This window comes from Streptomyces sp. NPDC002580, from assembly GCF_042889485.1.
Taxonomy (GTDB): Bacteria; Actinomycetota; Actinomycetes; order Streptomycetales; family Streptomycetaceae; genus Streptomyces.
The window spans coordinates 230,687-338,985 of record NZ_JBIAQZ010000012.1 but is presented as its reverse complement, the minus strand read 5'-3'; the positions used below and the strand labels follow the sequence as shown (position 1 = coordinate 338,985).

General features: G+C 71.8%; 82 protein-coding genes (1 of these 82 cut by a window edge). 29 read left to right on the top strand and 53 right to left on the bottom strand.

The genetic code is table 11. The annotated features are described in order from the left end of the window. Window positions 1–375: 375 nt before the first annotated feature. The 3 genes from ACFYW7_RS32955 to thyX all read right to left on the bottom strand — a co-directional run bounded on the left by ACFYW7_RS32955 (window position 376) and on the right by thyX (window position 4,048). A complete protein-coding gene (locus ACFYW7_RS32955) occupies window positions 376–2,061 on the bottom strand; it encodes a ribonuclease J (RefSeq protein ID WP_389509121.1) in 1,686 nt (561 codons plus the stop codon). A gap of 135 nt (window positions 2,062–2,196) precedes the next feature. Beyond that, the gene (gene dapA, locus ACFYW7_RS32950; protein WP_389509119.1) at window positions 2,197–3,096 is read right to left on the bottom strand and encodes a 4-hydroxy-tetrahydrodipicolinate synthase; all 900 of its coding nucleotides are present in this window, start codon (window positions 3,094–3,096) and stop codon (window positions 2,197–2,199) included. Between the two features lie 211 nt (window positions 3,097–3,307). Beyond that, window positions 3,308–4,048 carry an FAD-dependent thymidylate synthase gene (thyX, locus tag ACFYW7_RS32945; protein WP_389509117.1) on the bottom strand — a complete coding sequence of 247 codons (741 nt, stop codon included), beginning with the start codon at window positions 4,046–4,048 and terminating at the stop codon, window positions 3,308–3,310. Between the two features lie 369 nt (window positions 4,049–4,417). Here thyX and ACFYW7_RS32940 point away from each other — a divergent pair, with 369 nt between their 5' ends. Then, window positions 4,418–4,975, top strand: coding sequence for a hypothetical protein (locus ACFYW7_RS32940; protein ID WP_389509115.1), 558 nt, complete (start codon window positions 4,418–4,420; stop codon window positions 4,973–4,975). Window positions 4,976–5,057: 82 nt separating this feature from the next. On the opposite strand, the gene ACFYW7_RS32935 is transcribed toward ACFYW7_RS32940, so the two are convergent. From ACFYW7_RS32935 to rpsO, 5 genes are all read right to left on the bottom strand, one after another. Further along, window positions 5,058–5,513, bottom strand: a complete 456-nt coding sequence (locus ACFYW7_RS32935) for a hypothetical protein (protein WP_389509113.1) — start codon at window positions 5,511–5,513, stop codon at window positions 5,058–5,060. A 31-nt stretch (window positions 5,514–5,544) separates the two neighbouring features. Then, the gene (gene dapB / locus ACFYW7_RS32930) at window positions 5,545–6,297 is read right to left on the bottom strand and encodes a 4-hydroxy-tetrahydrodipicolinate reductase (protein WP_389509111.1); all 753 of its coding nucleotides are present in this window, start codon (window positions 6,295–6,297) and stop codon (window positions 5,545–5,547) included. Between the two features lie 26 nt (window positions 6,298–6,323). Beyond that, window positions 6,324–7,703: a M16 family metallopeptidase gene (locus ACFYW7_RS32925; protein ID WP_389509109.1), complete on the bottom strand. Its 1,380-nt coding sequence runs from the start codon at window positions 7,701–7,703 to the stop codon at window positions 6,324–6,326. After that, on the bottom strand, window positions 7,700–9,916 hold the full coding sequence (locus ACFYW7_RS32920; protein ID WP_389509107.1) for a polyribonucleotide nucleotidyltransferase: 2,217 nt from the start codon (window positions 9,914–9,916) through the stop codon (window positions 7,700–7,702). Before ACFYW7_RS32920 ends, ACFYW7_RS32925 begins: the two co-directional genes overlap by 4 nt. Window positions 9,917–10,279: 363 nt before the next feature. Next, window positions 10,280–10,570, bottom strand: a complete 291-nt coding sequence (gene rpsO, locus ACFYW7_RS32915) for a 30S ribosomal protein S15 (RefSeq protein WP_389509105.1) — start codon at window positions 10,568–10,570, stop codon at window positions 10,280–10,282. 263 nt (window positions 10,571–10,833) lie between these two features. On the opposite strand from rpsO, the gene ACFYW7_RS32910 reads away from it, so the two are divergent. The 7 genes from ACFYW7_RS32910 to ACFYW7_RS32880 all read left to right on the top strand — a co-directional run bounded on the left by ACFYW7_RS32910 (window position 10,834) and on the right by ACFYW7_RS32880 (window position 22,128). Further along, on the top strand, window positions 10,834–11,130 hold the full coding sequence (locus tag ACFYW7_RS32910) for a DUF397 domain-containing protein (protein WP_389509103.1): 297 nt from the start codon (window positions 10,834–10,836) through the stop codon (window positions 11,128–11,130). Between the two features lie 765 nt (window positions 11,131–11,895). After that, window positions 11,896–15,840, top strand: coding sequence for an SCO5717 family growth-regulating ATPase (locus ACFYW7_RS32905; RefSeq protein ID WP_389509101.1), 3,945 nt, complete (start codon window positions 11,896–11,898; stop codon window positions 15,838–15,840). Window positions 15,841–16,169: 329 nt separating this feature from the next. Then, window positions 16,170–18,014 carry an ABC transporter substrate-binding protein gene (locus ACFYW7_RS32900; RefSeq protein ID WP_389509099.1) on the top strand — a complete coding sequence of 615 codons (1,845 nt, stop codon included), beginning with the start codon at window positions 16,170–16,172 and terminating at the stop codon, window positions 18,012–18,014. 76 nt (window positions 18,015–18,090) lie between these two features. Beyond that, window positions 18,091–19,158 (top strand): ABC transporter permease, encoded by a 1,068-nt coding sequence (locus ACFYW7_RS32895; RefSeq protein WP_389509096.1) that lies wholly within the window; start codon window positions 18,091–18,093, stop codon window positions 19,156–19,158. Continuing rightward, the gene (locus ACFYW7_RS32890; RefSeq protein ID WP_389509093.1) at window positions 19,155–20,105 is read left to right on the top strand and encodes an ABC transporter permease; all 951 of its coding nucleotides are present in this window, start codon (window positions 19,155–19,157) and stop codon (window positions 20,103–20,105) included. The genes ACFYW7_RS32895 and ACFYW7_RS32890 overlap by 4 nt, the downstream gene beginning before the upstream one ends. Further along, entirely contained in the window at window positions 20,102–21,127 is a 1,026-nt protein-coding gene (locus ACFYW7_RS32885; RefSeq protein ID WP_389509091.1) for an ABC transporter ATP-binding protein, read from the top strand. Before ACFYW7_RS32890 ends, ACFYW7_RS32885 begins: the two co-directional genes overlap by 4 nt. After that, window positions 21,124–22,128, top strand: coding sequence for an ABC transporter ATP-binding protein (locus ACFYW7_RS32880; RefSeq protein WP_389509089.1), 1,005 nt, complete (start codon window positions 21,124–21,126; stop codon window positions 22,126–22,128). The genes ACFYW7_RS32885 and ACFYW7_RS32880 overlap by 4 nt, the downstream gene beginning before the upstream one ends. A 45-nt stretch (window positions 22,129–22,173) precedes the next feature. Here ACFYW7_RS32880 and ACFYW7_RS32875 read toward each other — a convergent pair whose 3' ends face one another. The 9 genes from ACFYW7_RS32875 to rimP all read right to left on the bottom strand — a co-directional run bounded on the left by ACFYW7_RS32875 (window position 22,174) and on the right by rimP (window position 34,471). Further along, on the bottom strand, window positions 22,174–23,127 hold the full coding sequence (locus ACFYW7_RS32875; protein WP_389509086.1) for a bifunctional riboflavin kinase/FAD synthetase: 954 nt from the start codon (window positions 23,125–23,127) through the stop codon (window positions 22,174–22,176). A 142-nt stretch (window positions 23,128–23,269) separates the two neighbouring features. Next, window positions 23,270–27,067: a serine protease gene (locus ACFYW7_RS32870; RefSeq protein ID WP_389509084.1), complete on the bottom strand. Its 3,798-nt coding sequence runs from the start codon at window positions 27,065–27,067 to the stop codon at window positions 23,270–23,272. A 277-nt stretch (window positions 27,068–27,344) separates the two neighbouring features. Further along, window positions 27,345–28,250 (bottom strand): tRNA pseudouridine(55) synthase TruB, encoded by a 906-nt coding sequence (gene truB, locus ACFYW7_RS32865; RefSeq protein ID WP_389509082.1) that lies wholly within the window; start codon window positions 28,248–28,250, stop codon window positions 27,345–27,347. Next, complete coding sequence (gene rbfA, locus ACFYW7_RS32860) at window positions 28,247–28,699, bottom strand: 30S ribosome-binding factor RbfA (protein WP_389509080.1); 453 nt, start codon at window positions 28,697–28,699, stop codon at window positions 28,247–28,249. The genes truB and rbfA overlap by 4 nt, the downstream gene beginning before the upstream one ends. 33 nt (window positions 28,700–28,732) lie before the next feature. Further along, entirely contained in the window at window positions 28,733–29,026 is a 294-nt protein-coding gene (locus ACFYW7_RS32855) for a DUF503 domain-containing protein (RefSeq protein ID WP_351552929.1), read from the bottom strand. Window positions 29,027–29,284: 258 nt separating this feature from the next. Next, a complete protein-coding gene (gene infB / locus ACFYW7_RS32850; RefSeq protein ID WP_389509077.1) occupies window positions 29,285–32,443 on the bottom strand; it encodes a translation initiation factor IF-2 in 3,159 nt (1,052 codons plus the stop codon). 148 nt (window positions 32,444–32,591) lie between these two features. Further along, on the bottom strand, window positions 32,592–32,870 hold the full coding sequence (locus tag ACFYW7_RS32845; RefSeq protein WP_389509075.1) for a YlxR family protein: 279 nt from the start codon (window positions 32,868–32,870) through the stop codon (window positions 32,592–32,594). Between the two features lie 102 nt (window positions 32,871–32,972). Next, window positions 32,973–33,971 carry a transcription termination factor NusA gene (gene nusA, locus ACFYW7_RS32840; RefSeq protein ID WP_389509073.1) on the bottom strand — a complete coding sequence of 333 codons (999 nt, stop codon included), beginning with the start codon at window positions 33,969–33,971 and terminating at the stop codon, window positions 32,973–32,975. Window positions 33,972–33,973: 2 nt separating this feature from the next. Beyond that, the gene (rimP, locus tag ACFYW7_RS32835) at window positions 33,974–34,471 is read right to left on the bottom strand and encodes a ribosome maturation factor RimP (RefSeq protein ID WP_389509071.1); all 498 of its coding nucleotides are present in this window, start codon (window positions 34,469–34,471) and stop codon (window positions 33,974–33,976) included. A 251-nt stretch (window positions 34,472–34,722) separates the two neighbouring features. On the opposite strand from rimP, the gene ACFYW7_RS32830 reads away from it, so the two are divergent. Genes ACFYW7_RS32830 through ACFYW7_RS32820 form a run of 3 tightly spaced genes read left to right on the top strand, consistent with a single transcriptional unit; the run spans window position 34,723 to window position 36,737 of the window. After that, on the top strand, window positions 34,723–35,310 hold the full coding sequence (locus ACFYW7_RS32830) for a hypothetical protein (RefSeq protein ID WP_389509069.1): 588 nt from the start codon (window positions 34,723–34,725) through the stop codon (window positions 35,308–35,310). Beyond that, window positions 35,307–35,780 (top strand): ferritin-like domain-containing protein, encoded by a 474-nt coding sequence (locus ACFYW7_RS32825; RefSeq protein WP_389509067.1) that lies wholly within the window; start codon window positions 35,307–35,309, stop codon window positions 35,778–35,780. Before ACFYW7_RS32830 ends, ACFYW7_RS32825 begins: the two co-directional genes overlap by 4 nt. Window positions 35,781–35,819: 39 nt before the next feature. Further along, window positions 35,820–36,737, top strand: a complete 918-nt coding sequence (locus ACFYW7_RS32820; protein WP_389509153.1) for an aminoglycoside phosphotransferase family protein — start codon at window positions 35,820–35,822, stop codon at window positions 36,735–36,737. 298 nt (window positions 36,738–37,035) lie between these two features. On the opposite strand, the gene ACFYW7_RS32815 is transcribed toward ACFYW7_RS32820, so the two are convergent. The 7 genes from ACFYW7_RS32815 to ACFYW7_RS32785 form a co-directional block, all read right to left on the bottom strand. Further along, entirely contained in the window at window positions 37,036–38,730 is a 1,695-nt protein-coding gene (locus tag ACFYW7_RS32815; protein ID WP_389509064.1) for a proline--tRNA ligase, read from the bottom strand. 72 nt (window positions 38,731–38,802) lie between these two features. Next, a complete protein-coding gene (locus tag ACFYW7_RS32810) occupies window positions 38,803–39,372 on the bottom strand; it encodes a GNAT family N-acetyltransferase (RefSeq protein ID WP_389509061.1) in 570 nt (189 codons plus the stop codon). Between the two features lie 61 nt (window positions 39,373–39,433). Continuing rightward, window positions 39,434–40,282 carry a GNAT family N-acetyltransferase gene (locus ACFYW7_RS32805; RefSeq protein ID WP_389509059.1) on the bottom strand — a complete coding sequence of 283 codons (849 nt, stop codon included), beginning with the start codon at window positions 40,280–40,282 and terminating at the stop codon, window positions 39,434–39,436. Window positions 40,283–40,536: 254 nt separating this feature from the next. Then, the gene (gene ispG, locus ACFYW7_RS32800) at window positions 40,537–41,694 is read right to left on the bottom strand and encodes a flavodoxin-dependent (E)-4-hydroxy-3-methylbut-2-enyl-diphosphate synthase (RefSeq protein ID WP_389509057.1); all 1,158 of its coding nucleotides are present in this window, start codon (window positions 41,692–41,694) and stop codon (window positions 40,537–40,539) included. 169 nt (window positions 41,695–41,863) lie between these two features. After that, complete coding sequence (locus ACFYW7_RS32795) at window positions 41,864–43,168, bottom strand: M50 family metallopeptidase (RefSeq protein WP_389509055.1); 1,305 nt, start codon at window positions 43,166–43,168, stop codon at window positions 41,864–41,866. Then, complete coding sequence (gene dxr / locus ACFYW7_RS32790; RefSeq protein ID WP_389509053.1) at window positions 43,165–44,421, bottom strand: 1-deoxy-D-xylulose-5-phosphate reductoisomerase; 1,257 nt, start codon at window positions 44,419–44,421, stop codon at window positions 43,165–43,167. Before dxr ends, ACFYW7_RS32795 begins: the two co-directional genes overlap by 4 nt. A gap of 236 nt (window positions 44,422–44,657) precedes the next feature. After that, window positions 44,658–46,592 carry an acyl-CoA dehydrogenase family protein gene (locus ACFYW7_RS32785; protein WP_389509051.1) on the bottom strand — a complete coding sequence of 645 codons (1,935 nt, stop codon included), beginning with the start codon at window positions 46,590–46,592 and terminating at the stop codon, window positions 44,658–44,660. Between the two features lie 416 nt (window positions 46,593–47,008). On the opposite strand from ACFYW7_RS32785, the gene ACFYW7_RS32780 reads away from it, so the two are divergent. After that, window positions 47,009–48,022, top strand: coding sequence for a LacI family DNA-binding transcriptional regulator (locus ACFYW7_RS32780; protein ID WP_389509049.1), 1,014 nt, complete (start codon window positions 47,009–47,011; stop codon window positions 48,020–48,022). 214 nt (window positions 48,023–48,236) lie between these two features. Next, window positions 48,237–50,279, top strand: a complete 2,043-nt coding sequence (locus ACFYW7_RS32775) for a TIM-barrel domain-containing protein (RefSeq protein WP_389509047.1) — start codon at window positions 48,237–48,239, stop codon at window positions 50,277–50,279. Between the two features lie 64 nt (window positions 50,280–50,343). On the opposite strand, the gene ACFYW7_RS32770 is transcribed toward ACFYW7_RS32775, so the two are convergent. The 6 genes from ACFYW7_RS32770 to ACFYW7_RS32745 form a co-directional block, all read right to left on the bottom strand. Next, the gene (locus ACFYW7_RS32770) at window positions 50,344–51,060 is read right to left on the bottom strand and encodes a hypothetical protein (RefSeq protein ID WP_389509045.1); all 717 of its coding nucleotides are present in this window, start codon (window positions 51,058–51,060) and stop codon (window positions 50,344–50,346) included. Window positions 51,061–51,096: 36 nt separating this feature from the next. Next, window positions 51,097–53,340 carry a glycoside hydrolase N-terminal domain-containing protein gene (locus ACFYW7_RS32765; protein ID WP_389509043.1) on the bottom strand — a complete coding sequence of 748 codons (2,244 nt, stop codon included), beginning with the start codon at window positions 53,338–53,340 and terminating at the stop codon, window positions 51,097–51,099. Further along, window positions 53,337–55,343 carry a beta-galactosidase gene (locus ACFYW7_RS32760; protein ID WP_389509041.1) on the bottom strand — a complete coding sequence of 669 codons (2,007 nt, stop codon included), beginning with the start codon at window positions 55,341–55,343 and terminating at the stop codon, window positions 53,337–53,339. The genes ACFYW7_RS32765 and ACFYW7_RS32760 overlap by 4 nt, the downstream gene beginning before the upstream one ends. Before the next feature lie 103 nt (window positions 55,344–55,446). Next, complete coding sequence (locus ACFYW7_RS32755) at window positions 55,447–56,382, bottom strand: carbohydrate ABC transporter permease (RefSeq protein WP_389509039.1); 936 nt, start codon at window positions 56,380–56,382, stop codon at window positions 55,447–55,449. Further along, window positions 56,379–57,470, bottom strand: a complete 1,092-nt coding sequence (locus ACFYW7_RS32750; RefSeq protein ID WP_389509037.1) for an ABC transporter permease — start codon at window positions 57,468–57,470, stop codon at window positions 56,379–56,381. The genes ACFYW7_RS32755 and ACFYW7_RS32750 overlap by 4 nt, the downstream gene beginning before the upstream one ends. A gap of 28 nt (window positions 57,471–57,498) precedes the next feature. Further along, window positions 57,499–59,178, bottom strand: coding sequence for an extracellular solute-binding protein (locus ACFYW7_RS32745; protein WP_389509035.1), 1,680 nt, complete (start codon window positions 59,176–59,178; stop codon window positions 57,499–57,501). A 364-nt stretch (window positions 59,179–59,542) separates the two neighbouring features. Between ACFYW7_RS32745 and ACFYW7_RS32740 the strand changes: the two genes are divergently transcribed. Beyond that, window positions 59,543–62,488: a glycoside hydrolase family 3 C-terminal domain-containing protein gene (locus ACFYW7_RS32740; RefSeq protein ID WP_389509033.1), complete on the top strand. Its 2,946-nt coding sequence runs from the start codon at window positions 59,543–59,545 to the stop codon at window positions 62,486–62,488. 260 nt (window positions 62,489–62,748) lie between these two features. On the opposite strand, the gene ACFYW7_RS32735 is transcribed toward ACFYW7_RS32740, so the two are convergent. From ACFYW7_RS32735 to ACFYW7_RS32725, 3 genes are all read right to left on the bottom strand, one after another. After that, entirely contained in the window at window positions 62,749–64,194 is a 1,446-nt protein-coding gene (locus ACFYW7_RS32735) for an aldehyde dehydrogenase family protein (protein WP_389509031.1), read from the bottom strand. A gap of 512 nt (window positions 64,195–64,706) precedes the next feature. Then, entirely contained in the window at window positions 64,707–66,383 is a 1,677-nt protein-coding gene (locus ACFYW7_RS32730; protein WP_389509030.1) for a PucR family transcriptional regulator, read from the bottom strand. A gap of 201 nt (window positions 66,384–66,584) precedes the next feature. Beyond that, window positions 66,585–68,729 (bottom strand): ATP-binding protein, encoded by a 2,145-nt coding sequence (locus ACFYW7_RS32725; RefSeq protein WP_389509028.1) that lies wholly within the window; start codon window positions 68,727–68,729, stop codon window positions 66,585–66,587. Between the two features lie 302 nt (window positions 68,730–69,031). Between ACFYW7_RS32725 and gabT the strand changes: the two genes are divergently transcribed. Together gabT and ACFYW7_RS32715 are read left to right on the top strand one after the other, a co-directional pair. Next, window positions 69,032–70,366 carry a 4-aminobutyrate--2-oxoglutarate transaminase gene (gabT, locus tag ACFYW7_RS32720; protein WP_389509026.1) on the top strand — a complete coding sequence of 445 codons (1,335 nt, stop codon included), beginning with the start codon at window positions 69,032–69,034 and terminating at the stop codon, window positions 70,364–70,366. 568 nt (window positions 70,367–70,934) lie between these two features. Continuing rightward, complete coding sequence (locus ACFYW7_RS32715; protein WP_389509024.1) at window positions 70,935–71,576, top strand: phosphatase PAP2 family protein; 642 nt, start codon at window positions 70,935–70,937, stop codon at window positions 71,574–71,576. Here ACFYW7_RS32715 and ACFYW7_RS32710 read toward each other — a convergent pair. The 8 genes from ACFYW7_RS32710 to ACFYW7_RS32675 all read right to left on the bottom strand — a co-directional run bounded on the left by ACFYW7_RS32710 (window position 71,515) and on the right by ACFYW7_RS32675 (window position 81,354). Continuing rightward, window positions 71,515–73,272, bottom strand: a complete 1,758-nt coding sequence (locus ACFYW7_RS32710; RefSeq protein ID WP_389509150.1) for a chitinase — start codon at window positions 73,270–73,272, stop codon at window positions 71,515–71,517. The two genes, ACFYW7_RS32715 and ACFYW7_RS32710, sit on opposite strands and share 62 nt — an antisense overlap. A 196-nt stretch (window positions 73,273–73,468) precedes the next feature. Beyond that, window positions 73,469–73,927, bottom strand: a complete 459-nt coding sequence (locus ACFYW7_RS32705) for a hypothetical protein (protein ID WP_389509022.1) — start codon at window positions 73,925–73,927, stop codon at window positions 73,469–73,471. Window positions 73,928–74,158: 231 nt separating this feature from the next. Further along, a complete protein-coding gene (locus tag ACFYW7_RS32700; protein WP_389509020.1) occupies window positions 74,159–75,586 on the bottom strand; it encodes an NAD(P)/FAD-dependent oxidoreductase in 1,428 nt (475 codons plus the stop codon). A 30-nt stretch (window positions 75,587–75,616) separates the two neighbouring features. Next, window positions 75,617–76,417, bottom strand: a complete 801-nt coding sequence (locus ACFYW7_RS32695) for an ABC transporter permease (RefSeq protein ID WP_389509018.1) — start codon at window positions 76,415–76,417, stop codon at window positions 75,617–75,619. Then, the gene (locus tag ACFYW7_RS32690; protein ID WP_389509016.1) at window positions 76,418–77,347 is read right to left on the bottom strand and encodes an ABC transporter permease; all 930 of its coding nucleotides are present in this window, start codon (window positions 77,345–77,347) and stop codon (window positions 76,418–76,420) included. Next, window positions 77,347–78,498 (bottom strand): ABC transporter ATP-binding protein, encoded by a 1,152-nt coding sequence (locus tag ACFYW7_RS32685; RefSeq protein ID WP_389509147.1) that lies wholly within the window; start codon window positions 78,496–78,498, stop codon window positions 77,347–77,349. Before ACFYW7_RS32685 ends, ACFYW7_RS32690 begins: the two co-directional genes overlap by 1 nt. Window positions 78,499–78,503: 5 nt before the next feature. After that, the gene (locus ACFYW7_RS32680; protein ID WP_389509014.1) at window positions 78,504–79,751 is read right to left on the bottom strand and encodes a spermidine/putrescine ABC transporter substrate-binding protein; all 1,248 of its coding nucleotides are present in this window, start codon (window positions 79,749–79,751) and stop codon (window positions 78,504–78,506) included. Between the two features lie 76 nt (window positions 79,752–79,827). Beyond that, window positions 79,828–81,354: a gamma-aminobutyraldehyde dehydrogenase gene (locus ACFYW7_RS32675; protein ID WP_389509012.1), complete on the bottom strand. Its 1,527-nt coding sequence runs from the start codon at window positions 81,352–81,354 to the stop codon at window positions 79,828–79,830. A 208-nt stretch (window positions 81,355–81,562) separates the two neighbouring features. On the opposite strand from ACFYW7_RS32675, the gene ACFYW7_RS32670 reads away from it, so the two are divergent. Together ACFYW7_RS32670 and ACFYW7_RS32665 are read left to right on the top strand one after the other, a co-directional pair. Then, window positions 81,563–82,114 (top strand): NADAR family protein, encoded by a 552-nt coding sequence (locus tag ACFYW7_RS32670; protein WP_389509010.1) that lies wholly within the window; start codon window positions 81,563–81,565, stop codon window positions 82,112–82,114. Window positions 82,115–82,337: 223 nt separating this feature from the next. Further along, a complete protein-coding gene (locus ACFYW7_RS32665) occupies window positions 82,338–83,870 on the top strand; it encodes an MFS transporter (protein ID WP_389509145.1) in 1,533 nt (510 codons plus the stop codon). Between the two features lie 204 nt (window positions 83,871–84,074). On the opposite strand, the gene ACFYW7_RS32660 is transcribed toward ACFYW7_RS32665, so the two are convergent. Further along, window positions 84,075–85,190 (bottom strand): DUF4190 domain-containing protein, encoded by a 1,116-nt coding sequence (locus tag ACFYW7_RS32660; RefSeq protein WP_389509008.1) that lies wholly within the window; start codon window positions 85,188–85,190, stop codon window positions 84,075–84,077. Between the two features lie 147 nt (window positions 85,191–85,337). On the opposite strand from ACFYW7_RS32660, the gene ACFYW7_RS32655 reads away from it, so the two are divergent. The 3 genes from ACFYW7_RS32655 (at window position 85,338) to ACFYW7_RS32645 (ending at window position 88,548) form a co-directional block, all read left to right on the top strand. Beyond that, window positions 85,338–86,465 (top strand): adenosine deaminase, encoded by a 1,128-nt coding sequence (locus ACFYW7_RS32655; RefSeq protein WP_389509143.1) that lies wholly within the window; start codon window positions 85,338–85,340, stop codon window positions 86,463–86,465. Between the two features lie 17 nt (window positions 86,466–86,482). Next, on the top strand, window positions 86,483–87,166 hold the full coding sequence (locus ACFYW7_RS32650) for a glycerophosphodiester phosphodiesterase (RefSeq protein WP_389509005.1): 684 nt from the start codon (window positions 86,483–86,485) through the stop codon (window positions 87,164–87,166). Between the two features lie 230 nt (window positions 87,167–87,396). Then, a complete protein-coding gene (locus ACFYW7_RS32645; RefSeq protein ID WP_389509003.1) occupies window positions 87,397–88,548 on the top strand; it encodes a serine hydrolase domain-containing protein in 1,152 nt (383 codons plus the stop codon). 13 nt (window positions 88,549–88,561) lie between these two features. Here ACFYW7_RS32645 and ACFYW7_RS32640 read toward each other — a convergent pair whose 3' ends face one another. The 9 genes from ACFYW7_RS32640 to ACFYW7_RS32600 all read right to left on the bottom strand — a co-directional run bounded on the left by ACFYW7_RS32640 (window position 88,562) and on the right by ACFYW7_RS32600 (window position 96,959). Further along, entirely contained in the window at window positions 88,562–89,092 is a 531-nt protein-coding gene (locus ACFYW7_RS32640; RefSeq protein WP_389509001.1) for a hypothetical protein, read from the bottom strand. A 63-nt stretch (window positions 89,093–89,155) separates the two neighbouring features. Then, window positions 89,156–90,520 (bottom strand): FAD-dependent oxidoreductase, encoded by a 1,365-nt coding sequence (locus ACFYW7_RS32635; protein WP_389508999.1) that lies wholly within the window; start codon window positions 90,518–90,520, stop codon window positions 89,156–89,158. A 536-nt stretch (window positions 90,521–91,056) separates the two neighbouring features. Next, window positions 91,057–91,566, bottom strand: coding sequence for a hypothetical protein (locus ACFYW7_RS32630; protein ID WP_389508997.1), 510 nt, complete (start codon window positions 91,564–91,566; stop codon window positions 91,057–91,059). Beyond that, window positions 91,550–92,041 carry an RNA polymerase sigma factor gene (locus ACFYW7_RS32625; protein ID WP_389509141.1) on the bottom strand — a complete coding sequence of 164 codons (492 nt, stop codon included), beginning with the start codon at window positions 92,039–92,041 and terminating at the stop codon, window positions 91,550–91,552. The genes ACFYW7_RS32630 and ACFYW7_RS32625 overlap by 17 nt, the downstream gene beginning before the upstream one ends. A 151-nt stretch (window positions 92,042–92,192) precedes the next feature. Next, window positions 92,193–92,804 (bottom strand): class F sortase, encoded by a 612-nt coding sequence (locus tag ACFYW7_RS32620; protein WP_389508995.1) that lies wholly within the window; start codon window positions 92,802–92,804, stop codon window positions 92,193–92,195. Beyond that, the gene (locus ACFYW7_RS32615; RefSeq protein WP_389508993.1) at window positions 92,801–93,205 is read right to left on the bottom strand and encodes a sortase-dependent protein; all 405 of its coding nucleotides are present in this window, start codon (window positions 93,203–93,205) and stop codon (window positions 92,801–92,803) included. The genes ACFYW7_RS32620 and ACFYW7_RS32615 overlap by 4 nt, the downstream gene beginning before the upstream one ends. Before the next feature lie 203 nt (window positions 93,206–93,408). Further along, on the bottom strand, window positions 93,409–94,599 hold the full coding sequence (locus ACFYW7_RS32610; RefSeq protein ID WP_389508991.1) for a PotD/PotF family extracellular solute-binding protein: 1,191 nt from the start codon (window positions 94,597–94,599) through the stop codon (window positions 93,409–93,411). Between the two features lie 51 nt (window positions 94,600–94,650). Beyond that, entirely contained in the window at window positions 94,651–96,306 is a 1,656-nt protein-coding gene (locus ACFYW7_RS32605; RefSeq protein ID WP_389508989.1) for a sensor histidine kinase, read from the bottom strand. Continuing rightward, complete coding sequence (locus ACFYW7_RS32600) at window positions 96,303–96,959, bottom strand: response regulator transcription factor (protein WP_389508987.1); 657 nt, start codon at window positions 96,957–96,959, stop codon at window positions 96,303–96,305. The genes ACFYW7_RS32605 and ACFYW7_RS32600 overlap by 4 nt, the downstream gene beginning before the upstream one ends. A gap of 525 nt (window positions 96,960–97,484) precedes the next feature. Here ACFYW7_RS32600 and ACFYW7_RS32595 point away from each other — a divergent pair. After that, the gene (locus ACFYW7_RS32595) at window positions 97,485–98,111 is read left to right on the top strand and encodes a hypothetical protein (RefSeq protein ID WP_389508985.1); all 627 of its coding nucleotides are present in this window, start codon (window positions 97,485–97,487) and stop codon (window positions 98,109–98,111) included. A gap of 183 nt (window positions 98,112–98,294) precedes the next feature. On the opposite strand, the gene ACFYW7_RS32590 is transcribed toward ACFYW7_RS32595, so the two are convergent. Then, entirely contained in the window at window positions 98,295–99,734 is a 1,440-nt protein-coding gene (locus tag ACFYW7_RS32590; protein WP_389508983.1) for a gamma-aminobutyraldehyde dehydrogenase, read from the bottom strand. Between the two features lie 188 nt (window positions 99,735–99,922). Here ACFYW7_RS32590 and ACFYW7_RS32585 point away from each other — a divergent pair, with 188 nt between their 5' ends. The 7 genes from ACFYW7_RS32585 to ACFYW7_RS32555 all read left to right on the top strand — a co-directional run bounded on the left by ACFYW7_RS32585 (window position 99,923) and on the right by ACFYW7_RS32555 (window position 107,232). After that, complete coding sequence (locus tag ACFYW7_RS32585) at window positions 99,923–100,438, top strand: Lrp/AsnC family transcriptional regulator (protein WP_389508981.1); 516 nt, start codon at window positions 99,923–99,925, stop codon at window positions 100,436–100,438. After that, on the top strand, window positions 100,423–101,805 hold the full coding sequence (locus tag ACFYW7_RS32580) for an aspartate aminotransferase family protein (RefSeq protein WP_389508979.1): 1,383 nt from the start codon (window positions 100,423–100,425) through the stop codon (window positions 101,803–101,805). The genes ACFYW7_RS32585 and ACFYW7_RS32580 overlap by 16 nt, the downstream gene beginning before the upstream one ends. A gap of 217 nt (window positions 101,806–102,022) precedes the next feature. Next, window positions 102,023–102,760: an ABC transporter ATP-binding protein gene (locus tag ACFYW7_RS32575; RefSeq protein WP_389508975.1), complete on the top strand. Its 738-nt coding sequence runs from the start codon at window positions 102,023–102,025 to the stop codon at window positions 102,758–102,760. After that, window positions 102,742–104,376 carry a hypothetical protein gene (locus tag ACFYW7_RS32570; RefSeq protein ID WP_389508971.1) on the top strand — a complete coding sequence of 545 codons (1,635 nt, stop codon included), beginning with the start codon at window positions 102,742–102,744 and terminating at the stop codon, window positions 104,374–104,376. The genes ACFYW7_RS32575 and ACFYW7_RS32570 overlap by 19 nt, the downstream gene beginning before the upstream one ends. 108 nt (window positions 104,377–104,484) lie before the next feature. Continuing rightward, window positions 104,485–104,892: a VOC family protein gene (locus ACFYW7_RS32565; protein ID WP_389508969.1), complete on the top strand. Its 408-nt coding sequence runs from the start codon at window positions 104,485–104,487 to the stop codon at window positions 104,890–104,892. Between the two features lie 353 nt (window positions 104,893–105,245). Beyond that, window positions 105,246–106,382, top strand: a complete 1,137-nt coding sequence (locus ACFYW7_RS32560; protein WP_389508967.1) for an LOG family protein — start codon at window positions 105,246–105,248, stop codon at window positions 106,380–106,382. Window positions 106,383–106,569: 187 nt separating this feature from the next. Then, on the top strand, window positions 106,570–107,232 hold the full coding sequence (locus ACFYW7_RS32555) for an LAETG motif-containing sortase-dependent surface protein (RefSeq protein WP_389508965.1): 663 nt from the start codon (window positions 106,570–106,572) through the stop codon (window positions 107,230–107,232). Window positions 107,233–107,359: 127 nt separating this feature from the next. On the opposite strand, the gene ACFYW7_RS32550 is transcribed toward ACFYW7_RS32555, so the two are convergent. Continuing rightward, window positions 107,360–108,299, bottom strand: the 3' portion of a protein-coding gene (locus tag ACFYW7_RS32550) for an ABC transporter ATP-binding protein (RefSeq protein WP_389508963.1). It continues 83 nt past the right edge of the window; only the last 940 of its 1,023 coding nucleotides appear in the window; its start codon lies off the right edge, out of view — the gene reads right to left on this strand; the stop codon is at window positions 107,360–107,362.

Here is a 108,299-nt window from a genome sequence, read left to right as displayed (position 1 = left end):
CCCTCTCGGGCTTTCCTCCGGGCGCTTCCCTTCGGTCTTGCGTTTCCGACTCTACCAGACCGTTTCCGTATCCGATTTCCTCGGCGCTTTCCAGGATCCCGCTTCCGCGTTTCCCTTTCCGGCGAGTCCAAACTCTATCAGAACCTTTCGGGCCTGATTTCCTCGGTGCTTTCCAGGTTTTCGCTCTCGCGTTTTCCCTTTTCAGCGACTCCGACTTTATCAGAAGTTCTGAGTCGGAATTCCCGCCCCATCGGGGACCGACTCCGGAGCGCGAAGCTGCCGGGGTCCCGTTCAGGCGGAGCAGTAAACGTACTGGAGCGGGGAGCCCCGATGCAAATCGGGGCTCCCCGCTCCTGGTACGGCGCTTGCAGGGGGTCAGACCTCGACGACGACCGGCAGGATCATCGGGCGTCGGCGGTAGGTGTCGGAGACCCACTTGCCCAGCGTGCGGCGGATGAGCTGCTGCAGCTGATGAGGCTCCACCACACCGTCCGCGGCAGACCGTTCCAGGACTTCCCTGATCTTCGGGACGACGTCGACGAACACGGAGTCGTCGATGCCGGAACCGCGTGCCTGCACGTGCGGGCCGGCGGTGAGCTTGCCCGTGCTGGCGTCCATCACCACGAAGACCGAGATGATGCCCTCGTCGCCGAGGATCTTGCGGTCCTTGAGCGCGGGCTCACCGACGTCACCGACCGAGAGGCCGTCGACGTACACGTAACCGGCCTGGACCTTGCCGGAGATCTTCGCCTTGCCGTCGATCAGGTCGACGACGACGCCGTCCTCGGCGATCACGATGCGGTCGTGCGGGACGCCGGTCAGGGCTCCGAGCTCGGCGTTGGCGCGCAGGTGACGCCATTCGCCGTGCACCGGCATCAGGTTGCGCGGCTTGCAGATGTTGTAGAAGTACAGCAGCTCGCCGGCCGAGGCGTGGCCCGAGACGTGCACCTTGGCGTTGCCCTTGTGGACGACGTTCGCGCCCCAGCGGGTCAGGCCGTTGATGACGCGGTAGACCGCGTTCTCGTTGCCCGGGATCAGGGACGACGCGAGGATCACCGTGTCGCCCTGGACGATCCGGATCTGGTGGTCGCGGTTCGCCATCCGGGAGAGGGCGGCCATCGGCTCACCCTGGGAGCCCGTACAGACGAGCACGATCTGGTGATCGGGGAGATCGTCGAGCGTCTTGACGTCGACCACCAGGCCCGGCGGGACCTTCAGGTAGCCGAGGTCCCGGGCGATGCCCATGTTGCGGACCATCGAGCGGCCGACGAAGGCGACCCGGCGGCCGTACTCGTGGGCCGTGTCGAGGATCTGCTGGATGCGGTGCACGTGGCTGGCGAAGCTCGCCACGATGATCCGCTTGCTGGCGTTCGCGAAGACCTGGCGCAGCACGTTCTGGATGTCGCGCTCGGGCGGGACGAAGCCGGGGACCTCGGCGTTCGTGGAGTCCGAGAGGAGAAGGTCGATGCCCTCCTCGCTGAGGCGCGCGAACGCGTGCAGGTCCGTGAGACGGCCGTCCAGCGGGAGCTGGTCCATCTTGAAGTCGCCCGTGTGGACGACCATGCCCGCGGGCGTGCGGATGGCCACCGCGAGGGCGTCCGGGATGGAGTGGTTGACCGCGACGAACTCGCAGTCGAAGGGGCCGATGCGCTCGCGGTGCCCCTCGGTCACCTCAAGGGTGTAGGGGCGGATGCGGTGCTCCTGGAGCTTCGCCTCGATGAGCGCGAGGGTCAGCTTGGAGCCGATCAGCGGGATGTCCGGCTTCTCGCGCAGGAGGAACGGGACGCCGCCGATGTGGTCCTCGTGGCCGTGCGTGAGCACGATGCCCTCGATGTCGTCGAGGCGGTCCCTGATGGACGTGAAGTCCGGCAGGATCAGGTCGATTCCGGGCTGCTCCTCCTCGGGGAAGAGCACTCCGCAGTCGACGATCAGCAGGCGGCCTCCGTACTCGAAGACCGTCATGTTCCGGCCGATCTCGCCGAGACCACCGAGCGGGGTGACCCGCAGGCCGCCCTTCGGGAGGACGGGCGGTTTGCCGAGTTCAGGATGCGGATGACTCAAAAGACTCTCCTCACCACACACGCCACGTACCTGGCAAGGCACGTGGCGCGCGTGACGTTCGTGCAGTAGCAGTTGTCTGTGTGGGGTGCAGGCCGATGGCCTGCGGTTCTACGTATTCAGTTGTGAAGTCTTTGGCTAAAGCTCTACCCCGCCGGCGCCAAGATCGATCTTGAGCTGTTCGGTCTCCTCGGGAGACAGTTCGACCATCGGGGCGCGCAGCGGACCGGCGGGCAGTCCCTGGAGGGCTAGCGCGGCCTTGGTCGTCATGACGCCCTGGGTGCGGAACATGCCGGTGAAGACGGGGAGCAGCTTCTGGTGGATCTCGGTGGCCTTCTGGACGTCGCCCGAGAGATGCGCGTCGAGCATCGCGCGCAGTTCAGGAGTGACGACGTGGCCCACCACGGAGACGAAGCCCACCGCGCCGACGGAGAGCAGCGGCAGGTTCAGCATGTCGTCGCCCGAGTACCAGGCAAGGCCGGAGCGGGCGATGGCCCAGCTGGCGCGGCCCAGGTCTCCCTTGGCGTCCTTGTTGGCGACGATACGCGGGTGCTCGGCCAGGCGCACCAGGGTTTCGGTGTTGATCGGGACGCCGCTGCGGCCGGGGATGTCGTAGAGCATGACCGGCAGTTCGGTCGCGTCGGCGATGGCCGAGAAGTGCCGGAACAGGCCCTCCTGCGGGGGCTTGTTGTAGTACGGGGTCACGACCAGCAGGCCGTGCGCGCCGGTCTTCTCGGCGGCGCGGGCCAGCTCGATGCTGTGGCGGGTGTCGTTCGTACCGACGCCGGCGACGATGTGGGCACGGTCGCCCACAGCCTCGAGAACGGCGCGTACGAGCTCCGATTTCTCCGCGTCGCTGGTGGTCGGGGACTCACCGGTGGTGCCGTTGACGATCAGGCCGTCGTTGCCTGCGTCCACGAGGTGGGTGGCGAGCCGCTGAGCGCCGTCGAGGTCGAGTGCGCCGTCCGCCGTGAACGGCGTGACCATGGCGGTGAGGACCCGCCCGAAGGGGGTCTGCGGAGTGGAGGTCGGAGCCATGGGTAATACGCTACTCGCTGCTCAACGCGGGGTCTGCCCTCAGGGGACACGACAAAGCATGACAAAGGTGGAACCCGGCACTGCCTGCTCGGGGGTTCAAGCAGTGCCGGGTCCGTTTGATCAGGCTAGATGAACTTCGCGAAATGCCGCAATACGGACACTTCGCTCAGCTGATCCGTACATCTGTGCCGGACCTGTGCGCGGAGGCGCTTTACGGCGCCACGCGTCCGTTGGCGTTGTAGGCCGCATGTGTGAGCGGCATGAGCCTCGCCCACTCCGCTTCCATCTTCTCGCCGACCATCTCGATCTCCCGCTGCGGGAAGGACGGGACCTTGGCGAGCTCGTGCTGGGTACGCAGTCCGAGGAAATGCATCAGGGAACGCGCGTTGCACGTGGCGTACATCGAGGAGAAGAGTCCGACCGGCAGGGTGGCGCGGGCCACCTCCCGGGCGACACCGGCGGCGAGCATCTCCTGGTAGGCGGCGTAGGCCTGCCGGTAGGAGTCCTCCATCACCCGCGCCGTGAGCTCCCGCTGCTCCTGGGTGCCCTCGACGAAGACGTACTTGCCGGGGCGGCCCTCCTGGACCAGCTTCCGAGAGGCGTCCGGGACATAGAAGACCGGCTCCAGCTCCCTGTAGCGGCCCGACTCCTCGTTGTACGACCACCCGACCCTGTGCCTCATGAACTCGCGGAAGACGAAGATCGGGGCACTGACGAAGAACGTCATCGAGTTGTGCTCGAAGGGGCTGCCGTGGCGGTCCCGCATGAGGTAGTTGATCAGGCCCTTGGAGCGCTCCGGGTCCTTCTGCAGTTCTTCCAGCGACTGCTCCCCGGCGGTGGAGACACGGGCGGCGAACAGCACGTCGGCGTCGGAGGCCGTGTGCTTGATCAGCTCGACGGTGACATCACTGCGGAAACTGGGCTTGAGGTCGTCGGCCGGGGTGTCGGTCACGGTGCGGAAGGTCCTTCCCATCGCTGGCTCGGGCGGCGACCACTCTACGGCCCGGCACTGACAACGGGGCGTTCGGTACCGTGCCGCGACATTCGCCGCCGAACTTGCGTGAGTCAGGTGATATCGGGTGCTTCTCGCGGTGCCCGGCCGTCCGCACGGCGCTCGTCGGCCCGGCGTGACGGAGGGGACAGCCGGGTCCCCGATCCGCGGAACACCCGTTCCGTCACAGGATCCGTCACCTGCGGATACGCAGCGTTCCGAAGCCTCCGACGGCCGCTGACCCTTCCGGACCCCCAAGGGTGGTGAGGTGTCATCCGGCTCGATAACCTCACCGGGCACAGCCCATGCGTGGATGAGTGAGGATCAGTCGTGCCCCTGCCCTTCCTGACGGCGGACCGCGCTTTTGACGAGGTGGCGGAGGATGTCGCGCTGCCCTTCGAGGACCGCGACCACTGGCGGCGTCCCTACCGGCCCGGTCCGTGGCGGGTGGGCGCGGCCGCGCTCGTCCTGCTGCTCGCCTCGTTCGTCCTCGTCGCGGCCGTGATCATCGCCGTCGCCGGGCGGGTGCCCGCCGCCGGGGCCTGCATGACGGGGGCCGCGGTCGTCATACTGTGCGCGCTGCGCCTGCTGCGCGTGGGTGTGTGGGTCAGCGCCCGAGGGCTGCGCAGGGTGGGCTTCTTCGTCACGCACACGACCCCCTGGGATCAGGTCGTGGCGGTGCGCACGGTGCAGCAGCCGGTGCGCTGGCTGGGACTGCCGCGCACGGTCCAGGGCCAGGCCCTGACGCTCGTCCGTGGCGACCGGGCGCCCGGGGAGGTTCCGCCGCTGATGACCACGCACAACGCCGACTTCCTGGCGCGTACGGAGGCCTTCGACCGGGCGGCGGACGTCGTCGAGGTGTGGGCCGAGGAGTACCGGCGGGTCTGAGTCGCCCGCCCGGGCGCACGATCACGTCGACGAAGGGGCCGGTCCGCTCGGTGCGGGCCGGCCCCTTCGTCGTACGGACCGATCAGGCTTCCAGGGGTGTCCTGCCCTCGTGAAGGGCGATGGCCCGCTGCATGGCCTTGCGGGCCCGCGGGGTGTCGCGGGCGTCGTGGTAGGCGACCGCGAGGCGGAACCAGCTGCGCCAGTCGTCCGGGGCGTCCTCGGTCTCGGCCTTGCGGCGGGCGAAGACCTCGTCGGCCGAGTCACGGTCGATGCGGCCGTACTCGGTGCGCCGCAGCTCGTCGACGGGCAGTCCGCCCTCGGCGTCGAGCACGGCGGCGAGCCGGTTGGCCTTCTGGACGAACCGGGTGTTCATCCAGAGGAACCAGACACCGATGACCGGGAGGATGAGCACCGCGACCCCGAAGGTGACGGTGATCAGGGTGCCGTGCTCGATGAGCAGCACGCCCCGGCTGCCGACCAGGACGAAATAGACGACCAGGACGGCGGCCGTGACGGCATAGGTGATCTTCGCGCGCATGTCTGTCGGCTAACTGTCGTACGTCCCCGGCTCAGCCGAGGTCGAGGAAGTGTTCCAGGCCGAAGGTGAGGCCCGGGGTGGTCACCACGCGGCGGGCGCCGAGCAGGATGCCCGGCATGAAGCTGCTGTGGTGGAGGGAGTCGTGACGGACGGTCAGGGTCTCGCCCTCACCGCCGAGCAGGACCTCCTGGTGGGCCAGGAGGCCGCGCAGCCGGACCGAGTGCACCGGGACGCCGTCGACGTCGGCGCCGCGGGCTCCGTCCAGGGCGGTCACCGTGGCGTCGGGCTGCGGGGCGCTGCCCGCACGTTCCCGGGCCTCGGCGATGAGCTGGGCGGTGCGGGTGGCGGTGCCGCTGGGGGCGTCCACCTTGTTCGGGTGGTGCAGCTCGATGACCTCGACGGACTCGAAGTACGGGGCGGCGACCTCGGCGAACTTCATCGTCAGTACGGCCCCGATGGAGAAGTTGGGCGCGATGAGCACGCCGGTCTCCGGGGACGCGGCCAGCGAGGTGCCGAGCTGCGCGAGACGCTCCTCGGTCCAGCCGGTCGTACCGACCACGGCGTGGATGCCGTGCCGGACGCAGAAGTCGAGGTTGCCCATCACCGAGGCCGGGGTGGTCAGCTCGACCACGACCTGCGCCCCGGTGTCGACCAGCGTCTCCAGTTTGTCGCCGCGGCCCAGCGCGGCCACCAGCTCCATGTCCTCGGCGGCCTCGACGGCTCGTACCGCCTCGGCCCCGATCCGGCCCTTGGCACCGAGGACCGCCACGCGCAGCTTGCTCATTGCTTCGTTCCTTACCGAGACGGGATTTACGCGACCGCGTCGTGCAGCCGGGACGCCTGCTTGTCCTTGACCGGACCGATGACCGCCAGCGAGGGCCGCTGTCCCAGGATGTCCCGGGCGACGGAGCGGACCTCGTCCGGGGTGACCGACGCTATCTCGGCCAGCATGTCGTCGACCGACATCTGCTCGCCCCAGCACAGCTCGCTCTTGCCGATACGGTTCATCAGCGCGCCGGTGTCCTCCAGACCGAGGACGGTGGAGCCCTGGAGCTGGCCGATGGCGCGGCCGATCTCGTCGTCCGAGAGGCCGTGTTCGGCGACCTGGTCGAGCTCGTCGCGGCAGAGCTTGAGGACGTCGTGGACCTGGCTCGGGCGGCAGCCGGCGTAGACGCCGAAGAGGCCGCAGTCGGCGAAGCCCGAGGTGTACGAGTACACGCTGTAGGCCAGGCCGCGCTTCTCGCGGACCTCCTGGAACAGCCGGGAGGACATGCCACCGCCGAGGGCGGTGTTCAGGACGCCGAGGGCCCAGCGGCGGTCGTCGGTGCGGGGCAGGCCCGGCATGCCGAGGACGATGTGGGCCTGTTCGGTCTTGCGGCCGAGCAGTTCGACGCGGCCCGCGGTGCGGATGGTGCGCCGGCCGTCGCGCGGGGCGATGGGAGTCGCCTCGGCGTTCTTGAAGGCGCCGGCCTTCTCGAAGGCGGAGCGGACCTGGCGTACGACCTTGTTGTGGTCGACGTTGCCGGCGCAGGCCACGACGAGGTGCGTCGGGTCGTAGTGCTTCTTGTAGAAGCGGCGGATGCGGTCCGCGGTGAGGGCGTTGACCGTGCCGACCGTACCGAGGACCGGGCGGCCGAGGGGGGTGTCGCCGAGCATGGTGTGCGCGAACAGGTCGTGCACGCAGTCGCCCGGGTCGTCCTCGGTCATCGCGATCTCTTCGAGGATCGCCCCGCGTTCGACGTTGACGTCGTCCTCGCGGATGAGCGAGCCGGTCAGCATGTCGCAGACGACGTCGATGGCGAGCGGCAGGTCGGTGTCGAGCACGCGCGCGTAGTAGCACGTGTACTCCTTGGCCGTGAACGCGTTCATCTCGCCGCCGACCGCGTCGATCGCCGAGGAGATGTCCAGGGCGGACCTGCGGTCGGTGCCCTTGAAGAGCAGGTGCTCCAGGTAGTGCGTGGCGCCGTTCAGGGTGGGGGTCTCGTCGCGGGAGCCCACGTGCGCCCAGATGCCGAACGTGGCCGACCGTACGGAGGGGAGCGTCTCGGTGACGATGCGCAGGCCGCCGGGGAGGGTGGTCTTGCGGACCGTACCGATGCCGTTCGCTCCCTTGATCAGTGTTTGGGTACGGGCGACGGCCCGCACCTCGGAAGAGGTGCGGGCCGTCGTCGTGGAGCTGCTCGACGTCACTTGTCGGTGTCGTCCTTCGTCTCGTCGTCGCCTTCACCCTCGACCACGGGGATCAGGGAGAGCTTGCCACGGGAGTCGATCTCGGCGATCTCGACCTGGACCTTGGAGCCCACGGCGAGGACGTCCTCGACGTTCTCCACGCGCTTGCCACCGGCGAGCTTGCGGATCTGCGAGATGTGCAGCAGTCCGTCCTTGCCGGGGAGCAGCGACACGAACGCACCGAAGGTCGTCGTCTTCACGACGGTGCCCAGGTAGCGCTCGCCGACCTCCGGCATGGTCGGGTTGGCGATCGCGTTGATCGTGGCGCGCGCGGCCTCGGCCTGCGAGCCCTGCTGGGCACCGATGTAGATGGTGCCGTCGTCCTCGATCGTGATGTCCGCGCCGGTGTCCTCCTGGATCTGGTTGATCATCTTGCCCTTCGGGCCGATGACCTCACCGATCTTGTCCACGGGGATCTTGACGGTGATGATCCGCGGGGCGTTCGGGGACATCTCGTCCGGCGTGTCGATCGCTTCCATCATCACGTCGAGGATGTGGAGGCGGGCGTCGCGGGCCTGCTTGAGGGCCGCGGCCAGGACGGAGGCGGGGATGCCGTCCAGCTTGGTGTCGAGCTGGAGGGCGGTCACGAACTCCTTGGTACCGGCGACCTTGAAGTCCATGTCGCCGAAGGCGTCCTCCGCACCGAGGATGTCGGTGAGGGCGACGTAGTGCGTCTGGCCGTCGATCTCCTGGGAGATCAGACCCATGGCGATACCCGCGACGGGGGCCTTCAGCGGCACACCAGCGTTGAGCAGCGACATCGTGGAGGCGCAGACCGAGCCCATGGACGTCGAGCCGTTGGAGCCGAGGGCCTCGGACACCTGACGGATCGCGTAGGGGAACTCCTCGCGGGTCGGCAGGACCGGCACGATCGCGCGCTCGGCGAGCGCGCCGTGGCCGATCTCGCGGCGCTTCGGGGAGCCGACGCGGCCCGTCTCACCGACGGAGTACGGCGGGAAGTTGTAGTTGTGCATGTAGCGCTTGCGGGTCACCGGGGAGAGGGTGTCCAGCTGCTGCTCCATGCGGAGCATGTTGAGGGTGGTGACGCCCAGGATCTGGGTCTCGCCACGCTCGAACAGCGCCGAGCCGTGCACGCGCGGGATGGCCTCGACCTCGGCGGCCAGCGTACGGATGTCCGTGACGCCGCGGCCGTCGATGCGGACCTTGTCCTTGATGACGCGCTCGCGGACCAGCTTCTTGGTCAGCGCGCGGTACGCGGCGGAGATCTCCTTCTCGCGACCCTCGAACTGCGGGAGCAGCTTCTCGGCGGCGATCTCCTTGACGCGGTCCAGCTCGGCCTCGCGGTCCTGCTTGCCGGCGATGGTGAGCGCCTGGGCGAGCTCGCTCTTGACCGCGGCGGTCAGGGCCTCGAAGACGTCGTCCTGGTAGTCCAGGAAGACGGGGAACTCGCCGGTCGGCTTGGCGGCCTTCGCGGCGAGGTCCGACTGCGCCTTGCACAGGACCTTGATGAAGGGCTTCGCGGCGTCGAGGCCGGAGGCCACGACCTCCTCGGTCGGCGCCTCGGCGCCACCCTGGACGAGCGTGATCGTCTTGTCGGTGGCCTCGGCCTCGACCATCATGATCGCGACGTCGCCGTCCTCGAGGACGCGACCGGCGACGACCATGTCGAAGACGGCGTCCTCGAGCTCGGTGTGCGTCGGGAACGCGACCCACTGGCCGTTGATCAGCGCGACGCGGACGCCGCCGACCGGGCCGGAGAAGGGCAGGCCGGCCAGCTGCGTCGACGCGGACGCGGCGTTGATCGCCACGACGTCGTACAGGTGGTCGGGGTTGAGCGCCATGATCGTGGCGACGACCTGGATCTCGTTGCGAAGGCCCTTCTTGAAGGACGGACGCAGCGGGCGGTCGATCAGACGGCAGGTGAGGATCGCGTCCTCGGAGGGACGGCCCTCGCGGCGGAAGAAGCTGCCGGGGATCTTGCCGGCGGCGTACATGCGCTCCTCGACGTCCACCGTGAGGGGGAAGAAGTCGAGCTGGTCCTTGGGCTTCTTCGAAGCGGTGGTGGCCGACAGCACCATGGTGTCGTCGTCCAGGTACGCGACGGCGGAACCGGCGGCCTGCCTGGCCAGCCTGCCCGTCTCGAAGCGGATGGTGCGGGTGCCGAAGGAACCGTTGTCGATGACGGCCTCGGTGTAGTGGGTCTCGTTCTCCACTAGTGTTTTCTCCTCGTCTTCGTCCCGGTCCTGCCCGTGTGGCAGGGGGACGGTGGCGGAGAGGCGCTCCTACTGGTGCGGGCCGGTCTTCGATCGAAGCACCCGGGTTCTTTCGCCCGGGGGCCACTACCGAGGACCGGCGGCGGCGAGGTGCGCTTCTCCTCGTTCGTCGACGTGAGATGCCCTACCCGGCGGGTACGGCGTCGTCACGCTGTGTTTCCTACGTGCGGTTTCCTGCGTATTGCGTTGTGCTACCACACTACAAAGCGTCAGTGACACTCCGCACGTAGAGAGCGCGTGCGGCAACACATACAGCAAAAGGAGCGGCTCCCAAGATGTGGGAACCGCTCCCTCCACGGCGTCTTACTTGGCGCCGCCGGCCGCACCACGACGGATGCCCAGGCGGTCGACCAGCGCACGGAAGCGCTGGATGTCCTTCTTGGCCAAGTACTGAAGCAGGCGGCGACGCTGGCCGACCAGGATCAGAAGACCACGGCGGGAGTGGTGGTCGTGCTTGTGCATCTTGAGGTGCTCGGTCAGGTCCGAGATGCGGCGCGAGAGCATGGCGACCTGGACCTCGGGGGAGCCGGTGTCGCCCTCCTTCTGACCGAACTCGCTGATGAGCTGCTTCTTCGTAGCGGCGTCGAGCGGCACGCTTACTCCTTGTAGTCTCGTGTCTGCCACCGAGTGCCCCTGGTCGAATTCTCAGGGGAGCTTCCGTTACTCGGGAGGCGGGGATCCGTCGGGCGCGGCCTCCGGAGCAGCGCTCCGGGGGTGCGTACACAAACGGCCGTTCACAGGGTACCAGCCTGGCCGGATGCGTCTGTCCGGGTCTGCGAACCTTCCCGGTCGGCGCGGACCGGGCCACTAGGGTGACGGCACAGGTCATTCGTACGTGGGGAAGGGGCCGGCGGATCATGGCCGAGGAAGCGGACATCGACGTCAAGGCGCGCAAGGAGCGGGAGAAGGACGAGCTCTACGCCCTCGACATCTCGGACGTCGCGTGGCAGAGCGCGCCGGGCACCGAGGAGCACGAGGAGCGGGTCGAGATCGCGTATCTGCCCGGGGGCGCGGTGGCCATGCGGTCGTCGCTCGACCCCGGGACGGTCCTGCGGTACACGGAGGCGGAGTGGCGTGCCTTCGTCCTGGGCGCCCGGGACGGCGAGTTCGACCTGGAGCCGGCGCGGGGCAACGGCGGCCTTCCGGCGGAGTAGCGGCGCGGCCCGAATGCGGGTCGGGAGCATTCCGGCCGGCCGGGTTCCGTGGAGGCCGTCAGCTGCACGGAGACCGTGAGTCGACGGGATCACCGGGAAGCCATGGGGTCGGTACGGAGGGAAATCCGTGCCGGCCCTTTTTTTCTGCGCCCCTTTCGCCACGGCGCCCCCTCCGCCATGACGCCCCTTCGCTACGACGTCCTCTTCGCTACGACGTCCTCTTCGCCATGACGCCCTTTTCCCACAGCACCCCGTCTCCGCACCTCTGCTCTCCGCGACCTCGCTCCCGCTCTCCGCGCCCTCACCCCCTGCCCCCTTTCTCCGGGCCCCCTTTCCGTGCGTCCACTTCCTCGCACGCCTTCCTCGGCACCCGCCCTCCTCCCGCCGGCCGACCGCCCGCGGAGGTGGAGCCGTGTTCCCGGTCGCTCGCGCAGGCGAGTCAAGTGCCCTCCAGATGCAACTGTTTGTCGGTTTTGGGGGTCAATGGTGAGCGTGTGCAGGCCACTTCTGGGCAGGGTGTGACGTAGTGGGCGGTCGTGGGTGGGTGGACAGGCCTGCCCTCCGGACAGCCATGGTGATTAGGCTGGGAGCGGGCGCGACGCCGGAACCCGTGGACGGGTGGCTCGCGTCCAGGAGGGAGTCGGGTCAATTCGGACTCCCCCGTACGGACTTCGGACGGCCTCGGTCGTCCATGGACGTCCACGGACGACAAGTAACGGTCGCCCCGGCACGGCTTGAGGGTGCTCGACCACACCAGGAGGAATTGTGAACAGCGATCGGGACGGGATCCGCGGGGGCTGGGCCACGCCCGGCGACGACCAGTCCGACGCCGAGTCCGCCGTCGAGACGACGGGCGAGTTCACCATCGACTACGCGCCGCCCGCCTGGTATACGCAGAACGCCTCGGGCGGTTCCGGGGGTTCGGGGGTCGCGAGGGACACGGCCGGCTCACCGGAACCGAGCGGTTCGGAGGGCTCGGCCAGCCCGGACGACCCGGCGGGCTCAGGGAGTTCGGACGACTCGGCGGGCTCGGACGCCTCGGCGTCTTCGGAGTCCCCTGTCGTCGCCGATGGTCCGACGGCCCCGGAGGGTCCTGCCGCGACACCGCTCGATCCGGCGGCCGCCTCGGCCGGTACGGAGCCCGTCGGCGACCCCGAGGCCGTGCGGCCTCCCCACGCGCAGCCCTTCGTCGCGCACCCGCCGACTCCGGCTGTCGCGCCTGTCACCGACGCCGGTGGCCCGACCGCTCTGCCCAGCCTGCCCGTTGGCGGATTCCAGGCTCGGTGGACGCCGTCCGATCCCCCGGTGCCCGTGACCGGGCCCGGCGTCCCGGTTGCCGCTTCGCCCACCCCTCCTGACAGTGCTCCGGACGAGCCGGACTCCGCGGACGGAGACTTGGAAAGCGGCGCGACGATGCGGTTCTCCGCCGTCGCGCTGAAGCGTGAGATCGCGGAGCGGGCGGCCGCGGAGACCTCCGAGTCCGCGCCCGTCGACGCGCCCACCACCGTGCCCGCTCCAGCCGCCTCGGACGATGCGGGCGCGGCCGTCCAGGCCGAAGAGGGCGACGGCACGGCGACGTCCGAGGACCACGGCGCCGACGACGGCGTGGCGGAGGACCCCTCCAAGGCCGATGCCGAAGCCGGGGCCGAAGCTCCGTCGGTGGCCGTGGTCGAGACCGAGGTCGAACCCGAGGTCGTGGTCGAACCCGAGGCCGAGGCCCCGAGCCCGCCCGCGCCTGTGGACGAGCCCAGCGCCGTGATCGAGCCCGGCGCCATGGGCGGCCACGACGCCGTGGGCGATCACGGGCCCGCGGTCGAGCCGCGGCTCGCGGACGCGCCGGAGCCCGTCATCGACCCGGTGCTCGCCTACCGGTCGTTGGAGGCCGCCTCCCAGCGGCCGGGCGTGACCGACGGACTGGTGGCGGGCCGAGGCGCCGCGACAGGCGCGGCGGTGCCGGCGCCGGACGCCGGGTCCGGGGAATCGATCGGTGCCGCCGCCGAACCCGAGGCCGATGCCAGGGCCGAGGGCGAGGCGGCGCGCTTCGTGGACGGCGCGGCCGACACGGACCGCGGGGCCTCCGAGGCCGACAGGGTCCCATCGCAGGACGAGGTCCACGACGCGGTGCCGACGCGGGGGGATTCACCCGCCGGGGGGCCGCAGGACTCCGTACCCCAGGACGCGGTGCCTCAGGTCGGCGAGCCCCAGGTCGGTGAGCCCCAGGACGCGGTGCCCGCGTTCCGGCCGGAGGAGCCCGAGGTCGTACGGGACACGCCTCCCGCCTGGGCTCCGCCGCCGGTGCCGCAGGGTGGACTGCCGCCCTTGCCGCCCTCCTACCAGCCGGCGGCGCCCGCCCCTGCCCCGCAGTGGCCTTCCACCACCGAGCCCGCACCGGCCGCGCAGGGCCAGGCTCCGTACCAGGCGCCGGTACCGCAGCAGGCCGCCGCACCGGCACCCGCACCGGGCCACCCCTTCCAGTCCCCCGTCGCGCCCGCGCCCGGCCAGCCCTTCCAGCCGCCCACCCAAGCACCCGCGCCCGGCCAGCCGTTCCAACCACCCGCCCAGGCACCCGCACCCGGCCAGCCCTTCCAGCCCGCCGCCGGTCCCGTACCCCCGGCGTGGCCCTCCCCCGGGACGGCCGTTCCGGCGGGCTCGCCGCAGGGGGCCGTGCCGGAGCGGCCGGCCGCTTCCGAGAGCCCTGTCCCGGCCGCGCCTGCGGCCGAGGCACCCGTGTCGGCTCCGCCGCGGCAGGAGGGCTACGGGTTCCCGCCGCCCGGCACTCCGGACTGGGCGTCCGCCCCGCAGAGCGGCTACGGATTCCCGCAGGCCGGTGCGGCCGCCCCGGCTCCGGCGGCCCCGCCCGCCGCGCCCCCGGGGTACGGGTTCCCGCAGCGGGACACCCCCGCCCCGGAGCAGCAGCCGCCCGTTTCGCCCGCCCCCGCCCCGGCCCCGGGTTACGGGTTCCCGCAGCAGAGCACCGCGCCCCAGGACCAGTCGCCGGTCGCCCATCCCGCCGCGCCCCAGGCACCCGGTTACGGATTCCCGCAGGCTCCCGTGCCCGGTGCGCACGTCGTGCCGCCGCAGGCCCCGGCGCCCGGCCCGCAGCAGGGCTACGGGTTCCCGCAGGCCGCGACCGGGGCTCCCGCCCCGCAGCCGGGCCACGACCTGCCGCAGCCCCGGCCCCAGGAACAGCCCCAGGCTCCCGGCCTGCCCACGGCTCAGGCACAGCCGGGGCCCTCGCACCAGCAGGGTCCCCCGCCCGTACCGCAGCAGCCCGCGGCCCCGGTCGACCCGCGGACCGGCAGCGCGTGGCCCCAGCCCGTACGGCACGACCAGCGGCAGCCCGTCAATCCCGGTGCGGCCCCGCTCGGGTACACCGCGGCGGTGGAGCTCTCCTCGGACCGGCTGCTCAACAACAAGAAGCAGAAGGTCAAGAGCGGTCGTCCGACCGCCGGCTCGTCGCGTTTCAAGCTGGGCGGCAAGAAGGAAGAGGTCGAGCGGCAGCGGAAGCTGGAGCTCATCCGGACTCCCGTGCTCTCCTGCTACCGGATCGCCGTCATCAGCCTCAAGGGCGGTGTCGGCAAGACGACCACGACCACCGCGCTCGGTTCCACGCTCGCCACCGAACGTCAGGACAAGATCCTGGCCATCGACGCCAACCCGGACGCCGGCACCCTCGGCCGCCGGGTCCGTCGCGAGACCGGCGCCACCATTCGCGACCTCGTGCAGGCGATCCCGTACATCAACTCGTACATGGACATCCGGCGGTTCACCTCCCAGGCGTCCTCCGGGCTGGAGATCATCGCCAACGACGTCGACCCGGCGGTGTCCACGGCCTTCAACGACGAGGACTACCGGCGCGCGATCGACGTGCTGGGCAAGCAGTACCCGATCATCCTGACCGACTCGGGAACGGGGCTGCTGTACAGCGCCATGCGTGGGGTGCTCGACCTGGCCGACCAGCTCATCATCATCTCCACGCCGTCGGTGGACGGGGCGAGCAGTGCCAGCACGACGCTGGACTGGCTGTCGGCGCACGGGTACGCGGACCTCGTCTCACGGTCGATCACCGTCATCTCCGGAGTGCGCGAGACCGGAAAGATGATCAAGGTGGACGACATCGTCAGCCACTTCGAGACGCGCTGCCGCGGTGTCGTGGTCGTGCCGTTCGACGAGCACCTGTCGGCGGGCGCCGAGGTCGACCTCGACATGATGCGGCCCAAGGTGCGGGAGGCGTACTTCAACCTCTCCGCGATGGTCGCCGAGGACATCGCGCGGCACCAGCAGTCGCACGGGCTGTGGACGAACGACGGCAACCCGCCGCCGGTGGCCGCCCCGCCCATGCCGGGCCAGTACGTTCCCGGGCAGCAGGCTCCGGGACAGCAGGTTCCGGGCCACCCCGCGCCGGGGCACGCTCCGCAGCCGCCCCAGCCCGGACAGCCGTACCCGCAGCCGGGACAGCCGTACCCGCAGCAGCCCGGGCAGCACTATCCGCAGGCTCCGGAGCAGGGGTACCCGCAACCCGGGCAGCCGTACCCGCAGGCGCCGGGGCAGGCGTACCCGCAACCCGGGCAGCCGTATCCGCAGGCGCCGGGGCAGGCGTACCCGCAACCGCCCCGGCCGGGTCAGCAGTTCCAGCCCGGACAGCCCTACCCGCCGGACCAGGGACAGACCCCGCCGCCCCCGGCACCCCCCGCGCCTCCTCAGCAGTAACCCGATCGGCCCCATCCAGGGGGCGGATCCCGCTCGGGCCCGCGCCGTTCACGACGGTGCGGGCCCTTCGCGTTCCCGTGGACGGCGCGGGCTCGTGTCCAGGGAGGTCACGGGCCGTCAGGCCGTCACCTGGGAGGCTTCACCGGTCTGAACCAATGAGCGAAATATTCGCGTCAACTTGTTATTTCCGCAGGCCACATGGGGTTCACACGCCGTTGACTCGCGTAGGCCGCCGCTGGTAGACACTCACATCAACCCGCCGGCGCCAGCCCGATCACGTCGTTCAACCAGCCATCTCTGTGCAAGTGATGACGCGAGGTCACCGACCCATGAACACACAAGACCAGCCCTACGGAGGCCTGCTGCGACCCCGGCTCATCGCCGCAGCGGGCATCGCAGCCCTCACCCTCTCCGCCGGTCTCGCGAGCCCGCTCAATCCGGCGCCGCAGCAGGCCGAGGCCAAGGAGGGCAAGAAGGTCCTCACCGTCGCGGTCGCGCAGAGCGTCGACTCACTGAGTCCGTTCCTGGCCTCGCGACTGGTCAGTACGAGCATCCACCGGCTCATGTACGAGTACCTGACCAACTACGACCCGGCGGACAACCACGCGATCCCCGGCCTCGCCACCAAGTGGGAGCCGTCCGCGGACAAGCTGACCTGGACGTACACCATCCGCTCGAACTCCAAGTGGTCCGACGGGCAGCGGGCCACGGCCGAGGACGCGGCGTGGACGTTCAACAAGATGATGACCGACGAGGGCGCGGCCACCGCCAACGGAAGCTTCGTCGCCAACTTCAGGAAGGTCACCGCGCCGAGCGCCGACAAGCTGGTGATCGAGCTGAAGAAGCCGCAGGCCACCATGGCCGCGCTCGACGTGCCGATCGTGCCCCAGCACGTCTGGGAGAAGGTCGGCGACTTCTCCAAGTTCAACAACGACAAGAGCTTCCCGATCGTCGGCAACGGTCCGTTCGTCCTGACGGACTACAAGGCCGACAGCTACGTGCGGCTGAAGCCCAACAAGTCCTTCTGGCGCGGGGCTCCCAAGTTCGACGAACTGGTCTTCAAGTACTACAAGGACGGGGACGCGGCCGTCGCGGCGCTGCGGAAGGGCGAGGTCTCCTTCGTCTCCAATCTCACCCCGGCGCAGGCCACCGCGCTCGGGTCCGAGCAGCACATCAAGGTCAACGACGCCCCGGGACGCCGCTTCTACGCCCTGGCCACCAACCCCGGCGCCCAGGCCAGGAACGGCAAGCAGTTCGGTGACGGCGCCAAGTCGCTGCTCGACCAGAAGGTCCGCCAGGCGCTGTTCATGTCGATCGACCGGCAGACCCTGATCGACAAGGTGTTCCAGGGGCACGCCGTCCTGGGCGAGGGCTACATCCCGCCGCGCTTCTCGACGTACTCCTGGAAACCGTCGGCGAGCCAGACACTGGCGTACGACCCGGCGAAGGCGGCGAAACTCCTCGACCAGGCGGGCTACAAGAAGAACGCCGACGGCAAGCGCGTCGAGAAGAACGGCAAGCCGATCGACTACCGCATCCTGTGCCACGCCACCGACCCGAACGACAAGGCCGTCGGGCAGTACGTGAAGGAGTGGTTCGGGAAGCTGGGCATCGGGGTCACGCTCAACTGCCTCGACAACGTGACCGACCCGTGGCTGGCCGGCGAGTACGACCTCGCCTTCGACGGCTGGTCCGTCAACCCCGACCCGGACTTCGTCCTGTCGATCCACACCTGTGACGCCCTGCCCGCCACCCCGAAGGACACCGGGGCGACGGACAACTTCATCTGCGACAGGAAGTACGACGGGCTGTACCGGCGGCAGCTCGCCGAGTACGACACCGCCCAGCGGACGGACCTCGTCAAACAGATGCAGTCACGGCTGTACGACACCGGCTACATGAACGTCATGGCGTACCCGAACGCGGTCGAGGCCTACCGCACCGACCAGATCAAGTCGATCGAGACGATGCCGAAGGCCGCGGGCAACATCTACGGCCAGGACGGTTACTGGAGCTGGTGGTCGGCGGTTCCGGCGGACTCCTCCGGTGCGTCCTCCGACGGTTCGAGCTCGACGGGCGTCATCATCGGCATCGTCGCGGGCGTCGTCGTCCTCGTGGGCGCCGGTGCGTTTCTCGCGATGCGCCGCCGCTCGACGGCCGAGGACCGTGAGTAGCGCCGTACCGCGCCCAGGGGCACCCCGCGCGCACGCGCACGGGGTCCCGATGAACGTACGAGCGAATGAGTAGTCCATGACCGCTGAGGCAACACCCTCGCTGGTCGAGGCGACCGGCGGTCCGGCAGCGGCCGGGCCGTCGGTCCGCGGGCCGGGGGCGCGCACCCGCACCGGCTATCCGCGGTACGTGGCGGGCAAGCTGGGCGGCGCGGCCGTCTCCCTGCTCGCCGTCCTCGTCACCAGCTTCTTCCTCTTCCGGCTCATCCCCGGCGACCCCGTGAAGTTCATGACGGGCGGCCGTCAGGTGTCGGCCGAGCAACTCGCCAACTACCGAAAGGAGTTCGGGCTCGATCTGCCGCTGTGGGAGCAGTTCACCGACTACTGCGGCAAGGCCCTCACCGGCGACCTCGGCTCCTCCTACCAGTTCCGCGCCCCCGTCATCGACAAGGTCACCGAGGCGCTGCCGAACACCCTGCTGCTCACCGGGACGGCATTCGTCCTCTACACCGCGCTCGGCATCTTCCTCGGCACCCGCTCCGCCTGGCGCCACGGAGGGAAGGGCGACCGGGTCAACACCGGCCTGGCGCTGACCCTCTACTCGATCCCGTCCTTCTGGCTCGGACTGCTGCTCATCATCGTCTTCTCGGTGGGCATGGGCCCGATCCCCGGCCTGTTCCCGACCGGCGGCATGGAGTCGGGCGGCGAGGAGGGCTTCGCGTACGTCGTCGACGTCGCCCACCATCTGGTCCTGCCGGTGGTGACGCTGGTCGCCGTCGAGTACGGGCAGACCCTGCTGGTGACCCGCTCGGCGCTGCTCGACGAGATGGGCGGCGACTATCTGACGACGGCCCGCGCGAAGGGGCTGCGGGACGACCTCGTACGCCGTCGGCACGCCGTGCCCAACGCGCTGCTGCCCACCGTCACCCTGATCTTCATCAACCTCGGCCGGACGGTCGCGGGCGTGATCCTCGTGGAGACCGTCTTCTCCTGGCCCGGCCTCGGCGGGCTCTTCTACCAGGCGCTGAGCGTGCCCGATCTGCCGTTGGTGCAGGGGCTGTTCTTCGTCTTCGCGGCCGCGGTGATCGTGATGAACACGCTGGCCGACCTGATCTATCCGCTGCTGGACCCCCGGGTGGGCCGATGACGACGACCGAGCCGGACGGCCCGATGACGGCCGGAGCACCTCCGCGGCCGGCCCGGCCGAGTCCGCGCGCCCTCGCACGGCAGCGCCGCCGCCGCTCCGCCGCCCGCTTCTGGAAGCGGTACCGCACGCACCGGGCGGGCGTCCTCGGGCTCGCCGCCCTGTCCCTCTTCGCACTGATCGCGCTGACCGCGCCGCTGACCGTCGGCTCCGACGTGCAGAGCGTGACGAACGCGCCGGGCGACCCGCTGGAGAGCCCGAGTGCCGAATTCCCGCTCGGCACCGACCAGTTCGGCCGCGATCTGCTCGGTCTCCTGGTGTGGGGCGCCCGGGTCTCCCTGCTGGTCGGACTGCTCGCCGCCGTACTGTCGGTGGCGATCGGGGCGCTGATCGGGATCACCGCCGGGCACTTCCGCGGCTGGTACGCGACCGTGCTGATGCGGATCACCGACTGGTTCCTGGTGATGCCGACGCTGGTGCTCGCCATCGCGCTGGCGACCGTGATGACCCGTTCCCTCGGCACGATCATCCTGGCGATCGGCGTCACGACCTGGCCGACCACGGCCCGGCTGGTGCGCGCGCAGACCCTCGCGGTGGAGTCCCGGCCGTACATCGAGCGGGCCAAGGCACTCGGCGGCGGCCACTGGCACGTCATGTCCCGTCACGTGCTGCCCAACGTGATGCCGTTGGTCCTGGCCCAGACGACGCTCATCATCTCGTCGGCGATCCTCGCGGAGGCGACGCTCGCGTTCCTCGGCCTCGGCGATCCGACCGTCGTGTCGTGGGGCGGGCTGCTCCAGGACGCGCGCGAGGCGGGCGCGGTCAGCACGGGCAAGTGGTGGTACCTGGTTCCGCCGGGCGTCGCGATCGCGGTGGTCGCGCTGGCGTTCACCCTGTGCGGCCGGGCGGTCGAGTCGGTCCTCAACCCGAAGCTGGGGGTGGCGCGTTGAGCACGGCGACCGAGGGGACGCCGGGCGCGTCGGGCGGCCGAAGGCTGCTGGAGGTACGGAACCTCGAGGTGACGTACCCGGGCGGCGCGGCCGCCGTACGCGGTGTGGATCTCTCGCTGGACGCGGGACAGAAGCTCGGCATCGCGGGCGAGTCCGGCTGCGGCAAGTCCACGCTGGCGCTGGCGCTGCTGCGGCTGCTGCCCGCGGGCACCCGCACGAGCGGGGAGATCCTGCTCGCCGGGGAGGACGTGCTGAAGATGAAGTGGGGGCGGGTGCGGGCGGTGCGCTGGGCGGGCGCGTCGATCGTCTTCCAGGGAGCGATGCACTCGCTGAACGCCGTGCACCGCGTCGGCGACCAGATCGCCGAGCCGATCCTGCTGCACCGGAAGGCGACCCCGGCGGGCGCGCGCGCGAGGACGGGCGAGCTGCTCGAACAGGTGGGACTGCCCGCCGCCCGCGCGAACGCCTATCCGCACGAACTCTCCGGCGGCCAGCGCCAACGCGTCATGATCGCCATGGCGTTGGCCTGCGACCCGCGACTGGTCGTCGCCGACGAGCCGACCACCGCGCTCGACGTGATGATCCAGGCGCAGATCCTGCGCCTGATCGAACAGCTCGTGAGCGAGCAGGAGGTGGGACTCGTCATGATCAGCCACGACCTCGCCGTGCTGGCCGACACCTGTGACCGGCTCGCGGTGATGTACGCGGGCCGCGTGGTGGAGGAGGGCCCGGCCCGGCAGGTCTACGACGAAGCCCGTCACCCGTACGGCAGGGCCCTGTCGGCGGCCTTCCCGCGCATCGGCGACCCGGCGTCCCGGTTCGCTCCGCGCGGGCTGCCCGGCGACCCGCCGGATCCGTCGGCGCTGCCGTCCGGCTGCACGTTCCACCCGCGCTGCCCGGTGGCGCTGGACGTGTGCTCGACACAGGACCAGACGCTGCGGGACGCCGGGACGGGACGATGGGCGGCCTGTGTCCATGTGGACGCGGCCGCGGGCGCGGAACCGGTCAGGAGCACGCCATGACGACCACCCCCGTGACGGCCGGGCCGCTGCTGCGCGCGCGGGGTCTGCACGTCACCTTCCCCGGCCGGCAGGGCGCCGCCCTCGCACGGGCCGTCGACGGTGTGGACCTCGACATCCGGCCCGGAGAGATCGTCGCCCTGGTAGGCGAGTCGGGCTGCGGCAAGACGACGCTGGCCCGGTCGCTCCTCGGTCTCGTCCCGCCGACCGGCGGTGGTGTCACCTTCGACGGCAGGGCGCTGAACTACTCCTCACGCGCTCTGAAGGCGTACCGCAAGCGCGTCCAGCTCGTGCTCCAGGACCCGAGCGGCTCGCTGAACCCGCGGCACACGGTGTACGACGCGGTGGCCGAGGGCCTGCGCATCCACCGGTACGGCGGCGACGAGCGGGCGGCGGTCGCCGAGGCCCTGTCCCGGGCGGGCCTGCGTCCCCCGGAGCGCTTCTTCCTGCGCTATCCGCACGAACTGTCCGGCGGCCAGCGCCAGCGCGTCGTCATCGCCGGCGCGCTCGTCCTGGAGCCCGAACTCATCGTCGCCGACGAGCCGGTGGCCTCCCTCGACGCCTCGGTCCGCGGTGAGATCCTCGCGCTGCTCCTGCGGCTGCGCGACGAACTCGGCCTGGCCGCCCTGGTGGTGACCCATGATCTGGGGCTGGCGTGGAACATCGCCGACCGGGTCGCGGTGATGTACCTCGGCCGGATCGTGGAGACCGGCGCCGTCGAGCAGGTCCTGACGGCGCCCCGGCATCCGTACACGCGGGCCCTGTTGTCCGTGCTCCCGGAGGCACCCGGCGATCCGGTCGTGCTGAGCGGCGAGCCCCCGGACCCCTCCCGCATCCCCGGCGGCTGCCGGTTCCACGCCCGCTGCCAGGTCCTGGCGAGCGGGGAGGCCGAACGGGCGGGGGTGGCGGACGCCTGCCGGGGTCAGGACCTCGCGGTGCTGGACGGCGGGGGCGGGGCACAGGTGGCGTGCCACTGGGCCCGGGCGGTTCGCCCGGACGTGTGAAACGCGGCCGGGACGGACGTCAGGGCCGGGTGAGGACGGGGAGGGTCACTCCCCGTCGTACGCCTCGATGAGTTCGCGCGAGCGCTTCACGTCGTCGGCGATGGCCACGAGGAGCGCTTCGACGGACTCGAACCTGGCCTGGCCGCGCACGAAGGCGAGGAAGTCCACGGCGACGTGCAGGCCGTAGAGGTCGAGGCCGACACGGTCGATGGCGTACGCCTCCACCGTGCGCTCGGTGCCGTCGAACTGCGGGTTCGTGCCCACCGAGATCGCGGCGGGCATGGCCTCGCCCTGGGCGTGCAGCCAGCCGGCGTAGACGCCGTCGGCGGGGATCGCGGTGTGCGGGAGGGTCTCGACGTTCGCCGTGGGGAAGCCGAGCTCGCGGCCGCGCTGGGCGCCGCGGACGACGACTCCCTCGACGCGGTGCGGCCGTCCGAGGATCTCGCGCGCGCCCTCGACGTCGCCCTCGGCGACGAGCCGCCGGGTGAGGGTCGAGGAGAACGGCTCGCCGCCGCCCGCCTCACCGGACACGTAGAGGTCCACGACCTCGACCTCGAAGTCGTACGTCTCCCCCTGCTCGCGCAGGAAGCCGACGTTGCCCGCGGCCTTGTGGCCGAAGCGGAAGTTGGGGCCCTCTACGACCGCCTTGGCGTGCAGCTTGTCGACCAGCACCTTGACCACGAAGTCGGCGGGCGACAGCTTCGAGAACTCGGTGGTGAACGGCAGGATGAGCAGCGCGTCCACACCCAGTTCGGCCATCAGTTCGGCGCGGCGGTGGTGCGGGGCGAGCAGCGGGGGGTGGCTGCCGGGGCGGACCACCTCGCTGGGGTGCGGATCGAAGGTCACCACCACGGAGGGGACGCCCAGCTCGCGGGCGCGGTCCACGGCATGCCGGATGATCAGCTGGTGTCCGCGGTGCACCCCGTCGTAGGAACCGATGGTGACGACGCTGCGCCCCCAGTCCTCGGGGATGTCCTCCAAGCCACGCCAGCGCTGCACTGTGACCGCTCCTTGTCGAACCCGTGTCCGTGATTGCCTCGTTCGCAGCTCTAAGGGTGCCATGCCGTGTGCGCTCGGCTTGCATCGGCATCGGGCTGTGACGCATCGCTCAGAACCCCGGAGTACCGCGCGCGGGTGTGGTTCAGGCGGGAACTCCGGCTCCGGCCAGGTTCTCGATCATCCGGCGGGTGCTGGGGCCGACCACGCCGGACCAGTCCTCGGGGCGGTCGGTCAGCCAGCGGGCGGCCAGCGGCGCGAAGCCCGGGACGTGCCGGGCCAGGTCGACGAGGCCCCGGTCGAAGCCGGTGGCCCCGGCCGGTGTGCGGACGAGCAGGAGGCCGACCCGGCGCACGAGGTCACGGGTGGGCTCCTCGCCCCGCCGGTCGAAACCGTCGGCGGCGGCCTTCAGGACGGTGCCGAGAACGACCGGGTCCCGCTCGTGCGCCAGCAGCAGGTCGAGCAGCTCGCGCCGGAGCGGGGCGGAAGCCGCGCCGCCCGGCGCCGCGAGGACCTCGGCGAGCGCCACCCGCATCGGTCGGGCACAGTCTTCCAGCAGACCGCTGACCAGCAGGAACAGCGCCGCGTCGGTGGCGGTCCCGTGATCGAGGCGCCGGTCCACGTACGCGGACAGGGGCGCGGCGGCACCGGGGCACAGCTCGACGGCTTCCCGCACCGTCGTGGCGACCTGGCGCGCCAGCGCCACCGTGGTGGCGTCGGCGAGGGTGCGCAGCAGTTCGGCGGTGTCCGGGCCGGGCCGCCGCAGCCGGTCGCGGAAGGCGCCGAGCACCGGCTCCGGATGGGTGGTGAGCGCGGCGGCCAGCGCGCTCGGCGGCAGCCGTGGGTCGCCAGCCGCGAACCGCTCGAGCGCCTGCGGCAGCGATCGGGCACGCGTCTGCGGATCCCGTACGAGGATGCCGAGCGCCCCGCCGTGCAGCGTGCGGTCCGCGGGGCGGGCGAGCAGGGCGAAGGCGGCGTGGCGCAGCAGCTCACGGTCGGCCCCGGTCCCCGCGAAGGGCGCCGCCCGCAGTCCGTACGCGACCGCGGCCACCCGTCGGGCCGGCTGTTCGTCCCGCGCCCAGCGGTCCACCGCCCGGCACAGGGCCGACGGCTCCTCCTCGGCCAGCACGGCCAGCAGCTCGTCGCCCCGCCGGTGCGCGCAGGCCACCAGGGCCTCGGCCAGGTCGTCGGGGCCCCGCCTCCGGTGGGCGTACAGCAGCGCCTGCGCGGCGGTCGCCACGGTCGCGTGCGGGGTCGCGGGCAGGGGGCGCTCGTCGTCGAACCAGCGGGTGAGGTGGCGGTACACGGCGACGGGTTCGGCGGCGAGCAGACGGGAGACGGTGTCGAGGTAGCGCGGGGCGGCGGCCGTCCCTCCCTGGTGGGAGGGTCCGGCCGCCCGGGCCCGGCACGGGTCGGCGACCACCAGCCGCCTGAGCAGGTCGAAGCGTTCCGCGTCCGGCACGGGCAGCGCCGCCCAGAAGGCCGGGCCGAACTCCGCGGGCACGGCCCTCCCCCGCTCCCGCCACGCCACGATCCGCTCGGTGAGCAGCCGCAGCACGCCGGTGTACGGGGTCGCGTCGGGCACCCGGAGCAGAACGGTGGAGCAGAGGCGGCCGGCCCACCAGAGCGGATCACCGAGCCCGTCCCCGAGCCGGTCACCGAGCGCGTCGGGCCCCTCCGGCAGCAGGTCGTCGAGCGCGTGGACGAGTTCCTCGAGGCGGAGGGTGAGTTCGGCCGCGCCCTGTTGACGGGCCAGCAGGAGGAGGGTCTCCACGACGGGCCCGACGCGATGCCGGGGCACGGGAAGGGGGTCCGCCCCGGAGTCCGTGGCCGTGGACCGGGAGCGGCGCGCGAGCCGGCGGCTCGGCCCCGCGTGCGCCGTGTGCCCGTAGGCGGTGCCGGGTGCGGCGCGCCATCGGTGGACCAGGCCGTGCAGCGCCGTGTCCAGATCGAGGTGGCCCCCCTGGAGCCAGTCGGCGAGTTCCTCGTGGGCGAAGCGGTAGCCGTCACCGGCGGGGACCAGGAGTCCTTCGGTGAGCACGGCGGAGGCCCAGCCGGTGACCCCCTGAGGGCCCCGCCCCGACGTCGGTCCCCAGGGGAAGACGGTCTCGAAGGACAGCCGGTCCAGTTCGCCCTGCCCGGGCCCCAGACAGCGTCGGGCGGCCTCGTGCACCCGGCCGGAGACCCGGGCGGCGAGCCGGCGCACGGCGGTGCCGCGCAGGCCGTTCGCCGCGGCCAGCCGGACCGCGATCCGCAGACACATCAGGTCGAGGTGGGCGGCGAGCACGTCGTCACGGTCGAGGCGGACCGCGCACCCGTCCGGGCCGCCCGGGTGGGCGTCCGGCACGGCCGGGAGCGCGGCGCGTACCTCGCGGAGCAGGCGCAGCACCAGCGGATGGCGGGCGTCCGCCGGTGCCAGGACGCTCTCCGGAATCCCGGCGCCCGCCCGGACCCGCCGGGCCTCCTCCTCGGTCAGGTCGCCGAGCGGCACACAGGCGGGCAGGGGCCCGTCCGCGTCCGGTGCCGAGGGCTCGCCCGGATACGCCCCCGCGGGGCCGGCCGGCCGGTGCAGCAGTTCCGCCGGGAATCCGGCCCCGGCCGACTCCCAGTGCTCCGCCCGGCATCCGACCACGAGCCGTGCGCCGGTCTCCCCCAGCCAGGCGGCCGTTCCCCCGGTCCAGTCCGGGAGCCGGTGCGCGAGGCCCGGTGGCATCTCCTCGGGGCCGTCGAGGAGGAGCAGCAGGGGCCTGCCGGCGGCGGACGCGGCCCGGGCCAGCCGGTCCGGCCCGATGTCGCCGAGTTCCCCGCCGTATCTCCGGGGAGGCAGCAGGTCCGCGTCCTCCGGCCGCTCGGCCTCCCGTCCGCTCGCCCCGGGGTTCCGCCGTGACGCCGCCACGATCCGCCCGGCGCGTTCGAGGGCGCGGGTCGCGGCGTCCGCCACCGAGGTGTCGTCGGCGCGGAGGTCGGCGCCGCGCAGCCACAGGGTGGGCGCCGGTTCCGGGCCCCGCAGCCGGCGGGCGGCGAGGGCGGCCAGTTCCGTCGTACGGCCGCTGCCGGGTGGGCCGACGAGTCCGAGGACGGCGGCCGGGCCCCGCTCGAAGGCCGTGAACTCCCTGATGACATCGGCGCGTTCGACGAACCCGGGGTCCGCGCCCGCGACCCCGGCGGGGGCGGCCGGAGGCGGTCCGTCCGATCCCACCGAGGTGGCGGTGAGTTCCAGCGCGCCCGCGAGATTCAGATCGTCGCCGTACCCGGGCACAGTCGCCGCGTTGCGGGCCAGCAGTTCGGCGAGCGGGCCCGCGACGCCCCGCAGGGGGACGGCCAGGCCCGGCGCGCGATGGCCGGCCGGGGTCTCCCCCGGCCCGGCGCCGTCCCGGGTCCGGGGCCGCAGGGTGGTGCCGAGGACCGCCACGACGGCGCCGGTGGCGACGTCCACCACCGGTCCCCCGGCCGCTCCGCCGCCCGGCCGGAGCGCGTCCGCGCCCGCTGTGCCGATCGCCAACTCCAGCGCGTCGCCCAGGAGATGGACGCCGTCGGTGGCCCGGTACGTCACGGCGGCGGAGCCCAGCACCCGCGCCTCGCGCCAGCCGCCCGCCGCGATCCGGACGTACGTACCGGTCACGACGCGGTCCCGGGCCGTGACGGGGAGCGGGCAGAGGCCGAGACCTTGGGTGCGTACGAGGGCCAGTCCGGCCTCGGGCAGCGGTGTGACGGCGTCCGCGGTCACGACACAGGTGCGGTCGCCGGAGGCCCGCAGGACCAGCCGGTCCAGTCCGTCGACGGCCTCGTGGCTGGTGACGACGGTGCCGTGGTGGTCCGCCGCGAATCCCGCGCCGCGGGGACGCCCCGCCGGGTCGCAGACGCGTACCAGGGCTTCGTCCCCCGCCGGTCCGACCTCGCCGGCCGCCTCTTCGTATCCGCTCCGCGGGCCGCGTCCCGCCATGCTCCGACCTCCCCGCCGCGCTCCTGATCCGACGGTAGGGGTGAGGTGATCAACGGGACAGATCGCCTGACGAACGCGCCCCCTTCTACTCCCTCGGTTCACTCCGAGCGCCCGCCCGAAGGGGTGAATACGCGAGGCCGGGTGGATACACCTTGGGTGGGGGAACCGAGGGGGGACCCAGGAGCGGCGGGCACGAGACCCCGTGACCGCCGCTCCACGGGCCCGTACTCCACCCGTCTGTCGCACGACCGCCTCGACCGGCGTCCGCGCGTGGACCTCAGCTGAAGACGGCCAGGCTCTTGGCCTTGCCCTTCTGCTCCTCCACCAGTGCGAGGAACTGCCCTTCGGGGTCGAAGACCGCGACCGTGCCGCGGCCCGCGTACTCCTCGGGCATCTCGAGCCGGACACCGTTCAGCAGCAGCCGGGCCCGCTTGGTGTCCACGTCCCAGCGCGGGAAGGCGGCCGAGGCCGCCTCCGCGATCGGCATCACGGTCAGCTCCTCCTGGAGCTGGTCCAGGGTGCGCGCCGAGTCCAGCTTGTACGGGCCGACGCGGGTGCGGCGCAGGGCCGTGAGGTGTCCCCCGACGCCCAGGTCCGCGCCGAGGTCGCGGGCGAGCGCCCGGATGTACGTCCCGGACGAGCAGACGACGGAGACGACCAGGTCGAGCACCGGGGTGCCGTCCTCGGCGACCGCGTCCCGGACGTCGTACACCGCGAACGAGGAGACGGTCACCGGGCGCGCCGGGATCTCGAACTCCTCGCCCTCACGCGCCCTCTTGTACGAGCGCACGCCGTCGATCTTGATGGCGCTGACCTTCGACGGCACCTGCATGATGGCGCCGGTCAGCTTGGCGACCCCGGCGTCGATCGCGTCGCGGCGCACACCGGAGGCGTCCGTCGACGAGGTGAGGTCGCCCTCGGCGTCGTCGGTCAGCGTGTTCTGGCCGAGCCGGATCGTACCGACGTACTCCTTCTCGGTGAGCGCGAGGTGACCGAGGAGCTTGGTGGCCTTCTCGACACCGAGGACGAGCACACCGGTCGCCATGGGGTCGAGGGTGCCCGCGTGGCCCACCCGGCGCGTCCTGGCGATCCCGCGCATCTTGGCGACCACGTCGTGCGAAGTGAAGCCCGACGGCTTGTCGACGATGACAAGCCCGTCGGGCGTCCTGTGCTTCTCCGTCATTCGGCCGCGTCGTCCTCGTCGTCGTCCTCGCCCGGCTTCTTGTACGGGTCCGCGTCACCCGCGAAGGCCGCGCCGGCCGAGACCTCGCGCACCGCCGCGTCCGAGGCCCGTGCCTTGTCGAGCAGGTCCTCGATGGTCTTCGCGGTGTCCGGCAGGGCGTCCGCGACGAACGTCAGCGTCGGCGTGAACTTCACGCCCGCCGCCGCGCCGACGGCCGAGCGGAGCACGCCCTTGGCGCTCTCCAGGCCCGCGGCCGCCTCGGCGCGCATCTCGTCGTCCCCGTACACCGTGTAGAAGACGGTGGCCTCCCGGAGGTCCCCGGTGACCCGGGTGTCCGTGATGGTGACGTGCGTGCCGAGCCGCGGGTCCTTGATCCCACGCTGCAGCTTCTTGGCCACCACCTCTCGGATGAGGTCCGCCAGCCTCTTCGCCCGCGCGTTGTCGGCCACTGGTCCGTCTCCTTCTTCGCCTTGCTTGTTCCGTCAGTCTTCGTCTGTGTGGAGTCTGCGTCGAACCGACAGCAGTTCCACCTCCGGTCGCGCCGCGACCAGCCGTTCGCACCGGTCCAGTACGTCCGTCAGGTGTGTGGTGTCACCGGAGACCACCGCCAGGCCGATCTCTGCCCTGCGGTGAAGGTCCTGGTTGCCCGTCTCGGCCGCACTCACCGCGTACTTCCGCTGGAGTTCGGCGACGATCGGCCGGACGAGAGAGCGTTTCTCCTTGAGCGAGTGAACATCGCCGAGGAGCAGATCGAAGGACAGCGTCCCCACATACATGGATGCCCGGATGTCCCGCCGGTACGGGATAGATGACCTGCCAATGTGCTTGGCAGGGACATCAGAACCGTACAACGAACCGTCGGCTCGCTCGACGGGGTTTCCGGGCTCCCGGCTCGTCCACCGGGCGGGTGAGCGGCCGGGCCGCTCGCACGGTTCCCCGCGCCCCGGGAAAGGGACGCGGGGAAGCGCGTGATCTCTCAAACGGCAAGCTGGCCGGCGGTGACAGAGCACCGCCGGCCAGCTCACACAACCGCTTTACGAGCGCGGCTTCTCGCGCATCTCGTACGTCGCGATGACGTCGTCGACCTTGATGTCGTTGAAGTTGCCGAGGTTGATACCACCCTCGAACCCTTCGCGGAGCTCGGTGACGTCGTCCTTGAAGCGACGCAGACCGGAGATGTTGAGGCTCTCCGCGATGACCTTGCCGTCGCGGATGAGGCGCGCCTTGGTGTTGCGCTTGACCTCTCCCGAACGGACCAGGACACCGGCGATGTTGCCCAGCTTGGACGACTTGAAGACCTCGCGGATCTCCGCCGTGCCGAGCTCGACCTCCTCGTACTCCGGCTTGAGCATGCCCTTGAGGGCCGCCTCGATCTCCTCGATGGCCTGGTAGATCACCGAGTAGTACCGGACGTCGACGCCCTCGCGCTCCGCCATCTGCGCCGCGCGGCCCGCGGCGCGGACGTTGAAGCCGATGACGATGGCGTCGGAGCCGGTCGCCAGGTTGATGTCGGACTCGGTGACCGCACCCACACCGCGGTGCAGGATGCGGATGTCGACCTCGTCGCCGACGTCGAGCTGGAGCAGCGAGGACTCGAGAGCCTCCACCGAACCGGACGCGTCGCCCTTGATGATGAGGTTGAGTTCCTGCACCAGACCGGCCTTGAGGGCCTCGTCCAGGTTCTCCAGGGAGAACCGGACACCCCGGCGGGCGAAGTTGGCGTTGCGCTCACGCGCCGCGCGCTTCTCGGCGATCTGACGCGCCGTACGGTCCTCGTCGACGACCAGGAAGTTGTCGCCGGCACCCGGGACGTTGGTGAGACCCAGGACCAGGACGGGGGTCGACGGACCCGCTTCCTCGACGTTGTTGCCGTTGTCGTCGAGCATCGCCCGGACACGGCCGTACGCGTCGCCGACCACCATGGTGTCGCCGATGCGCAGCGTGCCACGCTGGACCAGGACCGTCGAAACGGCACCGCGGCCGCGGTCGAGGTGGGACTCGATCGCAATACCCTGCGCGTCCTGCTCCGGGTTGGCCCGCAGGTCGAGCGAGGCGTCCGCGGTCAGGACCACGGCCTCCAGCAGGCTCTCGATGTTGAGGCCCTGCTTGGCGGAGATGTCGACGAACATCGTGTCGCCGCCGTACTCCTCGGCCACCAGACCGAACTCGGTGAGCTGACCGCGCACCTTGGTCGGGTCGGCGCCCTCGACGTCGATCTTGTTGACCGCGACCACGATCGGCACGTCGGCCGCCTTGGCGTGGTTCAGCGCCTCGATCGTCTGGGGCATCACACCGTCGTTGGCCGCCACCACGAGGATCGCGATGTCGGTCGACTTCGCACCACGGGCACGCATGGCGGTGAACGCCTCGTGACCGGGGGTGTCGATGAAGGTGATCCTGCGCTCTTCACCGTTGACCTCGGTCGCGACCTGGTACGCACCGATGTGCTGCGTGATACCGCCGGCCTCGCCCGCGACGACGTTCGTCTTGCGGATGGTGTCGAGAAGGCGGGTCTTGCCGTGGTCGACGTGACCCATGACGGTCACGACCGGCGGACGGACCACGAGGTCGTCCTCGTCGCCCTCGTCCTCGCCGAACTCGATGTCGAAGGACTCGAGCAGCTCGCGGTCCTCCTCCTCGGGGCTGACGATCTCGAGGACGAAGTTCATCTCGTCCGCGAGGAGCTTCAGCGTCTCGTCGGAGACGGACTGCGTGGCAGTGACCATCTCGCCGAGGTTCATCATCACGCCGACGAGCGACGCCGGGTTGGCGCCGATCTTCTCCGCGAAGTCGGTCAGGGACGCACCGCGCGACAGGCGGACGGCCTGTCCGTTGCCGCGAGGCAGCATCACGCCGCCGACCGACGGGGCCTGCATGGCCTCGTACTCCTGGCGCCTCTGCCGCTTCGACTTGCGACCACGACGCGCCGGACCGCCGGGACGGCCGAACGCACCCTGTGTGCCACCACGGGCACCCGGACCACCGGGACGACCGCCGAAGCCGGGACGGCCACCGCCGCCACCGGGACCACCGGGACGACCGGCGAAGCCGCCGCCGCCACCACCGGGACGACCGGCGAAACCGCCACCGCCGCCACCGGGACCGGCCGGACGACCGGCGAAGCCGCCGCCACCCGGACGACCGCCGCCGCCACCGGGACCACCGGGACGACCGCCGCCGCCACCGGGACCGCGGCCACCGGGGCCACCGCCGGGACGCGGGGTACCCGCGGCCGGACGCTGAGGCATCATGCCGGGGTTCGGACGGTTACCACCGGGGGCGCCGCCGGGACGCGGAGCGCCACCCTGCGGACGGGGCATGCCGCCCGGAGTCGGACGGGCACCGCCGGGACCGCCCTGCGGACGCGGAGCGCCACCGGGACCGCCCTGCGGACGGGGACCACGGTCCTGACCGGCACCCTGGGGACGCGGAGCGCCACCGGGAGCACCGGCACCGCCGGGACGCGGGGCGCCACCCGGACGGGGCGCCTGGGGGCGCGCCATGCCGGTGGAACCACCAGAGGTGAACGGGTTGTTGCCCGGACGGGGACCGGCCGGACGGGCACCGGGACGCGAGGCCTGGCCGCCGGGACGCGGGGCGCCCTGACGGTCGCCGCCACGCTCGGGGCGGTCGCCGCCGCGCTCGGGACGGTCACCACGGCCCTGGCCGCCCTGACCGGGACCACCGGCGGGACGGGTACCCGGACGCGGAGCCTGGCCGGCCGGACGCGGGGCGCCCGGACGGGGACCCGCGGCGGGAGCCGAGGAGGCCGCCGGAGCGACCGGCGCCGACGGGGGCGCGGTGAACTCGGGCACGGCCGGAGCCGGAGCCGCCGGAGCGGGCTTCGGCGCGGGCTTGGGACCCGGGCGCGGGCCCGGGGCGGCCGGGGTGACCGGACCAGCCGCGGGCTTCTCGGCCGCGGCCGGCTTCGGGGCCGGCGGGCGCGGGGCGGCCGGACGGGCCGCCTGCGCCGGAGAGGGGGCACCCGGCTTGGCCGGGGAAGCCTTGCGTGCGGCGGGCTTGCCGCCACCATTGCCCTGCTGGAGGGCATCTGTCAGTTTACGTACGACGGGGGCCTCGATAGTCGAGGACGCCGAACGGACGAATTCACCGAGTTCTTGGAGCTTGGCCATGACGACCTTGCTCTCTACGCCGAACTCCTTGGCGAGTTCGTATACCCGGACCTTAGCCACTTCGCTCCTTTTAGGTCCGGGTCTGCGTCCGGACCGTCGCTACTTCATGGGCGTACTCATCGCGTGCTCATCGAGTGCTCATCGCAATCTCGACCTACTTCCAACTCGCGGGGTACCAGGGCCGCACGGGGGTTCCGCGCGACGCGTTTTACTGTGTTGCCTGCTCGACGCAGTGGCGCAAGGCCACGGTGTCGAGCGGTCCCTGGGCGCGCAGCGCCCGTGGGATCGCCCGGCGGCGGACCGCCTGGTCGAGACAGACCAGGGCGGAGTGCACGTACGCACCCCGGCCGGGCAGCGTACCGCGAGGATCGGGGACACACTCACCCTCGACCGCCACGATGCGCAGCAAGTCTCTCTTGGCCGCTCGCTCCCGGCACCCCACACAGGTGCGTTCAGGGCATGCGCGGGCTCGCGTCCGGCCAGACACTCTTAAGTCTACCTCCCCGCACCGACCTCACCCCTTTGGGGCAAAAATCGAACGGTTGTTGTCGTGATGTAAGCGACCTACGGCTCGGATCTATTCCTCGGACTACTCGCCGTGCCGCTCGTCGGGCTGCTCGGTGTCCGGACGGATGTCGATCCGCCAGCCGGTGAGACGGGCGGCGAGGCGGGCGTTCTGGCCCTCCTTGCCGATCGCCAGCGACAGCTGGTAGTCGGGGACCGTCACGCGCGCCGACCGGGCCGCGAGGTCGACGACCTCGACCCGGGAGACCCGGGCCGGGGAGAGCGCGTTCGCCACCATGTCGGCCGGGTCGTCGGACCAGTCGACGATGTCGATCTTCTCGCCGTTCAGTTCGGCCATGACGTTGCGGACCCGGCCGCCCATGGGACCGATGCAGGCGCCCTTGGCGTTCAGGCCGTTGCGGTTGGACCGTACGGCGATCTTCGTGCGGTGGCCGGCCTCGCGGGCGATGGCGGCGATCTCGACGGAACCGTCGGCGATCTCCGGCACCTCCAGCGCGAAGAGCTTCTTCACGAGGTTGGGGTGCGTACGGGAGAGGGTCACGGACGGACCGCGGACACCCTTCGCCACCCGTACGACGTACGAGCGCAGGCGCAGCCCGTGCTCGTAGTTCTCGCCGGGGACCTGCTCCTGCACCGGCAGGATGGCCTCCAGCTTGCCGATGTCGACGAGCACGTTCTTCGGGTCGCGCCCCTGCTGGACGACACCGGTGACGATGTCGCCCTCACGGCCCGCGTACTCGCCGAGGGTCGCGTCGTCCTGGGCGTCCCGCAGGCGCTGCAGGATGACCTGCTTGGCGGTGGTCGCGGCGATGCGGCCGAACCCGGACGGGGTGTCGTCGAACTCGCGCGCCTCCTGCCCCTCCTCCAGGTCCTCGGGGTCCTCCTTCGCCCACACGGTCACATGACCGTTCTCACGGTCGAGCTTCACGCGTGCGCGCCGACGGCTTCCCTCGGTGCGGTGGTAGGCGATGAGGAGGGCCGACTCGATCGCCTCGACCAGCAGGTCGAAGGAGATCTCCTTCTCCCGCACCAGCCCCCGCAGGGCACTCATGTCGATGTCCACGGCTACGCCTCCTCTTCCTTCTTGTCCTTGCGGTTGAACTCGACCTGGACCCGGGCCTTGGCGATGTCCTCGAAGGCGAGCCGGCGGGCGGTGGGCTTGCGCCCCTTCACGCCCGGCACTTCGACATCGAGACCGTCGTCCTCGACCAGCAGGATCCGGGCGAGCAGTTCGCCGCCTTCCGCCAGCTGGAACTTCACCAGGCGGTCGGTGGCGCGTACGTAGTGGCGGTGCTCCGTGAGCTCGCGCTCGGCACCGGGTGTTCCGACCTCGAGGGTGTACTCGCCCGTGCCCATCGCGTCGGTCTCGTCGAGCTTCGCCGAGAGCGCGCGGCTCACATCGGCGATCGCGTCCAGGTCGGCACCCTCGTCCGAGTCCACGACGACGCGAAGAACACGCTTACGGCCTACGGTCTCCACTTCGATCTCTTCCAGATCGAGGCCCTGGGAGCTCACGAGCGGATCCAGGAGTTCTCGAAGCCTCTCGCTCTGGGTCGTGCTCATCCGGGTGACTCCTCGGCCGCGTGTGCTGTTGTGGGTTGGTCGCGTGTCAGGTCAAAGGGTATCCGGTCGCGGAGGGTGTTGCCGTCCACCGGAGCGGGCGCGCTCGCCCGGACGGGCCCCGAAGGCGTCCGCGAAATCGTGCCCGGAGCAGATGGAGGAGAGCCGCTGGGCGGCGATCGGCCCATGCGCGGGTACCGTGATCACGGGCAGCTCGCCCATACATTCGTACGAGCCCTCCGAGGACGTCTGCCGTGTCGTTCCCCCTGCCGTCGCGCACCCCGTCGGGTCCGCGCCGAAGGACCCTGCTCGCGGCCGCCGCGGGCACCTTCGCGCTCGCGGGCTGTTCCGCTCCCGAGCCGTCCGGCGACTCGACGGGCGGCAGCCCCTCGGCCGCGGACCGGGCCCGCGCCCGCGGGGCCCGCGACAGCACGGCGCTGGCCGACCGGTACACCGCGGTGATCACCGCCCATCCCGACCTGGCGGAACGGCTCGAACCGCTGCGGGCCGAGGCGGTCCGGCACGCGAAGGCGTTCGGCGCGGGCAGCGGCGGACCCTCCGCGTCCGGATCGCCGTCCTCCTCCGCCTCGGCGTCCGCCGCACCGTCCGGCTCGCCGTCGGCATCGGCCTCCGCATCGGCCTCCGCGTCCGCGAGCGCCTCACCCGACGTGCCGGTCCGCCCCAAGGACGCGCTCGCCGGCCTCGCCTCCGCCGAGCTCGCGCTCGCGGACGAGCGGACACAGACCCTGGTGGAGGTTCCCGGCGAACTCGCCCGGCTGCTCGCCTCGGTGGCGGCGGCCGGAGCGGCCCACGCGTACCTGCTGACGAAGGCGGCGAAGTGAGCAAGCGGAACGGATCCGAGGAAGCCGAGATCAGAGCCCTGCAGGCGGCACTGCGCGCCGAGCACGCGGCGGTCTACGGCTACGGCGTCGTCGGCGGGAGGATCGGCGAGGCCCGCCGGGCGGACGCCCGTTCGGGGTACGACGCCCACCGGGCGCGCCGGGACGAGCTGGCACGGGCGGTGAAGGACCTGGGCGGGACACCGGAGGCCGCGTCGGCCGCGTACGTGCTGCCCTTCGAGGTCACGGACACCGCGACGGCCGTGCGGTTCGCGGCCGAGCTGGAGGAGCGGGTGGCCGCCGTGTACTCCGACCTCGTACGCGCCTCCACGGGCGACCGGCGGCGCACCGCTGCCGGGGCGCTGCGCGAGGCGGCGGTACGGGCGGTCCGCTGGAGCGGCGAGAGCGTAGCCTTCCCTGGGCTCGCCGAGCGGGCGGGCACCCCGTCCGCCACGGCGCCCTCGCCCACGTAACGCGACCGGAAAGGAAACCTCTCGCGCATGGACTCGGGCATGGCCTTCGAACCGCCGCAGCGCCTCCTGCGGGCCCTGGGCGAAACCCGGCGAAGCGGGCCGGCGGAAGCCGACGCGTGGCTGGAGAAGCTGCCCGACCTGGCCCGACAGGCCGTCGAACTGCGCGAGTTGACCGTGGAGCGGGTGCAGGCGCCGGGCGGACGCAGCAGTCTGGTCGTCCTGGTGCGGCGGCCCGACGGAACACCCGCGGTGCTGAAGCTGGCACCCGAGCGGGCGCGTCCGGAGAGCGAGCGGGCGGCGCTCGCCCACTGGGACGGCCGCGGCGCGGTCCGTCTCCTGAACCCCGGCGACACCCACGGCGTCCTGCTCCTCGAACGGCTCCGTCCGGACCTGTCCGTACGGTCGCTGCCGGAGGCGAAGGCCCTGCTGGAGGCCGCGGGAACGCTGCGGCGGCTGTGGGTCGAGCCGCCGGCCGGTCATGTCTTCGAGACCGTCGCGGAGCGGACCGGGCGCCAGGCCGAGGCGATGCGGGCCACGGCGGCGGCCGGGGGCGGGGCCGAGCTCGTCGCCCTGGTCGACGCGGCGCTCACGGCCCGCGAGGAGCTGCTGGCCGGTCCGTCCGAGCCACGGCTGCTGCACGGCACCTTCCGGCAGAGCAAGGTGCTCGCCGGGGACCGCGCGCCCTGGCTGGCCGTCGGCCCGGACCCGGTGGTCGGCGAGTGCGCGTTCGACCTGGCCCGGCTGGTCCGCGACCGGGTGGAGGACCTCATCGCCTCGCCGTCGGGGCCCTCGATCACGCGGCGCCGCGTCAAGCGGCTCGCCGAGTCGCTGGACGTGGACCAGGAGCGGCTGCGCGGCTGGACCCTGTTCCGCGCGGTCGAGTCGGGCGTCCGGGCGGGCCGGGTCGGCCGGCTCCGGGACGCCGAACTGCTCCTGGAATTCGCCGGCTGGCTCTGAGGGCCCCCGGCCCGACCACCGTTCGGCCGCGGGGAGTTCGAGGGACTCCGAGGAGCCGGACCGTCGGGCGGACCCGGTCCGGAGGCGGTGCCCACCCCGGGCCGGCCGACGCACCTCGGGACTCCGCTCCCCCGCCCGCGTGTACGACGCGCCGAGCGGCGGCACGTCACGCGCGGGGCTCGCGAGAGCGTCAGGTCGTTCGTCGCCACCCGTGCGGGCGGGGAGCGTCGTGGGCCGAACGCCGGACGGCGCCCGCTCGCCCCGGGGAGGGGCTCGCGGGCGCCGTCGGGCGAAACGGTCAGGCCGTCAGGCGGGCGATCGCCTCTTCGACGGTCAGTTCCTCGCGCTCGCCGGTGCGGCGGTCCTTCAGCTCCACGACGCCCTCGGCCGAGCGGCGGCCGGCGACCAGGATGGCCGGTACGCCGATGAGCTCCGCGTCGGTGAACTTCACGCCCGGGGAGACTCCGGCGCGGTCGTCGACCAGGACGCGGACGCCCGCGGCAGCCAGCTTCTCCGACACGTCGAGCGCCAGCTCGGTCTGCAGGGCCTTGCCGGCGGCGACCACGTGCACGTCGGCGGGAGCGATCTCCTTGGGCCAGCACAGGCCCTTGTCGTCCGCCGACTGCTCGGCCAGCGCGGCGACCGCGCGGGAGACGCCGATGCCGTACGAGCCCATGGTCACGCGGACCGGCTTGCCCTGCTGCCCGAGGACGTCGAGCTGGAGGGCGTCGGCGTACTTGCGGCCGAGCTGGAAGATGTGGCCGATCTCGATGGCACGGTCCAGCTTGAGGCCGGTGCCGCAGGCAGGGCAGGGGTCGCCCTCGCGCACGACCACGACGTCGACGTACTCCTCGACCTCGAAGTCACGGCCGGCGACGACGTTCTTGGCGTGCATACCCTCCTTGTTGGCGCCGGTGATCCAGGAGGTGCCGGGGGCGACGCGCGGGTCGGCGACGTAGCGGACCTTCTCCAGTCCCTGCGGGCCGACGTAACCGCGGACGAGGTCCTCGCGGCCGGTGAAGTCCTCGGCGGTCACGAGTTCGACGGCGGCCGGGGCGAAGTGCGCCTCCACCTTGTCCATGTCGACGTCGCGGTCGCCGGGCACGCCGACGGCGACGATCTCGCCGTCCACCTTGACGAGCAGGTTCTTCAGGGTGGCGGACGCGGGGACGTCGAGGTACGCGGCGAGCGTCTCGATCGTCGGGGTGTCCGGGGTGGGGATCTCCTCGAGGGCGGGCACGTCCGCCGCGTCGACCGGCTTCAGCGCGTACGTGATCGCCTCGGTGTTGGCGGCGTAGTCGCAGTTCGGGCAGTCGGCGAAGGTGTCCTCGCCGGCGGCCGCCGGGGCGAGGAACTCCTCGGACTTGGAGCCGCCCATGGCGCCCGCGGTGGCCGCGCAGATGCGGTAGTCCAGGCCGAGGCGCGCGAAGATCTTCTCGTACGCGGCGCGGTGCAGCGCGTAGGACTGGGCGAGGCCCTCGTCCTCCAGGTCGAAGGAGTAGGAGTCCTTCATCAGGAACTCACGGCCGCGCAGGATGCCGGCGCGCGGACGGGCCTCGTCGCGGTACTTGTTCTGGATCTGGTAGAGGATCACGGGCAGGTCCTTGTAGGACGAGCACTGGTCCTTGACCAGGAGGGTGAAGATCTCCTCGTGGGTCGGGCCGAGGAGGTAGTCGCCGCCCTTGCGGTCCTGGAGCCGGAACAGCTCGGGGCCGTACTCGTCCCAGCGGCCGGTCGCCTCGTACGGCTCCCTGGGCAGCAGGGCGGGGAGGGTGACCTCCTGGGCGCCGATGGCGTCCATCTCCTCACGGACGACCCGCTCCACGTTGGCGAGGACCTTCTTGCCCAGCGGCAGCCAGGACCACAGGCCGGCGGCCGTCCGGCGCACGTATCCGGCCCGGACCAGGAGCTTGTGGCTGAGCACCTCGGCGTCCGCCGGGTCGTCACGCAATGTCTTGACCATCAAACGGGACATGCGCTGGACCTGGGCCATGATTCTCGACTCCTGCTGCGTGAGGGTGATGTCAGGAGGTTAGCCGGGCAGCGGCCGTCCCCGGAAATCCGTTTAGCGGTGTCGCAGCGGAAGGGGGGCGCCCATGACGGCGTACGGCTTGGGCGCGCTGGGGAAGAGGACCTGCCGGGCGAGGTCCTCGTAGCCGAGGGAGCGGTAGAGACCGCGGGCCGGGCTGTCGATGTCGATCGCGGAGAGGATCGAGCGGGGTTCGGTCGCGGTGGCGGTGATGGTGGTGATCAGGGCGCGGCCCACTCCCCGGTTCTGGAAGCGGGGGTGGACGTGCAGTTCGGTGATCACGAAGGAGTCGTCGAGCCAGCCGTCGTGTCCCTGTCCGCGCAGGTAGGGCTCGACGACGGTGGACCACCAGTGCGTCCGGTCGTTGGGCATGCCGTAGACGAAGCCGACGAGCCGGCCGTCGACGGTGGTCGCTCCGAGGGCGTGGGCTCCCGGGTAGGTGAGGTGGCGCAGCACGATCTGACGTCGTACGGCGATCTCGTCGGCGCCGAGCCCGAAGGCGAGTGCCTGCACGGCGAGCGCCTCGTCGACGCGCGCGGCGAGATCCAGCGAGCCGACGACCACGTCGTCGGAGTCGCGGTGGCCGTGACCGGGGAAGCGCAGCATGCCGGGAGACTACCTGGCGGACGGCGCGAGAGGTGAGGTCCCGCGGAGCCCGGGCCGGGCGTCAGAACAGGACGCTCATGAACGCGCCGACCTCCTGGAACCCGACGCGGCGGTACGTGGCGCGGGCGGCGGTGTTGAAGTCGTTGACGTAGAGGCTGACGACCGGGGCGACGTCGGCGAGGGCGTAGCGCAGGACGGCCGCCATGCCGGGGGCCGCAAGGCCGCGGCCGCGGTACTCGGGGGCCACCCACACGCCCTGGATCTGGCAGGTGTGGGCCGTCGCGGCGCCGATCTCGGCCTTGAAGACGACCTTGCCGTCCTGGTCGAGGCGGGCGAAGGACCGGCCGGACCCGACCAGTTCCGCCACGCGCGCCTGGTAGAGCAGGCCGCCGTCGCCGGCCATCGGCGAGACGCCGACCTCCTCGGTGAACATCGCCACGCACGCGGGCATGATCGTCTCCATCTCGTCCTTGCGGATGCGACGGAGGTACGGATCCGGGGTGACGTCGGCGGGCAGCCGGTCGGTGACCATCAGCGGCTGGTGGGCGCGGACCTCGCGGGCGGGGCCCCAGCTCGGTTCGAGCAGGCGCCACAGCTGGGCGGTGGGTTCGGCCGGTCCGACGATCGAGGAGCAGCGGCGGCCGCCCCGGCGGGCCCGGTCGGCGAAGCCGCGCACTGCGCGGGGGGTGGCGCAGATCGGGACGAGGTTGGCGCCCGCGTAGCAGAGGGACCGCAGCATGCCGTCCTCGTACCAGCCCCACATCTCGCCGCCGAGCCGCCAGGGGTCGAGCCCCGCGACCTGTACGCGGGAGGTGACGAAAGCGTTCGTCACCGGCTCGCGGCCGAGGACGGCGAGCGCGGCGTCCAGGTCACTCGGTTCGAGGACCCTGGTGGTGGTCTGGGTCAACACGTGCGGGGGCCTCACCCTGGGGTCTGCTGATCTCCGCACTGTACCTGGCGAGGTTGTACGCCGCCGCCCCTCGCGCGGGCCGGACCGGCCGACGCCGGTGCCCGCGCGGCGGCTGTACCGGTCACGGGCGGGCGGGGGTTCCCGGCCGGGGGCCGGGACCCAGCCGCCGCCCCGCCGGTCCGTGTTCCGCGGGTGCGGAGGCGCGGGGCCGCGGAGGGGTCGCGCGGGGCGTGGTGCGGAGCCGCGAGGGGGGGTCAGCCGGCGACGGACACCGACGGTTCGCCGGAGGCGATGCCCGCGGCCTCCATCTGCTCGGCGAGCTTCATCGCCTCTTCGATGAGGGTCTCCACGATCTTCGACTCGGGGACGGTCTTGATGACCTCGCCCTTGACGAAGATCTGGCCCTTGCCGTTGCCGGAGGCGACACCGAGGTCGGCCTCGCGGGCCTCGCCCGGGCCGTTCACGACGCAGCCCATGACGGCGACGCGCAGCGGGACCTCCATGCCGGTGAGGCCGGCGGTGACCTCCTCGGCCAGCTTGTAGACGTCGACCTGGGCGCGGCCGCAGGAGGGGCAGGAGACGATCTCCAGGCCGCGCTGCTTGAGGTTCAGCGACTCCAGGATCTGCAGGCCGACCTTGACCTCCTCCACCGGCGGGGCCGACAGGGAGACGCGGATGGTGTCGCCGATGCCCTCGGAGAGCAGGGCGCCGAAGGCGACCGCGGACTTGATGGTGCCCTGGAAGGCGGGCCCGGCCTCGGTCACGCCGAGGTGCAGGGGGTAGTCGCAGGCCGCGGACAGCTGGCGGTAGGCGTTGACCATGACGACCGGGTCGTTGTGCTTGACCGAGATCTTGATGTCCCGGAAGTCGTGCTCCTCGAAGAGGGAGGCCTCCCAGAGCGCGGACTCGACGAGCGCCTCCGGCGTGGCCTTGCCGTACTTCTGGAGCAGGCGCCGGTCGAGCGAGCCCGCGTTGACGCCGATCCGGATCGGGGTGCCGGTGTCCTTCGCGGCCCGCGCGATCTCCTTGACCTGGTCGTCGAACTGCTTGATGTTGCCGGGGTTGACGCGTACGGCGGCGCAGCCGGCGTTGATAGCGGCGAAGACGTACTTCGGCTGGAAGTGGATGTCCGCGATGACCGGGATCTGGGACTTCTTGGCGATCGTGGCGAGCGCGTCGGCGTCGTCCTGGGTGGGACAGGCGACGCGCACGATCTGGCAGCCGGAGGCGGTGAGCTCGGCGATCTGCTGGAGCGTGGCGCCGATGTCGGACGTCCGCGTGGTCGTCATCGACTGCACCGAGACGGGTGCGTCTCCACCCACGGCCACGGTCCCGACCTGGATCTGCCGGGTCTTGCGGCGCTCGGCCAGCTTGGTCGGAACGGACGGCATGCCGAGAGAAATCGCAGTCATCTGCTGTGCAACCCCAAGTTGTGGATCAAGGTCCCGGGAATCATGGGCTCCGGGCTTCGAGATTACGGTACGGGCGCGCCACCGGGCACATCACGCCCCGGCGTTCGAACCCGCTCAACGGAAGACGGCCGGGCACCCAGGGTGCCCGGCCGTCGCCAACGCTGTACGACTAAGAGATTTTCACGGGATTGACGACGTCTGCCACGAGCACCAGCAGGGTGAAGCAGACGAAGATTCCGGCCACCACGTAGGCAACCGGCATCAGCTTCGCCACGTCGAACGGACCCGGGTCCGGGCGGCGCATCAACCGGGCGAGGTTCCGCCGCAGCGACTCCCACAGCGCCCCGGCGATGTGCCCGCCGTCGAGCGGGAGCAGCGGGAGCATGTTGAACAGGAACAGGGAGAGGTTGAACCCGGCGACCACGAACACGGCCATGGCCAGCTGCTGCGAGGCCGGGATGTCCAGCGTGGCGATCTCGCCGGTGACCCGGGCCGCGCCGATGACGCCCATCGGGGAGTCCTGCTCGCGCGGGCCGTCGCCGAAGGTCGCGTCCCACAGGGCGGGGATCTTGCCGGGCAGGGCGACGAGGGAGTTCGCGGCGTCGCCGACCCGGTCGCCCATCCAGACCACCGAGTCGCCGAAGTCCTGCTTGACGACTCCGGTGGCGGCGCTGAAGCCGAGGAAGCCGGCCTTCACGTACTCGCCCTGGACGTAGGTGCCGCTGGAGTCCTTCTTGGTGACCAGGTTGGTGGCGATCTTCGCGTGCAGGGTCAGTTCCTGGCCCTTGCGGTCGACGACGATCGCCACGTCCTTGCCCGCGCTGTCGCGGATGAGGTCCGAGAGCGTGTTCCAGTCCTCGGTCGGCTTGCCGCCGAAGGAGACGATCTTGTCGCCGTTCTTCATGCCGGCGGCCGCCGCCGGGGAGGCGGGGTCGGACTTCTTGCAGGTGTCCCGGTGCTGGCTCTGATCGATGACGCAGGCCGAGACCGAGGCGACCGTGTTGGTCTGCTGCTGGATGCCGAAGCCCATGAGCACGGTGAGGAACAGGCCGATCGCGAGCACGAGGTTCATGAACGGGCCCGCGAACATGACGATGACCCGCTTCCACGGCTTGCGCGTGTAGAACATGCGCGTCTCGTCACCGGGCTTGAGTTCCTCGTAGGCCGCCGAGCGGGCGTCCTCGATCATGCCGCGCCACGGGGAGGTGGAGCGGGACGTGATCCGGCCGGCGTCGTCGGGCGGGAACATCCCGATCATGCGGATGTAGCCGCCGAGCGGGACGGCCTTGATGCCGTATTCGGTGTCGCCCTTCGTGCGTGACCAGATGGTCGGGCCGAAGCCGACCATGTACTGCGGCACCCGGATGCCGAAGAGCTTGGCCGTCGACAGATGTCCCAGCTCGTGCCACGCGATCGAGACGAGCAGGCCGACCGCGAAGACCACTATGCCGAGAATGAACATCAGGGTCGTCATGCACGAGCCTCCGCGATTGTCGTCTGTGCCGTCAGTTCACGGGCCCGGGCGCGCGCCCAGGTCTCCGCTTCGAGGACGTCCGCGACGGTCAGGGAAGTTCCCGTACGCGGTGTGCCGTGTTCCTCGACGACCCGGGTGACGGTCTCCATGATCCCGTTGAACGGCAGGGTGCCGTTCAGGAACGCGTCCACGCACTCCTCGTTGGCGGCATTGAACACCGCCGGGGCCGTACCCGCGAGCTGCCCCACGTGCCGGGCGAGTCCCACCGACGGGAAGGCCTCGTTGTCGAGCGGGTAGAACTCCCAGCTCGACGCCTTCGTCCAGTCGAAGGCGGGCGCCGCGTCCGGGACGCGCTCGGGCCAGCCGAGCCCGATGGCGATCGGGCCTCCCATGTCGGGGGGCGTCGCCTGGGCGATCGTCGAGCCGTCCGTGAATTCCACCATCGAGTGGACATACGACTGCGGGTGCACGACCACCTCAATGCGATCGAAGGGAATGTCGTAGAGGAGGTGCGCCTCGATGACCTCCAGTCCCTTGTTGACCAGGGTCGCGGAGTTGACCGTGATGACCGGGCCCATGGCCCAGGTCGGGTGCGCGAGGGCGTCGGCCGGTACGACGTCCGCCAGTTCGGCCTTCGTACGGCCGCGGAACGGGCCCCCGGAGGCGGTCACGACGAGCTTGCGCACGTCCGAGCGGGTGCCGGAGGCCAGCGCCTGGAAGAGGGCGGCGTGCTCGGAGTCGACCGGGATGATCTGGCCCGGCCGGGCCAGCGCCTTGACCAGCGGGCCGCCGACGATGAGCGACTCCTTGTTGGCGAGCGCGAGGGTGCGGCCCGCCTCGAGGGCGGCGAGGGTGGGGGCGAGGCCGATGGAGCCGGTGATGCCGTTCAGGACGGTGTGGCACGCGGAGGCGGCGACCTCGGCGGCGGCGTCGGCTCCGGCGAGGATCTCGGGAAGCGTGTCGCCGGGGGCGTACCGGGCCGCGAGAGCCTCCTGGAGTGCCGGGACCGCGTCCTCGCGTGCGACGGCGACCGTCCGTACCCGCAGCCGGTGGGCCTGCTCGGCGAGCAGGTCGACCCTGCCGCCCGCGGCGGACAGGGCGGTCACCCGGAACCGGTCGGGGTTGCGCAGCACGAGGTCGATGGCCTGGGTGCCGATCGAGCCGGTGGATCCGAGGATCACGACATCCCGGACCCCGTCCACGGGGTCGAAGACGAGATGCGGATCGGCGAGGGGGGCTGGACTGTCGCTCATCCCCCCATTGTGGCCGCATCGCGGCGGCGCACGGACAGGGCGTCCCTCGTTCCGGGCCCCGATGCGGTCGGCGGGGCGCGTCCGCCGTACCCCTCCGGTCGCGATCCCCGCTGCCGCGCGGCCCGGTTCGGCGACGTCGCCGGCCGGGAGCCCGGCCGCCCGCCGCCCGCCGCACGGCTCCGGTGCGGCGGGCGGCGGGCGGCGGAGCGGGAGCGCCGCGTCTGCCGGGGGAGGTGTCAGCGGATCGGCCGGTGGATGTTCTCCCGCCGGCTCTCGCCGGGGGTCGCGTCGGCGATCCAGGGGCCGTCGCCGGACGGGTCCACGACGCCTTCCTCCAGCCAGGCGTAGGTGCCCGACAGCACGCCCTCGACCACCTTGCGGTCCACGGCGTCCGTGTTGGTCCACAGCCGGCCGAAGAGTTCGTCCACGCGGATGCGGGACTGGCGGCAGAAGGCGTCGGCGAGCTGGTAGGCCTCGCGTCCGTGCTCGTCCGCGGCGCGCAGGTGCTCGGCCCGGACGCAGGCCGCGCTCATCGCGAAGAGTTCGGCGCCGATGTCGACGATCCGGCCCAGGAAGCCCTGCTTGGTCTCCATCCGGCCCTGCCAGCGCGACATGGCGTAGAAGGTGGACCTGGCGAGCTTGCGGGCGTTGCGTTCGACGTACCTCAGGTGCGGGGAGAGGTCCACCTCGCGGTTGAACTCGTTGTACGAGCCCGGGAGTTGCCCTGCTCCCGCCACCAGCTTCGGCAGCCACTTGGCGTAGAAGACACCGGCGTTGGCACCCGCCTTCGCCTTCTCCGAGAGGGACTTGTCGGGGTCGATGAGGTCACCGGCCACCGTGAGGTGGGCGTCGACGGCCTCGCGGGCGATCAGCAGGTGCATGATCTCCGTGGAGCCCTCGAAGATGCGGTTGATGCGCAGGTCGCGCAGGACCTGCTCGGCGGGGACGGCGCGTTCGCCGCGGGCCGCCAGCGACGCGGCCGTCTCGAAGCCGCGGCCGCCGCGGATCTGGACCAGTTCGTCGGCCATGCGCCAGCCCATCTCCGACGCGATGAGCTTGGCCAGCGCGCCCTCGATGCGGATGTCGTTGCGGTTCTCGTCGGCCATCTGCGAGGACAGGTCGAGTACCGCCTCCAGGGCGAACGTGGTGGCCGCGATGAAGGAGATCTTCGCCCCGACCGCCTCGTGCCGGGCGATCGGCTTGCCCCACTGCTCCCGGACCAGCGACCACTCGCGGGCGATCTTCAGGCACCACTTGCCGGCCGCCACGCAGGAGGCGGGCAGCGACAGCCGGCCGGTGTTGAGCGTGGTGAGCGCGATCTTCAGCCCCGCTCCCTCGGGACCGACACGGTTGGCCGCGGGCACCCGGACCTGGTGGAAGCGGGTGACGCCGTTCTCGATGCCCCGCAGGCCCATGAAGGCGTTGCGGTTCTCGACGGTGACGCCCGGCGAGTTGGTCTCCACGACGAAGGCCGTGATCCCGCCCTTGTGGCCCTCGCTCTTGGGCACCCTGGCCATCACGACCAGCAGGTCGGCGACCACACCGTTGGTGGTCCACAGCTTCACCCCGTCGAGGATGTAGTCGTCCCCGTCGGGCACCGCCGAGGTGGCGAGCCGCGCCGGGTCGGAGCCGACGTCCGGCTCGGTGAGGAGGAAGGCGCTGATGTCGGTGCGGGCGCACCGCGGCAGGAACGCCTCCTTCTGCTCGGGCGTGCCGAACAGCTTCAGCGGCTGCGGTACGCCGATCGACTGGTGCGCGGAGAGCAGGACGCCGATCGCCGGGCTGGCGGAGCCCACCAGGGCCAGCGCCTTGTTGTAGTACACCTGGGTGAGGCCGAGGCCCCCGTACTTGGGGTCGATCTTCATGCCGAGGGCGCCGAGCTCCTTGAGTCCGTCGACGGTCTCGTCCGGAATCCGTGCCTCGCGCTCGATGCGGGCGGAGTCGATCTGCGTCTCGCAGAAATCGCGCAGTTTGGCGAGGAACTCCTCGCCGCGCTGGACGTCCTCGGCCGCCGGCAGCGGGTGCGGGTGGATGAGGTCCAGCCGGAAGCGTCCGAGGAACATCTCCTTCGCGAAGCTGGGCTTCTGCCAGCCCTGTTCCCGCGCGGCCTCGGCGACCTGACGTGCCTCGCGTTCGGTGACGGTGGGCTGGGCTGGGGGTGTTGCGGACATGAGGCTCACCTCGCCGCGAATAGGGATCTTGGGACAGTTCGTTACCGACTGGTTCTACTCGATCGTATTTACCTGATTCCGGGTGACCCCACCAGTCCTCGCACAGCGTTCGGCCCAATGGGCACCCGCCGGACCACCGGCCGACGAAGCCCTTCCCCCGTTCCTCCGGCTCCTGGACCTGTGCGACCGCCGGTGTTGCGCCGGAGGTCCCTCCCGGGGGACCGTCTGTGCACCGCGGGACCGGGGGCCGGGGCGGATGCGCGGGGCCGCTGAAGCGGGTCCAGGAATTTCACTGTCGAAGCGCTTCGACAACCTCTGGACACGCTATCGCCACCCGGCTACTGTCGAGCCACCCCCACTCGCCCCGATCCGCACCCCGCGCACTGTCGAAGCGCTTCACAAGCTTGGAGAGCCGGATGGTCACCCTCGCCGAGGTCGCCCAGCACGCCGGAGTCTCGGCGAGCACGGTGAGCTATGTCCTCAGCGGCAAGCGGTCCATCTCCGCGGGCACCCGGCAGCGGGTCGAGCGGAGCATCCAGGAGCTCGGCTACCACCCGAACGCGGGGGCCAGGGCCCTGGCGAGCAACCGGTCCAACATCATCGCGCTCATGGTCCCGCTCCGCACCGACATGTACGTACCCGTGATGATGGAGATCGCCATCGCGGTGGCCACGAACGCCAGGACGCACGGGTACGACGTCCTACTGCTCACCGGCGAGGAGGGACCCGACGCGGTGCGCCGGGTCACCGGCAGCGGGCTCGCCGACGCGATGATCCTCATGGACGTCGAGCTCGACGACGAGCGGCTGCCGCTGCTGCGCGGAACGGACCAGCCGTCCGTACTCATCGGCCTTCCCGCCGTCACCACGGGCCTGACCTGCGTCGACCTCGACTTCGGAGCCACGGGCGCGCTGTGCGCCGAGCACCTGGCGATGCTCGGCCACCGTGACATCGCTGTCATCGGCGAGGCGCCCGCCGTCTACGAGCGGCACACCGGCTTCGCCGAGCGCACCCTCGACGGACTCCGTTCCCGCGCGCGGGAGTTGGGGCTGCGCGTACTGCACCGCCCCTGCGGGGGCGGCTACGACGCGATGGACCTGACGCTCGCCCGCATCCTCGACGAACGTCCGGGCACCACGGGCTTCGTAGTCCAGAACGAGTCGGCGGTCGAACCCCTGCTCGCGCTGCTGCGCCGGCAGGGCCGTGCCGTCCCCGAGGACGTGTCGGTGGTCGCGATCTGCCCGGACCAGGTCGCCACCCAGGCCTCGGTGCGGCTGACCTCGGTCGCCATCCCCGCGCAGGAGATGGGGCGGCACGCCGTCGAACACCTCATCGCCAAGCTCGAAGGGCACGGCAAGGACGAAGTCGTGCTGATCGAACCGGAGCTCACGGTCCGGGCGAGCACGGGCCCCGCGCCCACGGCTCCCTGAACCGGCCCCACCGGCTCCCTCCGCCCAGGACCGCCCGCTCCACGCACGAGCCCCTGCCCCCGCTGATCCAGGACCTTCCGAGGGCGCTCTCCCCCGGCCCCTCCCCGCGATGTCGTGTCCCTCCCTCCCCGGAGGACCGGCGCACCTTCGTGCCCCGTCCCGGGCACCCCGTCCGCACGTCCTTCATGTCTGCACTCCTTCAGGAGCACACCACGTGAATCAGCCTGCCGAAACACAGCCCCAGGTCAGCCTCGCGCAGTCCTCCCCGACCGTCGGCACGTTCCGCGACCGGGACGGCGCGCTGGAGTGGAGCGGCCGCTCGGAGACCGTCCGGATCGAGCCGTGGGGCCCCGACGCGGTCCGGGTCCGCGCCCGGCTCGGCGGCCCCGTGCTCGAAGGCCTCCCCGGAGCCCTGCTCGACGAGCCGGGAGCCACCGGAAGCAGGGTCGAACTCCGGGGCGGCGCGGGCCGGTTGACGGTCGGGGCGCTGACCGTCGAGGTGAGCGCCGAGGGACTGCTCCGCTTCACCCGCACCAGTGACGGCGGGGAACTCCTCGCCGAGGAACGCGCCCACTTCTGGTGGCCGGGACCGCGGCTCTACACCCCCACCGGCAACGGCCACCACCGTCTGGAGCAGCGCTTCGCCGCGTACGAGGGCGAGAAGCTGTACGGCCTCGGCCAGCACCAGCACGGGCTGTTCGACCAGAAGGGCACGGTTCTGGACCTCGTCCAGCGCAACGCCGAGGTGACCGTCCCGGTGCTCACCTCCAGTCGCGGCTACACCCTCCTGTGGAACAACCCGGCCATCGGGCGGGTGGAACTCGCCGGCAACGGGACGCGCTGGGTCGCCGACTCGGCCCGCCAGATCGACTACTGGATCACCGCGGGCACGCCGGCCGACGCCCAGCGGCGCTACAGCGCGGCGACCGGCCGGACGCCGATGCTGCCCGCGTGGGCGGCCGGGTTCTGGCAGTGCAAGCTGCGCTACCGCACCCAGGACGAACTCCTGGACGTGGCAAGGGAGTACAAGCGCCGGGGCCTGCCGCTGTCCGTCATCGTCTGCGACTTCTTCCACTGGACCCACCTCGGCGACTGGAAGTTCGACCCGGCCGAGTGGCCCGACCCGGCGGCCATGCAGGCCGAACTCGCCGGTCTCGGCGTCAAACTGGTCGTGTCGGTCTGGCCGTCGGTCTCGCCGCTCTCGGAGAACCACGCGCTCATGGAGCAGCGGGGCTGGTTCATCGGCACCGAGTACGGACCGATGGCGCACGCCGACTGGCCGGACAAGCAGGTCGCCTCGACGGTCCAGGTGGCGTTCTACGACGCCACGAACCCCGAGGCGCGCGACTTCCTGTGGTCCCGGGTGAAGGACAACTACCTCGATCCGTACGGCATCTCGGCCTTCTGGCTGGACGCCTGCGAGCCGGAGCTGAAGCCGGGCTTCGCCGAGAACCTGCGCTACCACGCGGGCCCGGGTCTCGAGGTGGGCAACCTCTACCCGCGCGAGAACGCCCGCACCTTCTACGAGGGCATGCTCGCCGCCGGGGAGACCGAGATCGTCTCCCTCAACCGCTCGGCCTGGGCGGGCAGTCAGCGGTACGGAGCGGCCCTGTGGTCGGGCGACATCGGGACCGACTTCGCGACCCTGCGCCGCCAGATCGCCGCGGGCCTCAACACCGCGCTGTCCGGCATCCCCTGGTGGAACACCGACATCGGCGGCTTCCACGGGGGCGACCCGGACGATCCGGCGTACCGCGAGGTCATGGTCCGCTGGTTCCAGTTCGGCGCGCTGTCCCCGCTGATGCGGCTGCACGGCTTCCGTGACCCCGGCCTGCCGCTGGGGCCGGGGATGACCGGGGGCCCGAACGAGGTCTGGTCGTACGGCGAGGAGGCCGGCGCGATCATGGAGCGGTACCTGCGGCTGCGCGAGCGCCTGAGGCCGTACGTGCTGGACGTCATGCGGGAGGCCCACGAGGAGGGCCTGCCGGTGATGCGCCCGCTGCTCCTGGAGTTCCCGGACGACCCGGCGGCCTGGTCGGTGGACGACGCCTACCTCTTCGGTCCGGACCTGCTCGTCGCGCCGGTCCTCACCGCGGGCGCGACGGTCCGTACGGCCTACCTCCCGGCGGGCGCCCGGTGGACGGACGCGTGGACCGGGAAGACGTACGAGGGGGGCGCGGCCGTGACGGTCGACGCGCCGCTGGACCGGATCCCGCTGTTCCTGCGGGACGGGGCGCGGCTTCCGGTGACCGGCTAGAAGAGCCGCCCCGACCGGGTGCCGCCGGTCCCCGTGAGGGACCGGCGGCACCGTCGGGCTCGGGTCAACTGCTGCTGATCGTCAGGTTGTTCGCGGCGAAGTCGAGACCGCCCGCGGACGAGGTGATCTCGAAGCCGAACTGCACGTCGCCGATGGTCTCGGCGCTGGACATCCAGCCCTTGGTGTTCGCGATCCACCTCAGGATCGGGAGGATGTTGATGGTGCCCGACGTGGAGTCGGAGCTGCGCAGGAACGAGAAGACGTCGTTCGCGCCGTTGTTGCCCTTGTAGACGGTCCAGGTGTTGCCGTTCAGCGTGAGCGTCCCCTGGGAGGTGCCGAGCGCGCCGACGGCGCCGTTGTAGTTGACCCAGAGCATGGTCTCGTAGTCGTAGTCGGTGTCCCAGATGTCGTACGAGGTGTTGTACGCGCCGGAGGACGGGACGGTGACGTTGTAGGTGCTGGTGAGGGAGGACAGCCCCGAGATCGTCCTGCCCACGTATTTCTTGGAGTTCGGGTAGGACTTGATGCCGCCGGTGTTGGGGTGGTTGGCCCAGACTCCCCAGTCGGTGCCGGAGTTGGCCCAGACGCACTGGCTGCCGGCGCCGGATCCCCAGATGTTGTTGTAGAGCGTGTAGCCGTTCAGGGTGGTGTTGCCCCACTGGTCGCAGGAGGACCAGACGGCGGCCTGGGCGGGGGCGGACGCGAGGCCGATCGTCGCGCCGAGCGCGAGCGTGGGGGCGATCAGGGCCTTGGTGATCCTGTTCCGGGTGCGAGGTGCCATGGGGGTCCCTTCCATGGGTGGGGGAGGTGCGGGTGTCTACCGCGGCCCCAGGGTGAGGACGCGGTCTTCTCCGGCGCTCAGGGAGAGCGGTCGCGCGCCGGCGGAAGTCTGGAGTTCGACGCGGCAGGTGCGGCCGGGGCGCAGCACGGCGGTGGCCCCCTCGGGGGTCCAGGTGATGTCGGCCTCGGCGCCGAACCGCGTCCGGACGCCCCGGAGTTCTCCGCGTGGCAGGCCTGCGGGGAGCGCGGGGAGCAGGACGAGTCGCTCCGGGGTGGACTGGATCAGCGACTCGATCAGCACGGCGGGCAGGGTGTGGGCGGCGTCGGCGTTGTAGACGTGCCGGTTCGGATAGTGGCCGCTCATGAGGGAGTCGTGGAAGAAGTCCCCGGTCAGGACGTTGTCGAGGGCGGTCGTCACCCGCGCCGCGTCCCGCAGCCGGGCGGCCACCAGGGCGTGGTGGAGGTGGCCGTGCGCCGAGTCGTTCTCGGGGCCGCGCAGTTCGAGCGCGCGACGGGCCGCCGCGGCGAGTTCCGGGGTGTCGTAGGGGTTGATCTCGTCGAGCGGCCAGACGCCGTAGAGGTGGCTGAGGTGCCGGTGGTCGTAGGTGTCGTCGAGTCCGGGCCACGCCCACTCGGCCAGCGCGCCCTCGGCGTTGACCCGGTGGGGCGGCAGCCGGTCCGCGAGCGCGCGCCAGCGTCCGGCGTCCGGCCCCGGGTGGTAGTCGGCCGCGGTGCGCAGGGCGTGCCGGGCCGCCGAGAGGTCCATGGCGGCGTTGAGAGTGATCCATCCGGCGTTCGCCGGGCGGTTCTCCGGGGAGTAGGACGGTACGACCACCAGATGGCCGTCCGCGTCGGTCCGGGTGAGGAAGTCCTCGTAGAAGCGGGCCGTTTCGGCGAGCGCGGCGGCCAGGCGCGGCTCCCGTTCGCCGCGGGTCTCGTCGTGGTCCACGAGCGGCTTGAGCAGCCAGTCGGCGCCGGCGGTCCACACGTGCAGGGGGTACGCGTCGCTGAGGTGGTAGATGTGGCCGGACTCGCCGTCGGTGTGCGCGGGGGCCACGATCCCGCGGGCGCCGAACACCGCCCGGGCGTTGTCCCGCCAGTGCGGCAACTGGCCCTGGACCAGGGTTCTGTGGGCCTCGACGACCTCGGGGAGCGCGGCGGACGCGGCGGACGCGGTCTGGAGGTTGAGGTTGGCGTCGGTGGTGAACGCACCGGACCAGGCGGTGTCCCAGTCGCCGGTCCAGAGTCCGGTGAGGCGGGGTGGCAGGGTCCCGGCCGAGGACAGCAGGTGGTGACGGCCGGCCGCGAAGAGCCGCTCCAGGAGGGCGGGGCTGTTCGGCCGCCGGAGCAACTCCGATCCGGACAGGGCCCGTTCGGCGGGCTCAGCGCCCAGGTCGAGGGTGACACGGCTGTAGGCGGCGCGGTGCGGGGCCGTGTGGCGGGTGAGGAGACGGGCGTACGAACGCTCGGCGTCCGCCGGGGTGTGGGCCGGGCCGCACAGCAGGTCCCGCAGCGCGCGGGCCTCGGCGAGCTCGTCCGGTTCACCCCGCTGCCGGATCACCCGGGTGAGCAGCAGCACCGACCCGGCGCCCCGGACCCGTACGCCGGGAAGGGCGGGACGGGTCCGGCCGTCGGTGACGAGGAGGGTGACCCCGGTGTATCCCAGGTCGCTGCCCGGATAGCGGGCGCGCAGGGTGAGCAGCGCGCCCTCGGGGGTGCGGACGGCTCCGTGTCCCACGTCGAGGTCCGCGGGCGCGCCCGGCAGCCGGTGGTCCAGGGCCACGTCGAGCGAGAGGCCGGGGGCGGTCACGAGGTGCGCGATCACGTCGTCGGCGCGGGAGACGAAGACCTCGCTGCGCCAGTCGCCGCAGGCGGCGCGGACGACCCCGGTGGCGAAGTCCGCCTCCCGACGGTAGGCGGCCGGCCGCGCCGCCGGACGGCGCAGCCGTATCCGGAAGGCGGGGTGGAAGGGCTGCACCCACAGCAGCGGCCGTCCGTCGGTGAAGTCCTCCCCGGCGGTGGTGTCCCCGGCCAGCAGTCGGTCCTGTACGTCGGCGAGGCGGTCGGCGAGTTCGGGCGGGCGCGCGTCGGCGCTGCCGTTGGGGCGCGTCAGGCGGTGATGGTTGACGATGACCCGGTCGTCGTCCGGATCGCCGAACACCATGACGCCGTGCGTGCCGTTCCCGCTGAGGAAGGCGTCCTCCCAACGGGCCGCCGGGCGGGGCTCCCAGGTGCCGTGGACGGGGGCGGCGGGTGCGGACGCGCGCGGGGTGTCCGTCATCGGGTGAGCACCGCCGCTCCGTGACGCTCCAGCCGTACGGAACCGTCGACGGACGCGCCGCCGAGCAGGTCGCGGTGGCCGCCCGGGATCTCGACGGTCACCTCGCCCGGGCGGTGGTTGAGCAGGAAGAGCAGGTCGCCGCGCCGGACGGCCTCGACGCCGTCGGGCAGCCCGTCGAGCACCGGCCGCACACCCGCGCCGTGCGCCGCCCGCGCGAGCAGTCCGCGCAGGGCCGCCGGTTCGGGAAGGGTGGAGAGGTACCGGGCCGTGCCCTTGCGGAGCACGGCGGGCAGTCCGTCCAGTTCGCCGTCCCGGTAGTGGGCCTCGGTGACCGCGGTGCCGTCGGGCTCGATCTCCTCCGACCAGAGCGTGCCCGAGAAGCCGTCGCACACGGCGGTCTCCCCCGCGTCCAGGGGCCACCACTCGTGCAGGGTGCGGATGCCGAACAGTTCGCGCAGCCGCTCGTCCATGCCGCCCGGCCGCACCCGGTCGTCCTCGTCGGCGACGCCGGTGAGGAAGCCGCAGACGAGCGTGGCGCCCGCGCGCACCCGCGCGAGGAGGTTGTCGATCGCCGCGTCCGTGAGGAGGTACAGCTGGGGCACGACGATCATCCGGTAGGCGGAGAGATCGTGTTCGGGGTGCGCGAACGCGGTGGTGAGGTGGGCCTCCCACAGCGCGCGGTGCCAGGCCCGTACGACCTCGGCGTAGTCGACCCGGGAGGACGGGCGGCCGTCCTGATCGCCCGCCCACCAGGAGTTCCAGTCGTGCAGGATCGCGATGTCGGCCTCGACGCGGGCGCCCGCCACCCGAGGTCCGATCCGGCCGAGTTCGGCACCGATCCGCTTGATCTCCTGGAAGGCGCGGCCCTGTTCCCCGGCGTGGCCGATCATCCCCGAGTGGAACTTCTCCGCGCCCTGCCGGGACTGCCGCCACTGGAAGTAGCAGACGGCGTCGGCGCCGCGCGCCACCGCCTGGAGCGACCACAGCCGGTTCAGTCCGCGCGGCTTGGGATGGTTCACACCGCGCCAGTTGACGGCTCCGGCGGCCTGCTCCATGAGCATCCAGGGTCCCCCCGCGGCCTGGGACCGCGTCATGTCCTGCACGAGGGCACCGTTCTGCGCACCGAGCGCGTCGCGCGGGTCCGGATAGAGGTCGACGGAGACGACGTCCTCCTCGACGGCCCACCGCCAGGCGTCCTGGCCGACCCACATCGGCATGAAATTGCTGGTCACCGGGGTGTGCGGGCTGTGGCGGCGCACGATGTCCCGCTCGGCGGCGTAACACTCCAGGAGCATGTCGGAGGTGAACCGTCTGAAGTCGAGCACCTGGGTCGGGTTCTTCGTGTAGTGCGCGTGACGCGGCGGAAGGACTTCGCTCCAGTCGTCGTAGACCTGCCCCCAGAAGGCGCTTCCCCAGGCCGTGTTGAGGGCTTCGGTGGTGCCGTACCGGTCCTGGAGCCAGCGGCGGAAGGCGGCCGCGGCCTCGTCGCCGTGGTCGAAGGTGCAGTACTCGTTGTTGATGTGCCACATCGTGAGCGCGGGATGACTCCCGTACCGCGCGGCCAGGTCCTCGGTGATGGCGGCGGCGCAGCGGCGGTACACGGCGCTGGAGTGCGAGAAGTGCTGACGCGAACCCCACCATTCGACGCGGCCGTCCTCGTCCCGGGGCAGCGTCTCGGGGTGCAGCCGGCCCATCCAGGGGGGCGGCGAGGAGGTGGGGGTGGCGAGCACGACGCCGATGCCGTGCTCGTGGGCCAGATCCATCAGGCGGTCCAGCCAGCCGAACTCCCTTGCTCCCGGGCGGGGTTCGATCCTGGCCCAGGAGAAGACCCCGAGGGTGACGGAGTTGACTCCGGCCTCCTTCATGAGGCGCATGTCCTCGTGCCAGGTCTCCTCGGGCCACTGCTCGGGGTTGTAGTCGCCGCCGAAGAGGACGCGGCCCCGGGTGGCGTCGCTCAGACTCGGCCGCCCGGGCGTGGGACCGGTTCCGGTGGGCGTGCGCATGGCCTACCTCGATCGGGGAGGGGGAAGTGGACCGCCGCGGCCGACCGCTGTCAGGAGCGGGTCGGCCGCGGCGGAGCGGAGGGCCGACGGCGGAGAAGGGGGGTCAGCCCTTCACGGCGCCGGTGAGCATGCCCTTCCTGAAGTGCCGCTGGACGAAGGGCGAGAGGACGGCCACCGGCAGCAGCGCCATCACCATGACGGCCATCTGGATGGCGAGCGGCGACAGTTGGCCGGTGTTGACCTGTGTGGCGAGTCCGGCGGGGCGCTCCTGCTTCTGCACCAGCTGGATCATGACGTTCTGCAGCGGCATCATGTCCTGGTCGGTCAGGTAGATGGAGGCGTTGAACCAGGCACTCCAGTAACCGACCGCGTAGAACAGCGAGATCACCGCGATGACCGCCCGGGAGAGCGGCATCACGATCTGCCACAGGATGCGCCAGTCCCCGGCGCCGTCGATGCGGGCGCTGTCCACGAGTTCCGGCGAGATGCCCATGAAGAACGCGCGCAGCACGAGGATGTTGAAGACGCTGACCGCGCTGGGGAGGATCAGCGCGAGGTAGCTGTCGGTGAGGCCGAGGGCCTGCACCAGCAGATAGGTGGGGATGAGTCCCGCGCCGAAGAACATGGTGGCGAGCAGCAGCATCAGGAACCAGCGGTGGCCCAGTGATCCGACGCGCGAGAGTCCGTACGCGCACAGGACCGAGACCGCCATGCTGAACAGGGTGCCGACCAGGGTCACACCGAGGCTCACGAGGGCGGCGCGCTGCACCTGGCCGCCGGAGAGCAGCTCCTGGTAGGCGACGAGGGTGAAGCCCTTGGGGACGACCACCAGGCCTCCCGCCGCGTCGATGGTCCTCTTCGACTGGAGGCTCGTGACGATGACGATCCAGAGCGGGAAGAGGATCGCGAGGGCGGCCAGGACGAGGACGATCCCCTTGCCCGCGAGGCCGGCCTTCGACGGCTCCTCCTCCCAGGGCGGCCGGGGCGGCGGGGCCCAGCGGCCGGGCCGGTCACGGCGTTCGTAGGTCACGGCGGTCATTTCTTGTACACCCCCTGCTCACCCATGAGGTGGGCGACCTTGTTGGCGGTCAGGACGAGCCCCAGGCCGACGACGCCCTTGACCAGCCCGGCCGCGGCGGCGTAGCCGAAGTCCTGGTTGCGGATGCCGTTCCACCAGACGTAGGTGTCCAGGACCTCGGAGGCGCCGGGGCCCACCGCGTCGCGCTGGAGCAGGAGTTGCTCGAAGCCGACGGTGAGCGCGTCGCCGACGCGCAGCACCAGGAGCAGGGCGATCACCGGGCGCAGGGCGGGCAGCGTGATGTGCCACATGCGCCGCCGGCGTCCGGCGCCGTCCATGGCGGCGGCCTCGTACAGGTCGGGCGGGACGGAGGCGAGGGCCGCGAGGAAGACGATGATGCCCCAGCCCGCGTCCTTCCAGACGCCTTCGGCCGTCACCAGGAACTTGAAGATCCCCGGGTCGGTCATCAGGTCGATGCCCTGGTGCCCGTGGCGGCGCAGGGTCTGCGCGATGATGCCCGCCCCGCCGAAGATCTGCTGGAAGACGGTGACGACGAGGACCCAGGAGAAGAAGTGCGGGAGGTACATGACCGCCTGGGCGACGGCCCGGACCCGGGGCCTGACCACGCTGTTGATGAGCAGCGCGAGGCCGACCGGGACCGGGAAGAACAGCACCAGTTGGAGGAGGAAGAGGACGAACGTGTTCTGGACCGCGTGCCAGAAGGCCGAGTCCGCGAAGATCCGCTGAAAGTTCTCCAGGCCGGTCCAGGGGCTCTCGAAGATCGCGACGAAGCCGTTGTCGCTCAGGTACGGGTCGTAGTCCTGGAAGGCGACGACGTTGCCGAGGACCGGTACGTAGGTGAAGACGAGGAGCAGCGCGACCGCGGGCAGGGTCATCAGGATCAGGGTCCGGTCGCGTCGGAACCGCAGCCGGAGACTCGGCTTCCCGGAGCCGGCCGCGGCCCCCTTCCCGGACCGGCGCCCGTCGGCCCGCCGCCGGACGCGCCGAAGGCCGGTGCGTCCGGCGGCGGCGTCCGGCGGACTCCCCTCCGGGGTCCGCCCGTCCGCCTGCGCCCCGGCCCCGCTCCGCGGCACCGTGCTGTGGGACACGGTCACACTCCTCGCCTCGGGTGCCCGGTCACTTGGCCGCGGAGCCGTTGTCGTCGAGCAGCTTCTTGTACCAGGCGCGCAGGTCGTCGCCGCCCTTGCTCTTCCAGTCCGCGACGGCCTGCTGCATGTCGGCGATCTTCTTGCGGCCGCGGACGATGTCGTCCTCCAGCTGCTCGAAGTCGTTGGCGAGGTTGGTCCACCGGTTGGGCTCGGTGATCGTCAGGCCGTAGAAGGAGGACTTCTTGGTGAAGGCGCCCATGCGCTGCTGCCACTCCACCTGGAGCTTGGCGATCTCCGGCAGATCCGGGTGGGCGAGGTAGGCGGCCGGGTCCCCGGTGTAGTCGTAGGCGCCGTTGACCTCATTGGTGCCCTTGGTGGTCTTGGTGGGCAGACCGTCCTTGAGCGTGTAGTCGGTGCCCTCGACGCCGTACACCGTGAGCATGTACTCCTTGGTCCCGTACGGGGCCGCGCAGTAGTCGGCGAGCGCGAGGAAGTCCTTGATCTGCCGCTTGGACGCCTTCTTGCTGACGAACGTGAAGATGCCGGCGGGCTGGGTCGCCCAGAGCGTGGGGTCGCCGCCGTCGGGGCCGAAGATGTCGAAGGCGCCCATCTCGAAGTCCTTGTTCTGGGTGCGCTGTTCGGCCGTCGAGCCGTACCAGTAGGACAGGTCGCCGTTGAAGACGAGGGACTGGCCCGCGGTGAAGCGGTTGGACGCGTCGCCCTTGACGGCCTTGGCGTCGGGGTGGACGACGCCCGCCGCGTACAGCTTGCGCGTCCACTCCAGGGCCTCGAGGTACTCGTCGGTCTCGATCCGGTTGACCAGCCTGCCGTCCCTGAGGTCCCACCACAGCGCCTTGTCGCTGCCGTTGAGGACGCCGTAGACGTTGAAGGCCGTCCACTTGAGGTCGTCGCAGGCCCACACCTTCGCCTTGGCGTCGGTGGCCTCCTTCGCCCAGGCCAGGAACTCGTCGGGCGACGTGGGCGGGGTGTAGCCCTTCTTCGCGAAGATGTCCTTGCGGTAGAAGGGCGCGATGTTCGTGACGTACGAGGCCGGCATCGGGATCGCGCGCAGCAGGCCGCCGAAGATGGAGCGCTGCCAGGCGTCGGTCGGTACGGCCGCGAGGTTCGGGTACGCCTTGACCTTGTCGCCGGACAGGTACGGGCCGAGGTCGGCGAACTTGGCGTTGACGGCGCTGGGTACCTTGCCGTTCAGGTTCCAGCCCGGGACGACCACCACGTCCGGGATGTCGCTGGAGGCGAGGATCGCGCCCAACTTCTCGTCGTAGGTGTTGCCGTCCTGGTTCTGCCAGGTCACCTTGACGCCGATGGCCTCGTTCATGGCCGAGTAGTACGCGTTGTCGTCGGCCGGCGGGCTGCCCCAGAACGGCGACATGATCTTCAGGTCGCCGCCGGCGCCCAGCTTCTTCGGGACCGACGTCTTCAGCGCGCCCAGGTCGATCGCCCGGGTGAACCCCGCCGCCGATCCGTTCTTCGACGGGATGTCGGGCGTGACGACGCTCGACGCCACGAACGCCGGAAGGATCTTCTGCGCGTCCTTCCCCGAGGTGGTGCCGTCCTTCTTGCCGTCCTGCCCGCCTCCGCAGGCGGTGAGCAGGGACGTTCCGCCGGCCACGGCGGCCGCTGCGACCGCCGTGGAGGCGAGGAAGCTTCTCCGGCTGGGGGCGGAGGTGGCGGAGTTCGGCGTCATCGCGTCAACCCTTCATGGCGCACGGCAGGACACCCGGCGGTGGAGCCGTCGGCTGCGGTGTCTCGAGTGGATCCGGCTGAGCTGAAGCGGCCTTCGGAGGACCGTGCCCTCCGCGGGAGGGAAGCCCATCAATCGAAGCGCTTCGATGTTGCTGCGAGGTTAGGTGAACGCCTGGGGGTGCACAAGGGTCGCCCCCAAGATTCCTCGGAGGTCTCGCCCAACGGAACTGTTCCGCCTGGCACTTGACCTCATGGCCGGTAAACGGAGTTGGTTCGCCCGGGAGTCTTGACACCCGCCCCTCGGCCGATCGAGCATCGAAGCGCTTCGAAAGTGCCTCGTCGTTCCATCGCAAAGGGATCGCCACGTGACCGCAGAGACGCCACCCACGCCGCCGTTCCGTGACACGAGCCTGCCGTTCGCGAAGCGCATCGACGACCTGTTGGCGCGGCTCACCCTCGACGAACGGATCGCGTTCCTGCACCAGTTCGTACCCGCCGTCGAACGCCTCGGGATACAGGCCTTCCGCACCGGCCAGGAGGCGTTGCACGGGGTCGCCTGGACGGGTCCGGCGACGGTGTTCCCCCAGGCCGTCGGCCTGGGGGCGACCTGGAACGACGAACTCGTGCGCCGGATCGGGCAGGCCGTCTCCTCGGAGGTCCGCGCGATGCGCGCCCACGACGACCGGGTGGGCCTCAACGTCTGGTCCCCCACGGTCAATCTGCTGCGCCACCCGCTGTGGGGCCGCAACGAGGAGGGCTACTCGGAGGATCCGGCCCTCACCTCGGCCATCGCCACGGCGTACACCCGCGGACTGCGCGGCGACCACCCGGTCCGCTGGCGTACGGCGCCGGTCCTCAAGCACTGGCTCGCGCACAACAACGAGACGAGCAGGGACACCTCGTCCGCCTCCGTCCGCCCGCGCGTGCTGCACGAGTACGATCTGCGGGCCTTCCGCGCCACTGTCGAGGCGGGCGCCGTCGCCGGCGTGATGCCCGCCTACAACCTGGTCAACGGCCGCCCCAACCACGTCTCGCCGTATCTGCGCGAGCACCTGCGCGGCTGGACGGACGAGGAACTGCTGGTCTGCTCGGACGCGGGCGCGCCCTCCAACCTCGTCGACTCCGAGCACTACTTCGACACCCACGAGGAGGCCACCGCCGCGGCCCTCCTCGCCGGGGTGGACAGCTTCACCGACCACGCCACGGACAGCTCGCGGATCACCGGACGCGTCCGGGGCGCCCTGGCGCGCGGCCTGCTGAGCGAGGCGGACATCGACGCCGCGGTCGGCCGCCAGCTCTCGGTCCGCTTCCGGCTGGGCGAGTTCGACCCGCTCCCCGGCACCGGCACCGGGGAGTTCGACGGCGGGGAATTCGACGCCGGGAGGTTCGACGCCGGGGAGTTCGACACACCCGCCCACCGCGCGCTCGCCCGCGAGGCCGCCGAGCAGGCGATCGTCCTCCTGAAGAACGACGGCCTGCTGCCTCTGCGACCCGGCGCCCGGGTCGCGGTCGTCGGCCTGCTCGCCGACGAGTGCAAGCTCGACTGGTACAGCGGAACGCTGATCCACCGCTCGACCCCGCTGGAGGGCCTGTACGAGCGCTTCGGCGCCGAGCAGGTGGACTTCGCCGAGGGCGTGGACCGCGTACGCCTGCGGACGTCGTCCGGGGAGTACCTCGCGGTCCCGGCGGCCGACGACGCTCCTGACGAGGTGCGCGGCGCCGAGGGTGCCCTCGACCCGGCGCTGCTCATGGGCCGCACGGACCTGTCGCCGCTGACCACCGGCGCCGTCGGCACCGAACTGGCGCTGGTCGACTGGGGCGAGGGCGTCCTCACCCTGCGCGCCCCCGACGGCCGCTACCTCTCGGTCGCCGACGACGGCCTGGTCCGCGCCTCCGCCGACCAGCCGGGCGGCTGGGTGGTCCAGGAGACCTTCCGCCTGGAGCCGTCCGATTCCCACGAGCGCGGCCACCTCCTGAAGCACACCGGGACGGGCAGGTACGTGTGTGTCGCCGCCGACGGCGTGAAGGTTGCCGGTGCGGACGCAGGGAGCGCCGAGATCTTCGAGCTGGAGCACGGCGAGCGCGGCGAGGACGCGGTGGTCCGTGCCGCCGCCTCGGCCGACGTGGTCCTCGTCGTCGCGGGCAACGACCCGCACATCAACGGGCGGGAGACCGAGGACCGTACGACCCTGCGGCTGCCCGCCCATCAGGAGCGGCTGCTGCGCGCGGCCCGCGCGGCGAACCCGGACACGGTGCTGGCCCTCGTCTCCTCCTACCCGTACGCGGTCGACCCCGCCGATCTGCCCGCCGTGCTGTGGACGGCGCACGGCGGGCAGGCCTCGGGTATCGCGCTGGCCCGCGTCCTCGCCGGTGACGTGTCCCCCGCGGGGCGCCTGCCGCAGACCTGGTACGCCGGGGACGACGACCTGCCCGGCCTGCTCGACTACGACGTGATCGGCGGCCGGCAGACCTATCTCTACTTCGAGGGCGCCGCGCTGTTCCCGTTCGGACACGGCCTGTCCTACGCCCGCTTCGCCTACGCGGACCTGCGGATCCACCGGGCCGCCGACGCGGACGCGGACGCGTTGACGGTCTCCTGCGCCGTCACCAACACCTCGACGGTGCCCGCCGACGAGGTCACCCAGCTCTACATCCGCGCCGTCGCTCCCTCGGTGCCCCGCCCGCGCCGCGAGCTGGCCGCGCACCGGCGCATCCGGCTCGCGCCGGGCGCCTCGACGACCGTCACCTTCGAACTCCCGCTCTCCGCCTTCGAGTTCTGGGACGTGGCGCACGGCCGTCGACGGCTGGAGCCGGGCGCGTACGAGCTGCTGGTCGGCGCCTCCAGCGAGGACGTCCGGCTCCGCGCGACCGTGGAACTCGACGGCGAACCGGGCTCACCCCGCCCCGTCCGCGAACTCGGCCTGCGGGCCGCCGACTTCGACGAGCAGCGGAACACCGTCATCGTCGACCTGACGAGGGAGGCGGGCGAGGCGGTGACCCCGGCGGGCGACGGGACGGGCGAACTCCTCTACCGGGACTGCGACTTCGCCGACGGCGTCACCCGGGTCACCGTCGAGGTCGCGGGCGAGGGCGTCGTCGAAATCTCCCTGGACGGCGGCCCGTCGGCCGCCTCACGTGCCGCCGGAGGCCCGGTGGACGGTTCGCCGCCCACCGAACTCGCGCTGGACGCGACGCGGGGGCCCTACGACTACCGCACCCTCAGCGCGGCGTTCACCGCCGACGGTGTGCACGACGTCCACCTCGGACTGCGCGGCCGCGTACGGCTCGCGCACGTCGGCTTCTCCGGCTGAGGGTCCGGAGGAGCCGGCAACAGGGGTCCGGCACCGGAAGGCATCGGCGCCGGACCCCTTCTCGCCGACCTTATCTGAAAACGATTGTCACTAGACCGCCGTTTTCGGTCACGTCCCGACGGCCCGACGGCCACGTCCCGGACGTCGCGTCCCGGCGCCCCCGCCGTCACGCCCTGGCGGACCGCCGTCGCGTCCCGACACGCCGACGGCCCGAGCCCCCGCACAGCGGGCTCGGGCCGTCGGCTTCGGTGAGGTCCGCGTCAGAGGGCGAGACCCGTGAGCACGAGCACCCGCTCGTAGGTGTAGTCGTCCATCGCGAACCGGACGCCCTCGCGGCCGACGCCGGACTGCTTGGCACCGCCGTACGGCATCTGGTCGGCACGGTAGGAGGGCACGTCGCCGATCACGACGCCGCCCACCTCCAGCGCGCGGTGGGCGCGGAACGCGGTCTGCAGGTCGTGCGTGAACACACCGGTCTGCAAGCCGTACTTGGAGTTGTTGGCGGCGGCGAAGGCATCGGCCTCGCCCTCCACCCGCTGCACGGTGAGGACCGGTCCGAAGACCTCCTCGCAGGAGATCGTGACGTCGGCCGGCACGTCGGCGAGAACGGTCGGCGCGTAGGAGGCGCCGTCCCGCTTGCCGCCGGTGAGCAGCGTGGCACCGGCCTCGACGGCCTCGTCCACCCAGGACTCGACGCGCTGGGCGGCGGCCTCGCTGACCAGCGGGCCGACGTCCGTACGGTCGTCGGACGGGTCGCCGGTGACCTGGGCCTCGACGGCGGCGACGATGCGCGGCAGCAGCCGGTCGTACACCGACGCGTCCGCGATCACGCGCTGCACCGAGATGCAGGACTGGCCGCCCTGGTAGTTGGAGAAGGTCGCGATCCGGGTGGCGGCCCAGTCCAGGTCCGTGTCGCTCGCGAAGTCGCCGAGCACGACGGCCGCGCCGTTGCCGCCGAGTTCCAGGGTGCAGTGCTTGCGCGGCACCGAGTCCATGATCGCGTAGCCGACCGTCTCGGAGCCGGTGAAGGAGATGACCGGGAGGCGCTCGTCCTGGACCAGTGCGGGCATCTTCTCGTTGGCGACGGGCAGGATGCTCCACGAACCGGCCGGGAGGTCGGTCTCGGCCAGCAGGTCGCCGAGGATCAGGCCGGACAGCGGGGTCGCGGGCGCCGGCTTGAGGATGATCGGGGCACCCGCGGCGATGGCCGGGGCGACCTTGTGCGCGCACAGGTTCAGCGGGAAGTTGAAGGGCGCGATCCCGAGGACGACGCCCTTGGGGAAGCGGCGCGTGAGGGCGAGCCGGCCCTGGCCGCCCGCGTCGGTGTCGAGGCGCTGCGCCTCGCCGCCGTTGAACCGGCGGGCCTCCTCCGCGGCGAACCGGAACACGGACACCGCGCGGCCGACCTCACCCCGGGCCCACTTGATCGGCTTGCCGTTCTCGGCGGAGATGAGCTGCGCGATCTCCTCGGTGCGCTCGGCCAGCCGGCGCGAGACATGGTCGAGGGCGGCGGCACGTACGTGGGCCGGGGTGGCGGCGAACTCGTCCCGCACGGCGTGGGCCGCGGCCACGGCCTCCTCCACCTGCGCCTCGGTCGGCACGCTGACCTGGCCGACGATCCGGCCGTCCCACGGCGAGGTGACGTCGAACGTGGTCTCACCGGTGACCTGGCGGCCGGCGAGCCAGAAGGCGTGGGTAGAAGTCATGTGCGAGTCCCGGCCCTTCCATGGTGGGGGTGTCCGCAGGGGTGTTTCTGGTGGTCCTGCGCTTTCGCGTCCACGGTAGGGCCGGAGCCACCACCGACGGTTTGTCCGACGCGTAGCAGTCGGGGAGAGCGCTTCGCCGGTTTGGCCTGATCGCACCACCGCGTGCCGTGCCACCGGCGGTGGGCTTCCCTCGCACGAGGGCGGGATGGGGTTGTCCCCGGCGGGGGCCGGGCAGGACTGCCGGACGCCGGCGCGGACGGGGTGGGCCGACGCGGCGCGGACAAAGCGGCCCGGCGCGCACGGGGTGAGCCGGTGCGGCGCGGACGGGGTGGGCCGAGACGGCCCGGGCCGGGCAGGGCGGCGCCACGTCCGAGGGACAGGGCGCCCGGCAGGGCAACCGGACCCGGACAGGCCGGCGCCACGTCCGAAAGGCAGGGCGTCCGGGGCCGGGCGGGCCTGGAATCAGCTGTGCCGGATCAGGGAGGTCCCCGTCCCGGACGGGGCCGCTCCGCTCATTCCCCGGGGGCGCTCGTGGCCTTCAGGGCCAGCCAGAGTTCCATCCGGACGTCCGGGTCGTCCAGTGAGCGTCCGAGGATCTCCTCGACCCGGCGCATGCGGTAGCGCAGCGTGTGCCGGTGGACCCCGAGGTCGGCCGCCGCCGCGTCCCACTGTCCGTGGCGCGACAGCCACGCCCGCAGCGAGGCGACCAGGTCCCCGCGCCCGGTGGCGTCGTGTTCGTGCAGGGCCCGCAGGAGACCGTCCGCGAAGGCCCGTACCGCGTCGTCCGCCAGCAGCGGCAGCACCGACCCGGCGGCCAGCTCCTCGTGCTCGACGAGGAACCGGCCCCGCCGTCGGGCGACGGACAGGGCCTGTTCGGCCTGCTTGTAGGCGGCGCGCGCGGCGATCGGGCCGGCGGGGGCCGAGAGTCCGACGACGAGTTCGTCGGGGTTCCCGGCGGCTCCGGCCTTCCCCGCGGGCTGTTCGCGGGGAACGGTCCGTGCCGCCTCCAGTGTCGCGGCGTGGTCCCCGCAGGCCGTGACCGCGGCGCCCCCGTCCACCGCGAGGACCACCAGCCGCTCCCCGTCGGGCACGGCCAGCACCGCCTCCCCGGAGCGCGCGGCGGCGGATTCGACCAGCTCGGCGAGACCGCCCAGCGGATCGCCGTCGGCGCCGGGCCCGGCGGCCGCGGGCTTCGTGGGCGCGGCCGCGCCCACGCGCGCCCGCCCGTCGGCCTGCGCACGCCCCGCCGACGCGGACACCGACTCGGCGATGATCAGCCGGAAGGGCGCGTCGAGCAGTTCGCCGTAGAGGTCCCCGGCGACGGCCCGGGCGTGGTCGGACTCCCCGGCGAGCAGCATCCCGAGCACGGCCGCGCCGATCCGCTGTTCGGCGGCGTGCAGGGACCGCGACCGCTCGGTGGTGAGCGTGAGCAGGGCGATCGCCGAGTGCACGGCGTAGCGCTCGGCGGTGCCGAGGGCTCCGGCGGTCCCGACGGCGAGCGCGGCGCGCGGCCTGCGCCCCGTCCCGAGGGAGTGCAGTTCGACGCGGTCCTCGCCGCCCACCACCGCGCTCGCGGGCGCCGGCCGCTCCCGCAGCCGCTCCACGTCAGGGGTGAGCCGGGCGGCCCGGCGCCCCGCCCAGTCCGGGGCGGTGGCGACGACGGCGCCGGACGCGTCGTAGAGCGCCGCCCAGCCGTCGACCTGTGCGGCGAGCGCGCCGAGCAGTCCTTCGGGCCCGTCGTTCAGTGCCTGCTTGGTCAGTTCGCGCTGTGCGGCGAACCCGGCGGTGACGGCCCGGTACTGGTCCGCGGCGATGGCGGCGGACACGGCCTTGCTGATGGCGAGGAACGGGGTGCGCCGGGGCACTTCGAGGAGCGGCAGCCCCTCCTCGTCGGCCGCGTCCACGAGCGCTTTGGGGATCTCGTCGTAGTTGACCCCGACCGCGAAGCCGAGGCCGACCACTCCGGCGCCGGCCAGCCGCTTCACGTAGCGCCGCATGACGTCGGGATCGTCCGCGTCCAGTGTGAGGGCGGTGATCAGCAGCAGTTCCCCGCCCTCCATGTACGGCACGGGGTCGGCGAGCTCGCTGACGTGCGCCCAGCGGACGGGCACGTCCAGGCGGTCCTCACCCGCGCGCACCGTGAGCTTGAGCGCGGAGTGGTGCACGAGCGAGGCGAGCGTGGGGGGCATGAGGCCTTCAGGTCTGTGTGATCTCTGTGATCTTTTGTCCGCCGCGTATGAACGGCCTGGGGCAATTCTGCCTCACCGTACGGTCGACGCGTGACCTCATGCCCATACGCCCAGCTCAGCGGACCGGCCTTCGATCGTCCCGCTCAAAGGCCCTGATCGGTCCTTCCCGGAGTCCGTGATCAGGCCTGCCCGGAGGCCCGATCAGTCCCGCAGATCCACCAGCAGCGGCGGCGCGTGCTCGCCCTTCACGCTGGTCAGCGACAGCACGGCGTGGCCCGGCGGCACCGCGTGGGCCAGCTCCGAGGCGGACCAGCGCTCCCGCTCGACCTGGCGCACGGTGATCGCCCGGGCGGTCGGGGCGTTGCCGGTGATCACCCGGCGCAGCATGTGCACGGCCTTGCCCGCCGGGGTCTCGGCGATGATCTGCCGGTCGGTGACGTCGCGGGCCTCGATCCACTCCTTGCCCCAGACCTCGGCGAAGTCCTGCCCGTCCCAGGGGGTGAGTCCGGAGAGCGCCATCCGGCATCCGACGGCTCCGAGCAGGGGGCTGCGCAGCGGGCGGGGCGCGTCGTCGAGGGTGCGCAGGGTCAGGACGGCGCCCGCGTTCCCCGATCGCAGGCGCTGGATGCCCCGGACCGCCTCGGGGGTGACGACGCCGGTCGCGTCGTCGAGGACCAGGCAGGCGAACAGCGACCGGTCCTCGCGCACCGCGACGCTCGCCGTGAACTGGGCGAGCACCAGCCGCGCGAGGATCCGGGAGGCGTCGGCGTGACCGCGGGCCGGCAGGTCGATGCGGACCCGCACCGGATGGTCGAGGGCGCGCAGCGAGAAGGGCCGCGACTGTCCCGAGGTGTCGAAGAAGCCGGCGAACGCGGGCCGGTCCAGCAGCGCGACCCGGTCGGAGAGGACCCCCGCGACATCGCCCGGCTGCCCCGACTGCCGCTCGCGGGCGTCGAGTTCCCTCAGCAGGGAGGCGTGCCCGGTGTCCTGGAGGCCCTTGCGGAGCGCGCCGAGGGGGCCGGGGGTGCCGTCGAGCAGCTGCCGCAGTTCGGGCACGGACGGGAACCTGCCGTGGACGGCCTGGAAGGGGCCCAGCAGCTGGGCGAGCACGGTGGTGGACCGCCGGCTGTCGCCTCCCGGGTGCGGGTCTGCGAGATCACCGACGAGCGCCTCGGCGAGTACGGCCGCGGCCTCGTCGGGGTCGGTGGTCCCGCCGTACAGGTCGAGGTCGTACACGGACTCGGGATTCCCGATCCGTACGACGACGTCGTAGGCGTCGACGGGTCCGAGCCCGGCGCCCGCCGCGCCCACCACGACCACCGCGGCCCGCCCCGCGAGGGCGTGCAGGCACAGCGACTCGGCGAGCGGCCACACGACGCCCCCGGTCTTGCCCGATCCGGGGGGACCGACGGCGAGCAGCGAGGTGCCCAGCAGATCGGTGCCGAGCGCGAGTCCGGTGCCGCGGTAGGCGTAGGGATTGCGCGGGTCGTCGGCGGTCGTGCCGAGCCGCACCTGTCCGGTGACGAGGTCGTGGCGGGCGAGCCGTCCGGGCAGATCGCGTTCCCCGGACGGGTGCAGACAAGCGGCGGAGCCGTCCTTGAGCACCGCCCCGGTGAAGGTGGCGAGGCTGTGCCGTCCGCTGCGCACGCCCTGCCAGGCCCTCGCGATCCGGGCGTGGTCGACGTCGCGCATCAGTCCGGAACGGGCCTCCGCGGCGAGCCGGTCGGCCGCGTCGGCGGAACCGGCGGCACGGAGCTGGTTCCACTCGACGGGGTCGTCCTCGGGGGCGGGCGGGCGTTCGGCCACGGGGGCGGCCCGCCGCCACGCGGGAAGCCCGTAGCGGCGCCAGACCTCACCCCATCGGCCCAGCCGGCCGACGACGATCATGATGATCAGGGCGATCAGCGTGTAGTAGCCGTACCAGAGGAACGCGTTCCCGAGGCGGTCCTCGCTGTGCCGCCAGGAGTCCGGGGTGAACAGTTCCAGGGGCAGCACCCACCAGCCGCCCAGATAGCCGTTCCAGAGCAGCGACCAGATCAGCCAGCCCACGAGGAAGGCGATCACCGCCCCGCTCAGCAGCTGCCGGGCGGGGATCCGCTCCGGTTCCTCCTCCGGCCGCGGCCGGTGCCCGAACCGCCACACCCCGGGTGCCGCCTCCGGCCTGGGCGCGCGCACCCAGGCGGCGAACGCCGACCCGTCGGGCAGCGGCGGCGGTCCGGGCGCCCGGGCGGGCCGGGGCGGCACGGACGGCAGGTCCGGTACCGCGGCCCCGTCCGGCGGCCCCGCCGGGCGCGGCACCGGACCGGCGTGTGTGCCCCGCGCGTCCTGGGTCCCGTCGCTGTCCATCGCCCTTGCCCCCTGACCAGCCGATCCGTGCGTCGTCCGCGAGTCAATCTAGTGCCCCCGCGGGGCGAGTTCACCGTTTACGCGGCCGCTCCCCGCCCGGGAGCGGACGACCGGACGCCGACTCCTCTATGTCCATCACGGACAACGGATTCCCCCGACAACGCCCACATGGAACATGCCGACCCCCCTCCCCCGGCTCTAGCCTGCGAAGAAAGAAGGCAAGCGTCCGAAAACACCCCCGCCCGGACCACCCCGCGTCGCCGGGGGACCGTCCGGTTCGCAAGATCATCAGGGAGCCCCTCATGACCGCACTTCCGCAGGAGCGCCGCGTCGTCACCGCCATCCCCGGCCCGAAGTCGCAGGAGCTGCAGGCCCGGCGCACCGCCGTGGTCGCGGCCGGTGTGGGGTCGGTGCTCCCTGTCTTCACCACGCGCGCCGGCGGCGGGATCATCGAGGACGTCGACGGCAACCGCCTCATCGACTTCGGCTCCGGCATCGCCGTGACGTCGGTCGGCGCGAGCGCCGAGGCCGTCGTGCGCCGCGCCTCCGCGCAGCTCCAGGACTTCACCCACACCTGTTTCATGGTCACGCCGTACGAGGGTTACGTCGCCGTCGCCGAGGCGCTCGCCGAGCTGACCCCGGGCGACCACGCCAAGAAGTCCGCCCTGTTCAACTCGGGCGCCGAGGCCGTCGAGAACGCCGTCAAGATCGCCCGCGCGTACACCAAGCGCCAGGCGGTCGTCGTGTTCGACCACGGCTACCACGGCCGGACGAACCTGACGATGGCGCTGACCGCCAAGAACATGCCGTACAAGAACGGCTTCGGCCCGTTCGCGCCCGAGGTCTACCGCGTGCCGGTCGCCTACGGCTACCGCTGGCTGACCGGCCCGGAGAACGCGGGCGCCGAGGCCTCCGCCCAGGCCATCGACATGATCAACAAGCAGATCGGCGCCGACAACGTCGCCGCGATCATCATCGAGCCGCTGCTCGGCGAGGGCGGCTTCATCGAGCCCGCGAAGGGCTTCCTGCCGGCGATCAGCCAGTTCGCCAAGGACAACGGCATCGTCTTCGTCGCGGACGAGATCCAGTCCGGCTTCTGCCGTACCGGCCAGTGGTTCGCCTGTGAGGACGAGGGCATCGTCCCCGACCTGATCACGACCGCCAAGGGCATCGCGGGCGGTCTGCCGCTCGCCGCCGTGACGGGCCGCGCCGAGATCATGGACGCCGCGCACGCGGGCGGTCTGGGCGGCACCTACGGCGGGAACCCGGTGGCCTGCGCCGGTGCGCTCGGCGCGATCGAGACGATGAAGGAGCTCGACCTCAACGCCAAGGCGAAGAACATCGAGTCGGTCATGAAGACCCGCCTCGGCGCCATGGCCGAGAAGTTCGACATCATCGGCGAGGTCCGCGGGCGTGGCGCCATGATCGCGATCGAGCTGGTCAAGGACGCGGCCACCAAGGAGCCGAACCCGGAGGCGGCCGGCGCGCTCGCCAAGACCTGCCACCAGGAGGGCCTGCTGGTCCTGACCTGTGGCACCTACGGCAACGTGCTCCGTTTCCTGCCGCCGCTGGTCATCGGCGACGACCTTCTCAACGAGGGCCTCGACATCATCGAGCAGGCCTTCTCCCGCATCTGATCTCCGCGACGCCGCGGCACCGGAACCCGGAACACCGTCCACGGACGGATTCCGTTCGGTTCCGGTGCCGCGGCGTTCCCGGTCGGGGCGTGTGAAGAAGGTGTGCGAGGTGCATGACGGGACGCGATTCCGTCTGTCGGAGCCGCACCCGCTGCCGTAGGTTCTGACCAGATCAGCGATTCACCTCGCCCACAGGGGACTGTGGGCGACACCGGGCCGAGGCTTCCCTGGTCTCGATCCTGGCCGTGCCCTCGCGCACACACCCGGAGCCCCGGCTCCGGTTCTCCTCACCGATCGGACAGCCGCCCGCCCCAAACCCCCCGGGGCGCGCGGCATTCCGATCCGGACGGCCGCCTCGGAACCACCCCCCCCTGTTCCGGGGCGGCCGACCTTCTCCCTTTCCTCTCCTCGCCCGTCCTGGGTCCGTTCCTGTTCCGCACGCGTGCGGCTCGGGCTCGGAGACGACACGCGACGCGTGCCGCGGTCCGCCCGGCGCTCGCGGCCGCCCCGCGCGACACCGGACGCGGCCCCCGCCCGCTCGGCAGACCCGTAGTGACAGGCTGTCCCCATGCCTCTCCTGCTCGGCCTGCTCGCCCTCGGCTTCCTGCTCATCACCTGGCAGGTCGTGACGGGCGGCCCACTGGCGGGCCTGGACGAACGGCTGAGCGGCACGCTCGTCCACCCCGACCGGTTCTCCGAACTGCTCGCCGACCTGGGCGGGGTCCAGGTGGCCGTTCCGGTCCTCGCCGTGGCGCTGGGGTACGTCGCGTGGCACCGGCGCGCCGCGGGTCTGGACCGGTGGTGGCTGCCGTCGGCGGCCGCGGCGGTCCTGATGGCCCTCGTCCCCGCGCTGGTCGTGCCGCTGAAGGAACTCGTGGCCCGCCCGGGCCCCCCGGTCATGGGGCCCGGCACCGGCTTCTACCCTTCGGGACACACCGCCACCGCCGTCGTCGCGTACGGTGCCGCGGCGCTGCTCCTCCTCCCCCTGCTGCGCACCGCGATCACCCGCCGTCTGGTGTGGTCCGTCTGCCTGACCGTGAACGCGTGCGTGGCCTACGGCCTGGTCCGGCGCGGCTACCACTGGCCCCTGGACGTGGCGGCCAGCTGGTGCCTCTGCGCGGCGCTGCTGGGTTTCCTGTGGCTCTTCCTCAGCCGAAGTACGCGTCGAAGTTCCGCGAGAACTCCCACCCGCCGAACCGGTCCCAGTTGACCGACCACGTCATCAGTCCGCGCAGGCCCGGCCAGGTTCCGTGCGGCGCGTACGAACCGCAGCCGGCCTTCTTGGTGAGGCAGTCGAGGGCCTTGTCCACCTCGGACGGGGAGACGTACCCGTTGCCGGCGTTGGTGGTGGCGGGCATGCCGATGGCGATCTGGTCGGGGCGCAGGGGCGGGAAGACGTTGCCCGCGTCGCCCGCCACCGGGAAGCCGGTCAGCAGCATGTCGGTCATCGCGACGTGGAAGTCGGCGCCGCCCATGGAGTGGTACTGGTTGTCGAGGCCCATGATCGAGCCGGAGTTGTAGTCCTGGACGTGCAGCAGGGTCAGGTCGTCGCGCAGGGCGTGGATCACGGGGAGGTAGGCGCCGGCGCGCGGGTCCTGGCCGCCCCACTTGCCGGTGCCGTAGTACTGGTAGCCGAGCTGGACGAAGAACGTCTCGGGGGCCATGCTCAGGACGAACTTCGAGCCGTACTTGGCCTTCAGGGTCTTCAGCGCCGAGATGAGGTTGACGACCACCGGGGTGGTCGGGCTCTTGAAGTCGGTGTCGCTCGCGTCCAGGGAGAGCGAGTGGCCCTCGAAGTCGATGTCCAGGCCGTCCAGGCCGTAGGTGTCGATGATCTTCGAGACCGAGGAGACGAAGGTGTCGCGGGCGGCCGCGGTGGTGAGCTGGACCTGGCCGTTCTGGCCGCCGATCGAGATCAGCACCTTCTTGCCGGCCGCCTGCTTGGCCTTGATCGCGGCCTTGAAGTCGGCGTCGCTCTCCGCCGTGGGGCACTCGGTGACCGGGCAGCGGGTGAAGCGGATGTCGCCCGAGGTGGTGGACGTCGGCTCGCCGAAGGCCAGGTCGATGACGTCCCAGCTGTCGGGCACGTCGGCCATGCGGGTGTAGCCCGCGCCGTTGGCGAAGCTCGCGTGGAGGTAGCCGACGAGGGCGTGGGTGGGGAGGTCCGAGGAACCGCCGCCACCGCCCGGGCCCGCCGGCGTGGTCGCGGTCACCGTCGCCGATCTCGCGGACTCGCCCGCGTCGTTCGTCGCCGCGACCTGGAAGGAGTACGCGGTGGAGGGGGACAGGCCGCTCACGGTCGCCGAGGTTCCTGTGGCCGTCTGCACCTTCGCTCCGTCACGGTAGACGGCGTAGCCGGTCGCGCCGCCGACCGCCGTCCAGGACAGGCCGACCGTCGAGGAGGTGACCGTGCCGGTCCTGAGTCCGGTGGGCGCGGCGGGCGGCTGTCCCGCGTCGACGCCGGGTCCGGTCAGCGACAGGTCGTCGGCGTAGTAGGCGCCGGTGCCGTACCAGCCGTGGGTGTAGATCGTCACCTTCGTGGTGGTGGCGCCGGTGCGGAAGGTGGTGCTCAGCTGCTGCCAGTCGGCCGCGGACGGGGTCCAGGTGCTGACGTCGGTCGTCCCGGTGCCGGTCGCGCCGAGGTAGACGTAGGCGCCGCGGACGTGGCCGGAGAGGGTGTACTGCGCGTCGGGTTTCACCGTCACGGTCTGCGAGCACTGCGCGTTGTCGCTGCCGGCCGGGGTCGCCTTCAGCGCTGAACCTCCGCTTCGGACCGGCGAGTCGACCGTGGCGCCCGCCGTGCAGGTCCAGCCGTCGAGGCCCGACTCGAACCCGCCGTTCCTGGCGAGGTCCGCGTCGGCCGCCCGGGCGGACGACGAGAGCGCGACGAGGCCGGGTACGGCCAGGGCGGTGGCCGCGCACGCGGCGAGAAGCCGCCGTCGACGCGGCGTGGATGGTCTGTCGGGTCCGGTCCGGTTCACGACTGCCTCCGGGCATGGGGGAATTGGAGGGTGGAGCGCGCCCAACTTGGTCCAGACCAATTCGCTTGTCAAGACCTCTGACAGGCGCCGGGCTTTCGGACGGCGATCGGGCACGGCCCTCTCACGGCCGCCGGTCCTCGTTCCGGGCGAGGCCCGCCGCGGCCTCGTGCATGGCCAGTTCGAGCAGGGCCGGGTCCGTGAGCGTGCCCGAGCCGTCCGGCGGGACCAGCCAGCGGACCCCGCCGGTCGACCGTCCCGGGTACGGCACGACGATCCAGGTGCCGTGGCCGGCCGTGCGCACCCCGGTGCCGAGCCACCGGGCCGCGGTGCCCGGGGGCACGAGGAATCCCATCCGCGCGTCGCCGAAGTCGACGAGCACCGGCCCTGGTTGGTCGATCACCCGGGTGAGCACGTCGAGCGTCGGATAGCCGAGCCGGGCGGGCAGGATGAGGACGTCCCAGGCCCTTCCCGCGGGCAGCAGCGCGATCCCGCGGGGATTGCGCTCCCACTGCCGGCGACAGGCCTCGGGGTCCGGAGCCACGGATGCCAGCCAGTCGACCGCCGCCTTGGGCCCTGTCATGACGGAACCTCCCTCTCGTGTCGACGCCGATCGCGTCACAGGGGAGAGGGAGGTTCGGGCCGGGCATTACGCGGGTTCCGGCGATCGGTCGGCCGTGAACCGGATCACGCCGCCGGAGCCGGACGCGCGCACGTCGCTCCCGCAGCGGACCGGACGCGTGCCGGAGTCCCAGGCCCTGTCGTCCCCTTCCCGCCTGCCCCGCGGGCGACGACGGGAAGGCGACGGCAGGACCTAGCTGTCGAAGCCCAGGCCCAGCTTGTCCATCGTCCTCAGCCAGAGGTTGCGCCGGCCGCCGTGGGTGTCCGCCCGGGCCAGCGACCACTTGGTGAGCGCGATGCCGGTCCAGGCGAACGGCTCGGGCGGGAACGGCAGCGGCTTCCTGCGGACCATCTCCAGCTCGGTGCGTTCCGTGCGCTCCCCCGCCAGCAGGTCGAGCATCACCTCCGCGCCGAACCGGGTGGCGCCCACACCGAGGCCCGTGTAGCCGGCCGCGTAGGCGACCTTGCCCCGGTGGGCGCTGCCGAAGAACGCCGAGAACCGGGAGCAGGTGTCGATCGCGCCGCCCCAGGCGTGTGAGAAGCGGACGCCCTCCAGCTGCGGGAAGCAGGTGAAGAAGTGCTCGGCGAGCTTGGCGTACGTCTCGGGACGGTCGTCGTACTCGGCGCGCACCCGGCCGCCGTACGGGTAGATCGCGTCGTAGCCGCCCCACAGGACGCGGTTGTCGGCGGACAGCCGGAAGTAGTGGAACTGGTTGGCCGAGTCGCCGAGCCCCTGGCGGTTCTTCCAGCCGACGGAGGCGAGCTGGTCGGCGGTGAGCGGTTCGGTCATCAGCGCGTAGTCGTAGACCGGGACGGTGTACGACCGGACGCGCTTGACCAGGTTCGGGAAGATGTTGGTGCCGAGGGCCACCCGGCGGGCGCGGACCGAGCCGTACGGGGTGCGGACGGCCATGCCCGCGCCGGACGGCTTCAGGTCGAGGGCGGGCGTGTGCTCGTACACCCGCACCCCGAGTTCCACGCACGCGCGCTTGAGGCCCCAGGCCAGCTTGGCCGGGTGGAGCAGGGCGACCCCGCGGCGGTCGTGCAGTCCGGCCAGGAAGGTCGGGGAGTCGACCTGTTCCCGGACGGCCCCGGCGTCGAGGAACTCGATGCCGTCGGCGAAGCCCCGGCGCTCCAGCTCCTGGTGCCACTCGCGCAGTTCGGCCGCCTGGTGCGGCTCGGTGGCGACGTCGATCTCACCGCTGCGCTCGAAGTCGCAGTCGAGGGAGTAGCGGGCGACGGCCGCCTCGATCTCGTCGAGGTTGCGGGCGCCCAGCTCCTCCAGTTTCCCGATCTCGTCCGGCCAGCGGGTGAGCCCGTTGGACAGACCGTGGGTGAGGGAGGCGGCGCAGAAGCCTCCGTTGCGGCCCGAGGCGGCCCAGCCCACCTCGCGGCCCTCCACCAGGACGACGTCCCGCCCGGGGTCGCGCTCCTTGGCGATCAGCGCGGTCCACAGTCCGCTGTAGCCGCCGCCGACGACGAGCAGGTCGCAGGTCTCGGCGCCGGTGAGCGCGGGCTCGGGGTGGGGTCTGCCGGGATCGTCCAGCCAGTACGGGACCGGCTGGGCGTCGGAAAGGGATTTCGTCCACTGATTACCACGGGTCATGGCGCTTGGGGCCATGATTTCAACTCCCTACAAGGGTGACGAGCGTTATGCCTTCTGCCTGTTCCGGCGATTTCCGATGACCATTCCGGACAGGACGAACAGGACGGCGACGAGGAACATGGCCGTACCGATGACATTGATCTGGACGGGTGTTCCGCGCTGTGCCGAACCCCAGACGAACATGGGGAACGTGACGGTCGAGCCCGCGTTGAAATTGGTGATGATGAAATCGTCGAAGGAGAGCGCGAAGGCGAGCAGCGCGCCCGCGGCGATCCCGGGTGCCGCGATGGGCAGGGTGACCCGCAGGAAGGTCTGCGCCGGGCCGGCGTAGAGGTCCTGGGCCGCCTGCTCCAGACGCGGGTCCATCGACATGACCCGGGCCTTGACGGCTGTCACGACGAAGCTGAGGCAGAACATGATGTGGGCGATCAGGATCGTCCAGAAGCCCAGCTGGGCGCCCATGTTGAGGAACAGGGTGAGCAGCGAGGCGGCCATGACGACCTCGGGCATCGCCATCGGCAGGAAGATCAGCGAGTTCACGGCGCCGCGTGCGCGGAAGCGGTAGCGGACGAGCGCGAAGGCGATCATCGTGCCGAGTGCGGTGGCCCCGATCGTCGCCCAGACGGCGATCTGGAGGCTGAGCCCGAGCGAGCCGCACATGTCGGCGACACCGCACGGGTCCTTCCAGGCGTCCGTGGAGAACTGCTGCCACTCGTAGTTGAAGCGCCCCTTCGGTTTGTTGAAGGAGAACACCGTGACGACGACGTTGGGCAGCAGCAGATAGGAGAGCGTCAGCAGTCCCGCGATGACGACGAGATGACGCTTGAGCCAGTTGACGAAGGGCATTTAGACCAGATCCTCCGTCCCGGACCGGCGGATGTAGACCGTGACCATCAGAAGGATCGCGGCCATGAGGATGAAGGAGAGCGCGGCGGCCGTCGGATAGTCCAGGATCCTCAGGAACTGGGTCTGGATGACGTTGCCGATCATGCGGGTGTCGGTCGAGCCGAGGAGTTCCGCGTTGACGTAGTCACCGGCCGCCGGGATGAAGGTCAGCAGCGTTCCGGAGACCACGCCCGGCATCGACAGCGGGAAGGTGACCTTGCGGAAGGTCGTCCAGGGTCTGGCGTACAGGTCGCCGGCGGCCTCGTGCAGCCGGCCGTCGATGCGCTCCAGCGAGGTGTAGAGCGGCAGGATCATGAACGGCAGGAAGTTGTACGTCAGACCGCAGACCACCGCCAGTGGTGTCGCCAGGACGCGGTCGCCCGCGGTCCAGCCGAGCCAGCTGGTGACGTCGAGGACGTGCAGCGTGTTGAGCGCGCCGACGACCGGTCCGCTGTCGGAGAGGATCGTCTTCCAGGCCAGGGTGCGGATCAGGAAGCTGGTGAAGAACGGGGCGATCACCAGGATCATGATCAGGTTGCGCCAGCGGCCCGCCCGGAAGGCGATCAGATACGCCAGCGGGTAGCCGAGCAGCAGGCACAGGACCGTCGCGGCGGCCGCGTAGGACACCGAGCGCAGGAACTGCGGCCAGTACTCGGTGAGCGCGTCCCAGTAGGTCGCGAGGTGCCAGGTGACCTTGTAGCCCTCCTCCAGGGAGCCCGTCTGCACGGACGTGGAGGCCTGGTAGATCATCGGCAGCGCGAAGAAGACGACCAGCCACAGCAGGCCGGGCAGCAGCAGCCAGTACGGGACGAGACGGCCCCGCTTCCTGGGCGGCTTCGCGGCGGGCCGCGGCGCGAGCGGTGGCGCTTCGGCCTCGGTGACGGTGGCCATCAGGCGGCCGCCTCCTCGACCGTTTCGACGCCCGCGTCGATGTCCTGGTCGGCGTCGAGGCCGAAGGTGTGCGCCGGGTTCCAGTGCAGGACGACCTCCGCGCCGGGGGCGAGCCGGGAGTCCCGGTCGACGTTCTGGGCGTAGACCTCGAACTCGGGACAGACGGCGCTGTCGATGACGTACTGCGTGGAGACGCCGATGAAGCTGGAGTGCGCGATCCTGCCGGTGATGCGGTTGCGGCCGGCGGGTATCTCGCCCGCGTCGTCGGCGTGCGTGAGGGAGACCTTCTCCGGGCGGACCCCGACCAGCACCTTGCCGCCGGTCGTGGCGGGCGCGGAGCAGCGTGCCCCGGGGAGCACCAGTCCGCCGCCGCCCGCCTTGAGCACGATGTCGTCGCCGCTCCTGGAGCCGACCTCGGCCTCGATGAGGTTCGAGGTGCCGAGGAAGTTGGCGACGAACGTGGTCCGCGGGTTCTCGTAGAGGTCGGCGGGCGCGCCGAGTTGCTCGACCCGGCCCGCGTTCATCACGGCGACGGTGTCGGCCATGGTCATGGCCTCCTCCTGGTCGTGCGTGACGTGGACGAAGGTGATGCCGACCTCGGTCTGGATCCGCTTGAGCTCCAGCTGCATCTGGCGGCGCAGCTTGAGGTCGAGGGCGCCGAGGGGCTCGTCCAGGAGCAGTACCTTGGGGTGGTTGATCAGCGCGCGGGCGACCGCGACACGCTGCTGCTGGCCGCCGGAGAGCTGGTGCGGCTTCTTGCGCGCCTGCTCGCCGAGCTGGACGAGGTCGAGCATGTCCTCGACCTGCTTCTTGACGCTCTTGATCCCGCGCCGGCGCAGGCCGAAGGCGACGTTCTCGAAGATGTCCAGGTGCGGGAAGAGGGCGTACGACTGGAAGACGGTGTTCACCGGCCGCTTGTAGGGCGGCAGGTGCGTCACCTCCTGGTCGCCGAGGTGCACGGTGCCGGAGGAAGGTTCCTCCAGACCGGCGATCATGCGCAGGGTGGTGGTCTTGCCGCAGCCCGAGGCGCCGAGCAGGGCGAAGAAGGAGCCCTGCGGCACGGTCAGGTCGAGCGGCTGCACGGCGGTGAAGGCGCCGTAGGTCTTGCTGATCCCGGTGAGGCGGACGTCGCCGCTGTTCTCTGTAGTCATCATCGTCACGCCCCTGTGAGCTTCGCGAACTTCTCTTCGTAGGCCGTCTCTTCCTTCTGGCTCAGCGCGCGGAAGGAGTGGGACGTGGCCTGCATGGCCTTGTCGGGGACGATCAGCGGGTTGTTCGCCGCGTCCTGGTCGATCTTGGCAAGGTAGGGCTTCACGCCTTCGACCGGAGTCGCGTAGTTGATGTACGCGGCGAGCTCGGCGGCCTGCTCCGGCTCGTAGTAGAAGTCGATCAGCCGCTCGGCGTTCGTCTTGTGACGCGCCTTGTTGGGGACCAGCAGGTTGTCGGTCGACGTCATGTAGCCGCTGTCCGGGATGACGAAGTCGATGTCCGGGCTGTCGTTCTTGAGCTGGACGATGTCGCCGGCCCAGGCGACACAGGCCGCGATGTCGCCCTTGGTGAGGTCGGACGTGTAGTCGTTGCCCGTGAAGCGGCGGATCTGGCCCTTGTCGACGGCCTTCTGGAGCCGGGCGATGGCCGCGTCGTAGTCGTCGTCGGTGAACGTCGCCGGGTCCTTGCCCATGTCGAGCAGGGTCATGCCCATGGTGTCGCGCATCTCGGACAGGAACGAGACGCGGCCCTTGAGCTTCGGGTTGTCGAGGAGGTCGGAGACCGACTTCACCTCGACCCCGTCGAGCGCCTTCTTGTTGAAGGCGATGACCGTCGGGATGCCCTGCCACACGTACGAGTAGGCGCGGCCCGGGTCCCAGTCCGGGTTGCGGAACTGCGGGGACAGGTTCGTGTAGGCGTGCGGCAGGTTGGACGGGTCGAGCTTCTGGACCCAGCCGAGGCGGATCACGCGCGCGGCCAGCCAGTCGGTGAGCACGATCAGGTCGCGGCCGGTCGCCTGGCCGGCGGCGAGCTGCGGCTTGATCTTGGCGAAGAACTCGTTGTTGTCGTTGATGTCCTCGGTGTACTTGACCGAGATACCCGTCCGCTTGCGGAAGGTCTCCAGCGTCGGGTGGTGCTTGCCGCTGTCGTCGAGGTCGATGTACTCGGTCCAGTTGGAGAAGTTGAGGGTCTTCTCCTTGGCCGAGTGGTCCTCCGACGAGACGCTGCCCTGGGTCTTGCCTGCCGCGGGTATCCCGCAGCCGCTCAGCGCCCCGAGTCCGCCGACGGCCAGCGCGCCGCCCGCCGAGGCGCGCAGCAGTGAACGGCGGGTGAGGGCCGCCCTGCCGTTCCGGAAGCTGCGCCGCATGGCGGCCAGTTGCACCGGGGACAGGCGTTCGGGCTCGTACTGCTCCATGCTCTGATGCCCTTTCGGAAGGGTCGCGGCCGTGGTCGCGGCCTGGTCTGCCACAGGGCCGTAGCCGGTCGATCGGCTACGGCCGGTCCCCGAAGACCGTGCGGTGCCAGTCCTTCCTGGCGACCGCGGTGTTGTCGAACATGACGTGCTTGACCTGCGTGTACTCCTCGAAGGAGTAGGCGGACATGTCCTTGCCGAAGCCGGACGCCTTGTAACCGCCGTGCGGCATCTCGCTGATGATCGGAATGTGGTCGTTGACCCACACGCAGCCCGCCTTGATCTCGCGCGTCGCGCGGTTCGCCCGGTACACGTCGCGGGTCCAGGCGGAGGCGGCGAGTCCGTACGGTGTGTCGTTGGCCAGCGCGATGCCCTCGTCGTCGGTGTCGAAGGGGAGCACGACGAGCACCGGTCCGAAGATCTCGGCCTGCACGATCTCGCTGTCCTGCCCGGCGTCCGCGACGAGCGTGGGCGCATAGTACGCGCCGCTCTTGAGGTCTCCCTGTGGGGCCTCGCCACCGGTGACCACGCGCGCGTAGCCGCGGGCCCGGTCGACGAACCCGGCGACGCGGTCGCGCTGGGCGTGCGAGATCAGGGGACCGAGGTCGGTGCCGGAGGCGAATGGATCACCGACGCGGACGCTCGCCATCAGGGCACCGGTGCGCTCCACGAACGCTTCGTAGAGGGGCCGCTGCACGTACGCGCGCGTGGCGGCCGTGCAGTCCTGGCCCGTGTTGATGAGCGAACCGGCGACCGCGCCGTGCACGGCGGCCTCCAGGTCCGCGTCGTCGAAGACCAGGAACGGGGCCTTGCCGCCGAGTTCCAGGTGGAGGCGCTTGACGGTCGAGGTGGCGATCTCGGCGACACGCTTGCCGACGGCGGTCGAGCCGGTGAAGGAGGTCATGGCGACGTCGGGGTGCCCGACGAGGTGCTCACCGGCCTCCTTGCCCAGTCCGGTGACGATGTTGACGACACCGTCCGGGATGCCGGCCGCGGTGGCCGCCTCGGCGAACAGCAGGGAGGTGAGCGGGGTCGGCTCGGCCGGTTTCAGCACGATGGTGTTGCCGGCGGCGATCGCCGGGAGGATCTTCCAGGCGGCCATCTGGAGCGGGTAGTTCCAGGGCGCGATGGAGCCGACGACACCGATGGGTTCACGGCGCACGTACGAGGTGTGGTCGCCGGAGTACTCACCGGCCGACTGGCCCTGCAGGTGCCGGGCGGCGCCCGCGAAGAACGCGGTGTTGTCGATGGTGCCCGGCACGTCGAACTCGCGGGTCAGCTTGAGGGGCTTTCCGCACTGCAGCGACTCGGCCTGGGCGAACTCCTCGGCCCGCTCGGCGAGCACGGCGGCGAAGCGGTGCAGGGCGTCGGACCGCTCCCCCGGGGTGGCGCCCGACCAGCCGGGGAACGCGGCGCGGGCGGCCGCGACGGCCGCGTCCACGTCGGCGGCGCCCGCCAGCTCGTACGTGTACACCTCTTCGCCGGTGGCGGGGTTCACGACCGCGTGCGTGCGACCGGAAGTGCCCTTGCGGAGACGGCCTCCGATGTACTGCGCGCCGTCCGCGAGGCGGTCCTGCGCCTGGAAGCGATGGCCCGGTTTGTGCATGTCGCTCTCCTCCGCCGTCCTCCCCGTCGGGACGGGGGTCGGCGTAGCTCCAGCTCGATTTGAGTGCCGATCCTGACAGAGCGAAGGGACTCCAACAAGTGATTCCGTTGTTGCCTTTTGGTTACGCGACGGAATCCTTCGACCAGGTGTCGAGTCATGATGGAAAAGGGGGGACGGAATGTCAGTGGTGCGTGTCACAGTGGCGTGCATGGGGAAGATCGACACGCAGGAAGCACTGGTCAAGGCGGTTCAGTCGGGGAAGCGGGTGAAGTACCTGCACTTCTGGGGGCACCGCCCGAGAGCGGACGGCCAGATCGGTTCGAGCTGTCTCAGCCAGTGGTGGCCGTCACCGTTCGTGGTCGACGGTGTCCGGTACGCGACGGCCGAGCACTGGATGATGGCGTCCAAGGCACGGCTGTTCGGCGACGCGGAGGCCGAGCGCGCGGCGCTTGACGCGGCGAGCCCCGCGGCGGCGAAGAAGGCCGGGCGGCTGGTGCGCGGCTTCGACGACGGCGTCTGGGGTCGCGAGCGGTTCGCGATCGTGGTCGAGGGCAGCGTCCACAAGTTCGGCGCCCACCCCGGGCTGAAGGCGTTCCTGCTGGGCACGGGCGGGAGAGTGCTGGTCGAGGCGAGCCCGATGGACCGGATCTGGGGCATCGGACTTGCGGCGACCGACGAGGGGGCGTCGGATCCCCGCCGCTGGCGGGGGCCCAATCTCCTCGGCTTCGCCCTCATGGAGGCACGGGAACGACTGCGGTAGGACCGGTCCGGCGATCGGCGGCGAAGACCGCGGATCGCCCGTCCGCGGCGGTGCCGGGGCCGGCCGGTGAGCCCTCGGGACCACCGTCCGGTGGTGGCGGGCTGCGGATGCGAAGCCGGGCGGGGCGGCCGAAGATGTCCGTGTGAGTGCCACCGATGCGGCGGGGAACAAGGCCGCTACCACAGCGCCAGGCCCGCCGAACCAGTCACTGGCCCTCGCGGCCATGCTCTTCGCGGTCTCGATGACGTTCATCGACCAGACGATCGTCTCCATCGCGGCGCCGGACATCGTCCGCGAGCTGGGGCTGTCGACGTCCGGGATGCAATGGGTGGTGAACTCCTACCTGTTGTCGCTGGCCGCGTTCTTCGCCCTCGGCGGGCGGCTGGCGGATCTGCTCGGCCCACGCCGCGTCGTCGTGGCCGGGACGCTGGTGTTCGTCGTCTCCTCGGTGCTCTGCGGGTGTGTGCCCGAGGGCGACTTCGCGCAGACCTGGATGATCATTTTCCGCTCGACGCAGGGCCTGGGGGCGGCGCTCCTCTTTCCCGCCGCACTCGCCGTGGTCGTGGCCGTGTTCCCGGTGGAGCGGCGCGGCCGGGCCCTCGCCCTGTTCTTCGGGCTGTCCGGAGCGCTGACCGCCATCGGCCCGCTGCTGGGCGGCTGGCTCACGGCGTGGACCTGGCGGGCGATCTTCTGGGTGAACGTGCCCGTCGCCGTCGTGGCCCTGGTCCTGACCCTGCTGGCGCACATTCCCGACCGGCGGCGCGACGAGCCCCTGGACAGCCCCGGAGCCGTGCTGATCGCGGTCGGCATGGGGCTGAGCGTGCTCGGGTTCCAGCAGGCGTCGGCCTGGGGCTGGGACAGCCCGGTGACCTGGACCTGCATCGTGGGCGGTCTGGTGGTCCTCGTCGTCTTCTGGCGTTACGAGCGGGGCAGACGCCACCCGTTGGTCAACCTCGCGGTCTTCCAGGACAAGGCGTTCACGGTGGACGCCCTGGTGCTCTTCTTCGCCATGCTCGCCTTCGTCCCCGTCTTCTTCTTCGCCTCGGTGTACGCGCAGGTCTCCCTCAGCGCCTCCCCGGACCAGGCGGCGCTCTACCTGCTGTACTTCTTCGCGGGCTTCGCGATCGCCTCCCAGTGGGGCGGCCGGATGCTGGACAAGCAGGGCGCCCGGGCGCCGCTGAAGATCGGTACCGCGCTGGGCGCCGTCGGATTCGCCCTGTGGGCGAACAAGTTGACCGACCTGTCCATGCACGACCAGTGGCCGTACGTGGCCCTCGCGGGCGCGGGCATCGGTTTCATCCTGGCGCCCGCGTCCACGGACGCCGTCAACCGGGCCATCGGAGCCTCGTACGGCGAGGTCACCGGCGTCACGCAGACCGTGCGCAACTACGCGGCGAGCGTGGGCCTGGCCGTGTTCGGGACGATCCTCACCCATCAGACGACGGAGAAGGTCGTGTCGACCCTCCGGTCCCAGGGCCTTTCCCCGGGCGAGGCCCACGGAGTGGCCAGGGACATCGCCGAGGCGGTCACGGGCAATGCCGACGCCCGGCAGCCGACCGGCACCGGGCGGGCCGCGGAGGCGATGCGCGACACGATGGCGAGTGTGCGGATGGACTTCGCCGAGGCCAACCAGTGGGTCTTCAACGGCATGGCCATCGCGCTCGCCGTCGGATTCCTCTGCGCCGTGCGCCACCCCGGAGACAAAGGCGCCGGAACCGCCGGAGCCGTCGGCGACGAAACCCCGAAAGCCGTCTGACCGGGCCCGTGACCCGGCCGTAGGGCCCGCACCGGTGTTCGGTCCGGCGTCCGACGGCCTGCCGGAACCGACCGGAGGGCCGGCCAGGGGCGGGGCCTGGTCCGCCGGGAGCCGTTCCCCGGCAGAACGGGAGACCCCGGGGGCCGGTGCGGCGGGACGCGTTCGTCGCAGGACTTCGCGGCGCCCCGCCGTCCGGGCCGCGGGCTATCGCCGGTGCGTCACCAGGGAGGTGGAGAAACCGTCGTCGCCGAACGGGTCGTCGCTGTCGTCGTCGTAGTTCGACACGACGGCGATGAAGACGATCAGGGCGACGGCCAGGACGACGCCCACGGCTCCGCAGATCACTCCGGCCAGCGCCTGGCCCGGATTCGTCGCCTCACCGCGGCGCGCCTTGGCCCGGCCGATCAGGCCGAAGATCACCGCGAGCACGCCCAGCACGATCGCCAGCGGCCACGCGCAGAACAGGACCACCGCGATGATGCCCAGCACCAGACCGGCGGTCCCCATGCCGTTGCTCGGGGCGGGCGTCAGGGGCCAGCCGTAGCCCGGTCCGCCCGGGTAGGCGGTACCGGGGTGGGGGGCGCCGTACTGCGGATATCCGTAGCCCGGGCCGTACGAGAGCGGGCCCGGGCCGCCGGGGGCGATCGGCGGCGGGGGGACGAACTCGCCCGGGGCGGGCCGCGGGTACGGGGTGTGGGCCCCCGGCGGCGCGAAGGGGTTGTCCGGGGAGGGACCCCCGGGAATTCCGGGTCCCGGCGGGACGGGTGCGCCGGGAAGCGAGGTCATCGTCGGCAGGCCGTGCACCGGAGGAGGTGTGGGGTTCTGCCACGCGCCTCCCCGCGCGCTCCCGGCGGGTGAGGCCATCTCCTCGGGCGGCGCCCAGGGGTTGGGCTCGGACTCCCCGGTGGCGCCCTTCCCGAGGGAGACCCGGGTGTCGGGGGCGGCGGCGAAGGGCGCGGTGTTCCGCCCGGGGACGGAGTCCGTCGGACCGCCGTCGAACGCGCTGTCCGCGCCGCTCGCCGCCCGAGGGGCGACAGGGGCGGAGCCGGAGGCCAGGGCGGGGCCGGAATCCTGGGCGGGGGCGGAGGTGTCGACGAGGGTGCGGTCGGCCGCGGGTCTCGCCTCGGCTCCCGCCTCGGGTATCACCCCCGGTATCGCGTCCGCCGGTTCGGCGCCCGGCGTCGAACTCGCGGCGAGGGACTCCCCCGGCTTCGGCGCCGGGTCCCCCTCGCCCGGCGCGGCCCACACGTTCCCCTGGCCGGGCGGAATCCACGCGCCCTCGTCGTGCGGCACTTCCGGCCTCCGGGCGTCGTCGGACATGCGCGAGGTCCCCTCTCTCCTGAGTGACGTCATGCTACGGCCCGGGCGCGGCCGGTGGATCTCCGTCGCGCGGCGGCCGACGCCGGGGGTGCCGGACGCGCCGGACCCGCACCCGCGGGGGCCGCCGCCTACGATGATCCCCGAGTCATCGATCAGCCGATCACCCGCGTCCCGCCGCGCACGACCCGCGGACGCCGTTCCGGGGAGGAACCCTTGACCGAGCACATCACCGCACGCGACGACGCCCGCGACCTGCACTCCTTCATCGCCGGGCTGCCGAAGGCCGAACTGCACGTCCACCACGTCGGTTCCGCCTCCCCGCGCATCGTGTCCGAGCTCGCCGCCCGCCACCCCGACTCCCGGGTGCCGACCGACCCCGAGGCGCTCGCGGACTACTTCACGTTCACGGACTTCGCCCACTTCATCCAGGTGTACCTGTCCGTCGTCGACGTCATCCGCACCCCCGAGGACGTGCGGCTGCTGACGTACGAGGTGGCCCGGGACATGGCGCGCCAGCAGGTGCGCTACGCCGAGCTGACGATCACTCCGTGGTCCTCCACCCGGCGGGGAATCGACGAGCGCGCGTTCATGGACGCGATCGAGGACGCCCGCAAGGCCGCCGAGGCCGAGTTCGGTGTCGTCCTGCGCTGGTGCTTCGACATCCCGGGCGAGGCCGGTCTGGAGGCCGCCGAGGAGACCGTGCGGCTCGCGACCGACGACCGGCTGCGGCCGGAGGGGCTCGTCTCCTTCGGGCTCGGCGGCCCCGAAGTCGGTGTACCGAGGCCGCAGTTCAAGCCGTACTTCGACCAGGCCCGCGCCGCGGGACTGCGGTCGGTGCCGCACGCCGGGGAGACGACCGGCCCGGAGACCGTCTGGGACGCGCTGAACTTCCTCGGTGCCGAACGGATCGGCCACGGCACGAGTTCCGCGCGGGACCCGAAACTGCTCGCCCATCTCGCCGAGCACGGCATCGCCCTGGAGGTCTGCCCGACCTCGAACATCGCCACCCGCGCGGTCCGCACCCTCGACGAGCACCCCGTCAAGGAGTTCGTGGCGGCCGGGGTGACGGTCACCGTCAACTCCGACGACCCGCCGATGTTCGGCACCGACCTCAACACCGAGTACGCGGTCGCCGCCCGCCTCCTCGGCCTCGACGAGCAGGGGCTGGCGAAGCTCGCCGGGAACGCGGTGCGGGCGTCGTTCCTCGACGCGGCGGGCAAGGCGCGGCTCGCCGCGGAGATCGACACGTACACCGCGACCTGGCTCGCCCTCTGACCCAGCACAATGGCCACATGCGCACCGTGACCGCAGTCGCCCACCGCGGCGACCCCTACCGCGTCCGCGAGAACACGACCGACTCGTTGCGTTCCGCGCTCCACCGGGGCGCGGACGCCGTCGAGATCGACGTACGGCTGACCCGCGACCGCGTACCCGTACTGCTGCACGACGAGACGCTCAAACGCCTGTGGGGACACGACCGGCCGCTGGGCTCGCTCTCCCTCGACGAGGTGCGGGGGCTCACGGCGGACGGGGTGCCGACGCTGGCGGAGGCCCTCGGGGCGACCGGGGACACCCGGGTCCTGATCGACCTTCCGGGTTCGCCGGGCGCGAGGGTCGTGCGCGAGATCGTGGACGTGGTGCGGACCTGCGGGGCGGCGGAGCGGGTGTACTACTGCGCCGCGGCCCCCGCCATGCTCGCGGTGCGGGCCGTCGACCCGTCGGCGGAGATCGCGCTGACCTGGACGACCCTGGCACCGCCACGCCCGACCCTGCTCGACGCCGTGAAGCCGCGCTGGCTCAACTACCGCTTCACGCTGGTGGACCGGGACCTCGTGGACCGCGTCCACCGCGACGGCCACCTGCTCTCCGTGTGGACCCCGGACACCCGTCGCTCGATGCGCCGGCTGCTCGACGTGGGCGTCGACTCGATCACGACCAACCGCGTCGACACCCTGATCTCGCTGCGCGGGAACTGAGCCACCCGGACCGGCGGCCGGACCCCCGGCCGCCGGTCGTCGTCGGGGTGTCCGGGCGGGCGCCCGGACGTCCGGCGCGGAGGTCGTCGGCACACGTGACGAGCTGCCCCTTAGGGGTGCCCCTCGCCCGGACACCGGGGTCGGTGCCCTCCCTGTTGAGGATCCGCGGGGCCAGGTGCCGCCGGAGGATGATCCGTGTTCACCCGGCGCCTCGCCCTCAGGAGCACACGATGTCCTTACGCCGCCCAGCAGTCGCCCTCGCCGCCGCCCTGGCTCTCGGTCTCGCGGCCGGACCGTTGGGCGCCCCGGCCCTCGCATCCCCCGCCACCGCGCCGGCACGGACGGCGGCCGGACCCGACGCCGCCGCGCTGCGCGCCGCGCTCGCCGGGCTCCCGGACACGGACGCGACGGCGGCCCTCGTACGGGTCGGCGGCAGCGACGGCACCTGGCGCGGCAGCGCGGGGGTGCACGACCTGGAGAGCGGACGGGCGGCCGATCCGGGCGCCCGCTTCCGCGCCGGTTCCACCACGAAGGTCGTCACCGCGGCGGTCGTCCTCCGACTCGCGGCCGAGGGCCGGATCGGGCTGGGGACCCCCGTGCAGAGGTACCTCCCCGGGCTCCTGCCCGCGGACTTCGAGCCCGTCACCGTACGGCAGTTGCTCAACCACACGAGTGGCATCCAGCCCGGTGACGGCTTCGGCGACACGTTCGAGGACGTGTACGCGCACCGCTTCGACACCCTCACGCCACGCGCGGTCGTGGCCTCCGCGACGGCCAAGGGACCGGAGTTCACGCCGGGTGCCCGACAGCACTACCTGAACATCAACTACACGGTGCTCGGCCTGCTGATCGAGAAGGTGACCGGGCACACGTACGCGCACGAGGCGGAGCGGCGGATCCTGCGGCCGGCGGGGATGCGCGACACGTACTTCCCCGGCACCGACCCGCGCATCCGCGGCCGGCACAACCACGGCTACCAGGCGGTGCGGCGGGCCGACGGCACGACGACGTTCGTGGACGTCACCGACTGGAACCAGGCCGACCGCTGGGCGGCCGGCGACATGATCTCCACGACCGCCGACCTGGAGCGCCTGATCACGCGGCTGTTCCGGGGCGACCTGGTCCCGGCACGGCAGTTGGAGGAGATGTTCACCGTGCCCTCGGACATCAAGGGCGCCGACATGAGCGCCGGACTCCAGCGCTTCGCGTACGGGGGCCGGGTGTACTGGCTCAAGTCGGGTGCCCGGTACGGCTACAGCGCGCTCGTCGCGGCCACCCGGGACCTGTCCCGCACCCTCGTGTACTCCGTCGGTTCCACCGACGCCAAGAGCGAGTCGACGAACCCGGTGTCCCAGCGGATCGGGCTCGCGGCACTCAGCTAGCGGGCACGGCCGCTCAGGTGGTGGCGGGCACCTGAGCGGTCACCCGGTCCGCGGTGAGCGCCTCCAGGCGCTTGATCCTCTTCCGTACGACGTACAGGGGGATCACGCCGAAGACTCCGAAGGACATGTCGATGACCGTCCACCAGAAGGGAATTCCGCGGATCGGTCCGCAGACCAGGGCCAGCGGGACGATACCCGCGCAGGCGATCATCCCGAACTCGACGACCCAGATGTTGCGGACCGGGTCGCGGTACGGGCCGTAGAAGGCGACCGCGATCACCAGGTGCGCGAACGCCAGCCAGTCCGTTCCGTAGAGCAGGAACGGGTATTGGGCGTCGGCGGTGTCCAGGCCGTCGCGGACCCGTTCGATCCAGTCCATCAGGGCGGGCAGGTGCTCCGGCACGGACAGGGCCCTCAACAGGTCCTCGGTCCAGTGGAGTTCGTGCACCAGCGGGAAGGCCGTGGCGCCACTGAGCACCAGGCTGACGACGAAGAAGGCAAGCCACGCGCGGATGCCCTTGAGCAGGGCGGCTCTGTCGCTCATGCCGGTAGCGTACGCCCCGACTTGAACGCGTTCAAAACCGCCCCGCCCAGGGGCTCCGGTGACTCAGGCGCCGCTCTCCCGCAGCATGTCCTCGCGCTCGACGAGCTTCACGCGCGCCCGGCCCTGCGGTTCGCCCAGCGCCTTCTCCGCGGCGTCCAGCCGGTACCAGCCGTCCCACGTCGTGAAGCGCACGTCCCGCTCGCCGAGGAAGGCGTCGACGGCCTCCGGCTCGGGCGAGGAGGGCGTGAGCAGACGGCCGTTGGCGTGGTCGTCGAGCAGGCTGGCGACCGTCTCGTTGGCGTCGCCCTTGGTGTGGCCGATCAGGCCGATGGGGCCGCGCCGGATCCAGCCGGTGACATAGGTGGACGCCAGGTGGTCGCCCGAGTCCTCCAGGACCCGGCCGGCCGCGTCCGGCACCGTGCCCGAGTCGACGTCCCAGGGCAGCTTGGGCAGGCTGTCGGAGAGGTAGCCGACCGCGCGGTAGACCGCCGTGACGTCCCAGTCCTTGAACTCGCCGGTGCCCTTGACGTTCCCGGTGCCGTCGAGGGCGGTGCGCTCGGTGCGCAGGCCGACGACCTCGCCGTTCTCGCCGAGGATCTCGGTGGGCGACTCGAAGAAGTGCAGGAACAGCTTGTGCGGGCGGTCGCCGGCGTCGCGGATCGCCCAGTTCTCCAGGGTCTTGGCGACCATGTCGGACTGCTTGTTGCCGCGCCGGGTGGCGATCGAGCCCTCGTCGTAGTCGATGTCCTCGGGGTCGACGATGACCTCGATGTTCGGCGAGTGGTCGAGCTCGCGCAGCTCCATCGGGCTGAACTTCGCCTGCGCCGGGCCGCGGCGGCCGAAGACGTGGACCTCGAGGGCCTTGTTGGCCTTGAGCCCCTCGTAAACGTTCGGCGGGATCTCGGTGGGCAGCAGTTCGTCCGCGGTCTTGGCCAGGACGCGGGCCACGTCGAGGGCGACGTTGCCGACACCGAGGACGGCGACCTTCTCCGCCTCCAGCGGCCAGGTGCGCGGAACGTCCGGGTGACCGTCGTACCAGGAGACGAAGTCGGCGGCGCCGTAGGAGCCGTCGAGGTCGACGCCGGGGATGTCGAGGGCCCGGTCGGCCGTGGCGCCCGTGGAGAAGATCACCGCGTCGTAGAAGGCGCGCAGATCGTCCAGGTTGATGTCGCGCGGGTAGTCGACGTTGCCGAAGAGGCGGATCTGCGGCTTGTCGAGCACCTGATGAAGGGCGGTGATGATGCCCTTGATCCGGGGGTGATCGGGGGCGACGCCGTAGCGGATGAGACCGAACGGGGCCGGCATCCGCTCGAACAGGTCGATGGAGACACCGGGCTCGGCGGCCACTGCGGATTTCAGCAGCGCGTCGGCGGCGTAGATTCCGGCGGGGCCGGCTCCGACAATGGCTACCCGCAGAGGGCGAGGCATGATCAGGTTCCCTTCGAGCAGGGGCGGGGGACTCGACGGGAAGCCTAAACTGAGGCAAACCTAAGTCAGTAGGCGGGTCCAGGCTATGACCTCATAAGGCCGACTTATGGGTAATGAAGGCCCGGTTTATGGGTGGGGAGAATCCACCGCGCCCGGAGAGCGGCGCGGGAGCCCACGGGCCGGGCGGGGCGGGAGCCAGAGGCCCGGCGGGACAGGACGGGCGGCCTGGGGAGCAGGGGCCCGACGGGCGGTCCCGACGACGAGGTCCCGCCACGGATCCGCCGCCCACCGCTCGCGAGCGGCCGCCCGCAGGCCGGTCGCCGCGGTCTTCTCGGTCACCCTCGGCCGCCTCGGTCGCCTCGGTCGCCCTGGCCGCCTCGGTCGCCCTGGCCGCCTCAGTCACCCTGGCCGCCTCGGTCACCCTGGCCGCCTCGGCCGACGGTCCGTCCGTCCGGCCGCAGTTCTACCACCCCGTCGGGATCGCCGGGGCACGGCACCCCCGGCACTGCCTCCCGCCGCCCCACCGTCCGGCCGCCCTACCGCCGGCCCGCCGTCGAAGGGACGGGGTTCGCCCCGGTGCGGACGGCGGACGGCTCGACCGACGCGGCGGTCGGTGGCGCCGAGGGCGACCGGGTGCGGACGGGCGAACGGGTCGGGTCGGTCGAGGTGGGCGCGGTCCTCGGGGCCGAGGTCCGTTCGGGGCGGGCGCTCGGTCCCGGGCCGGGGGTCCTTTGCCCGGGCGAGGCCGACGGGGTGGGCCCGGTCGACGGACCGCTCGCGGGCGGCGGGGCCAGCGGGACGACCGGGGACACCGGCGTCGCCGGCGCCGTCGACCGGAGCGGCAGCGCGACGAGGAGACCGACGGCACACGCCAGACCGACTCCGGCTCCGGCCGCGGCGCGCAGCAGCCGACGACGGGCCGCGCCCCGACGGATCGCCTCGTAGCGGCCTGGCGGTGGGCCGAGGTAGTCGGCGGGCGGCCGCATGATGACGGCGAGCGGGTCGTCCGCGTCGAAGTCCGGACCGTCGTCAGCGTGTGTGATCAAGACTCCTCCTCAGGTGGGCGCGGAGCAGTTCGCGGGCCGCGTGGAGATCGGCCTTGACGGTTCCCTCCTTGCGCCCGGTCAGCGCGGACACCTCCCGGATCGGCATGTCAGCGTAGTAGTGCAGCAGGATCGGGACGCGCAGCCGTTCGGGAAGCGACTGCACGAGCAGGCGTACGGACGGATCGTCCTGTTCGTTCCGGGGGCCGATGGTCATCTCGGCGGTGGCCCGACGCACGGCCCGGCGTTCCCGCTCCAGCTTGCGCCAGTGGTCCCGGACGAGGTTGGCCGCCGTGACGTAGAGGAACCCCCGCGGCTCGGCCACGGAGGTCCAGCGGGCCCAGAGCCGGGTGAACGCCTCCGAGGCGATCTCGTGGGCCGTCCCGTCGTCGTCGACGAGACGGCGGCACCAGCCGGCGAGGCGGGGGTAGAGGGCGGCGAACAGCTCGGACGCTGCCTTCTCACGGGACCCTTTCACCATTCTCCATGGTCGTGACGGCACTCGAGGGGAAGGATCCCGGACCGCGGGCACGCGGCCCGTCGGCCCAGGATCCCGCCTCCGGGTCCACGGGGGACCCGGAGGCCGCGACGCGCGGCGCGGTCGCGGGGGTGGGGCGGCCGGTCGCGGGTCACGGGTTCGCGGTGCTCAGCGTCGCGAAGACGATCACGTTGTCGAGGTATCCGCCCGCGGATCGCGGACCACCGCAGGTGATGAGCCGCAACTCCGGGCGGTCCACGTCGCCGTAGACCGCGTCCGCCGGGAAGTCGGCCTTGGCGACGGTGCGTACGGCGTCGACGGAGAACACCGCGGACCCGCCGTTCTCCAGACGTGCCTCGATCCGGTCTCCCCGGCGCAGACGGTCGAGGTGGCGGAAGACGCCGTCGCCGTGGGCGCCGACCGTGACATGACCGAGGATCACCGACGGACCCTTCTGACCGGGCGTCGGGGAGTGCCGGTACCAGCCGGCCCGGTCGTGCGCGGTGATCGGGGGCACCTGCACGCTGCCGTCCGGGGCCAGCCCGAGCCGCATGACCGGGGTGTCCACCCCGATGGCCGGTATCCGCAGCCCGACCGGGACCGAACGCCCCAGCTCGCGCGGCGGCTTCGCGGCCGGCGGCGAAGGCGGTGGCGTGCTCCCGGGCCGCGCGGTCGCGCCCCCGTCGGCCGGACGGCCTCCACAGCCCGCGAGCAGCGCGGCGGCCGCCGCGCCCACGAACGCGCGCCGGGAGAGGGACGTCACGCCCCGGTCACCCGCCGACGGCGTACGACGAAGACGGCCGCGCCCCCGAGGGCGAACGCCGCCGCGGCACCGCCGCCGATCACCCCGTCGCGCCCCTCGGACCGTGCCGCCGTCGGCGCGACCCCGGTGTCGGGCGCTCCGCTCGGCCTGACGGAGACCTGGACCGGGGTCGGCGCCTCCGTCGGTTCGGCGCTGGGGGCGGCGGAGGGCGCCCGGGTCGGTTCGGCGCTCGGGACGGCGGAGGGCGCCCGGGTCGCGGCGGGACTCGCCGGCGTCGGCTCGGCGCCGGTGCTCGGCCGGCTCGTACGGCTCGGGGACGTCCCGTCGGCGAAGGCGGGCACCGTGCCCACCAGCACGGCGGTGCACGCGAGTGCCGTGGCACTGAAGACGATTCGGCGCATGGTTCTTCTCTCTCGTCGGTCCGCCCGCCACTCGGAGCGGCGGGCTGCGTTGTGGATCGAGCGGAGAGACGAGGGAGCACGGGACGGGGTTGTAAAGGGATGGCAAAGGCACGCCGGGGGTCACGGTCGGCGGCCGGATCAGTGGTCGACGGGGCTGCGGGGAACCCTCAACGGCAGGGCCGCGCGCCGGGACTGACGAGGGTTCACAGGCCGGCGATCGCGTTCCAGCGCTTGGCGAACTCCGTGCGTTCGGTGGAGGTGATGTCGCGGGCGATCGCGAGGCGCTCGCGCATGGTCGCGTCCGGGAAGATCAGGGGGTCCTCGGCGAGGGCGGCGGTGTCCTTGTCCTTGGAGGAGGCGAGGACATCCTGGGCGGCGGGGACCGGGCAGACGTAGTTGACCCAGGCTGCCAGCTCGGCGGCGACCTCGGGCTCGTAGTAGTAGTCGACGAGCTTCTCCGCGTTGGCCTTGTGCCGGGCCAGGTCGGGGATCATCAGCGACTCGGCCCACAGCTCGGCGCCCTCCTCGGGGACGACGAAACGGATGTCGGGGTTGTCGGCCTGGAGCTGGATCACGTCGCCCGAGTAGGCCTGGCAGGCCAGGACGTCACCACCGGCGAGGTCCTTGATGTAGTCGTTGCCCGTGAAGCGGCGGATCTGGCCGCCGCGCACCTGCTTCTCGACCTGGTCGCACACCTGGTGGAAGTCGTCCGCCCGCCACCTCGTGATGTCGACCCCGTTGCCCTGCATGAGCAGCGCGAACGCCTCGTCCAGACCGGACAGCAGGGTGACCCGGCCCTTGAGGTCGTCGGCCCACAGGTCGGACACGTGCTTGATCTCGCGTCCGAGCTTGCGGTGGTTGTACGCGATGCCGGTGATCCCCGACTGCCACGGCACGGAGGACTTGCGTCCGGGGTCGAAGGCGGGTGAACTCAGCAGCGGGTCCAGGTACTTGATGACGTTCGGCTGCCGTGAGCGGTCCATCTCCTGGACCCAGCCGAGCCGCACGAAACGGGCGCACATCCAGTCGCTGATGACGACGAGGTCGCGGCCCGTCCGCTGGTGGTTCATCAGGGACGGGCTGATCTTGCCGAAGAACTCGTCGTTGTCGTTGATCTCCTCGATGTAGTCGACGGAGATCCCGGTGCGCTTCTCGAAGGCCTCCAGGGTCGGCCGACTGGTCGTGTCCTCGTCGTCGGTGTCGATGTACAGCGGCCAGTTCGCCCAGGTCAGCCGCTTGTCGGCGGCCGATTCGTCGGTTCCGGCCCGGTCACCGGGGCCCACGTACGCCGCCGGCACCCCGCACCCCGCCAGGGCTCCGAGCGCGGAACCCCCGCCCAGGGCGCGCAACAGGGACCGGCGGGACAGGGGCGAGGTCTTCCGATTCACGGGCACGCGCGAAGCATGCCGACCCGGACGCCGCCCGGACAATGGACGCTGCGTCGATCAGTCGCCCGCCGGCCCGACACCCTGTCGATCGGTTCCGGGCGTCACGAATGCCCCGGGCCGGGACCCATCGGCGAACCGCACACCCGAAGCGTCCCCGTCGGACGGCCCGATACGGGAGGTGAGCCCGGCGGAGGGCCCGGCACGGGAGGCAGCCGCGTCGGGCGGTCCCGGCCGGAAGGCCGGCGCCTCGGACGGACCGGGCCGGGGGACGGGCGGTGCGGCGCAGGGCGGGAACGTGACCTTCACGGTCAGTCCGCCCCCTGGGCGGGGCCACGCCTCGACCGTGCCGCCGTGGGCGGTGGCGACGGCCGTGACGATGGACAGGCCGAGGCCGAGGCCGTCGCGCTGGTGGCCCTTCCCGCGCGCTCGGGGCCGAGGGTGCGGGAGAGTCCGTCCGGCACCCAGCCGCCGGAACGGCTGGAAGAGTCCGGCCACCTGATCACGCGGGATCACCGGTCCGGAGTTGTCGATGCGCAGCACGGGCCGCCCCGCCTCCGTACCGGTCCACAGGCGGACCCAACCCTCGCCGTTCTCCGGGCTGTTGTGCCGTACCGCGTTGTCCGTGAGGTTGACCACGAGCCGTTCGATCAGCTGCGGATCGCCCAGGACGGGCGCGCGGGCGAGGTCGGCCCGCACCCGGGGCCCTCCGTGCTCGGGGCCGTCCGACGACGCCGTTCCGTCTTCGGGCCCGCCGTCACCCCTGGACCGGGCGCCGGGCACCTCGCCGTTCCCCGACCCGTCGGCCGGCACCTCCCCGGGTCGGGAACCGCCGTCCACCACCGCACCCTTCGGCAGCAGCCCCCGCACGACGGCGGCGAGGTCGACGAACTCGCTGCGCTGAAGCCCCCGTTGACTGCGCGCGAGAGTCAACAGGGCGTCGATGAGCCGCGCCTGCTCCTGCCCCGCGGCACGCACCCGCAGACAGGCCGCCCGCAGACTCTCCACCGACGCCCCGGGGTCGGCGAGCGCCACGTCCACGATCGCCTGCTGGAGCGTGAGCGGGGTGCGCAGTTCGTGCGACGCGTTGGCGACGAACTGCTTCTGCGCCTCGAACGCGCCCTCCAGCCGCCCCAGTACGTCGTCGAAGGTGTCCGCCATCGCCTTGAGCTCGTCCTCGGGACCGGGCGCCGCCAGCCGCTGCCGGAGGTTGTCCGCGGAGATCCGCCGGGCCGCGGCGGTCATCGTGCGCAGCGGCGCGAGGACGCGTCCGGCCATGAACCGGCCGAGGGCCACGGAGGCGACCGTCATCACCGCGAGCGCGACGCCCGCCTCGACCAGCAACTGGTGCAGCTGGTCGGCCCGCAGCGCCTCGGCGTACATCGTGAGCGTCGGCGGAGCGGGGGCGGGGAAGCCGTCGTCGCCCGCGGGGAGCCCCGGCCCCACGGCCGAGCCGACGGTCGTCGACGGCTCGGCCCGCGACACCAGCAGATAGGTGAAACCGAGCAGGGCCGCCCCCGCGACCATGAAGAGCGCACTGTAGAGCAGGGTCAGCCGCCAGCGGATGGTGCGCGGGGTCAGCCGCTCCAGGATCTCGGCCGGGGCCGGACACCGGGGGAGGTCGCGTGGCCGCCACCAGCGGTGCCCGTGCGTCGCCCGCCCCGGGGGCTCGCGGCGGGGAGCCGGCCGGTGAGGGGCTCCGGTTCCGGCCGTCATGCGATCCGGTATCCCGCCCGGTCCACCGTCGCGATCAGCGGCGGCTCCCCCAGTTTGCGGCGCAGCCGGCTCACCGTGACCTTCACGGTCTGGCTGAAGGGGTCGGCGGCCTCGTCCCAGGCCCGCTCCAGCAGTTCCTCGGTGGAGACCACGGCGCCCTGCGCGGCCAGCAGGAGTTCCAGCACGGCGAACTCCTTCGGGCTGAGGGCGAGCCCCGAACCGCCCCGGGTCGCCTGCCGTCGCGCCGGGTCGAGCCGCAGCTCCCCGCGGACCAGGACAGGAGGCAGCGCGGGTTGCGCGCGCCGCGCCAACGCCCTTATGCGCGCGACGAGTTCGGCGAACGCGAACGGCTTCGGCAGATAGTCGTCGGCACCGAGACCGAGCCCCATGACCCGGTCGGCGACCGTGCCGGACGCGGTGAGCATCAGCACCCTCGCCCGGCTGTCGCCCGCTGCCAGCGTCCGGCACACCTGGTCGCCGTGGACGCCGGGCAGGTCGCGGTCGAGCACGACGACGTCGTAGCCGTTGACGTCGGCGCGTTCCAGCGCCGTGGGCCCGTCCAGCGCGAGATCGACCGCCATGCCCTCACGGCGCAGCCCGGCGGCCACCGTCTCGGCGAGCTCTTCATGGTCCTCGACCACCAGCACACGCATGGCGGTCAGTGTGGCGGGCCGGTGGTTGCACGGGGATAAGCCTCACCTGTGCGAGCGACGCTCCCCTGCCGGGAGCCGCCTCCCACACCCGCCCGGGACCCGTTCCCGCCCGAAGCTCGGTTTCGTCCGTCCGCCCGGAGCTGCCTCCCGTACCCCGCCGGGGTCCCTGTCCGGTCCGCTCTCCGGCAGCTCGGTCCGGTCGCCGTGTGCCGCCGCCGCTCCCTGCCCACCCCGCCGCCGTCCGCGCCGGGCCCAGGCCCGGCCCACCCGGGCGGGCCCCTCCGTGCGCTGTCCCCAGCGTGTGCCGCCCCGTCCGTGACGCGTCCCGTGTTGCGTCCCGTCCGTGTTGCGTCCCGATAAGGACGGCCGTTCCCGTGCCGTAACCACCCCCCGGCTTGTCTGGTGCACAACACAGAGCACCGCACCGCACCACGTCACGTCACGTCACGTCACGTCACGTCACGCGACACCGGTGCGCCGCGCATCCGCATCGCGGCACCGCCGCCCACCCCATGGAGGAACCCCATGCGTGCACTGGCCACCAGGCCACAACGACTCGTCCTGGCCTGCGCCCTGATCTCGGCCGCCACGCTCGGCACTGTCAGCGCGTCGGCGGCCTCGACGTCCGGCAGGTCCACCGCGACGGCCGCGACGGCCGTGGCGCTCACGACGGCCGAGCACCCGCTGCGCGCCTGGACCGGCGAGCCGCCGAAGGGAGCCCCGCCGGCCATCGGGTACCGACCGACGGCGCAGGCGCCCGGCGACGTGAACACCGCCGACCGGGCGTTCGCGGCCTGCATGCGCGACCACGGCCAGAAGACCTTCCCGGAGTTCCACGCCTCGAAGGACAAGCGGGGCCACGTGCGGTTCAGCGTGAGGATGAGGGCGGCCAACGGCTTCGACCCGACCTCGAAGAGCCGGCGGGCCGCCACGAAGGCGTGCGCGCCGATCCTGAAGAAGGTCGGCATCACGTTCTCGACGGGATCCGGACTGCCTCCGCTGCCGGTGCCGGGCAGGCCGGGCGGCAAGCCCGGCACCGGCTCCGGCGGCGGTTCCGTCGGCGGCTCCGTGGAGCACGGCCTGCACACGGAGAAGGGTGAGCCGGGCGCGCCCGACGAACCCTCGTTCTCCAGCGTGTCCGAGAGCGCCTGAGCCTGCGCGGAGGGGGACAGACCGTTGCCCCGGACGGGATCGACTCCCGTCCGGGGCAACGTGGTTCGCACCGTCCGCACGGCTACCGGCCGACGCACCGAACTCGGTTCACGACGGACCGACGGCCCGACGGACACCGGAACGACGGACCAGTGTTCACCAGACCGACGGCACCGTTCTCGTTCAGCCGTCGAGCGACGTCATCACGTGCTTGACGCGCGTGTAGTCGTCGAAGCCGTACCCCGACAGGTCCTTGCCGTAGCCGGACTTCTTGAAGCCGCCGTGCGGCATCTCGGCGACCAGCGGGATGTGGGTGTTGATCCACACGCAGCCGAAGTCGAGGGACTTGGACAGGCGCATCGCGCGGCCGTGGTCCTTGGTCCACACCGAGGAGGCCAGCGCGTAGTCGACGCCGTTGGCCCACTCGATCGCCTGGGCCTCGTCCGAGAAGGACTGGACGGTGATGACCGGGCCGAAGACCTCGTTCTGGATGATCTCGTCGTCCTGCTTGAGGCCGGAGACGACGGTCGCGGCGTAGAAGTAGCCCTTGTCGCCGACCTGCTTGCCGCCCGCCTCGACCTTGGCGTGCGCGGGAAGGCGCTCGATGAACCCGGCGACCTGCTCGAGCTGGTTCGGGTTGTTCAGCGGGCCGTAGAGCACGTCCTCGTCGTCCGGCTGTCCGGTCTTCGTCTCGGCCGCGGCCTTGGCGAGCGCGGTGACGAACTCGTCGTGGATGGACTCCTGGACGAGGACGCGGGTGGCGGCCGTACAGTCCTGGCCCGCGTTGAAGAAGCCCGCGACCGAGATGTCCTCGACGGCCTTGGCGATGTCGGTGTCCTCGAAGACGACGACCGGGGCCTTGCCGCCCAGCTCCAGGTGGACGCGCTTGACGTCCTTGGCCGCCGACTCGGCGACGGAGATGCCCGCCCGGACGGAGCCGGTGATCGACGCCATCGCCGGGGTCGGGTGCTCGACCATCGCGCGGCCGGTGTCACGGTCGCCGCAGATGACGTTGAAGACACCCTTGGGCAGGATGCCGCCGAGGATGTCGGCGATCAGGACGGTGGAGGCGGGGGTGGTGTCCGAGGGCTTCAGGACGACCGTGTTGCCCGCGGCGAGGGCGGGCGCGAACTTCCACACCGCCATCATCATCGGGTAGTTCCACGGCGCGACCTGGGCGCAGACGCCCACCGGCTCGCGGCGGACGATCGAGGTCATGCCCTCCATGTACTCGCCGGCCGAGCGGCCCTCGAGCATGCGGGCGGCACCCGCGAAGAAGCGGATCTGGTCGACCATCGGCGGGATTTCCTCGGACCGGGTCAGTCCGATCGGCTTGCCGGTGTTCTCCACCTCGGCCGCGATGAGCTCCTCGGCCCGCTCCTCGAACGCGTCCGCGATCTTCAGGAGGGCCTTCTGGCGCTCCGACGGGGTCTGGTCGCGCCAGGCCGGGAAGGCCGCGGCGGCCGCGGCCATCGCGGCGTCGACGTCCGCCTGGCCGGAGAGCGGCGCGGTCGCGTACGCCTCGCCGGTCGCGGGGTTGACCACCTCCGTGGTCCGTCCATCGGCGGCATCGCGGAACTCTCCGTCGATGTAATTGCGCAGACGACGCAGCTCGGTGCTCACTGCCCGGCCCTCCTGTCGGATGTCCAACGACCCAGGTGTCCACCACCTGAGATGTCTGAGACCCCACCCTAATCCGTGGCTCGACGTTTTCAACCCCCCCGAACGGCTCAGATCTGCGAAATCCGCAAGACGCGCACCCGTAAACAACGAATTTCATCGCCGCAACCTTGCGGAACTGTCGAGACGTCGTGCACAGTGAGGCCGTGGCCAGTCGAAGTGCGGAACCCAGGGACTCCCGCGAGTCCAGGAACGGCAGTCCCCAGTTGGACGCCGTCTCCCTCGCGATCATCGAGCAGCTCCAACAGGACGGACGCCGCCCGTACGCCGCGATCGGCAAGGCCGTGGGCCTCTCCGAGGCCGCCGTGCGCCAGCGCGTCCAGAAGCTGCTCGACCAGGGCGTGATGCAGATCGTCGCCGTGACGGACCCGCTCACCGTGGGATTCCGCCGGCAGGCGATGGTCGGAATCAACGTCGAGGGCGATCTCGACCCGGTGGCCGAAGCGCTGACTGCCATGTCGGAAGTCGAGTACGTGGTGATGACCGCGGGCTCGTTCGACATCCTCGCCGAGATCGTCTGCGAGGACGACGACCACCTGCTGGACGTCATCAACAAACGCATCCGGGCCCTGCCCGCGGTGCGCTCCACCGAGAGCTTCGTCTACCTGAAGCTCAAGAAGCAGACCTACATGTGGGGAACCCGATAGCCGTGAGCACCAAGGACCTCAGCAAGACCGCGTACGACCACCTGTGGATGCACTTCACCCGCATGTCCTCGTACGAGAACGCGCCCGTTCCCACCATCGTCCGTGGTGAGGGCACCTACATCTACGACGACAAGGGCAAGCGCTACCTCGACGGTCTCGCGGGCCTGTTCGTGGTCCAGGCCGGCCACGGCCGCACCGAGCTGGCCGAGACGGCCTTCAAGCAGGCCCAGGAGCTGGCCTTCTTCCCGGTGTGGTCCTACGCCCACCCCAAGGCCATCGAGCTGGCCGAGCGTCTCGCGCACCACGCGCCGGGCGACCTGAACAAGGTGTTCTTCACGACGGGCGGCGGCGAGGCCGTCGAGACCGCGTGGAAGCTGGCCAAGCAGTACTTCAAGCTGCAGGGCAAGCCGACCAAGTACAAGGTCATCTCGCGTGCGGTCGCCTACCACGGCACCCCGCAGGGCGCCCTGTCCATCACCGGCCTGCCGGCCCTGAAGGCCCCCTTCGAGCCACTGGTCCCGGGTGCCCACAAGGTCCCCAACACCAACATCTACCGCGCCCCGCTCTTCGGCGACGACCCCGAGGCCTACGGCCGCTGGGCCGCCGACCAGATCGAGCAGGAGATCCTCTTCGAGGGTCCGGAGACCGTCGCCGCGGTCTTCCTGGAGCCGGTGCAGAACGCCGGCGGCTGCTTCCCCCCGCCGCCCGGCTACTTCCAGCGCGTGCGCGAGATCTGCGACCGGTACGACGTGCTGCTGGTCTCGGACGAGGTCATCTGCGCCTTCGGCCGTCTCGGCACGATGTTCGGCTGCGACAAGTTCGGCTACGTACCGGACATGATCACCTGCGCCAAGGGCATGACCTCGGGCTACTCCCCGATCGGCGCGTGCATCGTCTCCGACCGCGTCGCCGAGCCCTTCTACAAGGGTGACAACACCTTCCTGCACGGCTACACCTTCGGCGGCCACCCGGTCTCCGCGGCCGTGGCGCTGACCAACCTCGACATCTTCGAGCGCGAGGGCCTCAACCAGCACGTGCTGGACAACGAGGCGAACTTCCTCCAGACGCTCCAGAAGCTGCACGACCTGCCGATCGTCGGCGACGTCCGCGGCAACGGCTTCTTCTACGGCATCGAGCTGGTGAAGGACAAGGCCACCAAGGAGACCTTCACCGACGAGGAGTCGGAGCGCGTGCTCTACGGCTTCGTCTCCAAGAAGCTCTTCGAGTACGGCCTCTACTGCCGCGCCGACGACCGCGGTGACCCGGTCATCCAGCTGTCGCCGCCGCTGATCTCCGACCAGTCGACCTTCGACGAGATCGAGGGGATCGTCCGCCAGGTCCTGACGGAGGCGTGGACCAAGCTCTGATCCGAGCTCCGGTCCGACTGATCAACACCGGCCCCGGTGGCGCCCGTTCGAGTGAGAATGGGCGGCCCGGGGCCGCGTGCTGTCCGGCCTCCCGGCCCCGACTCCCTAGCGTGCGAAGTGACCGATCGGCCCTGCCTTCGTTCCCCCGTCCGGGGGACCGAGCGACCTGGAAGAGGTCGCCGGGCACGGCACATCAGATCTGAACGAGGTGTACGCGATGGTGGCCCCGCCTGACAACGACGTGCTCTGGGCACGCGCCCTGCACGTCAAGCACAACGGATCGCCCGCGCTCAGCGGTGTCTCGCTCGGCGTCCGGGAGGGCGAGATCCTCGCCGTCGGCGGCCCGCGCGGCAGCGGCAAGACGACCCTCCTGCACTGTCTGTCCGGCCAGCTGCTGCCGCAGCAGGGCGAGGTCTGGTTCAACAGCTCGCCCGTGCACACGATGAGTTCGCTCACCCGCGAACGGCTGCGCCGCGACCGGTTCGGCTGGATCGACCCCGTCCCGGTCCTGGTCGCCGAGCTGAGCGCCTGGGAGAACGCCGCCCTCCCCCTGATGCTGCGCGGCTTCACCCGCCGGGCCGCCAAGACCACCGCGCTGGAATGGCTGGAGCGCCTCGACATCGGCGGCTGCGCCCGCAAACGCCCGCACGCCCTGCTCCAGGCCGAACGGCAGCGCGTCGCCATCGCCCGCGCCCTCGCGCCCGCCCCCACCGTGCTGTTCGCCGACGAGCCGACGGCCCCGCTGCACCGCGCCGACCGCGCCCACGTGCTGCGCACCCTGACCACGGCGGCCCGTTCGCACGGCATCACCGTCGTCCTCGCCACCCACGACGCGGACACGGCGGCGCTCGCCGACCGCACGGTGTCGCTCCTCGACGGACGGCGCGTGAACACCGTCCACCTGCCCCCGGTCACGGAGACGGAAGGCCGGGCCGCGTGCTCGCTCTCCGTCTAGCCCGTGGGGGCCGCCCCCTCGTCCAGCTCCGCCGGCTCCTGGTCGCCGCCGCCTCCGCGGGCACCGGGTTCCTGCTGCTGTGCACACTGGGGTACGCGATGAGCCACCCGGACGCCTCGGCCGCCGGCGCGCTGCGCCTGGCCTGGTGCGTCGCCCCGCTCGCCGCGACGGTCTACTTCGCCGTCGCGGTGGCCCGCACCGACCCCAACACCCGCCCCCGGCCCGGCCTGTCCGCCATCGGCCTCGGGGCGGGCCGGCTGATGGCGATCTCCGCCCTCGGCACCGCCCTGTCCACTCTCCTCGGCTCGCTGCTCGCCCTGCTGCTCTTCCTCCACCTGCGCGGCGACCTGACCGGCATCCCGTTCGACGGAGCGGCGGCGGCGTTCCTCGCCGCCGACCAGTCGCTGCCCCTGCCCGCGGCCCTGACCCTGCTCGCCCTGGTGCCGGTCGCGGCCTGCGGCGCGGCGGCGCTGACCCTGCGCCCACGGGACCGGGCGCCGCGGCGCACCACATGGTCGTACGGCCGCACCTGGATGGCGGCACGGCAGAGCGCGTTCGCCATCGCTCCGGCGCGCGGCACCCGGACCGACGGACAGACCGACGGGCAGCACACGGACGACGGTGCCGGCACGGCAGACGCGCCTGACGGCGCGGCGGCGGACACCGCCCGGGAGGCCCGGCGACAGCCCGGCCTCCCGGCCCCGGCCCCGGCCCAGCAGGCTTCGGTCCCTCAGGCTTCGGACGCGGACACCCCCGACGGCCCCGACTTCCACTGGACCGTCGAGGCGTACGCCGACGGGGACGGGTTCCGTGAGACCGGCGCGGGCCTGCCCCTGCGGGTGGGCGCTCAGGAGCGTTCTGCCGCCGTCGCCCAGGGAAGCGCGGGGACACCCGCCCCGTACGAGGGCCATGAGGCCCACCAAGCCCACGAGGGCGCATGGACGTCCGAAACGGACCGGGACCGGCACCGGGGCGCCGAGGCCGGCACCCGTCGGCTGCCGCCCCCGGAGGCCGCCCCGAACGGGCTCCCCTGGGGCGCGGCCGCGCTGGCGGCCGGTCTGGCCGTGGAGACGTACGCGAGCCGCTCGGGACCCGCGCCCGAGCTCGCGCTGCCCGGCGGGTTCGTCGGCGGTCCGGCCGGAGTGCTGCTCGGCTGGGTGCTGACGGCTGTCGGGCTGGCCCTCGCGGGGCCCGCGATCGCCCATCTGTGCGGGCGGCTGCTCCAGGCCGTACGTCCGGGCGCGCTGCGCCTGCTGGCCGGACGGGTGCTCCAGGCGGAGGCGCGGCGCATCGGGCAGCCGCTGGGTGTGGTGTGCGCGGTGGCGTCGGGCGGGTTCGCCATGACGACGCTGTACACCGGCGCCCGGCCCGCGTTCGGCCCGCTGACCACCCTCGGCACCCTGCTCGTCGCCGGGTGCACGCTCCTGACGCTGGCGACGGCCGCCCTGGAGGCCAAGCAGGAACGCGCCGACACCACGGCCGCCCTGCTGCGGCTCGGGGCTCCCAGCACGATGCTGCGCGGCGCCGCGGCCCTGCGTGTCGGTGCGCTGTTCGCCGCGTTCGCCCCGCTGACCTGGGTGGTCGCCGAGCTGGCCGCGATGCCGCTGGCCCACTGATCGGTTCGCGCGGCCTCCGGGAAATGAACTCGGCCCCGGGCGATGAGTTCCGGGCGGGCTCCCGGTCTATCCCTGCGAACAGCACACCATATGACGGGAGACCCTCACATGTACCAGCAGATGATCTTCGTGAACCTGCCGGTGTCCGACGTGGACATCTCGAGCAAGTTCTTCACGGAGCTCGGATACACGATCAACCCGCAGTTCTCCACCGACGACTGCGCCTGTGTGGTGATCAGCGACACGATCGTCGCGATGCTGCTCAGCAGGCAGCGCTACGCGGACTTCACGAAGAAGGAGATCGCGGACGCCACCCGGACCAGCGAGGTGCTGCTGTGTCTGAGCGCCGAGAGCCGCGAGAAGGTCGACGAGCTGGTCGACGCCGCGATCGCCGCGGGCGGCAAGGGGACCGGCGAGACCCAGGACCAGGGCTTCATGTACGGCCGCGCCTTCGACGACCCGGACGGCCACACCTGGGAGGTCATGTGGATGGACCCGGCGGCGGTCCAGGGCTGAGCCCCACCGGTTCGTGTCCCGGGGCCGGTCCGCGGTACGGAGGTCCACGCACCGGCCCCGGGCAACGCCCGCCCGGCGTCCGGCGCGTCGGCCCTTGCGGATGTCGGTCGCGCGGACGCCCGGGGTGAGGAAGCCGTGCCGGCTGCCGTCGAGGCCGACCGTCGCGGTGGCCCCGGCGCTGCGGGCGCCGGGCCTGCGAAGGTCACGCCGGTCCCGGCACGGTGCCGTCCGTGCGGCGGGCGCACACGGCCTCTCGCCGTCATGGTGAATCGCCGTCCGGCAGCCGTCGGTCCGGCATCCGGACGCTGCCGGGGGCGACGCGGCCCGGGGCCGCTCCGAACGGCGCCCCTAGCATGGGCCGCGTGCAGCCGACACCTCGCCACGCAGCCCATGACCGACACCACGACCGTGAGATCGAATCCCTCGCCGAGTTCGACGAGGCCGTGTCCTCGGGCGGCTCACTCGCCCATTTCCGTTTCCAGGCGGTCGATCTGACGGGTCGCACCCGGGATCTGCTCACCGTGGACACCACGGGCGCCGTCTTCCTCGGCTGTCCGATGGAGGCCGAGGCGGACGCTGGAGTCCGGGCCGCCGGCGCCCTGGTGTTCCCACCCGTACCGGGCCTCCCCCTCGATCCCTACCGGGGCGGTCTCTACTCCCCCGACGAGCTCTTCGCCTCGCTCGACGCCGGCTACGAGTCGACACCCGACGCCCGCGCGTACGCCTGGTTCCAGCGGACCAAGGCGGACGGCGACATATTCGCGTCGATGGTGCGCGCGGTCCACGACGACTCCGTCTCGGACGCGCTCGACGAACTCCTCGTCGGCGCTCGGGTGGTCGGCGTGATGGGCGGTCACGCGATGGCGCGCGGCACGGAGGCGTACGCGGGTGCCGCGCGGCTCGGCCGTGAACTCGCGCGCTCCGGCCTCACCGTCGCCACCGGCGGTGGCCCCGGTGCCATGGAAGCGGCGAACCTCGGCGCGTACGCGGCTCCCTTCGACGACGGGATGCTCGACGAGGCACTGCGTGTCCTGGCCGCCGCCCCGTCGTTCACCCCCTCCGTCACCGACTGGGCGCGCGCGGCGTTCGAGGTACGGGAGCGCTGGCCGTCCGGTGGTCCCTCGGTCGGCATCCCCACCTGGTTCTACGGCCACGAGCCGCCGAACGCCTTCGCCGCGCACCTGGCCAAGTACTTTGCCAACGCGACCCGCGAGGACGGGCTGTTGGCCCGCTCGAACGCGGGTGTCGTCTTCCTGCCGGGTGCCGCCGGGACCGTACAGGAGATCTTCGACAACGCGACCCCGAACTACTACGGGTCGAGGGGCGGACCCACCCCCATGGTCCTGGTGGACCGAGCGCACTGGACCGAGCGGTACCCGGCCTGGCCCCTGCTCGAATCGCTGGCCCGGGAGCGCCCGATGGAGGCGCGGATCGCGCTCGTCGACCGGGTCGATGACGCTCCGGAGGCACTCAAACACCTTGGACGTTAACGACTCGGCAAAGCCAACGGCGATGCAGGGCATATGCATTGACAGGCCTTAGGCCGCGCTTATAAACCTGTGAAACTCCTGGGGGAGCTGTTGCCGGAATGATTCGCAGCAAATCCCCCGACACCCCCCGCAGTTGCGCAACCTGTGAAGGGCAATCGTGTCCATATCTCGACGCACCGCACGTACCGTGCGAATCCTCGGCGTTGCCTCCGCCTCTGCCGCGCTCGCGCTCGGCGTCGCCGGCAACGCCCTCGCCTGCACCATCGGCGACTTCGAGGCCGTCGCCTCCTGCGACGGCGCGAAGGCCGTCGTCACCGTGTCCGACACGGACCGGTCCCCCAACAAGGCCACCATCACGATCTTCCTCAAGTCCTCGGGTGGCAAGGACAAGCAGGTCGGCACCGGAGAGGTCACCGGCCAGGAGAACCGCAAGGCCTCCGTCACCATCGACCTCACGGAGGACTGGGTTCCCGGGGGCGAGTACCGGGCTCACGTCGACGTCCCGACCCGCGTGAACGCGGACACGGATGTCAAGTCCGTGCCCGCCGAGCCCTGCGCCCCGAAGTCGGAGTCGCCGTCGCCGTCGGAGAGCGCTGAGCCGTCGGAGGCCCCTTCCTCGGAGGCTCCCTCGGACTCGGCGACCCCGTCGGAATCGGAGAGCAGCGCCGCCCCGGCCACCTCGGACGACAACCAGCCGTCCGCCGCCGCCGCCGGTGAGTCCAACCTCGCCGAGACCGGTGCGAACTCCAACACCCCGATGATCGCCGGCATCGCCGGTGCGCTCGTCGTCGTCGGTGGCGGAGCGGTCTTCTTCGGCATGCGCCGCCGTGGCGCCTCGAAGGCGAACTGACCCACACCTGTACGCCCCGTGCGGCCCGTCCCTTTCCCGGGGGCGGGCCACACGGCTGTCCGGGCTCCGCCGTCCGGACGGCGCCCGCTCCGTCCGGACGGCGCGAGCGGCTCCCGTTCCCGGCGCGTCACTCCCCGAGTACGACGATCTCGGTGGCGTCGAACTCCACGCCGACCACGTCTCCGGGCTCCGGCGCGTCCCGCAGCGCGCAGGCCGCCTCCAGCCGGGGCGCGCCCTCGGGCTGAAGCTGTACGGCGACATGGGTGCCCCGGAAGGTGCGTGCCACGACCGTGCAGCGCAGTCCCTCCGCCACGGCCACGAGCCGTACACCGGCGGGCCGTACGAGGAGCGTGCCGGGCCCCTGGGCCGAGCCCTCGGGCACCGGGACCTTGCCCCACGGGGTGCCGGCGGCCGTCGCGCCCACCGTCGCCCCGACGACGTTGTCGAAGCCGAGGAAGCGGGCCACGAACGCGTCCGCGGGACGCTGCCAGACCTCAAGAGGCGTACCGGACTGGGCGATCCGTCCGTCGCGCATCACGACGACCCGGTCGGCGAGCGCGAAGGCCTCGCCCTGGTCGTGGGTGACGGCGAGCACCGTCGTACCCAATTCGCCGAACAGATGGCGCAGTTCGACCACCAGTCGCTCGCGGAGCGAGCGGTCCAGCTGGCCTAGCGGTTCGTCGAGCATCAGCAGGCGGGGGCGGGGCGCGAGGGCGCGGGCCAGCGCTACGCGCTGCTGCTCTCCTCCGGAGAGGGAGGCCACGGCGCGCCTCCCGGCTCCGGGCAGACCCACAAGCTCCAGCAACTCCCCCACCCTGGCGGCCTGTCCGCCCTTCTCCGTGCCGCGCATCCGCAGCCCGAAGGCCACGTTGCCGGCCACGTCCCGCTGCGGGAAGAGCTGGTGGTCCTGGAACATCAGGCCGACGCCCCGCTTGTGCGCGGGCACGCCCGACTGGTCGTGCCCGTCCAGGACAACAGACCCCGCGTCCAGCGGCTGGAGCCCGGCGACCGCCCGCAGCAGCGTGGACTTGCCGCTGCCGCTCGGCCCGAGCACGCACACGATCTCG

What these genes read in the sequence shown, in the direction of transcription:
- dapA (WP_389509119.1), bottom strand. Translation starts at nt 3,096, where the DNA reads ATGGCTCCGACCTCCACTCCGCAGACCCCCTTCGGGCGGGTCCTCACC.
- ACFYW7_RS32935 (WP_389509113.1), bottom strand. Translation starts at nt 5,513, where the DNA reads ATGCGCGCGAAGATCACCTATGCCGTCACGGCCGCCGTCCTGGTCGTC.
- dapB (WP_389509111.1), bottom strand. Translation starts at nt 6,297, where the DNA reads ATGAGCAAGCTGCGCGTGGCGGTCCTCGGTGCCAAGGGCCGGATCGGG.
- ACFYW7_RS32910 (WP_389509103.1), top strand. Translation starts at nt 10,834, where the DNA reads ATGGCCGAGGAAGCGGACATCGACGTCAAGGCGCGCAAGGAGCGGGAG.
- ACFYW7_RS32900 (WP_389509099.1), top strand. Translation starts at nt 16,170, where the DNA reads ATGAACACACAAGACCAGCCCTACGGAGGCCTGCTGCGACCCCGGCTC.
- ACFYW7_RS32895 (WP_389509096.1), top strand. Translation starts at nt 18,091, where the DNA reads ATGACCGCTGAGGCAACACCCTCGCTGGTCGAGGCGACCGGCGGTCCG.
- ACFYW7_RS32890 (WP_389509093.1), top strand. Translation starts at nt 19,155, where the DNA reads ATGACGACGACCGAGCCGGACGGCCCGATGACGGCCGGAGCACCTCCG.
- ACFYW7_RS32880 (WP_389509089.1), top strand. Translation starts at nt 21,124, where the DNA reads ATGACGACCACCCCCGTGACGGCCGGGCCGCTGCTGCGCGCGCGGGGT.
- ACFYW7_RS32870 (WP_389509084.1), bottom strand. Translation starts at nt 27,067, where the DNA reads ATGGCGGGACGCGGCCCGCGGAGCGGATACGAAGAGGCGGCCGGCGAG.
- truB (WP_389509082.1), bottom strand. Translation starts at nt 28,250, where the DNA reads ATGACGGAGAAGCACAGGACGCCCGACGGGCTTGTCATCGTCGACAAG.
- ACFYW7_RS32855 (WP_351552929.1), bottom strand. Translation starts at nt 29,026, where the DNA reads ATGTATGTGGGGACGCTGTCCTTCGATCTGCTCCTCGGCGATGTTCAC.
- rimP (WP_389509071.1), bottom strand. Translation starts at nt 34,471, where the DNA reads ATGAGCACGACCCAGAGCGAGAGGCTTCGAGAACTCCTGGATCCGCTC.
- ACFYW7_RS32820 (WP_389509153.1), top strand. Translation starts at nt 35,820, where the DNA reads ATGGCCTTCGAACCGCCGCAGCGCCTCCTGCGGGCCCTGGGCGAAACC.
- ACFYW7_RS32815 (WP_389509064.1), bottom strand. Translation starts at nt 38,730, where the DNA reads ATGGCCCAGGTCCAGCGCATGTCCCGTTTGATGGTCAAGACATTGCGT.
- ACFYW7_RS32810 (WP_389509061.1), bottom strand. Translation starts at nt 39,372, where the DNA reads ATGCTGCGCTTCCCCGGTCACGGCCACCGCGACTCCGACGACGTGGTC.
- ispG (WP_389509057.1), bottom strand. Translation starts at nt 41,694, where the DNA reads ATGACTGCGATTTCTCTCGGCATGCCGTCCGTTCCGACCAAGCTGGCC.
- ACFYW7_RS32795 (WP_389509055.1), bottom strand. Translation starts at nt 43,168, where the DNA reads ATGACGACCCTGATGTTCATTCTCGGCATAGTGGTCTTCGCGGTCGGC.
- dxr (WP_389509053.1), bottom strand. Translation starts at nt 44,421, where the DNA reads ATGAGCGACAGTCCAGCCCCCCTCGCCGATCCGCATCTCGTCTTCGAC.
- ACFYW7_RS32785 (WP_389509051.1), bottom strand. Translation starts at nt 46,592, where the DNA reads ATGTCCGCAACACCCCCAGCCCAGCCCACCGTCACCGAACGCGAGGCA.
- ACFYW7_RS32780 (WP_389509049.1), top strand. Translation starts at nt 47,009, where the DNA reads ATGGTCACCCTCGCCGAGGTCGCCCAGCACGCCGGAGTCTCGGCGAGC.
- ACFYW7_RS32770 (WP_389509045.1), bottom strand. Translation starts at nt 51,060, where the DNA reads ATGGCACCTCGCACCCGGAACAGGATCACCAAGGCCCTGATCGCCCCC.
- ACFYW7_RS32765 (WP_389509043.1), bottom strand. Translation starts at nt 53,340, where the DNA reads ATGACGGACACCCCGCGCGCGTCCGCACCCGCCGCCCCCGTCCACGGC.
- ACFYW7_RS32760 (WP_389509041.1), bottom strand. Translation starts at nt 55,343, where the DNA reads ATGCGCACGCCCACCGGAACCGGTCCCACGCCCGGGCGGCCGAGTCTG.
- ACFYW7_RS32755 (WP_389509039.1), bottom strand. Translation starts at nt 56,382, where the DNA reads ATGACCGCCGTGACCTACGAACGCCGTGACCGGCCCGGCCGCTGGGCC.
- ACFYW7_RS32745 (WP_389509035.1), bottom strand. Translation starts at nt 59,178, where the DNA reads ATGACGCCGAACTCCGCCACCTCCGCCCCCAGCCGGAGAAGCTTCCTC.
- ACFYW7_RS32735 (WP_389509031.1), bottom strand. Translation starts at nt 64,194, where the DNA reads ATGACTTCTACCCACGCCTTCTGGCTCGCCGGCCGCCAGGTCACCGGT.
- ACFYW7_RS32730 (WP_389509030.1), bottom strand. Translation starts at nt 66,383, where the DNA reads ATGCCCCCCACGCTCGCCTCGCTCGTGCACCACTCCGCGCTCAAGCTC.
- ACFYW7_RS32725 (WP_389509028.1), bottom strand. Translation starts at nt 68,729, where the DNA reads ATGGACAGCGACGGGACCCAGGACGCGCGGGGCACACACGCCGGTCCG.
- gabT (WP_389509026.1), top strand. Translation starts at nt 69,032, where the DNA reads ATGACCGCACTTCCGCAGGAGCGCCGCGTCGTCACCGCCATCCCCGGC.
- ACFYW7_RS32715 (WP_389509024.1), top strand. Translation starts at nt 70,935, where the DNA reads ATGCCTCTCCTGCTCGGCCTGCTCGCCCTCGGCTTCCTGCTCATCACC.
- ACFYW7_RS32705 (WP_389509022.1), bottom strand. Translation starts at nt 73,927, where the DNA reads ATGACAGGGCCCAAGGCGGCGGTCGACTGGCTGGCATCCGTGGCTCCG.
- ACFYW7_RS32700 (WP_389509020.1), bottom strand. Translation starts at nt 75,586, where the DNA reads ATGGCCCCAAGCGCCATGACCCGTGGTAATCAGTGGACGAAATCCCTT.
- ACFYW7_RS32695 (WP_389509018.1), bottom strand. Translation starts at nt 76,417, where the DNA reads ATGCCCTTCGTCAACTGGCTCAAGCGTCATCTCGTCGTCATCGCGGGA.
- ACFYW7_RS32690 (WP_389509016.1), bottom strand. Translation starts at nt 77,347, where the DNA reads ATGGCCACCGTCACCGAGGCCGAAGCGCCACCGCTCGCGCCGCGGCCC.
- ACFYW7_RS32685 (WP_389509147.1), bottom strand. Translation starts at nt 78,498, where the DNA reads ATGACTACAGAGAACAGCGGCGACGTCCGCCTCACCGGGATCAGCAAG.
- ACFYW7_RS32680 (WP_389509014.1), bottom strand. Translation starts at nt 79,751, where the DNA reads ATGGAGCAGTACGAGCCCGAACGCCTGTCCCCGGTGCAACTGGCCGCC.
- ACFYW7_RS32675 (WP_389509012.1), bottom strand. Translation starts at nt 81,354, where the DNA reads ATGCACAAACCGGGCCATCGCTTCCAGGCGCAGGACCGCCTCGCGGAC.
- ACFYW7_RS32670 (WP_389509010.1), top strand. Translation starts at nt 81,563, where the DNA reads ATGGGGAAGATCGACACGCAGGAAGCACTGGTCAAGGCGGTTCAGTCG.
- ACFYW7_RS32665 (WP_389509145.1), top strand. Translation starts at nt 82,338, where the DNA reads ATGCTCTTCGCGGTCTCGATGACGTTCATCGACCAGACGATCGTCTCC.
- ACFYW7_RS32660 (WP_389509008.1), bottom strand. Translation starts at nt 85,190, where the DNA reads ATGTCCGACGACGCCCGGAGGCCGGAAGTGCCGCACGACGAGGGCGCG.
- ACFYW7_RS32650 (WP_389509005.1), top strand. Translation starts at nt 86,483, where the DNA reads ATGCGCACCGTGACCGCAGTCGCCCACCGCGGCGACCCCTACCGCGTC.
- ACFYW7_RS32645 (WP_389509003.1), top strand. Translation starts at nt 87,397, where the DNA reads ATGTCCTTACGCCGCCCAGCAGTCGCCCTCGCCGCCGCCCTGGCTCTC.
- ACFYW7_RS32640 (WP_389509001.1), bottom strand. Translation starts at nt 89,092, where the DNA reads ATGAGCGACAGAGCCGCCCTGCTCAAGGGCATCCGCGCGTGGCTTGCC.
- ACFYW7_RS32635 (WP_389508999.1), bottom strand. Translation starts at nt 90,520, where the DNA reads ATGCCTCGCCCTCTGCGGGTAGCCATTGTCGGAGCCGGCCCCGCCGGA.
- ACFYW7_RS32615 (WP_389508993.1), bottom strand. Translation starts at nt 93,205, where the DNA reads ATGCGCCGAATCGTCTTCAGTGCCACGGCACTCGCGTGCACCGCCGTG.
- ACFYW7_RS32605 (WP_389508989.1), bottom strand. Translation starts at nt 96,306, where the DNA reads ATGACGGCCGGAACCGGAGCCCCTCACCGGCCGGCTCCCCGCCGCGAG.
- ACFYW7_RS32600 (WP_389508987.1), bottom strand. Translation starts at nt 96,959, where the DNA reads ATGCGTGTGCTGGTGGTCGAGGACCATGAAGAGCTCGCCGAGACGGTG.
- ACFYW7_RS32595 (WP_389508985.1), top strand. Translation starts at nt 97,485, where the DNA reads ATGCGTGCACTGGCCACCAGGCCACAACGACTCGTCCTGGCCTGCGCC.
- ACFYW7_RS32575 (WP_389508975.1), top strand. Translation starts at nt 102,023, where the DNA reads ATGGTGGCCCCGCCTGACAACGACGTGCTCTGGGCACGCGCCCTGCAC.
- ACFYW7_RS32565 (WP_389508969.1), top strand. Translation starts at nt 104,485, where the DNA reads ATGTACCAGCAGATGATCTTCGTGAACCTGCCGGTGTCCGACGTGGAC.
- ACFYW7_RS32560 (WP_389508967.1), top strand. Translation starts at nt 105,246, where the DNA reads ATGGGCCGCGTGCAGCCGACACCTCGCCACGCAGCCCATGACCGACAC.